The following is a 92,148-nucleotide window of genomic DNA, read 5'->3' as shown; positions in this document are numbered from 1 at the left end:
ACTGGACCGCCACCCGCGACAACGACGCACGCGTGCACTGGCGCACCACCGCCGGCCGCCGCTACACCACCCAACCCCAGGACTGGCTCGAGGACCTCCGGCCCGCTCCCCCACCACCACCGACGCCCCGCCGCTACGACGACTCACCGCCACCGTTCTGACGTGCCGTGGGCGGGTGTCAGCCCGACTACGTCATCTCTTCGGAGACGGCCGGTCGCCTGCCAGGCGTCAGCCCCAGTAGTCGTCCATCGGCTCGGGTACGTCGTCGCGGGCCGCGCTGCCGCGCCGCTCGGTGACCGTGAAGCGGCCGCGGTAGAAGAGCATCGGCCGTCCGGCCTCGCCGTCCTCCAGGCCGCGCACCCGGCCGATGACGACGTCGTGGTCGCCGGCGACGTGCACCTGCTCGACCGTGCAGTGGATGCGAACGATCGCGCCGGGGATGCTCGGGCCGCCGTGCTCCGATGCCGACCACTCGAGCCCGTCGAAGCGTCGCCCCTCCGTCGAGCCGAACCGGGCGACGACGTCACGCTGGTCGTGCTCGAGGACGTTGACCGTGAACCGCCCCTGCTCGCGCATCCGGGGCCAGGACCGCCCGCGGTGGTCGGCGCAGAAGAGGACGAGCGGCGGCCGCAGCGACACCGAGGCGAACGACTGGCACGCGAACCCGACCGGCTCGCCCTCGGTGCCGTAGCCGGTGATGATCGTGACGCCGGTGGCGAAGTGACCGAGTGCGTGGCGCAGGTGCTCCGGCGAGGGCTCGACCGGCGTCGGGTCCGCGTCGGGGGTCGGAACGTCGGTCACGGCCGCTCGCCCCCACCCGGCTCCCGGGCCTCGCCGAAAGCCTGCACGAGCGCCGCGAGCCGCGAGGCCTCCCGGTCCGCCACCTCGCCGTCGGCCTTCTGGATCGCCATGACGGCCACGGTGTCGCCGTCCTCGAGGTCGAGGCTGACCCACGGTTCACCCCCACCGAACTGGACGCCGACGACCTCGGCCCACTCCAGCGTGCGGGTGACCACGAGGTTGCGCACGACGAGCCCCTCGCGGCTCGGCACCGCGACGATCGACGCGTAGCGCCACGCGACGATGGCCAGAACGACGCCGATCCCGAAGAACATCAGCCGGTCGCCGGCGCCCCAGTGTCCGAGGGTCTGCGTCGGCATGAGGAGGGCGATGGCCCCGAACAGCACGAGCGAGCCCCACGCTGCGGCGAGCGCCACGACCCGGCCACGACGCGGGCGGAACGGCGCGAGCGCGTCACCGTGGGGGTGCGCGGCAGCGGGGACCGCGTCGCTGTTCACAGCCGGCACGCCGCGATGTCGGTGACGAGGATGGCCCGCGCCCCGAGGTCGTAGAGCTCGTCCATGAGCCGGTTGCGCCCGACGCGGGGCACCATGGCGCGCACGGCGACCCACGCATCGTCCTGCATCGGCGAGACCGTCGGCGACTCGAGGCCAGGGGTCAGCTCACAGGCCTTGTCGACGAGGTCCTTGGGGCAGTCGTAGTCGAGCATGACGTACGTGCGCGCTGTGATGACGCCCGCGATGCGCCGCTGGAGCACCTCGATGGCCTGGGCCTCTCCCGGGCGGTCGCCCCGGATCAGCACGGCCTCCGATCGCAGGATCGGCTCGCCGAAGACCTCGAGACCCTGTTGACGCAGGGTGGTCCCGGTCTCGACGACGTCGGCGATGCAGTCGGCGACACCGAGGGTGATCGCGGTCTCGACCGCACCGTCGAGGCGCACGACCTCGGCGGCCAGCCCGCGGGCTGCGAGGTCGGCGCGGACGAGCCCGGCGTAGGAGGTAGCGACGCGCTTGCCGGAGATCTCATCGACCGACCCGACGTGCCCGGGCTTGCCGGCGTAGCGGAACGTCGACGCCCCGAAGCCCAGGGTCATGACCTCGACAGCGCCCGAGCCGGAGTCGAGGAGCAGGTCGCGGCCGGTGACCCCGGCGTCGACGGTGCCCGAGCCGACGTACACGGCGATGTCACGCGGGCGCAGGTAGAAGAACTCGACGTCGTTGTCGTGGTCGGTGACGACGAGCTCCTTGGTGTCGCGACGCGTCCGGTAGCCCGCCTCGCGGAGCAGGTCGACGGTCGCCTCGGACAGGGAGCCCTTGTTGGGCACGGCGATGCGGAGCATGGGGTGGTCCTCGGAGTCCTCGAAGTCGGTGTGACGGTGGGACGCCCGCGCCTCAGAGGTGCGCGTAGACGTCGTCGAGCGTGATGCCCTTGGCGATCATGAGGACCTGCAGATGGTAGAGCAGCTGGCTGATCTCCTCGGCGGCCTCGTCGGTGGTCTGGTACTCCGCGGCCATCCAGACCTCGGCAGCCTCCTCGACGATCTTCTTGCCGATGGCGTGGACGCCGGCGTCGAGGGCCGCGACGGTGCCGGAGCCCTCGGGCCGCGTCTCGGCCTTGTCGGCCAGCTCGGCATACAGCTGTTCGAAGCTCTTCACGAGAGGCAAGCGTACGGGGGCCCGGCCCCCGACCCCGACCCCGCTCACTCCGTGGCGGTCCTGCTCGCCGGCACGACGTGCGCGCCGCCGTGGCCGGCGCCGGGGGGCGACACCCGGGCGAGGGCCACGACGGTGGCGACCGCCGCGGTCGCCGCCTCGTGGCCCTTGTCCTCCGCCGAGCCCGGCAGGCCGGCCCGGTCGAGGGCCTGCTGCTCGTCGTCGCACGTGAGGACGCCGAACCCGACCGGCGTGCCGGTGCGCACCGCGACGTCGGTCAGCCCGACCGCGGCCGCCTGGCAGACGTACTCGAAGTGCGGTGTGCCACCGCGGATGACGACCCCGAGGGCAACCAGCGCGTCGTACCAGTCGGCGAGCCGGGCGCACGCGACCGGCAGCTCGAAGGTGCCGGGCACCCGCACGACGTCGACGTGCTCGACGCCGGCGTCGGCCAGGCCTCGACGGGCGCCGTCGAGCAGCCCGTCCATCACCGTCTCGTGCCAGCTCGCCGCGACGACGGCCACGCGCAGGCCGCGCCCGTCGGTGTGGATGGTGGGGCCGCCGTCCTTCATGCCGTCTCCTGTCCGTGCCGGGCGTCGTCGGTCGGGATGTCGTGACCGAGGCGCTCGCGCTTGGTGATGAGGTACTGCTCGTTGTCCTGCCCGACGGGGCCGTGGATCCGCTCGACGGCCACGACGTCGAGCCCGAGGCCGCGCAGTGCCTGCACCTTCCTCGGGTTGTTCGTGAGCAGCACGACGCCGTCCACGCCGAGGTCGTGGAGCACCGCCGCCCCGGCCGCGTACTCGCGGGCGTCGACCGGCAGCCCGAGCGCCGTCTGCGCGTCGACGGTGTCGGCGCCGCGGTCCTGCTGGGCGTAGGCGCGCAGCTTGTCGACGAGCCCGACGCCCCGGCCCTCGTGGCCACCGAGGTAGACGACGACGCCACCCTCGGCCCCGACCCGCGCCAGGGACGCCTGCAGCTGCGGGCCGCAGTCGCAGCGCAGCGAGCCGAACGCGTCGCCTGTCAGGCACTCGGAGTGCAGACGCGTCAGCACCGGACCCGTGCCGGACAGGCCGTGCAGGCCGCGTGGGCTGACGAGGGCGACGTGCTCGTCGCCGGTCAGGGTGTCACGGTAGCCATGGGCGGTGAAGGTGCCGTGGACCGTCGGGATGCGGGTCGTCGCGAGGCGCTCGACACGGTCGTGGCGCTGGCGGTGCTCGACGAGCTGCTCGATGGTGACGACGGGTAGCCCGTACTCGCGGCCGAGGGCGACGACGGCGTCGAACCGCATCATCCGGCCGTCGTCGTGGACCAGCTCGCCGATGATGCCGACGGGCTCGAGGTCGGCGAGGCGCGTCAGGTCGACAGCGGCCTCGGTGTGGCCGGGCCGGGTCAGGACGCCACCGTCCTTGGCGCGCAGCGGCAGGATGTGCCCGGGTCGGATGAGGTCGCCGGGCCCCGACGCGGGGTCGGCGAGCACCTGGGCGGTGCGCAGCCGGTCGGCCGCGCTGATCCCGGTGGTGACGCCCGACGCGGCGTCGACCGACACGGTGTACGCGGTGCGGAGCGGGTCGCGGTTGTCGGCCACCATGAGCGGCAGCTCGAGCCGGTCGGCCACGGCGGCAGGCACCGGGGCACACAGGTAGCCGGACGAGTGGCGGATCGTCCAAGCCATCCAGTCCTCGGTGGCGGTGGCCGCGGCGAGCACGAGGTCGCCCTCGTTCTCGCGGCCCTCGTCGTCGAGAACGAGGACGGGCCGTCCGGCACGCAGTGCGTCGAGAGCGTCCTCGACGGTCGACAGCCCGCTCATGACGTGACCTCCTGCGGCCGGGAAGGGCGGTGTTCGAGCAGTCGCTCGACGTACTTGGCGATGACGTCGACCTCCAGGTTGACGAGATCGCCGACTCCCTTGTGCCCCAAGGTCGTCAGGTCCAAGGTCGTCGGGATCAGGGACACCGTGAAGGTGTCGTCGGTGACGGACGCGACGGTGAGCGAGACGCCGTCGACGGTGATCGAGCCCTTCTCGACGACGTACCCGGCAAGGTCGCTCGGCAGGGTCAGCTCGACGGTCTCCCAGCGATCGCCGGGCGTGCGCGCCGTGACCGTCGCCGTGCCGTCGACGTGCCCCTGCACGACGTGGCCGCCGAACCGTCCGTCCGCGCGCATGGCGCGCTCGAGGTTCACGCGGTCGCCGGGCCGCAGCGCGCCGAGCGAGCTGCGCCGCAGCGTCTCGGCCATGACGTCGACGGTGAAGCCCTCGGCGTCGTGCTCGACGACGGTGAGGCAGACGCCGTTGACGGCGATCGAGGCGCCGTGCACCGCGTCGGACACGACCAGCGGACCGGTGATGCGGAGCACGGCAGAGTCGACGCCGTGGTCGAGCGCGGCGACCGTGCCGAGCTCCTCGACGATTCCGGTGAACATGGACTACTCCTTCGTGGTGGCGTGGATGCGCACGTCGTCGTCGACGAGCGTCACGTCCGCCGTGTGCAGGCGGAGGGTGTCGGAGACCGTGCCGATGCCGAGGTCGGCCACAGCGTGGGGACCGGCCCCGAGAAGGGCCGGCGCGAGGTAGGCGTACACGTCGTCGACGAGCCCGGCGCCGAGGAAGGCGGCCGCGAGCGTCGGGCCGCCCTCGAGCCAGACGTCACGGATACCCCTGTCCCACAACAGCTCCAGCGCCTCCTTGGGGTCGTGGGTCCGCAGGTGCAGGAAGTCGTGGGCCCCGGCGTGCACCGCAGCGGACGCCGGGACGTCGCGCAGGCCCATGACGACGCGCAGCGGCTGGCGCGACAGGTCGGTGCCCGACGCGTCGCGCACCGTGAGGCGCGGGTCGTCGGCGAGGAGCGTCCCCGTGCCGACGAGGACGGCGTCGCGCGTCGCGCGCAGCCGGTGCACGTCGGCACGCGCCCCCGGGCCGGTGATCCAGCGGCTCGAGCCGTCGGCCGCGGCGCTGCGCCCGTCGAGCGTCGCCGCGAACTTCCACGTCACGAGGGGGCGCCCGAGTGCCACGGTGCGGGCCCACCGGGAGTTCAGCTCCGCGGCATCGTCGGCGAGCAGACCACCGATGACGTCGACACCTGCCGCGTGCAGCTGCTCCGCGCCGCCGGCGGCGTCGGGGTTCGGATCGCTCTGGGCGAACACGACCCGGGCCACGCCCGCGTCGACGAGCGCGCCCGCGCAGGGGCCGGTGCGTCCGTGGTGCGCGCACGGCTCGAGCGTCACGTAGGCCGTCGTGCCCGCGGCCCGCTCCCCCGCGTCGGCGAGGGCGACGACCTCGGCGTGCTGTGTGCCCGCGCCGTGGTGGTAGCCCTCACCGGCGACGGTGCCGTCGGCGGCCACGAGCACGCAGCCGACGCGCGGGTTGGGGTCGGGCCACGGCCCGGCTGCGGCGAGGTGGAGGGCTCGTCGCATCCAGGCCGAGGCGGCCGTGTCGCCCATGTCGAGCCCCCGGTCAGCCGGTCTTGACGGCGGTCAGGTCGGGCTCGACGTCCACCCGGTCGGCCGTGCGGGTCACCTTGACCCACTGGAGGAAGCCGTAGACGACGAAGAGGCCGTAGAAGATGTACAGCACGGAGGTCGGCACGTAGTCGGTGGCGAACCCGAGCGGCACCCCGACGAGGTCGACGGCGATCCACGCGAGCCAGAACTCGTTCCAGCCGCGGGCCATCGCGTACGTCGCCACGATCGAGCCGACGAAGATCCACGCGTCGCACCAGAAGTACCACCACTGCGGCGACCAGAACGGGTTCGGGGCCGCCTCGGAGAGCATCCGGAAGACCTGCGCCGCGATGACGGTGCCGACGAGCCAGAACGCGACCGACACGGTGCGCTCGCGACCGGTGGCCCAGCGCGGGGTGATGGCCACGCCCGACGCGTCACCGGAGTGGTTGAGCCGGCGCACCTGGCTCCAGCGCCACCACCCGTAGATGCTCGTGACGATGAAGAAGATCTGCCGGCCGGCCTGCCCGAAGAGCGGGATTCGCTGGTCGGCGCCGAAGAGGGCGCCGGTGTAGACGAAGAAGAGCAGGATGTTCGCGACGATCCCGACCGGCCAGGCCCAGACGAGGCGCTTCATCCCGAGGTAGGCGGACGCGACGCCGATGAGGACGCCGATGAGCTCGGTCCAGTGCAGCTGGTAGGGACCGATGGGGATGGCGGCGTCGAGGACCTGCTGGAACAGGTTCTGCGAGGCGTCCGCGACTGCGAGTGTGACCATGTGGTGTTCGTCCTCGGAGGTTCGTGGTGTGTGTCGGACGAACTCCGGGGGTACTCCACAGGTCGGGTCGGGCGGGCGCGGGCTGCGCGGACCCGCGGGTGCGCGCACACCGGCCGTCGACGGCCTGTCTCGTGCTGCCTCCCATCCGGACTTTCACCGTCGGTCCTGGAATCCCACCAGGTCAACCGGCCGCTGGATGCGGTCGGGTCGCGGACTGTAACCGCCGGCTCGGAATTACACCGACCCCGGAGCACGTGCCTCCCAGTATGCACCCGCCCGCTGAGGCGTCGCACCCGGCGTCCGGGTGACGCGCGCCACGGCCCGGCTCAGTGGCGGTGGCGCTCGGCGAGCGCGCGCAGCTGCTCGACTGCGGCGGACGCGTCCTCGGCGCCGTAGACGGCGGACCCGGCGACGAAGACGTCGGCGCCCGCCTCCGCGCACTGCTCGATGGTGTCGGCGCTGACACCGCCGTCGACCTGGACCCAGATCTCGCCGCCGTGGCGCCGGACGGCCTCGCGCACCTGCGCGACCTTCGGCATCTGGTCGGCCATGAACGACTGCCCGCCGAAGCCGGGCTCGACGGTCATGACGAGGACCATGTCCAGCTCCGGCAGCAGGTCCTCGTACGGCGCGAACGGCGTGCCGGGCTTGATCGCCATCGACGCGCGCGCGCCCGCCGCGCGGAGCGTCCGGGCGAGCGCGCGAGGGTCCCGCGCCGCCTCGACGTGGAAGGTGACCGACTGGCAGCCCGCCTCGGCGTACGCCGGGGCCCAGCGGTCGGGGTCCTCGATCATGAGGTGGGCGTCGACCGGGATCGGGCTCACCTTGAGAAGCGCCTCGACCACCGGCAGGCCGAGCGTCAGGTTCGGCACGAAGTGCGCGTCCATGACGTCGACATGAGCCCAGTCGGCGCCGCTGATCCGGCGCAGCTCGGACTCGAGGTTGGCGAAGTCCGCGGACAGGATGCTCGGGGAGATCTGCACGCGCACAGCCTAGGGGTGGCGCCGGGCTGCTCCGTCGTCAGGAGACTCTCAACCGACACACAGGCAGAACGGGTGTCCGGCCGGGTCGAGGAAGACGCGGAAGCTCGTCCCCGCCTGGTGCTCGTGCCGGGTCGCCCCGAGCGCGAGCACCTCGGGCTCGGCCGCGTCGAGGTCCTCGACGACGACGTCGAGGTGCATCTGCTGCGGCGCCTGCTGACCCGGCCACTCGGGCGCGCGGAAGTCCGCGACCTGCTGGAAGCAGATGCAGTTGCCGTTCTCGGCGCGGATCTCGGCCCACCCGTCCGACACGTCGACCTTCCAGTCGAGGAGTGTCCCGTAGAAGGTGGCGAGGGCGGCGGCGTCGGGGCAGTCGATGACGAAGCTGGGGTACTGGGCGATGGCCATGCGCCGGACCCTAACGGCCCTTCCGGACGTTCGGCGTCCGGAAGCGTCAGCGGCGGCGCAGGAGCGCCAGGAACATCGCGTCGGTGCCGTGGACGTGGGGCCACAGCTGCACGTAGGGCCCGTCGCCGAGCCCCGCCAGCTCGCGGCCCGACGCGTCCCGGAACAGCGGGCGTGCGTCGACCACCTCGATGTCGTCACGCTTCTTCAGCACGTCGGCCACGACGAACCGCGTCTCGTTGAGGTGCGGGCTGCACGTGGCGTACGCGACGAGCCCGCCGGGTGCCGTGGCCTCGATCGCCGACGCGAGCAGCTCGCGCTGCAGCCCGGCGAGCGCCGCGACGTCGCCCGGGGTGCGCCGCCAGCGCGCCTCGGGACGGCGACGCAGGGCCCCGAGGCCCGTGCAGGGCGCGTCGACGAGCACGCGGCTGTAGCGTCGCGGCTCCTCGGCGCCCATGTCGCGGCCGTCGCCCTCGCGCACCTCGATGCTCGTGCCGGCATCGGCGGCCGCGGCTCGCGCCGCAGCCAGCGTCTGCCACACGAGGTCGGCTCGGTGCTCGCTGACCTCGTTGGCCACGAACGGGATCCGCCGCCGGACGGCGAGGGCGGCGAGCAGGCCAGCCTTGCCACCGGGCCCGGCGCAGAGGTCGAGCCAGCGCTCGTGCGTGGCTGCCTCGCCCGTGACGTCGGCGGCGGCGAGGGCCAGCGCGAGCAGCTGAGACCCTTCGTCCTGCACGGCGGCACGCCCCTCACGCACCGCGCGGATGGACCCCGGGTCGCCCTCGGGCAGCACGGCACCGACCGGGCTCGTCGGCGACACCTCGGCGCCGGCGTCGACGAGCTCGTCGACGCTCGAGAGCCCGGGGCGAGCCACGAGGGAGACGCGCGGTGGGGCGTTGTCGGCCGTGAGCAGCGCCGTGAGCGGCTCATCGACGTCGGAGGCGGTGGCCGCGCCGTGGCCGATGAGGGCGGCGCGCAGCGCCTTGACGACCCACGCGGGGTGCGACGTGCGGACCGCGAGAGCCTCGACCGGGTCGGCAGTGCGCTCGGTGACGGCCTGCACCCACGCGTCGAGGTCGCGCTCGCTGACTCGGCGCATGACGGCGTTGACGAAGCCGGCCGCGCCGGCGCCGTTGACCTGCCGCGCGAGGGCGACGGTCTCGTCGACGGCGGCGTGGGTGGGAACCCGCATGCCGAGCAGCTGGTGCGCGCCGAGGCGCAGCGTGTCGAGCACCCGAGGGTCGATCCGGTCGACGGGCCGGTCGGCCGCCACGGACACGATGGCGTCGTAGAGGCCGCGCAGGCGCGTCGCCCCGTAGACGAGCTCGGTGGCGAACCCGGCGTCGCGGCCGCCGATCCGCTTCTCGCGGAGGTGCTTCGGCAGCGCGAGGTTGGCGTAGGCGCCCTGGGCGATGTCTCGCATCACGGTGTACGAGGCGAGGCGCGCCGGGTCGGTGCGGCGTGCGCGTTCCGACGGACGCTGGGAGGAGCGGTGCTGGGCCGAGCGGTTGCGCGCCGGTGGCCGCTGCCGACCCGTGCGGCGGGACCGGTCGGAGTCGCCCTGGCCGCCCTGGCCGGAAGGCTGGTCACTCACCGCCGAGCACCTCCCCCGCCTCGACGCGGGTGCCGCGGGCCCAGTCGGCGGCGGGCATCGGCTTCTTGCCGTGGGCCTGGACGGTGCCGAGCCGGACCGGCGCCGTGCCGGTGCCGACGAAGACCGCCCGCTTGGTGACGACGAGCTGCCCGGGGGGCAGGGCGCCGTGGCCGGCGACCTCGTCGGGTGCAGCGAGGGTCAACGGCGCGACCTTGAACCGCTCGCCGCGGAAGGTCGTCCAGGCGCCCGGTGCCGGCGTGCAGCCGCGGACGAGGCGGTCGACGGCGATGGCCGGGTTCGACCACGTGATGCGCGCGTCGTCGACCTCGATCTTGGGGGCGAGCGAAACGCCTTCTGCGGCTTGCGGAACCGCGACGAGGTCGCCGCTCGCGATGCCGTCGAGCGTGGCGACGAGCAGCCCGGCGCCGGCAGACGCGAGCCGGTCGAGGAGGTCGCCGGCGGTGTCGGTGGGACGGATCGTCTCGGTCATGACGCCGAAGACGGGGCCGGTGTCGAGGCCCTTCTCGATGAGGAACGTCGAGGCACCGGTGACTTCGTCACCGGCCATGATCGCGTGCTGCACGGGGGCCGCACCGCGCCAGGCCGGCAGGAGGGAGAAGTGCAGGTTGACCCACCCGTGCGTCGGTACGTCGAGCGCCGCCTGCGGCAGGAGGTTGCCGTACGCCACCACGGGGCACGCGTCTGGCGCGAGCCCGCGGAGGGCGTCCAGGAAGTCCGGGTCCCCGGCCCGTGACGGCGTCAGCACGGGCAGGCCGAGCTCCTCGGCGCGCCGGCGCACGGGCGAGGCCTCGAGCCGACGCCCCCGGCCGGCCGGAGCATCGGGGCGGGTGACGACCCCGACGACCTCGTGCCCGGAGGCCGCGACGGCATCGAGGCTGGGCAGGGCGACGTCGGGCGTGCCGGCGAAGACGACCCTCACAGCGCCCTCACAGTGCCCGGCCGAAGGTCGAGTGGGGGCTGATGCGGACCTCCGGCGGGTGGTCGGCGAACCACTCGGCCTCGCGGATCGCGCGCATCGCGGCCTTGCGGGCCTCCGGGTCGAGCCGGTCGATGAAGAGGATGCCGTCGAGGTGGTCGGTCTCGTGCTGGACGGCCCGGGCGAGCAGCTCGGTGCCCTCGAGGACGACGGGCTCGCCCCACATGTTCTGGCCCTTGGCGACGACGGACAGGGCGCGCTTCGTGTCGAACGCGAGGCCGGGGATCGACAGGCACCCCTCCGGGCCGTCCTGCTCCTCCACGGACAGCTGCAGGTCCGGGTTGACGAGGTGCCCGAGGACGCCGTCGACGTAGTAGGTGAACACCCGCAGCCCGACGCCCAGCTGCGGGGCTGCGAGGCCGGCACCGGGCGCGTCCATCATCGTGTCCTCGAGGTCCTTGACGAGGACCCGCAGCTCCTTGTCGAAGTCGACGACCTCGGCGGCGCGGCTGCGCAGCACGGGATCACCGAAGAGGCGGATGTCCTTGATCGACACGGATGCGGGTCCTTCGGTCGGGTCCGGGCGGGCAGGCCCGATTCTAGGCCCGCGGCCCCGAGGCCCCTGGAAGTGGTGCAAAAAGCCCGAAATGAGCACGAAATCGGGCGAAGAGGTGGAGTGTAGGGTCTGCCACTTCACGCATTCCGGCACCCAGCCGGAGGGCCCGATCCCGAGGAAGCCCGCATGCATCACCCCTCCCCCAGCCGCACGCGCTTCCGGCGCCTCCGCGGCGTCCTTCTCGCCGCCTCGGCAGCCGCGCTCCTGGTCCCCTTCGCGACTGCCGCGACCGAGGTCGTTGCCTCCCCCACGACGGAGGCCGTCGCTGCGGCGCCCGCGACGAAGCACTTCATCACCAACCTCCACGGCTCGACGGCTCCCAAGGGCCTCGGCTACGACGTCTTCGACACCGGCGCCTCCGGCGTCGCCGGGCTGCCGACCGGCGTCCAGGGCCTCGTGTGGCTGGGCCAGAAGTGCCCGACGCCTGCCGACGCGACGTTCCGCGCGACCGTCGACAAGCTCGCCGGAAACGCCAAGGTGTTCGGCTACTACCTGTCCGACGAGCCGCACATCGCCGACTGCCCGGGCGGTCCAACCGCACTGGCCAGCCGCGCCGACTACATCCGGTCGCGCACGAAGGGCGCGCAGATCTCGTTCATCGTGCTGTCGAAGGTCGCCGACTTCAGCCGGTTCCGCCCTGCGGCCAGTCACGTCGACCTCGTCGGCCTCGACCCGTACCCGTGCTCGACGGCCTCCCCCACGTGCCCGACGGCGAAGATCACCGACAAGGTCACGGCCGCCCGGCAGGCCGGCATTCCCCTGGCGGCGATCGTGCCGGTGTTCCAGACGTTCGGCCAGCAGGGCATCTCGGGCGGCTACTACCGGCTGCCCACCGCTTCGCAGATGCAGTCGATGCTCTCGGAGTGGCGCCGCCTCGTGCCGACGCCGGTGATGGACTACTCCTACGGTTGGGGCCACCAGAGCTCGTCCAACCCGACGCTCGTCGACTCGAGCGGCCTGCAGCGCGTCATGGCCACCCACAACGGGTGACGGCCCGCTGACCAGCACGCCCCGGCCGGGCGGTCAGGACCTCGCCTCGAGGGCCTCGCCGCCCGGCTGGGCGACGCTCGGTTCGGAAGCGTCGGCGCCGTCGTCGTGCGTCAGGTCGCGCACCGCGCGCGACAGCAGGGCCGACAGGGCGACGACGAGGTAGACGACGGCACTGCCGACGAGCAGCGTCTCGAGGTCGACGACGGAGGCGAGCCAGCCGTAGAGGAAGGTGCCGACCGGCATCGCCACGAACGACCCGAGCGCGTCGTAGCTCGACACCCTGGAGAGAACCGCGAGCGGGACGTGCTCGTGCAGCGCGGTCGACCACCCGACCCCGAACACCTCGACGGCCGCGCCCGCGACGAGGAAGCCGAGAGCCACCGGCACGAGCGACGGGTCGAGACCGAGCATGGCCATCGGCACGGCGAGCACCGTCATCGCGAGCATGCCGGCCCGCAGCGGGTGCGGCAGGCGCAGGCGCAGCATGACGAGTGTCATGAGCACCGTGCCAACGGCCTCGGCCGACAGGATGATCCCCCATCCCGCCTCTCCGATCGAGCGGTTCGTGGTCGCCACGAGCGGGCCGAGCACTCCGAGGACGCCGATGTGGATGGCGTTGAGGACGCCGAAGACGAGCACGACGACCCAGAGCCACTGGCGCCGGGTGAACTCGCTCCACCCCTCCCTGATGTCGCGCACCATCGAGGACCGCTGGGGCTTCGCACCCGATGGCGCGGGCGCGTCGGTCCGCGGAAGCCGCACCCGCGAGAGGCACACGATCGCCACGGCGTACGTCAGGGCGTCGACGGCCAGGGCCCAGCCCGGTCCGACCGACACGACGAGCCCGCCGGCGACGGCCGGTCCGACCACGGCCAGCCCGCTGCGGCTGAACGACAGCAGGGCATTGGCCTGCTGGAGCCGCGACCGCTCGACGACCAGCGGCACGATGCCCATCATCGCCGGCATCGTGAAGGCCGACACGGCGCCGTTGAGGGCCTCGATGACGGTCAGCTGGGTGAGGGTCGCGTGCCCGCTGATGACGAGCACGGCCGCCACGGCCTGGGTGAGCAGCGTCAGGGCGTGCGACACCTGCATGACGGTGATGCGCGAGAACCGGTCGGCGATGACGCCGCCGACGAGCAGGCAGACGACCATCGCCAGCGTGCGGGCCCCGAGCACCTGGGCCAGGGCCCCGGCCGAGGCGTCGACGTGCAGGACGGCGAAGGCGAGCGCGACCGGCGCCATGACCGTACCGACCGTCGAGACGGTGCGGGCGGCGAAGTACCAGGCGAACCGCCGGTCGCCGAGCGCCCCGAAGGACTGGCGCAGCCTCATGACTCCTCCTGCCCTGCGTCATCCCCGGAGCGGAGGCGGAAGGCGGCCACGGACAGTGCCACCCGCACCGTGCCCTCGGTCCGCGGTGGCCGGGCCGACGCGTGCAGCAGCGTGCTCGCCTCGTCGACGAGGGCACAGACGCGGTCCCACGCCTCGGGCTCGACCCAGAGGTCGGCGTCGGTGAAGCGGCTCGGGGTGCCCTGCTGCCGCTCGAGGAACCGACGGGGGATCATCTCGGCGAGGACCCGCACGTAGGCGAGCCGGTCCTCCTCCTTGCTCGCCCGTGGCCGCTGCACGGGCGCGTCCCACGGGTGCCGGTACTTCTTGGCGCGCCCACCTCGCACGCGCTCCTCGCCGGCGACCTCGAGCAGGCCGGCCGACTCGAGCAGCCGCAGGTGGTAGCTGGCGTTGGCCTGGGTGACGCCGAGCTCGCGGGCCACCTCGGCGGCGCTCAGCTCGGCACCGGTGAGCAAGGAGAGCATCTGCAGCCGCAGCGGGTGGGCCGTGGCGCGGAGCTCGCTGATCCGCTCTTCCTCCAAAGACATGTTTGGGAGTATGACGGTGGCGGTGCCCAACCGTCAAGCATCTCTTTGGGGGTCGGCGTCAGGCGGTCGCCTGCCGTTCCACCTCGAGGGTGAAGCCCTGCCCGCGAAGGCGGTCGGCCAGCCGCTCCCCGAGGGCCGTCGCGGGCGTGCAGACTCCGGTGCACCGGGGCAGGGCCTCGTCCACCGCGAGCGCGAGCACGGCCTCCCCGAGCATGACGGCGCTGCCGTCGTAACCCGGGTCGAACGGGGCGGCGACGCGTGTCACGTAGCGCGCGCCGGTCGTCGTCGTCGCGTGCACGTCCATCCGGAACCGGCCGGCGGCGCGCTGCTCGGCGCTGGGTCCCTCGCCCGGTGCGGGCAGGAAGCGGTCGAGGACGGCGCGCGTCGGCGCGTACGACAGCCCGGCGAGTCCCCCGACGAGCCCGATGCCGGCACCCGTGGCGACGACTCCGGACAACGGGCCGCGCCCGAAGTCGACGACCTCCCGATAGCGCAGACCGCGACCGTACGACCAGTCGGTCAGGGTGTTCGACAGGCGCACGATGCGGGTGTTGAAGCCGGCCATGACGAACGGGCCGCTCCACCGGCCGCTGCGGGGGTCGCGGTCGACCGGCACGAGCCTGCGCACCCGTCCGACGACGCCCCGACGCCGCCCGCCCCCGTTGCTCGGCTCGTCCGCGCGTCGCGGGCTGAGCGCGTACGGGTCCGCGAGGAGGCGTCGAGCGCCGTCGTCGGCGCGCGCCGCGATCGCCTGGCGCCGAACGGAGTCGACGGTACCGCCGGAGAAGCCGCCCTTCATCGACCGAACCCGCAGCGTGACGTCGGTGAGGGTCCCTTCGCCGTCGGCCGCCGCGCGCCGGGCCGTGAGCAGCACCCCGAGATCGGAGGGGATCGAGTCGAAGCCGCACGCGTGCACGATCGCCGCACCGGTCTCGCGAGCACGCGCGTCGAGCTCGTCGAGCGACCAGCGCACGAAGAGCACCTCGCCGGTGAGGTCCGCGTAGTGGGTGCCCTCCTCGGCGCACGCCCGGGCCACCTCCCGCCCGTGCGCGTCGTAGGGCCCGACGGTCGTGGCGAGCACCCGGGTGCGCGCGGCGAGTGCGCGCAGCCCGGCCGCGTCGGCGGCGTCGACGGCCACGACCTCCCAGCGCGACGCCACGGGGTCGGCACCGGACAGCTCGACGCGCAGGGCCTCGAGCTTCTCGCGGGACCGGCCGGCGAGGGCGACGCGCACGGGAGCGCCGGGTTCGTCCGCAGCCCGCCGGGCCAGGTGGGCTGCAGTCAGGGCACCGACGAAGCCGGTGGCGCCGTAGAGGACGATGTCGAGGTCGCGCGCAGGCAGGGACGGCATGGTGACCACTGTGCCAGCCTGGCGGGGCGGCCGACTCCCCCGACGCGAGTGGTGCTCACCACCCGTCGACGGGGTCGACCCGCACCGTGACGACGTCGGCCTCCTTGCGCGCCGACCGGAACGCCTTGAGCGCCAGAAGCGCCCGCGTCAGCGCGGAGGTGTCGGCCGAGGGCACGCGGACGAGCACGTGGTGGTCGCTCGGGCGCCGCTCCCCCTCGGCGTCGCCCGAGCCGCCGCCGGGGCCGCGTCGTGACGCCACACCGCCGGCGAGGGGCACGGGCCCCAGCACCTGCGCCGACGCCGGGAGGTCGGCCTGCTCGAGAGCCTCCTGGAGCGCCCGGCGAGTGCCGGTCAGCTGGGCGACGCGGGCGGCAGGCGGCAGACCGAGCTCGCGTCGGTCGGCGAGCTCGCGCTCGGCCAGCCAGGCCGGGTCCCAGCGCACGAGGGCCTCGACGGCGGGCAGGGCGACGCCGTCGGGCACGCCGCAGAGCACGACCGCCCGGCCCTCCCGCGCCAGGGCTGCGGCCGCGGTCCAGCGGCGCAGCGCCTCGAGGGGCGCGTCGTGCACGGGCAGGTCGAGGCTGGCCCACGCATCGAGCAGGAGCACCCCGGTGTACCCTCCGTCGGCCACGGGTTCGGCACCGGGCGTGGCGATGACGAGGGCCGGCTCGCGGCCGACGGACCGCAGCACCTCGCCCGAGCCGGACGTGTGCACCCCGACACCCGGGAAGGCCCGGCCGATCTCCTCTGCGGTGCGCCGCACCCCGGTGATCGACGAGCGCAGCCGCGGCGAGCCGCACTCGACACACCGGAACGACCCCGGCGTGACGGCGAGGCCACACCAGCGGCAGGCCGGCGCCGCGCCCGACGCACCGACCGACACGGGCCCCCGGCAGCGCTGGCACCGCACGGGCGTGCGGCACTCTGCGCAGCTGAGTGAGGGCAGGTAGCCGCGCCGGGGCACCTGGACGAGCACGGGTCCGTCGACGAGGGCGTCCTTGGCGACGCGGTGCGCCCGGGCCGGGATGTGGGCGCGGGCGGCAGGTCCGTCGCGCTCCTCGTCCGCGCCCTCCCCCGCGACGCCGACGCGGGGCACCGCGCCCCGCAGGCCGGGCCCGGGCTCGACGGGCACCAGCGCGCCCACCTCGACGTCGGCCTCGACGCGCAGACTGCGGGCGAAGCCGCCGGTGAGCAGGGCGGCGCCGGTGGCGGCCGCCCGCAGGCCGAGGACGACGCCGATGTGATGGTAGGGGGCGCGGGGCTCGGCCAGCAGGTCGTCGCCGTCGTCCCACCACGCGACGAGGCCGAGGTCGCGCACGGGAGCGAAGGCGGCGGCGCGGGTGCCGATGACGACCCGGACGTGCCCGCGCAGCACCTTGAGCCAGGCGGTGTACCGCGCCTGCGGCCCCTGGTCGGCCGTGAGCCGCACGTGTCGGCCCGGCCCCAGGGCCGCCGTCAGCGCGGCGTCGAGGCGTTCGACGTCGCGGTGGTCGGGGACGACGAGCAGCGAACCGCGCCCGGCGGCGAGGGCCGTGGCAGTGGCGACGGCCAGCGCTGCGGGCCAGTCGTGGTCGGGCGTGCGACCCGGCAGGGCGGTCCAGGCCGCTGCCGGGCCCTCCCCCGCGGTCACCCGACGCAGCCACGCCGGACCGGCCGGATAGGCCGCCCACGGGCCGGGGTCGGGCACCTCGACGGGTTCGACGACGGGTGGCTCGAGGGCCAGTGCGCGCTCGGCGGTCGCGTGTCGCTTGGGCACGGCGAGGCGCAGCACGTCGCTCAGCGTCCCGGCGTACCGGTCGGCGACGGCCCGGCACAGCGCGAGGACCTCAGGCGTCAGCACCGGCTCGGCGCTGACGACCCGGCGCAGCGGGGCCAGGCGCCCGTCGTGCTCAGGCGTGGCGCGTCGCTCGACGACGAAGCCGTCGAGGTCGCGGCCGGCGAAGCGGACCCGGACGCGGGCGCCGGGGACGGCGTCGGCGTCCAGCTCCTCGGGCACCGCGTACTCGAAGAGCCGGTCCAGGTGCGCCAGCGGCGTCTCCACGACGACCGCAGCGACCGGCCCGGAGGCCGGTCGCTGCGACCGGTCGTTGCTCGGTACGTCGCCCACGGGGGCGAATCTAGCCTCAGGCGGAGACGGCGGCCCTCAGGGCGTCCACACGGTCGGTGCGCTCCCACGTGAAGGCGTTGTCGATGCCGTCGGCCTTGGTGCGGCCGAAGTGGCCGTAGGCGGACGTCGGCTTGTAGATCGGGCGGAGCAGGTCGAGCGCGTCGACGATCGCGGCCGGACGCAGGTCGAAGACGTCGCCGATGGCCTGCTGGATGGCGTCGACCGACACGGTCTCGGTTCCGAAGGTCTCGACGTAGAGGCCCACGGGCTGCGCCTTGCCGATGGCGTAGGCCACCTGGACCTCGCAGCGGCGAGCGAGGCCGGCCGCCACGATGTTCTTGGCCACCCAGCGCATCGCGTAGGCGCCGGAGCGGTCGACCTTGCTCGGGTCCTTGCCGCTGAAGGCGCCGCCGCCGTGACGGGCCATGCCGCCGTAGGTGTCGACGATGATCTTGCGGCCGGTGAGGCCGGCGTCGCCCATCGGGCCGCCGATCTCGAAGCGGCCGGTGGGGTTGATGAGCGCACGGAAGCTCGAGGTGTCGAGGTCGGTGCCGCTCGCCGCGAGCTCCTCGAGGACCGGCGCGAAGACGTGCTCGCGGATGTCGGGCTCGAGCATCCCCTCGAGGGAGACGTCCGGCGCGTGCTGCGTGGACAGCACGACGGTGTCGAGCTTGACCGCCTTGTCGCCCTCGTAGGCGATGGTGACCTGAGTCTTGCCGTCGGGGCGCAGGTAGGCCAGCTCCTCGCTCTTGCGCACCTGGGTCAGGCGCTCGGCGAGGCGGTGCGCGAGGAAGATCGGCAGCGGCATCAGCTCGGGCGTGTCGTCACACGCGTAGCCGAACATCAGGCCCTGGTCGCCCGCGCCCTGCTTGTCGAGCGGGTCGACGCCGCCGTGGCGGTTCTCGTGCGCCGTGTCGACGCCCTGGGCGATGTCGGGCGACTGGGCGCCGATGGAGACGGACACGCCGCAGGTGCGGCCGTCGAAGCCCTTCTGGGAGCCGTCGTACCCGACCTCGAGGATCGTGTCGCGGACCAGCTTGGGGATCTCGACGTAGCCGGTCGTGGAGACCTCACCGGCGACGTGGACGAGACCGGTCGTGACCATGGTCTCGACGGCGACGCGAGCCTGCGGGTCGACCCGCAGGAGGGCATCGAGGACGGAGTCGCTGATCTGGTCGCAGATCTTGTCCGGGTGCCCCTCGGTGACGGACTCGGACGTGAACAGACGTGCGGACACTGGCTCTCCCTGGCTCGGGTGCGGGTGGTGTGGCCCGGTCGGCGGCGCTCGTGGCGCGGGCGTGTTGCGTGAGTGTAACCGTCACCCGATGAGCGGGGTCAGGGTGTCCCAGAGTGCGTCGGCCACGGTGGCCTTGCTCGCGGGCCCGACCGTGACGACCTCGTCGGTGCCGCGTCGGAGCACGTGCACGGTGGTGTCGTCCTTGCCGAAGGTGAGGTCGGTGCCGACCTCGTTGACGACCTGGACGTCGCTGCCCTTGCGAGCGAACTTGGCGCGCGCGTGGTCCATGACCGACCCGTCGGCGTCGCCCGTCTCGGCGGCGAAGCTGACGACGAGTGGCCGCTGCGCGCCGAGGGCGTCGCGGTCGGCGACGAGGCCGCGGACGATGTCGGGGTTCTCGACGAGCTCGACGGTCAGCCCGCCCTCGCCCGGCGCCGCGGCGGGGTCCTTCTTGATCTTGCTGCCGCTGACCGTCGCGGGCCGGAAGTCGGCGGGGGCTGCGGCCATGACGACGACGTCGGCCCCCTGCGCGGCTGCGGTGACGGCGTCGCGCAGCTCGAGGGTGGTGCCGACGCGGACGACGCGGATCCCGTCGGGTGCCGGGAGGTCGACGTTGGCGGCCACGAGCGTCACCTCGGCGCCGCGGGCGGCGGCGGAGGCGGCGATGGCCAGGCCCTGCTTGCCCGAGCTCCGGTTGCCGAGGAAGCGGACCGGGTCGAGCGGCTCACGGGTGCCCCCGGCTGACACGACGACGCGGCGCCCGGTGAGCGGGCCCGCCCCCGACGTGCCCGACGCGTCCGACGTGCTGTCGAGCACCGCGAGGCATGCGGCGTAGATGTCCTCGGGCTCGGGCAGCCGCCCGGCGCCGGAGTCGGCGCCGGTGAGGCGCCCGACCGCAGGGTCGATGACGTGGACGCCGCGCGAGCGCAGCGTCGCGACGTTGGCCCGAGTGGCGGCGTGCTCCCACATCTCGGTGTGCATCGCCGGGGCGAAGACCACCGGGCAGCGCGCCGTGAGAAGGGTGTTCGTCAGCAGGTCGTCGGCCAGGCCGTGCGCGGCCCTGGCGAGCACATCGGCCGTGGCCGGTGCGACGACGACGAGGTCGGCGTCCTGCCCGATCCGCACGTGCGGCACCTCGTGGACGGAGGTCCACACCTCGGTCGACACCGGCTTGCCGGACAGCGCCGACCACGTCGGCGCCCCGACGAAACGGAGCGCCGCCGCGGTGGGCACGACCGTGACGTCGTGGCCGGCCTCGGTGAACAGGCGCAGCAGGGTGCACGCCTTGTACGCGGCGATGCCGCCGCTGACGCCGAGGACGACGCGCATCGGACCGGCCCCGCCCAACGGAGCGCTCAGCCCTCGGTGGGCTCGGACGTGAGCAGGCCCTCGTTGATCTCGCGCAGCGCGATCGACAGCGGCTTCTCGTGGACCTCGGTCTCGACGAGCGGGCCGACGTAGTCGAGCAGACCCTCCTGCAGCTGCGAGTAGTACGCGTTGATCTGGCGGGCGCGCTTGGCCGAGTAGATGACGAGCGCGTACTTGGAGTCGGCGGCGGTCAGCAGGTCGTCGATCGGCGGGTTGGTGATGCCGATGGGAGCAGCCTGGGTACCGGACACGGTGATCTCGTTTCGTTCGGGGGTCGGCGCGTACCTGCCTGACCGGGCACGCGAGGGTCGGGACTCACCGTTCGGCAGGTCCCGATCTCATCAATGATACGAGTTCCTCGCTCGCACGACGAACGTCGTCGTTGACGATGACCACGTCGAACTCGGACTGGGCGGCCAGCTCGGCTCGCGCCGTGGTGAGCCGCCGCTCGCGTTCGGCCTCGTCCTCGGTGCCGCGACCGACGAGGCGGCGCACCAGCTCGTCCCAGCTCGGGGGTGCGAGGAACACGAAGAGTGCGCTCGGCCACGTCTCGCGCACCTGGCGCGCGCCCTGCAGGTCGATCTCGAGGAGGGCGTCCCGGCCCTCGCGGATGGCCCGCTCGACGGGTCCGCGCGGCGTGCCGTACTTGGCGACGCCGTGCACGACCGCGTACTCGAGGAACTCCCCGGCCGCGACGAGACGGTCGAACTCGGTGTCGTCGACGAAGTGGTAGTGCACACCGTCGACCTCGCCCGGACGCGGCCTGCGGGTGGTCATCGACACCGAGAACCAGACACCGGGGAAGTACGTGCGCACGTACGCCGCGATGGTGCCCTTGCCGACGGCCGTGGGCCCGGCGAGCACGGTGAGGCGACCGACACGACGCGTCTCGGGCGTCGGCTGCGTCGGGGTTGCGCCGGCGGGGCCGGCGGCGTCGGGGGCGGCGTCGGCGACTCCGTCCATCACTACTTCTCGAAGCGCTTGAGCAGCGCCGCGACCTGGTTGGCGCCGAGGCCACGGACGCGTCGCGACTCGGCGATACCGACCTCGGCCATGATCGCCTTGGCGCGGACCCGGCCGACGCCCGGCATCGACTCGAGCAGCTCGGTGACCTTCATCTTGCCGATCACCGCGTCGGCCTTGCCGTCCTCGAGCACCTCGGCGAGCGAGCCGCTGGAGTACTTGAGCCGGTTCTTGACCGCAGCCCGTTCCCGTCGCGCGGCCGCGGCCTTCTCGAGGGCTGCGGCCCGTTGCTCGGGGGTGAGCGGTGGAAGCGCCACGGTGTCCGGTCTCCTGCCTGCGCGCGGGTGACGCATCCTGCGCCCCCGTCCTTCTCGTGTCTCCGCCCGAACCTAGCGATCCGCCGGGGCGCGCCGCAACGCGGGGCACGCGGGGCACTGCCCGACCGCCCGGGGGCGGCGGCGCCGCGAGCGTCACCGCGACAGGTCGACGCCGCACGTGGCGCGCGCGTGCGTCTCGACCTTCTTGGCGGTGGCCTCGTAGCCGGCCATCTGCTTCGTCAGGCCCTTGAGGTCGGGGTCGTCCACGGCGAACTTCTGGAAGAAGGTCCGCAGCGACGTCCACTCGGCGTGGACGTCGTCGGGGGCAGCGACCTCGATGGTGCGCACGCTGGCCACGAAGCGCGTCGCGGCGCCACGGTCGGCCAGGGAGGCGCCGGCCGACTTCCACTGGGACTGGGCGGCGCGCAGCGCGTCGCAGTACGCGGATGTGTCGGACCCGCCACCGCAGCCCGCGAGCGGGAGCGTCGCGAGGAGCAGGGCCACCGCAGCGATGGCCGGGGTGGCGGGTCGGACGCGACGCATGGCCCCTCCGTAGGCGCTGGCCGTCCCGGCGGACCGCGCCCGGCGCGACGCCACGACGGTGCCGCCGGTCAGGGGACGAGCGAGGCGGCGACCTCGCGGACCCGGGCCGCCAGACGCCTCGGCTCGGGTCCCGCCGACAGCACCTCGCGGCTGGACGCCGCGAGCACCTGCGTGCGCGCCCGCCCGAAGGTGCGGGCGAGGCTCTCGACGGTGCCGCCCTGGGCGCCGACGCCCGGCGCGAGCACGGGCGTCGCGGCCCCGACGAGGTCGAGGCCGAGGTCCCGGACGGCCGAGCCCACCGTGGCTCCGACGACGAGCCCGACGTGGCCGAGCTCGCCCCGGGCGGCGGCGGCCGCGTTGTCGGCGGCCGCTCCCGCGACCACGGACGCGGCGACGGACCGGTCGTCGCGCACCGCGTGCTGGACGCTCGCGCCCTCGGGGTTGGAGGTGAGCGCCAGGACGAACAGGCCGCGGCCGGTCTGCTCGGCGAGGTCGATGGCCGGGCGCAGCGACTCGTAGCCGAGGTACGGGCTGACGGTGAGGGCGTCGGGCGGGGCGACGGCGTCCTTGCCGAGGTAGGCCTCGGCGTAGGCGGCCATCGTCGAGCCGATGTCGCCCCGCTTGGCGTCGAGGACGGTGAGCGTATCGGCCTCGCGCAGCTCGGTGAGGACGCGCTCGAGCACCGCGATGCCGCGACTGCCGAAGACCTCGAAGAAGGCCGACTGCGGCTTCACCGCGGCCACGCGACCGGCGAACGCCTCGACGCACGTCAGGGCGAAGCGCTCGAGGCCCGGGAGGTCGTAGGTCAGGCCCCACGCCTCGACGAGGGCGCGGTGCGGGTCGATGCCCGCGCAGAGCGGCCCCCGCTCGTCCATGGCGGCGCGCAGGCGGGCGCCGAAGCCGGTCGTCATCGTCGGTCTCCGTGGTGTGGATGGGCGGCGCCGACGGCGTCCTCGAACCGGTCGAAGCCCTTGGCCTCGAGCAGCTCGGCGAGCTCGTGGAGCACCCTCACCGGCGCCTTGGGGTCGTTGAAGGTCACGGTGCCCACCTGGATCGCGCTCGCGCCGGCGGCGACGAGCTCGAGGGCGTCGCGGCCGGTGCGCACGCCGCCGACGCCGATGATCGGCACGGTCGGCATGCGCCCCTCGAGCATCGCCTGGCGCACCTGCCAGACGGCCCGCACGGCGACGGGGCGGATGCCGGGGCCGGACAGGCCGCCGGTGACGCCGCCGAGGTGCGGGCGCATCCGGTCGGTGTCGATGGCCATGCCGAGCAGGGTGTTGATCATCGTCAGGCCGTCGGCGCCCGCCTTGACGCACGCCGCGGCGATCGCCGTGATGTCGGTGACGTCGGGGCTCAGCTTCGCGAACACCGGCACGTCGCGGGGCAGCTGCTCGCGCACGAGCGCGATGACCTTCGCCGACGCCAGGGGGTCGCAGGCGAAGACGAGGCCGCGGTTGGCGACGTTCGGGCAGGAGATGTTCACCTCGACGCCGACCACCGCCTCGAAGGCACGGCTCGCGCGCAGCGTCGCGGCGACGTGCGCGTACTCGGTGCTCGAGCTTCCGGCGATCGAGGGGAGCACGCGGGCCCCGACGGAGTGCAGCCACGGGAGGTCGTCGTCGACGAAGGCCTCGATGCCGGGGCCCTGCAGACCGATGGAGTTGAGCATGCCCGACGGCGTCTCGGCCATGCGAGGCGTGCCGCGGCCGGAGCGCGGGTCGGCCATGACCGACTTCGTCACGAAGGCACCGAGGTCGGCGACGTCGAAGAAGCGGTGCAGCTCGCGGCCGTTGGCCGCGCAGCCGGACGCCGTCATGAGCGGGTTGGGCAGGCGGCGACCCGCGAGGTCGACGGACAGGTCGACTTTCCGGCCGGCGGTCTGGCTCCCCCGCATCCGAGTGGACGCGTCCACGGTGACCTCGACCATCAGTGACCTCCGACCTTGGGTGCGCCGACGCAGTCGTCGGGGACGTGGGCGTGGTTGCCCTCGAAGGCGTCCCAGCGGATGCGGTCGCCGCGGAACACCGGGCCCTCGACGCAGGACCGCGACATCCGGGTGCGGCCGTCGGCTCCGACGACGGGCATGACGCACGTCATGCAGACGCCGACGCCGCAGGCCATGGCCTCCTCGACGGCGACCTGCGCGACGGCGCCGTGCGCGGCCGCGACGTCGGTGACCGACCGGAGCATGCCCATGGGGCCGCACGCGTAGACGACACCGGCGCCGGTGCGGTCGATGACCTCGGGCAGCACGTCGCTGACCCAGCCCTTCCGGCCGGCCGAGCCGTCGTCGGTGGTGACGCTGACGCCGTCGCAGGAGCGTCGGGCCTCGACGACGCCGAAGAGGCGGTCCTCGCTGGCCGCGCCGAGCACCATCTCGACGTGGCAGCCGCGCTCGCGCAGGTCGCGGGCCAGCCAGAACAGCGGTGCGCTGCCGTAGCCGCCGCCGACGAGGACGCACGGAACCGGGTCGGTGGGCAGCGGGAAGGCCTTGCCGAGCGGGCCGACGACGTCGATGGTGTCGTGCGGCTGGCGCTCGACGATCCACCGCGTGCCGGGGCCGACGGCGGACACGACGATCTCGACGGTGCCGCCGTAGGTGCCGCTGGGGCTGACCTTGTGGATCGAGAAGGACCGCCTCAGCAGGGCGCCGGAGGACTCCCCGCCGACGGCGAGGGCGACGAACTGCCCCGGGCGGGCCAGCTCGGCGACGCCGGGCGCCACGAGCGTCAGGTGCTGGTAGGCCCCGACGCGTCGGGTCGCGATGACCTCGGCGACCTCCTGGGTGACCTTGGCGCGCTGGGCGCGCTCCGTGGCGGCGGCGCTCACGCGTCGGCCCCCACGGTGGTGGGCAGGGCGGCGGTCGTCGTGGCCACGGCGTCCTGTGGGCTCGCCTGTGCCGCATGCTCGTCCGCACCCTCGACGACCCGGGTGCCGCGGCCGTAGAGGTCGAGGTCGCGGGCGTGGTCCTGCAGCGACTTGACCCGCACCTCCTCGGTCAGGCCGGCCTCGATGCCGAGGACCGCGGCGGCGAGCGTCGCGATCGTCGTGATGATCGGCTTGTCGGCGCTCGTCGTGGCCGCGCGGATCGCGTAGCCGTCGGCGCGGGCGTCCTGGCCCGATGGCGTGTTGACGACCATCTGCACCGCGCCGGCCTGGATGAGGTCGACGATCGAGGGCTCGTTCGGGTCGCCGTCGCCGCGCTCGGTGATCTTGCGCACGAGCGTCGCCTCGATCCCGTTGCGCTTGAGCACCGCCGCGGTGCCGGTCGTCGCGAGGATCGTGAAGCCGAGGTCGACGAGACGCTTGACCGGGAAGAGCATGGCGCGCTTGTCGCGGTTGGCGACCGACACGAAGATCGCGCCGGAGCGCGGCAGCGCCGAGCCGCCGCCCTGCTGGGCCTTGGAGAACGCCGAGCCGAAGTCGACGTCGATGCCCATGACCTCGCCGGTGGAGCGCATCTCCGGTCCGAGGAGGGAGTCGACGGCGATGCCCTCCTTGGTGCGGAACCGCTTGAACGGCAGCACGGCCTCCTTGCACGAGACCGGGGCGTGCGCGGGCATCGAGCCGCCGTCGCCGGTCGGGGGCAGCATGCCCTCCTCGCGCAGCTGGGCAACCGTCGAGCCGAGCATGACCCGGGCCGCGGCGCTCGCGAGCGGGACGCCGGTGGCCTTGGCGACGAAGGGCACGGTGCGCGACGCCCGCGGGTTGGCCTCGATGACGTAGAGGATGTCCTGGGCCAGCGCGAACTGGACGTTCATGAGGCCGCGGACGCCGATGCCCTCGGCGAGCTGGCGCGTCGCCTCGCGGACGCGGACCAGCTCGGCCTCGCCGAGCGTCGCCGGCGGCAGCGTGCACGAGCTGTCGCCGGAGTGGATGCCGGCCTCCTCGACGTGCTCCATGATGCCGCCGAGGTACATGTCCTCGCCGTCGAAGAGCGCGTCGACGTCGATCTCGATGGCGTCGTCGAGGAACCGGTCGATGAGCACCGGGTGCTCGGGGCTGGCCTCGGTGGCCTTCTCGACGTACGTGACGAGCGAGTCGTCGTCGTAGACGATGACCATGCCGCGTCCGCCGAGGACGTACGACGGGCGCACGAGCACCGGGTAGCCGATCTCGCGGGCGATCGTCAGCGCCTCGTCGGCGCTGAGCGCCGTGCCGTGCTTCGGCGCGATGAGACCGGCCTTGGCCAGCACCTGCCCGAAGGCGCCGCGGTCCTCGGCGAGGTGGATGGCGTCGGGCGAGGTGCCGACGATCGGCACGCCCTCGGCCGCCAGCGCCTTGGCCAAGCCGAGCGGCGTCTGGCCGCCGAGCTGGACGATGACGCCCGCCACCGGGCCGGCCTTGGTCTCGGCGTGGATGACCTCGAGGACGTCCTCGAGGGTCAGCGGCTCGAAGTAGAGGCGGCTGCTCGTGTCGTAGTCGGTCGAGACCGTCTCGGGGTTGCAGTTGACCATGACCGTGTCGAATCCCTTGTCGCGCAAGGAGAACGACGCGTGGACGCACGAGTAGTCGAACTCGACGCCCTGGCCGATGCGGTTGGGGCCCGAGCCGAGGATGATGACGGCCGGCCGCTCGCGCGGCTCGACCTCGGTCTCCTCGTCGTAGGAGGAGTAGTGGTACGGCGTCGTGGCGGCGAACTCCGCGGCGCACGTGTCGACGGTCTTGTAGACCGGCCGGACGCCGAGGGCGTGGCGGACGCCGCGGACGACGGCTTCGGGCATCCGGCGCAGGCCGGCGACCTGGGCGTCGCTGAAGCCGTGCCGCTTGGCGAGCCGCAGCAGCTCGGGCGTCAGCTCGTCGGCGTCGGCGACCATGGCCGCCACGTCGTTGAGCAGGGCGATCTGGTCGAGGAACCACGGGTCGATGCCCGTCTCCTCGTGCACGCGCTCCACGCTGATGCCACCGCGCAGCGCCTGCTGCACGGCGACGATGCGCCCGTCGGTCGGGACCCTCGCCTCCTCGAGCAGGCGCTCGGACGCGGCCTCGGTCAGCTCGCCGTCCCAGTGGAACGAGGCGCCCTTCTTCTCCAGCGAACGCAGCGCCTTCTGCAGCGCCTCGGTGAAGTTGCGGCCGATCGCCATCGCCTCGCCGACCGACTTCATCGTCGTCGTGAGCGTCGGGTCGGCGGCCGGGAACTTCTCGAACGCGAACCGCGGCACCTTGACGACGACGTAGTCGAGCGTCGGCTCGAAGCTCGCCGGCGTCTCGCGGGTGATGTCGTTGGGCACCTCGTCGAGGGTGTAGCCGATGGCCATCTTCGCGGCGATCTTGGCGATCGGGAAGCCGGTGGCCTTGGAGGCCAAGGCGCTCGAGCGGGACACGCGCGGGTTCATCTCGATGACGATGATGCGGCCGTCGACCGGGTTGACGGCGAACTGGATGTTGCAGCCGCCGGTGTCGACGCCGACCTCGCGGATCACGGCGATGCCGATGTCGCGCAGCCGCTGGTACTCGCGGTCGGTGAGCGTCAGGGCCGGCGCGACGGTGATGGAGTCGCCGGTGTGCACGCCCATGGGGTCGAGGTTCTCGATGGAGCAGACGACGACGACGTTGTCGGCGTGGTCGCGCATGACCTCGAGCTCGTACTCCTTCCAGCCAAGGATCGACTCCTCGAGGAGCACCTCGGTGGTCGGGCTGTACTGCAGGCCCTGGCCGCCGATGCGGCGCAGGTCGGCCTCGTCGTAGGCGAAGCCCGAGCCGAGGCCGCCCATGGTGAACGACGGGCGCACGACGACGGGGTAGCCGAGGTCCTCGGCGCCGGCGAGCAGCTCGTCCATGGTGTGGCAGATGATCGAGCGGGCCGACTCGGCGCCGCACCGCTCGACGACGCCCTTGAAGGCCTCGCGATCCTCACCGAGGTTGATCGCCTCGACGTTGGCGCCGATGAGCGGGCAGCCGTACTTCTCGAGAACTCCGTTGTCGTGCAAGGAGATCGCGCAGTTGAGAGCGGTCTGTCCGCCGAGCGTCGCGAGCACCGCGTCGGGGCGCTCCTTGGCGATGATCGCCTCGACGACCTCGGGGGTGATCGGCTCGACGTACGTCGCGTCGGCGAACTCCGGATCGGTCATGATCGTCGCCGGGTTGCTGTTGACGAGGATGACGCGGATGCCCTCCTCGCGCAGGACGCGACAGGCCTGGGTGCCCGAGTAGTCGAACTCGCACGCCTGGCCGATGACGATCGGCCCGGACCCGATGACGAGGACGCTCTTGATGTCTGGGTTACGGGGCATCAGTTGGCCTCCTCGCTCGCCGAGAACTTCTGGTGGGTGGTCTGTCGGTTGCTCATGAGCTCCACGAAGCGGTCGAAGAGGTAGGCGGCGTCGTGCGGGCCAGCCGCGGCCTCGGGGTGGTACTGCACCGAGTAGGCAGGCAGGTCAAGGCATTCCAGCCCTTCGACCACGTCGTCGTTGAGGCACACGTGCGACACGCGCACGCGGCCGTATGCCGTGTCGCTGTCCTTGTCGAGGGGCGCGTCGACGGCGAAGCCGTGGTTGTGCGCGGTGACCTCGACCTTGCCGGTCGTGCGGTCCATGACCGGCTGGTTGATGCCGCGGTGGCCGTACTTCAGCTTGTACGTGCCGAACCCGAGGGCGCGGCCGAGCAGCTGGTTGCCGAAGCAGATGCCGAAGAACGGGATTCCGGCGCCGAGCACCTGCTGCAGCAGCTCGACCTCGCGGTCGGCCGTCGACGGGTCGCCGGGGCCGTTGGAGAAGAAGACGCCGTCGGGGCCGCCCTCGGTGACGCCCAGGACGTCGTCGAGCGTCGCGGTCGCCGGCAGCACGTGCACCTCGATGCCGCGCTGCGCCATGAGCTGCGGCGTCATGGCCTTGATGCCGAGGTCGACCGCGGCGACGGTGAAGCGCTTCTCCCCCTCGGCCGCCACGACGTACGGCTCCGCGGTGGTCACCTCGGCCGCGAGCGCTGCGCCGGTCATCTCGGGGCTGCGCAGCACTGCGTCGCGCAGGTCGGTGTCGGACGCGTCGGCCGCCGTCCCGCTGAAGATGCCGACGCGCATCGCGCCGCGCTCGCGCAGGTGACGGGTCAGGGCGCGGGTGTCGATCTCGCAGATGCCGACGACACCCTGGTCGGCGAGCTCGTCCTCGAGGTCGCGGGTGGAGCGCCAGTTCGACGCGCGGATCGCGGGGTCGCGCACGACGTAGCCGGCGACCCAGATGCGGGTGCTCTCGTCGTCCTCGGTGTTGACGCCGGTGTTGCCGACGTGCGGCGCGGTCATGACGATGACCTGGCGGTGGTAGCTCGGGTCGGTGAGGGTCTCCTGGTAGCCGGTCATGCCGGTGGAGAAGACCGCCTCGCCGACCGTCTCGCCGACGGCGCCGTAGGAGGCGCCACGGAAGGTGCGGCCGTCCTCGAGCACGAGCACGGCGGGCTCGCGCAGGCGCCGGGTGCGTCCCTGCCGGGCCGGCACGGTGAGCGGGGTCGAGGTGGTCACAGGTGGGCTCCAGTCGCGGTCGTCAGTTGTCGTTGCGTGTCTCGCTCGGTGCCCGCGCCGTTGCGGACGTCGTGGGTGACGCGTCCGGCGTGGACCGTCGTCACGACGGCCCCGCGGAACGTGCGTCCGTGCCACGGGTTGTTGCGCGAGCGGCTGCGGCTCGCGGCGGCGTCGACGGTGACCTCGCGGTCGGGGTCGACGAGGGTCAGGTGGGCGGGGGCACCAGCGGTGATGGCCTGCCCCTGGTGGGAGAGGCCCCCGATGCGTGCCGGGTTGGCCGACATGACGCGCGCGACGCCGGCCCAGTCGAGCAGCCCGGGTCGCACGAGGACCTCGCTGACCACCGAAAGGGCCGTCTCGAGACCGAGCATCCCGAACGCGGCCTCGACGAAGGCGTGCTCCTTGTCGTGTCGGGCGTGCGGTGCGTGGTCGGTGGCGACGGCGTCGATGGTGCCGTCGGCGAGCGCCGCGCGCAGGGCCTCGACGTCCTCGGCGGGACGCAGCGGCGGGTTGACCTTGTACACGGGGTCGTAGCCCATGAGCAGGTCGGTCGTGAGGAACAGGTGGTGCGGGGTCACCTCGGCCGTGACGTCGATGCCCTGCGCCTTGGCCCACCGGATGACCTCGACGGTGCCGGCGGTCGACACGTGGGCGACGTGGACCCGCGAGCCGGTGTGCCGGGCCAGCATGACGTCGCGGGCGACGATCGACTCCTCGGCGATGCCGGGCCAGCCGGGCAGGCCGAGCCGACCGGACACCTCGCCCTCGTGGCAGCAGGCGTCCGGGCCTGCGAGGCGGGGGTCCTGGGCGTGCTGGCTCACGACGCCGCCGAACGGCTTGACGTACTCCAGCGCCCGACGCATGACGCGGGCGTCGCTGACGCAGTGCCCGTCGTCGCTGAAGACGCGGACCCTGGCGCGGGAGCGGGCCATGAGGCCGAGCTCGGCGAGCTCGGCACCGGCCAGGCCCTTGGTGACCGCACCGACCGGCACGACCTCGGTGAGCCCGCAGGCCCGGCCGAGGTCGAGGACGCGCTCGGCGGCCTCGGCCGTGTCGGTGACGGGGTTCGTGTTCGCCATCGCGAAGACCGCCGTGTAACCGCCGGCCGCGGCCGCGGCCGAGCCCGTGGCGATGGTCTCGGCGTCCTCGCGTCCCGGCTCGCGCAGGTGCACGTGGAGGTCGACGAGGCCGGGCAGGGCGACGAGTCCGTCGGCGTCGAGCGCCTCGGCGTCGGCCGGGGCGTCGACGGTGCCGACCTCGCGGACGACGCCGTCGACGACGAGCAGGTCGGCCGCCTCGGCCCCGAGGAGGCGGGCCCCGCGGATCACGAGGGGGGTCATCGGGCGGCTCCTTCGGTCGCGGGGACAGCAGCGGGGGCGGACGGTGTCGGACCGGGCGCGTCGTCGCCGGCGAGCAGGTGGTAGAGCACCGCCATCCGCACCGCGACGCCGGCCGACACCTGGTCGAGGACGACCGACTGCGGTGCGTCGGCCGCCTCAGGCGCGATCTCGAGGCCGCGGTTCATCGGGCCGGGGTGCAGCACGAGGACGTCGGGGTTGCGCGCCACGAGGGTCTCGAGGCGGTCGCGCGTCAGTCCGTAGCCGACGGTGTACTCGCGTGGCGTCGGGAAGAACCCGCCGCTCATCCGCTCGCGTTGCACGCGGAGCATCATGACGGCGTCCACCGGGCCGTGCTCGCCGCGACCGTCGAGGACCTCGTCGAGGTCCCAGCTCGTGGCGAAGCCGTCGGCGGCACTCCAGGCGCCGATGCCGCTCGGCATGAGCGTCGGGGGTGCCACGACGGTGACCTTCGCACCCAGCGTCTTGAGCGTGATGACGTTGCTGCGGAAGACCCGCGAGTGGGTGAGGTCGCCGACGATGGCGACGTGCCTGCCGTCGAGCTCGCCCATCCGGTGCCGCAGCGTGTACGCGTCGAGGAGCGCCTGCGTCGGGTGCTCGTGCGTGCCGTCGCCGGCGTTGATGACGCTGCACCGCACCCACTGGGCCACCTGGTGGCAGGCGCCCGAGGCGTTGTGGCGGATGACGAGCGCGTCGACGGCCATGGCGTCGACGGTCATCGCGGTGTCGCGCAGGCTCTCGCCCTTGGAGGTCGAGGAGCCCTTGGCCGACAGGTTGATCGTGTCGGCCGACATCCACTTGCCCGCGATCTCGAACGAGCTGCGGGTGCGCGTGGAGTCCTCGAAGAAGAAGTTGATGACGGTGCGGCCGCGCAGGGTCGGCACCTTCTTGACCTCGCGGCGCTGGAGGTCGTGCATCGACGCGGCGGTCTCGAGGATGTCCTCGACGTCGCGGCGGCTCAGGTCGGCCGAGGAGATGAGGTGGCGGGTCATCGGGCCTCTCCCCCGCTGATCTTGACGGTGTCGACGCCGTCGACCTCGGCGACGCGTACGTGGACGCGCTCCTCGCGGGAGGTCGGCAGGTTCTTGCCGACGTGGTCGGCGCGGATCGGCAGCTCGCGGTGGCCGCGGTCGACGAGGACCGCGAGGCGCACGGCGCTCGGGCGGCCGAGCTCGGAGAGGGCGTCGAGGGCGGCGCGGATCGTACGGCCGGAGTAGAGGACGTCGTCGACGAGGACGACGACGCGGTCGTCGATGCCACCGTCGGGGATGCGCGAGCGGTGCGCGGTGCGCACCGGGTTGCGCCGCAGGTCGTCGCGGTGGAGCGTGATGTCGAGCTCGCCGACAGGCACCGGCGTGCCCTCGACCTGCTCGATGCAGGCGGCGAGGCGACGCGCGAGGGGCACTCCGCGAGAGGGGATCCCGAGCAGGACGAGGCGGTCTGCGCCGCGGTTGCGTTCGAGGATCTCGTGACCGATGCGCCGCAGCGCCCGGGAGATGTCGCCCTCGCTCATGACGTCTCTGGCGTCAGGAGGGGTGCTCGGACTGGTTGCAGGCGCACTCAGGTCAGGGCAGGTCACAGCCGCTGGACCTCCTTCCCCGCCTCACAGGACGGTGGTTAAAGGATGTCTTCGGCCACGGAGTCTAACGCGCCCCGGCACCGGTCCCGACACCGCGCCACTCCGTGAGAACGCGGACAACAGGGGCGGCGACGGCACGGACCGTCGCGCCGGCGCACAGGGTCCACGTGCCGCAGAGCACGGCGAGCACGACGCCGCCCGCGACGACCACGGACGCCTGCCCGCTCGTGCCGCCGAGGTGGTGCAGCCCGAGGGACACGGTTCCGACCGGGAAGGTCAGGGACCACCAGCCCGGCGCGAACGGCATCCGGCGCGCGAACCCGCGGACGGTCACGCCCACGGCCCAGGCGGCGAGCGGGGCACCGAGAGCGATGACGACGACGCCGTAGGCGACCGCGAGCGAGCGCACCTCCGACGCGACGCCGGACGTGAGTGACGGCGCAGCGGCCGCCGCGAGCGCCTGGGCGGCGGCGACCGACTGACCGACGATGCCGAGCGGGATCCATGCCGAGGTGGAGGCCGCGAGTGGCACCGGCGCCACCCGCCAGTGGTGGTGGTAGCCGACCGCGAAGACGACGACCCCGAGCACGAGCGCCGCGGGGAAGCAGGCCGCCGACACCGCGAGCAGCGCAACCGCGCCACCGGGGTGGTCGGACAGGTGCGGCACGAGGGCGGCACCGACGGTGGCCGAGACCATCGGCGGCACGACCGGCAGGCCCCACACGAACGAGGGCCTCCCCGCGGCGCCCCGGACGAGCTCGGCCGTGAAGCCGACCGCGGTGACGAGGCCGAGCACGCTGCCGATCGCCCACAGGACGAGCGCCACGGCGACGGAGCCGCGTCCCGGCAGGACGGCCAGCGTCGCCGACCCGACCGACATCACGCCCATGGCGACGGTCCCCCACAGGGCCCGGTCGGACGTGGTCGCCAGCGAGGCTCGTAGTCGCGAGGGGCTGCGGACGACCCGGACCGCGAAGCCGCCTCCGAGCCCGAGCAGGAGCAGCCAGGCGACGACGAGCGGGATCGCCGCCGCCGCGTGCAGGGGGCCGCCGCTGCCGTAGGTCGCGAGCAGCATCGCGAGGATGCCGGTGCCCATGACCGACGGGAACCACGCGGGCCCTGCCGGTGGCAGCGCCGGGCCGTCGACGCGTCGAACCGGAGACGTGGCGGACGGCGTCGGGACGGTGGACGTGAGCAGGGGTGTCGTCACGGGTCCACCCTCACGGGCGTGAGGCGTCGGGCGGAAGCGCGCACGACGCGTGGTGCCACAACGCAGACGTTGTGGCAGCGTAGTCTGGTGGCGTGCCCTCCGACCTGAGCCACGTGCCCGAGACCGGCCAGCTGCTCGCCCTGCTCGCGGTCGCCCGCCGCGGCAGCATCTCCGCCGCCGCCGACGAGCTCGGCGTCAGCCAGCAGGCGATGAGCACGAGGGTCCGAACCGCCGAACGGGTGCTCGGTGTCGCCGTCTTCACCCGCACGTCTCGCGGCGTGGAGCTCACGGCCCCAGGGCAGCTCGTCGTGACCTGGGCCGGTGACGTCGTCGACGCCGCCCGCGCCCTCGAGCACGGTGTGACCGGCCTGCGCAGCGCCGGCGAGAGCGTCCTGCGCGTCGCCGCGAGCAACACGGTCTCCGAGTGCCTGCTGCCCGGCTGGGCCAGCGCGCTGCGCGCCTCGACGACCGGCCTGCGCGTGCGGGTGCTCCCGGGCAACTCCGAGCACGTCGTCGCGGCGGTGACGGCCGGCGAGGTCGACCTCGGGTTCGTCGAGGGACCGACCGTGCCGCGAGGCCTGGCCCGGCGCACCGTCGCCTCCGATGCGCTGGTCGTCGTCGTGCCGCGCGACCACGCGTGGGCCAGGCGACGACGCGGCATCACCGCTGCCGAGCTCGCCGCGACGCCGCTCGTCGTGCGCGAGGCGGGCTCGGGTACCCGGCGCACCTGGGAGCGTGCCGTGCCCGGTCACGCCCCGCCGGCGCTGGAGCTGTCCTCCACCGGCGCGGTCCGCGACGCGGTCGTCACGACCGGCACGCCGGCGGTGCTGTCGGCGCTCGCCGTGCGCGGCGACCTGCGCTCGGGCCGGCTCGTCGCCGTGCCCGTCGTCGACCTGACGATGCCGCGCTCGATCCGGGCCGTGTGGAACCCGAGCCAGCGCCCGAGCGAGGCGGCCGCCGAGCTGCTCGCCATCGCCGCCGCCACCCGCGAGGCCTGACCCGGTCCGCCCCTCGGCCGAGGGCCGTCAGCAGCTGGCCGGGAGGGCGTCGCTCGATCCCGGGCTGCGGTAGTCGAGCCGGATCCCGTCGCCCCGCGGCACGGCGACGGCGCTCCCGTCGGTGCGAGTCCATCCGACGGGCAGGAACACGTACTGGCCGTCGGTGTTGAGCAGCAGCACCAGTCCCGAGTAGCGGAACGCATAGGCGGTCTGGCCGCCACCGGCGCAGCGCAGGACGCGTACCCCGTGGTCGGCCGGCATGCCGAGCGACTTGTCGCTGTACACCACGACGTGCGCGCTGCTGTCGAGACCGGCCGCGAGCTGAGCAGCGCGCTCGCGACCGACCGCCGATGAGTAGTCACCTGCGGCCCAGAACGACGCCAGGGCGACGACGACCGTGAGGCCGGTGACCTCGGCGATGCCGGAGACGCGCGAGTACGAGGGGCGGCGTGGACGAACGGCGTGGGCGGCGTAGCTCAGCAGTGTCACGCCGACGACGAGGCACCCGGGTGCGACCCCGACCCGGTCCGGGAGCAGACGGACGCCGAGGACCGCGAGGAGGCCGATCGTCGCCAGTACCAGGCCGACGAGGGCGACGGCGGGCGCGAACCGGCGACGAACGTCCGGACCGAACCGGCCGCTGCGCCGGACGGCCGGTGCCAACCAGAGCACGGCGAGGGCCAGCATCGCCATCACGACGCCGGGCACGAAGAGACCGTCCTGGCTCACCAGCAGGTAGTCGGTGTTGCTGAACCCGAGGGACGTCGGGTCGATCCCGAACCACCCGAACATCGCTGTGGTGCGCGACCAGCCGAAGTACACCAGCAGGGCGGTGACGAAGGTGACGGGCGCCACGACCGCGCCGATGACCTTCGTGACACCGGGCAGCTCGCGCAGCATGCTCGATGGGCCGTCCACGGCCTCCCCGACCGGGTCTGCGGACCGGGGTACGGTCGCGTCCGCCGAGGCCGGCGGGGGTGCATCGGCAGGGTGGGGCTCGGTCACGGCCCGCCGCCCTGTCCGGTGGCCGGTGTGCTCGTCGAACCCTCTGTCGCTCCACCCGAAGCGGCGCCCGACGCGTCGCCCGTCGTCGTGCTGTCGGAGGGCTCGGACGTCGACCCGTCGGTCGGCTCGGGCGTCCCGTTGTTCGCCGCGTCGCACTCCTCCTGGGACTCGGTCAGGACCTTCACGGTCGACCCCCGGGGCGCCGTCGTGCTGGGCGAGTACCCGAGGAGGCAGGCGCCGTCGGTGTACTCGAGGTGCACGCACAGGGCGTCACCGCCGCAGGCCGCGACGAAGGCGCCCTCGATGGCCGAGCGCAGCCCGTCCATCGAGGTGTGCGGATCCGGGATCGTCGGCACGTCGATCGGCGAACCGACAGCGCCGCCCGCACCGCTGCTGCCGCCGTCGCTGGTGCCGTCCTCCCCACTCGTGCTGTGGCCGCCACTGCCTCCCGCCGTGCTCGTCTCCCCGGCGGTCGTATCGGTCGACTCCGCAGGCGTCTGCGCTGTCTCGGTGATCGGCTCGGATGAGGACTCCGGACTCGCAGCGGTGGAGTCGACCGACGTTGTCGGGAGTCGCGAAGGCGCGGGCGAGCGCTCGCAGGCCGTCAGCGCCGCGACGCCGACCAGCAGTGCGACGAATCCCCCGAGAACTTCTCGTCCAGCCATGGTGCGTTCCTCACGACCAGTATTCCCCCAGGATCAGAGCAGCACGTCGGATGCGCTGATACGCCAGGGCGTCCGTTGACGCGCGCTACTGGGGGCATCGGCGGCAGGTCGCCAGAGGGCTCCACCTCGACTTACGCAGTCGGAGTCAGGACCACGAAGGGCACCCACCGGGTCGGTGGGTGCCCCTCGTCGGATGACGTCGCCGTCGCCGCGGGACGCCTCAGACGATCGTCGCCTTGACCTCGGCCAGGCGGCTGAGGAGGCCGTTGACGAACGACGGCGACTCGTCGGTCGACAGCTCGGTCGCGAGCGCGACGGCCTCGGAGATCGCGACACCGTCGGGGATCTCGTCGTTCCAGAGCACTTCCCACGCACCAAGGCGCAGCAGGGCCCGGTCGACCGCCGGCATCCGCTCGATCGTCCAGCCCTGGCTGTAGTCGGTGAGTGCGGCGTTGATGTCGTTCCAGTGCCCGACGACGCCGCGCACGAGGTCGGCCGTGTACGGGTTGTTGCCCGCGCGCGACTCACGGTCGCCGAGACGCTCCTCGAGGAGGGTCACGGCGTTGATGCCGCGCTGGTCGGCCTCGAAGAGGATGTCGAGGGCCCGGGCCCGGGCCTTGGTGCGTGCTGCCACGTGGTTTCCGCGTCCGATCAGTCGTCTGTGTCAGTCGTTGACGCGGCCGAGGTACGACCCGTCGCGGGTGTCGACCTTGACCTTGGTGCCGGTCTCGAGGAAGAGCGGCACGTTGATCTGGGCGCCGGTCTCGAGCGTGGCCGGCTTGGTGCCACCCGTCGAGCGGTCGCCCTGCAGGCCCGGCTCGGTGTGGGTGATCTCGAGGACGACGGACGCCGGCAGCTCGACGTAGAGCGGCGCGCCCTCGTGCGTGGCGACGATGGCGTTCTGGTTCTCGAGGAGGTAGTTCGCGGCGTCGCCGACGGTGGTCTCCGACACGTTGAGCTGGTCGTAGGTGTCGGTGTCCATGAAGACGAAGTCCGAGCCGTCCTTGTACAGGTACTGCATCGTCCGCTTGTCGACGTTGCTCGTCTCGACCTTGACGCCGGCGTTGAAGGTCTTGTCGACGACCTTGCCCGACAGGACGTTCTTGAGCTTGGTGCGCACGAACGCGGGGCCCTTGCCCGGCTTGACGTGCTGGAACTCGACGACGGACCAGAGCTGGCCCTCGAGGTTGAGAACCAGGCCGTTCTTCAGGTCGTTCGTAGATGCCATCTGCTGGAAACCGCTTTCGTGTGCCGGCCGGTGAGCGCCCCTCGGACGCGCCGGGACCCGGTCGCTGTTCTGACGTGGGAAGTTGCCGCGCAAGTCTAGCCGTGGGCCCGCCCTATCGCGGAATCGCCGGTGCCGCGCCGTGCGCCCGAGGTGTAGGCTCGCCCGTCCCCCATCGTTCCCCGGCCTGAGAGAGGCGGCTTCGCCATGCCCGCGTCCGACGCTGCGACGACCGAACCGATGCACGCCGAGCTGCTGCGCGAGCAGGCCTTCCTCGACCGGGCGCGGGCCGAGCTGAACCGGATGCGCGAGGCCGCCGAGGCGCTCGACGCGTCGCGGGCCAGCGACGCGATCAGCGGCGAGGTGCTCTCGCGCGTCCTCGCCCGCCGCATCGCCTCGTTGCAGGACGACCCCCGCACCACCCTCTTCTTCGGCCGCATCGACGTCGACCCCGACGGCCGGCCGGCGGAGTCGTTCCACGTCGGGCGCCGGCACGTCAGCGACGAGGCCGGCGACCCGGTCGTCGTCGACTGGCGGGCGCCGGTGTCGAGGGCCTTCTACCGCGCGTCGCGACTCGAGCCCATGGACGTCGTGCTGCGGCGTCGCTTCGGGGTCGACCACGGCCGGCTGACCGCGATCGAGGACGAGCACCTCGAGGCGCCGACCACCGACGACGACGGCGAGGGCGGCTCGCTGCTCGCGGCCGAGATCGAACGACCTCGCACCGGGCCGATGCGCGACATCGTCTCGACGATCCAGCCTGAGCAGGACGAGATCGTCCGCAGCGACGTCACGACGACGATCTGCGTCCAGGGCGCCCCGGGCACGGGCAAGACCGCCGTCGGGCTGCACCGGGCGGCGTGGCTGCTCTACTCCTTCCGCGAGCGCCTCGACCGCTCCGGCGTGCTTGTCGTGGGTCCCAACCGCGCCTTCCTGGACCACATCGGCGCAGTGCTCCCCTCGCTCGGCGAGATCCGCGTCGGGCACGCGACGATCGACACGCTCCTCGACCACGGCCGCGTCCGGGCCGTCGAGCCCGCGGACGTCGCCACCCTCAAGGGCGACGCGCGCCTGGCCGCGGTGCTGCGCCGGGCGGTGTGGTCCACGGTCACCCGGGCCACCGAGGCGCTGGTCGTGCCGCGCGGCGTCCGCAAGTGGCGGGTACCCGCGTACGAGGTGCAGGACGTCCTCGACGAGCTGGCCGCGCGCGGCGTCCGCTACTCCGCCGCCCGCGACCTGCTGCCGATGCGCCTGGCGCACCACGTGCTGCTCGGGATGGAGCGCGACGGCGACGCCCCCGACGACCGGGTGCAGGAGTCCGTGGCGAGGTCGCCCGCGGTGAGGAAGTACGTCGCGTCCGTGTGGCCGGCCCTCGACCCGCAGGCGGTGCTGCACCGGCTGTGGTCCGACCCTGATGCCCTGGCCGCTGCGGCGGGGGACGACCTCAGCGACGAGGAGCAGCGGATGCTCCTGTGGGACAAACCTGCTCGCGGCAAGGGTGCCGCGCGCTGGAGCCGGGCCGACATGGCCCTGCTCGACGAGCTGGCCGACCTGCTGACGCGCGTGCCGAGCCTCGGGCACATCGTGCTCGACGAGGCGCAGGACCTCTCCCCCATGCAGCTGCGCGCTGTCGGTCGACGCTGCTCCACCGGTTCCGCGACGGTCCTCGGTGACATCGCGCAGGGCACGACGCCGTGGGCGACCTCCTCGTGGACCGACGCCATGCGCCACCTCGGCAAGGACGCGCACGACCTCGTCGTGCTCGACCGCGGGTTCCGCGTGCCGGCCCTCGTCATCGACTACGCCGCCCGGCTGCTGCCAGCCATGGCCCCCGGCCTCGGTGCGCCCGTTTCGGTCCGCTCCCACCCCGGGCGTCTCGACGTCGTCCCCACGGCGCCGGGCGACCTCGCCGACGCGGCTGCCCGGGTCGCGCGCGACGCCGCCGCCGAGCCGGGCTCGGTCGGGGTCATCGCTCCCGACGCGATGGTCTCCGCCGTGAGCGCCGCTCTGACCACGGCCGGTGTGCCCCACGGGCGCCTCGACCTGGACCACGGCGACGACGAGGACCACCAGGTCGAGGTCGTGCCGGCGAGCGTCGCCAAGGGCCTCGAGTTCGACCGCACGGTCGTCGTCGAGCCGGCCGCGATCGCGGCCGCCGAGCCCGACGAGCGCACCGGCCTGCGCCGCCTCTACGTCGTGCTGACCCGAGCCGTGTCGGCCCTCACCGTCGTTCACGCCGAGCCCCTCCCCGAGGCGCTGCAGGCGATCTGACGTCGCCGAACCGGGGCCGATCGGGCGTCGAGCGCCGCGCGTCAGCAATTCGATGGCGCCGTGGCACCCGGCGGGCGAGCATGGGTCGCGTGGTGAGCGAGCATCGGCTGCCGCCCCAGGGCGGCCTGCCCCCGGCCGAGGAACCGGAGGGACCGTCGTCGCACGCCGTCGTGGAGATCGCCTGCGACGAGTCCGGGTTCTCCGGCACCAACCTCCTCGACGCCGCGACGCCGGTGTTCACCCACGCGAGCCTCGACCTGCGTCCCGACGAGGCGGCCGACCTCGCAGACACGCTCCGGTCAGGGGTGCGGTGGTCGCTCCACGAGGTGAAGTCGGGTCCCCTCCTTCGGGGACCGGGCGCGCGGGCCGCCCTCGAGTGGCTCCTCGAGCGCCTCTGCGGACGGGCACACGTGCATGTCGTCGACAAGGAGCTCTTCCTCGCCAGCCGCGTCGTCGACGTCCTCCTCCTCGAGCCCTCCTACATGGCCGGCACGCGACTCGTGCCCGGCGACCGGCCCGCCACGCTGGCGCTCTTCCGCGCCGGGCGCCGTCACCCGGTGCAGTGGCTCGCCTTCCTCGACACGCTCGGCGTGCTCCTGCGCACCAAGCGTCGCCACCGCCCCGACGCTGACCTCGTCGACGCGCTGCTCCGCGCACGAGACGACCTCATCGGTGCACTCAGGGTCGGCTCCACCGACGCGTCGACCGCCGCCGGCGTGCTGACCGCCCTCCGCCGCGAACGCGTCGCCGACGTGGCGGCACGGATCGCGGACGGCGACCGCTCGGTGCCACCCCCGCTCGAGCCGCTGCTGCCGGCCCTCGCCGAGACCGTGCTCTTCTGGAGCGGCGGGACGCGCCGGGTCAGGGTCGTGCACGACGAGCAGAGTGCACTGACCGCTGACCGGCTCCGGCGGCTGCAGGATGCGCTGGCCGGCGCGATGCCCGAATCCCCCTCTCCCCTGGCGGGACTCGTCACGGTCGACTCTCGCGACGACCCACGTGTGCAGGTCGCCGACCTGCTGGCCGGCGTCGCCCGCAGGTCTCCGGACGTGCTCGCCGACCCGCTGATGCGCCCCTTTCTGTCACCGACCTCGCTCATCGACCCGCTCCATCGGCCGGGTACCGACGCCACGACCGGTAGGGCCCGACCGTCGGTGCCGGCCGCTAGCGTCGGAAGGGCCGCACCGACCACCGAGGAGACGCGATGACGGCCACCCCCGCACCCGACCCGGCCACGCCCCGGGAGTTCCGCGACGCCGATCTGCGCGGTGCCCGCTTCGTCGACACCGACCTGCGGGGCGCCGTGCTGCGTGGAGTCGACGTCGACGGCGTGGAGGTCGACACGCCCTGGCTGCTCGAGGGCGGCGCCACCCTCCTGGTCAACGGGGTCGACGTCGCGCCGTTCGTCGACGTCGAGCTCAACCGGCGCTTCCCGGGCCGCGACACGCGCCGCGCCACCGATCCCGAGGGCCTGCGCGCGGCGTGGGAGGTGCTCCAGGGCACGTGGGCCGCCACCGTCGCGCGAGCGTCGGCCATGCCCGAGGGCACCGTCGAGGCCTCTGTCGCCGGAGAGTGGTCCTTCGCCCAGACCCTGCGCCACCTCGTCATGGCCACCGACGTGTGGCTGCGCAAGGCGATCCTGCAGGTGGAGCAGCCCTACCACCCGCTCGGCCTGGCCAATGCGGGCGCGGGCGACGAGGGCCTGGACCTGTCGGCCTTCACGACGGACACCCCGACGTTCGCCGAGGTGCTCGCGGCCCGCGCGGGCCGCGTCGCCCTGGTCCGCGACTTCATCGCCGACGTCACTCCCGAGCAGCTCGGGCACGAACGCCGCAACCCGTGGGCGCCTGATCGCGCCGAGACCGTCCTGTCCTGCCTGCACACGATCCTCGAGGAGGAGTGGGAGCACCACCGCTACGCGGTCCGCGACCTCGGCGCCCTCGCTGCCGCGAGCACCGATGTCGAGAACTCGCACGTGGCTCCGTCCATGGGGTGACGGGGCCCACCGACGAGGCCTCGAGGCACCACCACCGAGGAGGACGCACCCATGGAGCAGCAGCGCATCACCGAGATCCTGAACCGGCCCCGGAGCCGGGAGATGCTCGCGCGGGACATCGTCCGGCTCGGCTACGTCGCCGTCGACGGCACGCCGCGCACCGTGCCGATCGGCTTCTCCTGGAACAGCGCCGAGATCGTGATGTGCACGCCGCGCAACGCCCCGAAGCTGGCAGCCCTGCGCCGCAACCCCGCCGTCGCCCTGACCATCGACACCGAGGTGCACCCGCCCACGATCCTGCTCGTACGGGGCACGGCGCGGCTCGACGACGTCGACGGCATCCCCGAGGAGTTCCTCACGATGAACGGCACCTACGGCATGACGGCTGAGCAGCGCACCGCCTGGGAGGCCGACGTGCACTCGCTGTACGAGGGCATGGTGCGGATCGTCGTGACACCGACGTGGGCCAAGCTCATCGACTTCGAGACGACGCTGCCGAGCGCCGTCGAGGAGCTCTACCGACGCCGCGAGCAGCAGCGTCAGGGCTGATGGCCCCCTCGGGTCGGTCGGCGCGCCTCACACCAGGGCGCGCAGCGCCAGCAGGTAGCTCTGCAGGCCGAACCCGGCGATGGTGCCGGTGGCGACGCCGGCGACGACCGAGGTGTGCCGGAACTCCTCGCGCGCCGCCGGGTTGGACAGGTGCACCTCGACGAGGCTGCGCCCGCTCGTCGTGACGATGGCGCAGGCGTCGCGCACAGCGTAGGAGTAGTGGGTGAAGGCGCCGGGGTTGAGCACGACGTCAGCGCCGGCGTCGACGGCCTCGTGGAGCCAGTCGACGAGCTCGCCCTCGTGGTTGGTCTGTCGGCAGTCGGCGACGAGCCCGAGGTCGCGCGCCTCGCGCTGCACGGCGGCGTGGACGTCGTCGAGCGTGTCGGAGCCGTACACCTCGGGCTCGCGTGTGCCGAGCCGGTTGAGATTGGGGCCGGACAGGACGAAGACCGTTGCCGTCATGGCCGGAGTCTAGTGAGCGTCGGCGGCGGGGTGCCGCGACACGAGGCGGTGCGCCTGCTCGAGGACGGCGTCGTCGGGACCGACGAGGCGCGCCGGCTCGGCGAGGGCGTCGAGGACGACGAACCGCAGCGTCGACCCGCGGGACTTCTTGTCACGGCGCATCGCCGCGAGCAGGTCGTCCCAGCGCCCGGCGTCGTAGCTGGTCGGCAGGCCGAGCGACTCGAGCACCGCGCGATGGCGCGCGACGAGCGCGTCACCCTCCGGGCCCGAGAGGTGGCCGGTGAGCCGGGCGAGCTCGGCCACGTAGACCATCCCGACGGCGACGGCCTCGCCGTGGCGCCACGTGTAGCGCTCGACCTGCTCGATGGCGTGCCCGTAGGTGTGGCCGTAGTTGAGGATCTCGCGCAGCGAGCTCTCGCGGAGGTCCGCCGCGACGACCTCCGCCTTCACGCGGACGGCGCGCTCGACGAGCTCGACGAGGTGCGGCCCGTCGGCGCGGGAGGCCGCGGCCGGGTCGGCCTCGACGAGCTCGAGGATGCGCGGGTCGGCGATGAACCCGCACTTGACCACCTCGGCCAGGCCGGCCACGAGGTCAGCCGGGGGAAGCGTCGCGAGCACGTCGACGTCGCAGAGCACGCCGGCCGGCGGGTGGAAGGCCCCGACGAGGTTCTTGCCCTCGGGCGTGTTGATGCCGGTCTTGCCGCCCACGGCGGCGTCGACCATGCCGAGCAGGGTCGTGGGCACCTGGACGACGCGTACCCCGCGCAGCCAGGACGCGGCGACGAAGCCGGCGAGGTCGGTGACGGTGCCACCGCCGAGGCCGACGACGGCGTCGCTGCGCGTGAACCCGGCCTGCCCGAGCCGCGACCAGAGGTCGGCGGCGACGGCCGCGGTCTTGGCCGACTCCGCGTCGGGCACCTCGGCCGCGTGAACGCCGTACCCGCGCGCCTCGAGAGCCGCGGTCACCCGGGCCACGAGGTCGGGCAGAGTCGGCGGGTGCACGAGGAGCACGCGCTCGACGCTGTCGCCGGGGCCCGAACCCACGAGGTCGGCGACCCGGTCGAGCACGCCGGCGCCGATGACGACCTCGTACTGGCCGCCGACGCTGATCGTCGTCGGCGTGCCCGTGCCGCTCACGCCCGGTCCGCCTCGAGCAGCACGACGACCTCGTCGACGATCGCGTCGGGCGCCTTGCCGGCGGTGTCGACGCGGACCGAGGCCACGCGCTCGTAGGTGGGGCGCCGGTGGTTCATCATCGCCACCCACGACGCCCGTGGGTTGACGGCCAGCAGGGGCCGCGACTTGTCGAAGCCGATGCGCCGGCTCGCATCGGCGATGGCGACGTCGAGGAAGACGACGACGTGGCCGCGCAGGGCGTCCTCGGTGAGGGGGTCCATGACCGCGCCACCGCCGACCGCGACGACGCCCGGCTCCTCGGCGAGCGCACGCGCCACCTCGGTGCGCTCGAGGTCGCGGAAGACCGGCTCGCCGTCGTCGACGAAGATGTCGGAGATGCTGCGGCCCTCGGCGGCCTCGATGGCGGCGTCGACGTCGTGGAACTCGACGCCGAGCCGCTGGGCCAGGGCCTGTCCGACGGTCGTCTTGCCCGCGCCGGGCGGGCCGACGACGACCGCGACCGGACGCGTGCCGCCCGATGTCGTTGTTGCAGAGCCGGACTCGCTCGGCTCGTTCGCGTCTGTGGTCACCACGTGCGCAGGCCCTCCGGGATCGCCGCGAGGTAGGCGGCATGGTTGCGGGACGTCTCGGCGACCGAGTCGCCGCCGAACTTCTCGAGGCATGCCTCGGCGAGCACGAGCGCGACCATCGCCTCGGCGACGACACCCGCCGCCGGCACGGCGCACACGTCGGAGCGCTGGTGGATCGCGGTGGCGGCCTCGCCGGTGGCGACGTCGACGGTCGCGAGCGCCCGCGGCACGGTGCTGATCGGCTTCATCGCCGCACGCACGCGCAGCGGCTGGCCGTTGGACATGCCGCCCTCCGTGCCTCCTGCGCGGGCGGTGCGCCGGGTGATGGTGCCCTCGACGAGGTCCATCTCGTCGTGGGCCTGCGACCCGCGGCGGCGCGCGGTCTCGAAACCGTCGCCGACCTCCACGCCCTTGATCGCCTGGATGCTCATGAGCGCCTGCGCGAGGCGGCCGTCGAGCTTGCGGTCCCAGTGCACGTGCGAGCCGAGCCCCGGCGGCAGGCCGTAGGCGAGGACCTCGACGACGCCGCCGAGGGTGTCGCCGTCCTTGCGGGCGGCGTCGACCTCGGCCACCATCGCGGCCGAACCGGCGGCGTCGAAGGCGCGCACCGGGTCGGCGTCGAGGCGCTCGACGTCCTCGGGCGACGGCACCGGGGCGTCGGCGCCGACGCCGGCCGTGCCGATGGACACCGTGTGCGAAACGAGCCTGATGCCGTACGCCTGCTCGAGGAAGCGCGCGGCGATCTCGCCGAGCGCGACGCGGGCGGCGGTCTCGCGGGCGCTCGCGCGCTCGAGGACGGGCCGGGCGTCGTCGTGCCCGAACTTCTGCATGCCCACGAGGTCGGCGTGGCCGGGGCGCGGCCGCGTCAGGGGCTTGTTGCGCGCGACCTCCTTCTCCGCGTTGACGTCGTCGGCGGCGGCGAAGGCCGCGTCGGTGACGGCCTCGGGGCTCATGACGGTCGTCCACTTCGGCCACTCGCTGTTGCCGATGCGGACCGCGAGCGGCGAGCCCATGGTCGCGCCGTGGCGCAGGCCGCCGAGGAACTCGACCTCGTCCTGCTCGAACTTCATCCGGGCGCCACGGCCGTAGCCGAGTCGCCGGCGCGCGAGCGCTGCCTGGAGGTCCTTGGCCCCGACCTCGACTCCGGCCGGCACCCCCTCGACGACGGCGACCAGCGCCGGGCCGTGGGACTCACCGGCGGTCAACCAACGAAACATGACCCGATCCTCCCACGCAGCCCGGATGGGCCCGCGACGCGCCCGCGACGCGGGACGACCCAGGCGTCGCTCGGCCGTGGCACCCTTGCACGCGTCGCTCCCGCCCGGGAGCCCGCGAGGGGCGAGACGCGATGAGGCCCGACCACTACGGCGGCTTCGCCGCGAGCTACGCCAGGACGAACGACGCGGGCCTCTTCAACACCCACTACGCGCGACCGGCGATGGTCTCGCTGGCCGCGACGTGCGCGGTCGCCGGGTGCTCGACGCCGGCTGCGGCTCCGGCCCGCTGACCGAGGACCTTCGCTCGCGTGGGCCCGTCGTGCCCGGCTTCGACGCCAGCCGGGCGATGCTCGAGCTGGCGCGCGAACGGCTGGGCGAGGACGTCGACCTGCGGGTGGCCGGCGGCTCGCTGATGACCGAGATGCGGAAGCCGGCCTCGGTGAACGCCCTTCTCCCCCGACACTCCTCGCGTTCTGCTCCCGCCGGGCCTCGGCGACCGGACCGCCTTCATCTGCTTCATCTTCTTCGTGCTGGAAGCACACTGACGGGCGCCCCCGCCAGCGCGGTAACGCCCGTCAGGCGATGCTCGGTCAGGCCGGGGTCGATGCCCTGACCTCGTTCGCCACCTCGAACACGGTCTCCTGAGGGGGTTCGGCGAACCCGCCGGGGATGCCCGCCTGCATGCGCGGCATCAGGATCCCGTCGCGAAAGGCCTCCCAGCTCTCCTTCGACTCGTGGACGGCCACGATGGTCCAGCCGTCGGCGGACGGCCCGGCTGCGTGGAAGAGCTGTCCTGCCGGCAGGCCGTCAGGAGGATGGACCGCCGCGATCGACGCCTCGTACTGGTCCTTGGTACCCCCCTTGAACTGGTGGACGACGCCATAGCTCATGCCGTTGCACTCCCTTCATCGGATCGACCCCGGCCCACAGGGCCACCCGAGCAGGTCTCGGCGGGGCCTTCTTCGACGCTACGCGAGCGGCGACGACCCGTCGACGGACAAAACCGTCGACCCCGGGGGGACGACCCACGCGGCTCATGGCCAACCGGCACAAACGATCTCGCGGCACGCTCGGCGCCTACAAGGACACCAACTGGGTGCCCCAGGGCATGACCTACGACGCGACCGGCGACTACCTCTACGTGTCGATGTACCACCGGGACGCCCTCGAAGTGCCGCGCGTCGTCGTCTACAAGCGGTCGACGTCGTCCTGGGTCAAGACCATCGAGCTGAGCGGGGTGCCCAAGAAGGGCCACGCCGGTGGCCTCACGATCGGTCGCGGCAACCTCTACGTCTCCGACATCGAGGGCGGGTCGTACGTCTACCGGATCCCGATCGAGCGGGTGCGGGCCGTTCCCACCGGCGCGCGCCGGGCCGTCTCCTACGCGGCGCGCTACCCCCTCAAGAACCTCTCGCACGCCTCCTGCGTCGACTACTTCAACGGCAGCCTCTACGTCGGCGACTTCTACGGCAACGTCATGCGCCGCTACGCGACGTCCAGCACCGGCGTCGTGACGCTGACGCCGAGTGCCACCTACGGCACCCCGTCGATCGTCCAAGGCGTCCAGGTGACGAGCAACCACTTCGTCTTCAGCCGCTCGTGGGGCCGCGACAACCTGGGCAGGGTGACGACGCAGGTGCGTTCGACGGGCGCCTCCGCGGGGTCGTCGGTGAAGCGCCTCTACTCGGTCTTCGAGTCGACCTCGAAGGAGTACGCCGACTCCAACTGCCGCACGCACGCGACCTGGAACGCGTCGAGCGGCTACATCCTCTAGGCACGACGGGCCTCGACGTCCCGCGGATCACGGTCGTCGGGTGGCTCTCCGGAGCCGCCCGACGGCGGGGGTGTGTCAGAGGACGAGCCGCACCTCGGTGACGAGGGAGACGAGCAGCCCGACGAGCATCCACGGGCCGAAGGCGATGTCGTCCTTGCGGGAGCCGCGCAGCACCGTGAGCCGCACGAGGCCGTAGATGCCGGCCAGGAGGAAGGCCGAGCACGCCGCCACGAGCGTCGCGGTCGCCGACACGTAGCCTGAGGCGAGCCCGACGAGGCCGGCGAGCGTGACGTCGCCGAACCCGAACCCGCTGCCGAGCAGCGCCGCGAGGAGGGCGAGGAGCAGGAACACCGCCCAGAGGACGAGCCCCGCGACGACGGCCCGCCGCAGCGCCGCCCAGTCCCCCGAGGCGAGCGAGGCCAGTGCGAGCTGCACCACCAGGACGAGGTAGGCCGGACGCGTCAGGCCACGCGGCAGGCGGTGCACGTCGGCGTCGATCCACGACAGCGCGACGGCGACGAAGGCGAAGCCGAGGTAGGCCGGTGCCAGCGCCCACTCCGAGAGCGGGCCGAAGCGCCAGGCGAGCAGCGCCCAGAGCAGCCCGGTCGAGGCCGTCACGACCCAGGCGCCGATGCGCGGCCCGCGCCCCATCTCGTCGTCGAGCCGGTAGCCGAACGTCGCGAGCCGTCGGCGCAGCACCTCCCCGACGCCCAGACCCGCGAGGCCCACCACGACGACGAACCACCACGGCGTCGGCGGCGCGACGACCCACGTCATGAGGCCGCTGCCCCGGCCGCGCGCTCGGCGAGGGCAGTCTCGAGCGCGGCCCGCATCGCCGCGAGCGGCGCCGTCCGCCCGGTCATGAGCTCGACCTGGCGCGTGGCCTGGTGCAGGAGCATGTCGGTGCCCGGCGACACCGCCCAGCCCGCCGTGACGGCGGCCCGCTCGAGCGGCGTCGTGCCTGCGCCGTAGACGACGTCGAGGAGGACCGTGCGCCCCGAGGCACCCGGGTCCGCCAGCCGGTCGAGGCCGGTCACGGATTCCGGGGGCACCGTGCTGACGACCACGTCCGCCGACGTCCACTCCCCCAGCCCGACCACGTCGACGGGCAGCCTTGCGGCGCGGGCCTGCTCGAGCGTCTCGGGTCGGACGTCGTCGCGCACCATGAGCACGACGCGTCTGGCCGTGCCGGCCACGGCCGCGAGGGTCGAGCGGGCGGTGGCCCCCGACCCGATGAGGAGGACTGTCTCCGGCTCGGCCGCGCCCGCATCGGCGAGGGCACGCCGGATGCCGTCGACGTCCGTGTTGTGGGCCGACCAACCGGCGGTGGTGGGCACCAGGGTGTTGGCCGCCCCGGTGACCCGGGCCGCGTCGTCGACGACGGCCGCGGCAGCCAGCGCCGCCTCCTTGAGCGGCATCGTCAGCGACAGGCCCCGGCAGCCCTCGCCGATGCCGGCCAGGGCGTCGGCGAACCCGTCGGCATCGACCTCACGGCGACCGTAGGCCCAGTCGAGGCCGAGGGACGCGTACGCAGCGCGGTGCAGCACCGGTGAGAGCGAGTGCGCGATGGGGCTGCCCCACACCTCGCACCAGGGCGTCAGCACTTGCCCTTGTTGGCCGCGCACCAGTCCTGGAACTCCTGCACGTTGCGCTGGTGCTCCTCGTACGTCGACGCGAACTTCGTCTCGCCGGTGGAGAGGTTGACGGTGACGAAGTACAGCCAGTCGCCCTGGGCCGGGGACGCCGCCGCCTGCAGCGCCTTCTCCCCCGGGCTGGCGATCGGGCCCGGCGGCAGGCCGGGGAAACGACGCGTGTTGTACGGGCTGTCGCTGTCGAGCATGTCCTGCGTCGGTACGCCGCGCTTCTTGAAGATGTAGTTGACCGTGGAGTCGAGGCCGAGCGACATCTTCTTCGCGAGGCGGTTCTCGATGACCCGCGCGACCTTGGCCTGGTCGTCCTCGGTCTGGGCCTCGCCCTCGACGAGGCTCGCGACGGTGACGACGCGCTCCATCTGGTCGGGCGCGATGCCGAGGGTTTCCAGACGCTTGGTCGACTCCGCGACCATCTCCTTGAGCTGGTCGAGCGCCGTCGACTTGGACCCGAACTCGTAGCTGGCCGGGAAGAGGTAACCCTCGATGTTGCCCTTGGCCGACGGAGGCAGGCCGAGCTCGTCGACCTTCTTGGCGGCTGCCTGGTAGTCCGCGACAGGGATGCCCGACCCCTTCGACAAGCGGGCGTAAACCTCGTCGGCCCAGAGGCCCTCGGGGATCGTGACGCGGGTGATGTTGCGGTTCTTCGGGTCGACGAGGACGGCGAGCGCGTCGGCCGCCGTCATCTGCTTCTTCAGCGTGTAGATGCCCGGCTGGATGCCCGCGCTCTTGGGGTTGTTGTTGGCCGCGTCGATGAACGCCTTCGTCGACTTGATGACGTCGTCCGCGACGAGGGTCTTGGCGATAGCGCTGCCGCCCTGGCCGTCCTCGACGGTGACCTGCACCTCGCCCGAGCCCGGCCCGGGGTAGTCGTTGGCCTCGAAGATGCTCTCGACGACCGGCTTGAGGGCCCGGTAGGCCACGGCGACGCCGCCGCCGATGAGCCCGAGGGCGAGGACGATGACGATGAGGCGGCGCAGCACCGAGGGCTTGCCCCGACGCTTGCCACCCGGCTCGACCGGCTCGTGGGGATCGACCGGCGCTGCGGGAGGCGGGTTCGTCTCGCGATTGCGGCGGCGACCGCGCCGACGGGCGGCCTCCTCGGCCTCACGCATCTCGCGGCGCGTCATCGGGGCACCGGCCCGGGCCGGACGTCCGGCGGCCCCGGCCGCCTGCGGGTCGTCGTGCTGGGCGGGCGCCGTCGTGTCGTGGGCGAACGGTTCGTCGTGGTCGCCGAAGATGGACGACTCCAGGTGCTCCTTCATCGTCGGCGTTCCTTCTTCCGTCGTCCGCCGGGCGAGACGGTCTCACCCGGTGGTCGGCCCTGGACCGACTCGGTGTCGAGGGCCGACTGGAGGATCAGCACCGCAGCGGCCTGGTCGACCACCGCCCGCTGACCGCGACCGGGGACCCCGCTGTCGCGAAGTCTCCGGTGCGCGTCGACGGTGGTCAAGCGCTCGTCGACGAGACGCACCGACACCGTACCCAGCCGTGCGGCCAGCAGGGCCGCGTACGCGCGAGCGAGTCGCGCGGCCTCGCCCTCCTGACCCGAGAGCAGCCGGGGCAGCCCGACGACGACCTCGACCGCGCCGACGTCGTCGACGATCGCCGCCAGTGCCTCGACGTCGGTGTTCCCGTCGAGGTCACGCGGCAGCGTCTCGACGGGGTGGGCGAACGTCCCCGACGGGTCGGACGCGGCGACGCCGACGCGAGCCTGGCCCACGTCGACGCCGACGCGAACTCCGGGGCGTGCGCCCGAGTGCGTCACTGGCCGGTGCCTCGGTTCCGCAGCGCGTCCTCGACCGCACCGAGGGCCGCCGACACCTTGGACGCGTCGGTGCCGCCACCCTGCGCGAGGTCGTCGCGCCCACCGCCGCCACCACCGAGCGTCTGGGCCGCCAGCTTGACGAAGGCGCCCGCCTTGATGCCGGCCTCGCGGGCCCGCTCGTTCGTGGCGACGATGACGACGGGACGCTCGTTCGCGACCGCCGCCATCGACACGAGCGCCGGGCGGTCGTTGCCGAGGCGCGCCCGGACGTCGGTGACGAGCGCCCGCAGGTCGTCGCCTCCGACGCCGGCACCGGCGTCGTGGCTGACGAACGTCACCCCGGCGATGTCGCGCGCCGAGGTCACGAGGCCCGGGGCCGCACCGAGCACCTGCGCCTGGCGGACCGCGGCGATCTCCTTCTCGGCGTCGCGCAGGCGCGACAGGATGCCGCCGATGCGGTCGGGCAGCTCGTCGCGACGCACACCGAGCGTGTCGGTCAGCTGGCTGACGATCGCGGCCTCGCGCGCGAGGTGCGTGTACGCATCGGCACCGACGAGGGCCTCGACGCGGCGCACGCCAGAGCCGATGGAGGCCTCGCCGAGCAGCTTGACGACACCGATCTGGCCGATGCGCGGCGTGTGCGTGCCGACGCACAGCTCGCGCGACCACTCGCCGATCGACACGACGCGCACACGCTCGCCGTACTTCTCGCCGAACAGCGCCATCGCGCCGAGCTTCTTGGCGGCGTCGAGGTTCATGATGTCGGCGGTGACGGGGAGGTCCTCGAGGAGGAAGCCGTTGATCCGCGCCTCGATCTGCGCCAGCCCCTCGGCGGGGACCGCCTGCAGCGAGCGGAAGTCGAAGCGCAGGCGGCCGGGCGAGTTCTCCGAACCGGCCTGGGTCGCGGTGTCGCCGAGCTCGTCGCGCAGCGCCTGGTGGACCATGTGCGTGGCCGTGTGCGCCCGGGAGATGGAGCGCCGACGCAGCACGTCGACCTCCGCCTCGGCCTCCTGCCCGACGGCGGCCTCGCCCTCGAGCACCGTCGCGCGGTGCACCACGAGACCGGTGATGGGGCGCTGGACGTCCTTGACCTCGAGCAGCGCACCGTTCGCGAGGCGGATCCGGCCGTGGTCGGCCAGCTGGCCACCGGACTCGGCGTAGAGCGGCGTGCGGTCCAGGACGATCTCGACGTCGTCGCCGGCCTCGGCACGCTCGATCGCGACGCCGTCGCGGAGCATGCCGCGCAGCGTGGTGTCGGTGAGCACCTGGTCGTAGCCGGTGAACTCGACGTCGCCGCCGAGCGCGTCGGCGAGCTGGCGGTACACGGAGGTGTCGCCGTGCGCGCTCTTCTTCGCCCGGGCGTCGGCCTTCGCGCGGTCACGCTGCTCGCCCATGAGGCGCCGGAAGCCCGCCTCGTCGACCTGCAGGCCCTGCTCGGCCGCCATCTCGAGGGTGAGGTCGATCGGGAAGCCGTACGTGTCGTGCAGCGCGAACGCCTCCGAGCCGCCGAGCGTCGAGGAGCCCGACGACTTCGCCTTGGCGACCGCGGTGTCGAGGATCGTCGTGCCCGAGCTGAGGGTGCGCCGGAACGCGTCCTCCTCCGCGTAGGCCACCTGGCTGATGCGACGGAAGTCGGTCTCGAGCTCGGGGTAGGACGCCTTCATCCGCTCCATGCTGACCGGGAGCAGGTGCTCGAGCGTCGGCGCGTCGACACCGAGCAGGCGCATCGAGCGCACTGCGCGGCGCAGCAGGCGGCGCAGCACGTAGCCACGGCCCTCGTTGCCGGGCACGACGCCGTCGCCGATGAGCATGAGCGAGGAGCGCACGTGGTCGGCCACGACCCGGAACCGGACGTCGTCCTCGTGGTCGGCGCCGTAGCGTCGGCCGGTGAGGTCCTCGGCCGCCGAGATGACCGGGAAGACCTCGTCGGTCTCGTAGATGTTGTCGACGCCCTGGAGCAGGAACGCCGCGCGCTCGAGGCCCATGCCGGTGTCGATGTTGCGCTTGGGCAGGTCCCCGACGATGTCGAAGTCCTCCTTGGAGCGCACGTTCTCCAGCTCGTACTGCATGAAGACGAGGTTCCAGAACTCGAGGTAGCGGTCGCCCGCCTCCCAGTCGCCGTCGGCGCCGTACTCCGGGCCGCGGTCGAGCAGGATCTCCGAGCAGGGGCCACCGGGGCCGGCCACGCCCATGTTCCAGTAGTTGTCCTTGCGGCCGAGGCGCACGATCCGGTCGTCGGGCAGCCCCGCGACCTTCTTCCAGAGGGCGATCGCCTCGGTGTCCTCGTGGTAGACCGAGGCGTAGAGGTCCTTCTCCTCGAAGCCGAGGCCGCCGTCGGACTGGCTCGTCGTGATGAGCTCCCACGCGAGCTCGATGGCGCCTTCCTTGAAGTAGTCGCCGAAGCTGAAGTTGCCGTTCATCTGGAAGAACGTGCCGTGGCGGGTGGTCTTGCCCACCTCCTCGATGTCGAGGGTGCGCACGCACTTCTGCACGCTCGTCGCGCGGCTGTACTGGGGCGTCTCCTGGCCGAGGAAGTACGGCTTGAAGGGCACCATGCCGGCGTTGACGAACAGGAGGTTCGGGTCCTGGTGCACGAGCGACGCGCTCGGCACGACCGTGTGGCCGCGGCTGCCGAAGTACGAGAGCCAACGACGCCTGATCTCAGCGGTTTCCATGCGTCAGTCCTTGGGTCGAAAGTGGTCCGGGTCGTCGCCGGGCCTCACGGGGCGGGCGACGGTCGGGGTCGGGGCAGGTCGGGGCGGGGCCAGCCCGGCGCCTCACCAGGGCGCGACTGGCCCCCGGGGAGCTCGACGCTGACGCGCGCTCACCCGGGCCTCGACCACCGTGCGTGCCTCTCGGGCCACGATCCATCCGTCCTTCGGGTCGTCGGCGCGGACATCGCGCCATCTGGACAACCCTAACGGACGGTGTGGCACAGGTCCCACCGCGTTCCCGCCCGCCGCCGCCTCACGCGTCGGGCCCGGGTGGAGCGACCGGGCGACGGAGAGCGAGAAAGTGCCCACTCGACGACGCGAACGGTCGAGTGGGCACTTTCCCAGCTGACGAGGGGCGCGCGTCGGGTCAGACGGGCTCCACCTCGGCCACGAGGTTGGTCTTGACCTCGGGGAAGTGGCACGCCTGGCGGTGCAGGCCCGCCTCGCGCTTGGTACGCCCCGCGAGGTCGGCCTCGGAGGCCACCAGCGGCGGCTCCTGGGTGGCGCAGATGTCCTGGGCCTTCCAGCAGCGCGTCCGGAAGCGACACCCGCTGGGCGGGTCGATCGGGCTCGGCACGTCGCCGACGAGGCGGATGCGCTCCTTGGGAGCGATGCCGCGCGCCACGTTGATGTCGGGCGCGGCGGACAGCAGCGCCTGCGTGTACGGGTGCTCCGGGGCCTCGTAGATCTTCTTCTTGTCGCCGTACTCGACGATCTTGCCGAGGTACATGACCGCGACCTGGTCGCAGAAGTGCCGCACGACGCCGAGGTCGTGGGCCACGAAGATGAACGCGAGGTCGAGCTCGTCGCGCAGCTTCGCGAGCAGGTTCATCACCTGGGCCTGGATCGATACGTCGAGGGCCGAGACCGGCTCGTCGGCGATGATGAGCTTCGGCTCGACCGCCAGGGCCCGCGCGATACCGATGCGCTGGCGCTGACCTCCGGAGAACTCCGACGGGTAACGGTTGATGTGCTCGGGGTTGAGGCCGACGAGCTCGAGGAGCTCCTGGACGCGGGCCTTCTCCTTGCCCTGGTGCAGGCCGTGCACCTTGAGCGGCGTCGTGAGGATCGAGCCGACCGTGTGCCTCGGGTTCAGCGAGGAGTACGGGTCCTGGAAGATCATCTGCACGTCGCGGCGGATGGACCGGAGGTTCTTCTCCTTGAGGTGCGTGATGTCGCGTCCCTCGAACTCGACGCTGCCACCGGTGGGCTCGTCGAGGCGCGTCACGAGGCGTGAGGTCGTCGACTTGCCACACCCGGACTCGCCGACGAGGCCGAGGGTCTGGCCCTCCTTGAGGGAGAAGCTGATCCCGTCGACGGCCTTGACCGTGGCCTTGACCATGCGCAGGCCCTGGACCTCGCGGAAGGGGAAGTGGCGCTGGAGGTCGGTGACCTTCAGCAGCGGCTGGTCGGTCATCGTGCTCCCTCGGCGCTCTGCAGGGTGGCCACCGGGTCGTCGAGGTGGCAACGGATCTGGCGGTTGGACAGGCCCGGTGTCGGACGCCATTCGGGCAGCAGCGTGAAGCACGCGTCGCCGTCGACCTGGTCCTTGAACGCACAGCGCGGGTGGAACGAGCAACCGGAGGGCAGGGCGAGCAGGCTCGGCGGTGAGCCCGGGATCGTCGAGAGCTCGTCGAGGTCCTCCGAGTGGGAGGGCACCGACTGGAGCAGGCCGTAGGTGTAGGGGTGCGACGGCTGGGCCAGCACCTCCTTGGCATCACCCTTCTCGACGCCGCGACCGGCGTACATGACGAGGATGTCGTCGGCGGTCTCGGCCACGACGGCGAGGTCGTGGGTGATGAGGATGACCGCGGAGCCGAACTCCTTCTGCAGGTCGTTGACGAGGTCGAGGATCTGCGCCTGGACGGTGACGTCGAGGGCGGTCGTCGGCTCGTCGGCGATGAGCAGCTTCGGGTTGTTGACGAGGCCGAGGGCGATCATGGCGCGCTGGCGCATGCCGCCGGAGAACTCGTGCGGGTAGGAGTTGGCCCGGCGCTGCGGGTTGGGGATGCCGACGAGGTCGAGCATCTCCACGGCGCGCTTGGCGGCGACCTGCTTGCTCACGCTGTGGTGGGCGGCGTAGGCCTCGGCGATCTGCTTGCCGACCTTGTGGAACGGGTGCAGCGAGGACTGCGGGTCCTGGAAGACCATCGCGGCCTTGGTGCTGCGGATCTGCTGGAAGGTCTGGCGCGAGGCCCCGACGAGCTCGAGACCGTCGAGCTTGATGCTGCCCGTGATCTCGGTGCGCTTCGGGTTGTGCAGGCCGAGGACGGCCATGCTCGACACCGACTTGCCCGAGCCGGACTCGCCGACGATGGCGAGCGTGCGGCCGAGACGGGCCTGGTAGGACAGGTTGGAGACGGCCTTGACGACCCCCTCCTCCGTCGGGAACCGGACCGTGAGGTCGGTGACGTCGAGGACGACGTCACCGGCGTTCTTGGCCTCGGCGGACTGGGTCTGGATGGTGGACGCGGTCGCGGTCACGAGAGCCTCACTCGCGGGTCGATGAACGAGTAGCCGATGTCGACGATGAGGTTCATCAGGACGACGATGACGGCCGAGATGAGGACGCTGCCCATGATGACGGGGAGGTCGTCGGCCTTGAAGGCGGTGATGGTGCGCTTGCCGATGCCGTCGACGCCGAAGATCTGCTCGGTGATGAGGGTGCCGGTCAGCAGGGCCGCCATGTCGAGGCCGAGGATCGTCAGGATCGGGCTCATCGCCGCGCGGAAGCCGTGCCGCACGAGGACGCGCCGCTCACCGATGCCCTTGGAGCGCGCCGTGCGGATGTAGTCCATCGACAGCGACTCGAGCATCGAGTTGCGGGTGTATCGCACGTACGTCGTGGACGTCACGAACCCGAGGATGAGGGCCGGCGCCAGCATGCCCGCGATGTAGGGACCGACTCCCGAGGAGATCGAGGTGTACTGCGGGAGGATGTGCCACAGCGTCACCGGGTAGAGGGCGACGAGGAGCGCGAGGATGTAGTACGGGATCGCGCCGATGACCTGCGAGACCCCGACGATGCCGCGGTCGGACGACGTGCCGCGACGCACCGCGGCGAGGATGCCCAGGGTGATGCCGACCGTCAGGAAGATGACGGCGGCCATGATCGCGAGGACCACGGTGTTCGGGAAGCGCGAGAACAGCTCGGTGTTGACCGACTGGCGCGTGACGAACGAGTAGCCGAGGCAGGGCGCGCTGCAGTGCACCTGGTCACCGGCGTAGACGAAGTCACGCCCGGCGAAGAGACCCGAGAAGTAGTCGGTGAACTGCTGGACCAGGGGCTTGTTCAGACCCAGGTTGGCCCGGATCGCCTCGAGGCGTGCCGGAGGGCACTTGGTGTCGGGGCACAGCGCCAGCGCCGGGTCCGACGGCGCGGCGAAGAAGAGGAGGAACGTCGACACCAGGGTCGCCAGGACGACGCTCACGGCGAGCGCGATTCGCCTGAGGATGTACGTGAGCACGGATGGATACCTTCCAGCACGGGTGGCGCCGCTGGTGGGGACCCGGGACGAGCCCGGGCCCCCACCACGGCAGTCGGTTCAGATCATGCGCCCCCGGAAGGGCGCTGTCGTCAGCGACTTACTGGTCGAGCCAGATCTGGGTGATCTCCGGCATGCCCTTGTTCGGGTTGTTCACGACGTTCTTCACCTTGGTGCCGAAGACGTAGTTGCCCTTGTCGTAGTTGTCCGGGATGGCCAGGAGGTAGTTCTCCGTGAGCCACTTGTCCATCTTGCCCCACTCCGGGCCCTGCTCGGCGATCGAGAGCTGCAGGATGCGCTTGATCTCGGCGTCGATCTTGGCGTCGGAGAAGTTGCCGAAGGTCGTGCCACCCTGCGAGAGGGCGCCGCTGCCGACGGTGGGCGGGATGATGGAGTCGGCGGACGGCCAGTCGAAGCACCAGCCGCGCGGCGACTGCAGCATGTTGTACTTGCCGTTCGGCTTGCCGACGATCGCACGACGCTCCTTGCCGGGGACGCCGATGTCGGTCACCTTGAAGCCGGCAGCCTCGAGCTTCTGCTTGCGGACCTGGTTGACCTTCTGGGCGATGTCGTCGTCGTTCGTGTAGTAGTAGATGAGCTCGAACGGCTTGTCCGGACCGTAGCCGGCGTCGGCGAGCATCTTCTTCGCCTTCTCCGGGTCGCCGTCGCCCTGGCCGTTCATGCCGTCCACGACGTAGTTGAGGTGGCCCGGGATCTGCGGCGGGATCAGCGTGCTCGCCGGGGTGAACGAGTGCGAGGTCTCGCCACCGGCCTTGTGGATCGAGTCGAACGGCCACGCGGCGGCGATCGCCTTGCGCACCGGCATCGGGATCTTCGTGGCGTCCATGTTGACCACGAGCACGCACGAGGACGGACCCTCGACGAACTGCGACTTCTTGTCACCCTCGATCTGCGGGATGAGCGAGGAGTCGATGGCGTCCCAGTTGAGCGTCGTGGCGTCGTCGCCGTTGGAGGCGAGGATGGCCGTCTGCGTCTTGATGGTGTCGACGCCCCACTTGAAGTGGTAGCCGTCGGGGTAGTTGTTGCGCGCCGGGTCGGAGTTGGCGTCCCAGTTCGGGTTGCGCTTGAGCGTCAGCTCGGTGCCCGGGGTGTACTTGTCGAACATGTACGGGCCCGTGGCCATCGGGTGCAGCTGGTAGTCGGCCTTGGTGTCCTTGGCCTCGGGGATCGGCGTGAACTGGTTGAACGAGACGAAGTACGGGAGCGTCTCGAAGCGCTTCTCGAGGTGGAAGACGACGGTCTTGTCGTCGGTGGCCTCGACGCCCTTCCAGTTCTTGTCACCCTTGTAGGGGCCCTGGTAGTCCGCGCCGCCCTTGAAGAACTCCTTCTGGTACGTCGGACCGTTGGCCGCGAGGTCGGGGTCGAAGGAGCGCTTGGCCGCGAACGCGATGTCCTGGGCCTTGACCGGGGTGCCGTCCTCGTACTTCAGGCCGTCCTTGAGGGTGAACGTCCAGGTGAGGCCGTCCTCGGACTGCTTGCCGAGGTCGGTCGCGAGGTCCGGGACGAGAACCATCTTGCCGTTCTTCATCGTGAACGTCGTCAGGCTGCGGTTCGTCAGCGAGAAGATGACGGCCGTGTCCTGGTAGAACTGGTCGCTCGGGTCCATGTTGGCCGGCGTCGAGGCGTAGGCAACCGTGAGGATGCCGCCCTTCTTCGCACCGGGGACGGCCGGGGCCGGGCCCTTGGCGTTCGGGTCGAGCGCAGCAGACGCACCCTCGACATTGCCGTTGCCGGCACCGTTCGTGCCGCCGGCGCCACCGTTGTTGGCTGCCGGAGCGCCGCAGGCCGCGACAAAGCCGAGGGAAGCCGCAGCTCCCACGGTCAGGACTTTGGTCCAGCGCATTGTTGTTTGCTCCCTTTGTGCTTGTCCCGGCGCTTTGCCGGGGACATCTGAGGACCGAAACCGGGTGGGTTATCGGCGACTGGAGGGGTCGAAGGCGTCGCGGATCGAGTCGCCGAGCAGCGTCAGGGCAAGGACGAGCAGCGACAGCGCGATGACCGAGGGCCACAGCCACAGCGGATAGGTGGCGAAGAGGTTCTGGGCATCGGAGATGGTCCGGCCCCACGACGCGGTGGGCTCGACGAGGCCGACACCGAGGTAGCTGAGCGTGGCCTCGTAGGTGATGTAGGCCGGGACGGCGATCGAGGCCGAGACGATGATCGGGCCCACGAGGTTCGGCAGGATCTCCTTGAAGAGGATCTGGCGGGTCGGCACGCCGATGGCGCGCGCCGCCTGGACGAACTCCCGCTCGCGCAGGCTCGTCACCTCACCGCGCACGAGTCGCGCCAGACCCATCCAGCCGAAGACGAACAGCACGCAGATCAGCACGATGAAGCGGATCTGGGAGGTCTGGTCGTTGGTGAGGTCGCTGCCCGCGGCGACGCTCTTCTGCACCAGCGGGACGATCGCGATGATGAGCAGCAGGATCGGCAGCGACAGGAAGAAGTCGATGACCCAGGAGATGGCCCGGTCGGTCTTGCCGCCGAGGTAGCCGGCGAGCAGGCCCAGCGCGACGCCGATGAAGGTGGACACAGCGGCAGCGACGAAGCCGATGATGAGCGACGGGCGCGCACCGTAGGCCCAGCGGGCGAAGAGGTCACGACCGACGCGCGGCTCGACGCCGAGGAAGTGGGCCGAGCTCATCCCGACGGTCGGCAGGCCGTTGAGGTCGACGAGCTCGGTGTGCGTCGTGTACGGGTCGGCCGGGGCCTTGGTGATCGGGTCGATCGCCTCGAGGGAGGTCAGCAGTGGCGCGAAGATCGCCACGAGGACGAAGAAGATGATGATGACTGCGCAGACGATCGCGACCTTGTCCTTCTTGAGCCGGTCCCAGGCGACCTGGCCGGGAGAGCGACCCGTCCTCACCTGCTTCCTGGTCGGCTCCTGAGGGGTCGTCTCGTCGGGCGTCTCGGTCAGCGTCGCAGCTGCAGAGCCCGGCATGGCGTTCAACGCGATGTCTCCATCCTTGTGGGATTCCCTTCACCGGCGAGAGAACTCACCGGTCCCGGCACGGGCACACGGACGGGCCGTTCCACCCCCTGCGGGACGACGTCACCCTGCCACACGCAAACCCGGTGTCCAAGCGTCGAGACGGTCATGGTTGACAAATCGTTACCAGCCGCCGAATCGGCACAACTTCGTCCGGGAGAAGGCGGACGGGGCTGGACAATCGCCCCGTCGAGCGGGCCGGACGTCACATGCGTCCCGTCTGCAACACGCCTGAGATGTCCCTCGTGAGCGTGCCGTGTCGGCCCCCGCCGGGCGCGGGGCACGACCCTTGACGTCAGGACCGACGGGTGCGCCCGAGCCGGCCGGCGAGCCATTCCCACCGGGAGCGAAGCCGCTCCTCGAACCCACGGTCGGTCGGCTGGTAGTAGCTGACGGCGTCGTGGAGGTCGTCGGGCAGGTACTGCTGGCGCGCGACGGCGTCGGGCTCGTCGTGGGCGTACACGTAGCCGGCGCCGTGGCCGAGCCGCTCGGCGCCGGCGTAGCCGCTGCCGCGCAGGTGCGGTGGCACCGCTCCTCCGCGCCCGGCCCGCACGTCGGCGATCGCCGCGTTGATGCCGGCGTAGGCGGCGTTGGACTTCGGCGCGAGCGCGTTGTGCACGACGGCCTGCCCGAGGATGATCCGCGCCTCCGGCATGCCGATCTGGGCGACCGCGTGCATCGCGGCGACGGCGGTCTGCAGCGCGGTGGGGTCGGCCATTCCCACGTCCTCGCTCGCGGAGATGACGATGCGCCGGGCGATGAACCGGGGGTCCTCGCCGGCCTCGAGCATCCGGGCCAGGTAGTGCAGCGCCGCGTCGACGTCGCTGCCGCGCATCGACTTGATGAGGGCGCTGGCGACGTCGTAGTGCTGGTCGCCGGCGCGGTCGTAGCGCACGGCCGCGTGGGCCACCGCCTGCTCGACGTGGGGCAGCGTGATCGCCACCGGGTCGTCGTCGGTGCGCCCGGCGGGCTGGGCGTCGAGGGCGACGCCGGCCGCCGCCTCGAGCGAGGTCAGGGCCCGGCGCGCGTCTCCCCCGGCGATCCGCACGAGGTGGTCGAGGGCGTCGTCGTCGAGGGTGTGGCCGCCGTCGAAGCCGCGCTCGTCGTCGAGGGCAGCGCGGAGCAGGTCGGCGACGTCGTCGTCGGGCAGCGAGCCGAGCGTCACGAGGACCGAGCGCGACAGCAGCGGGGAGATGATGCTGAACGAGGGGTTCTCGGTCGTGGCGGCCACGAGGATGACGGTGCGGTTCTCGACGCCGGGCAGGAGGGCGTCCTGCTGGGCCTTGGTGAAGCGGTGGATCTCGTCGAGGAACAGCACGGTCTGCCGCCCGTAGAGGTCGCGCTCGCGGGCTGCGGAGTCCATGACCGAGCGGACGTCCTTGACGCCGGCGGTGACGGCGGAGAGCTCGACGAAGCGCCGGTCGGCGGCCGTGGCCACGAGGTGGGCCAGGGTCGTCTTGCCGGTGCCGGGCGGCCCCCAGATGATCGCCGACAGCGGCCCGGCCGCACCCCCGGATCCCTCGATGAGCCGGCGGAGGGGGCTGCCCGGGCGCAGCGACTCGCGCTGGCCGCGCACCTCCTCGATGGTCCGAGGCCGCATCCGGACCGCGAGCGGGGCGGTCCCGGCCGACGCAGGGAGGTCGGCGCGCTCGGCCGCCGCGGCGGACCCGAAGAGGTCGTCGGAGCTCACTGTGGAACCCTATCCGTGTGTCCGGACCCTCGATCGCGGGCGACCGTCCGCCCTCGCGCCTCGCCCGTCTCGGCCGGGCCATCGCCCACCACCCGCGCTGGTGGGTCGCCGCCTGGGCCGTCATCGCCCTCACCTGCTTCGCGGTGGCCGTCGGTGGGGTGACGGGCGAGTCCCTGTTCGAGCGCCTGCACTCCGGCGCCCCGACCGTCGAGTCGGAGTCCTCCCGGGCCCGTGACGTCATCGAGGCGAACCAGCCGACGCTCGACACCCTGACCCTCCAGGTGAACGGTGCCGACCTCACGGACCCCGCGGTCGTGCGCGCCGGGGCCGACGCCACGGCGACGGTGGCAGGCCTCGACGGCGTCAAGGCCGTGCGGTCTCCCCTGCTGTCCCCCAAGGGACTTCGCGACCCTGCGGTCGCGCCGCTGCTCCAGGGCGGGACGCCGTCGGCCGGCGGGTTCGTCACCGTCGTCGACTTCGAGCCGGGCCTGTCGAAGCAGGCTCAGGACGACGCCGAGGCAGCCACCGAGGCCGCCCTGCTCCACGTCGCCACGGCCATGGACGCCAAGGGCTCGGTCGGCAGCGCGAACAAGATCATCAAGGCCATCACCGGCACCGTCGAGCGCGACCTCCTCCGCGGCGAGGGCATCGCCCTGCCCCTGACGTTCCTCGTCATGCTCTTCGTGTTCGGCGGGTTCGTCGCCGCGGGCATGCCGATCGTCGGCGCCGTGGTGTCGATCGGCGGCGCCCTGCTGTCGCTCTTCGCCTTCTCCCACGCCGTCGAGCTCGACGCCACTGTCGTCAACATCGTCACCCTGCTCGGTCTCGGCCTCTCGATCGACTACGGCCTGCTCACCGTGAGCCGGTTCCGCGAGGAGCTCGCGCACCGCGACCACGAGGTGCCGACGCGCGAGGACGTCACGCGTGCGGCCGAGCGCACCGTGGCCACCGCGGGACGCACGGTGCTCTTCTCGGGGCTGACCGTGGCCATCGCGCTCGCCGGCCTGCTCGTCTTCGAGGCCTCGATCATGCGCGCCATCGGCGTCGCCGGGGTGAGCGTCGTCCTCGTCGCGATGGTCGTGGCCGTCACGCTGATCCCTGCGCTCGCGGTCCTCGGCGCGAAGCGACTGGCGCGCAGGGCGGTCGAGCGACCGAGCGACGTCGGCGCCTTCTCCCGCCTGGCCTCCGACGTGCAGCGTCGACCCGTTCTGGTGATCCTCGGTGTCGTCGCCGTCCTCGTGACGCTGGCGCTGCCCACGCTGTCGATGAAGCTGACCGCCTCGGGCACCGAGCTGCTGCCCAGGGACGCCGAGCAGCGCGTCTTCTTCGACGCCCTGGCCCGCGACTACCCGACCCTGTCCGCGCCGGAGGTCACCGTCGTGGCGGCGTCCCCGGACCGTGCGGCCGTCACGTCGTGGGCGAAGCGGTTCTCGTCCTCCCACGGCGTCGAGGGCCTGACCGTGACGCCTCTCGGCGCCGACCACCAGCGCGTCGACATCCGCGTGGCCGGACCACCGACCTCCGAGCAGGCGCAGGACCTCGTCACCGAGATCCGTTCCACTCCAGCGCCTTTCGAGACCCTGACCACGGGGCAGGCGGCCGGCCAGATCGACTTCCTCGACTCGATGGCGGCGCGCGCCCCGTACGCCGTGACGTTCGTCGTCTTCGGCACGCTCGTGCTGCTCTTCCTCATGACGGGCTCGGTCATCATCCCTGCGAAGGCGCTCCTCATGAACGTCGTGTCGCTGGGGGCGGCGCTCGGCGTCGTCGTGTGGATCTTCCAGGACGCCCACCTCGACCGGCTGCTCCACTTCGGCTCGGTGGGCGCCGTCGAGTCGATGGTGCCCTTCCTCGTCCTGGCGTTCGGTTTCGGCCTCTCCATGGACTACGAGGTGTTCCTCCTGTCGCGCATCGTCGAGTTCCACCGCGCCGGGCACGACACCGACCGCGCCGTGTCGCTCGGGCTCCAGCGCACCGGCCGGATCATCACGAGCGCGGCGCTGCTCATCGTCATCGTCTTCGCCGGCTTCGTCGCGGGCGACATCCTCATCATCAAGGAGATGGGGGTGGCCCTCGTCGCCGCGGTCGCCATCGACGCGACCCTCGTGCGGATGCTCCTCGTCCCGGCCACGATGACGGTGCTCGGGTCTGCCAACTGGTGGGCGCCCGCCCCGCTGCGACGTCTCCACGCCCGCTTCGGGATCTCCGAGTGAGCGGCGGCCACCGGCCCGCGGTCGCGGGCCCCGGCCGCGTGCACGGCGTGGTGGAGGGTCACGGCCACCCGGGTCTCGTCGACGCGTCGGGCGGGCACGGCTTCGTGCGCTGGGACGTCCCGCCCGAGCTCGCCCACACGTGGTGGCGAGCCGGCGACGCGGTGCTGTTCCGCCGGCTGCGCCGCCGAGGGGTCGCCTTCGCGGCGCTCGGCCGCGCGTCGGGCGTCGCCACGCTGCTCGACGCCCTGCCCGGGCTCGCCGAGGGCCTGGAGGCGTCGTGGCCCCTCGGCCTCAGCGTGCCGCGCCACCTCGAGCCGCTCGTCCACGAGCGCTTCGAGGTCGACCCCGGCGGCGACTGGGACTGGTTCGTCACGACGAGCGAACCGGCCGCCTTCGCCCCCGAGTCGATGGTGCGGCCGCTCGACGACCTCGCGCGCGTCGAGGAGGTGACGGCGTTCCTCGCCGCGCACTCCCCCACGGCCGACACCGCCCCCGGCGAGGGCGAGTCGTGGTGGGGCGTCGACCTCGACGGGCGGCTCGTCGCCACGGCCGCCGTCGGGCTGCTGCCGAGCGGGGCGCCGTCGGTGTCCTCGGTCGCCGTCGACGCGTCGGTGCGCGGGCGGGGCCTCGGTCGTGCCGTCGTGGGGGCCGTGACCCGCCGGGCCGTCGCCGACCACGGCGTGTGCACGCTCGGGATGTATGCGCACAACACCGTGGCCCGTGGCCTCTACGCCTCGCTCGGCTACGCCAGCGAGGTGTCCTGGGCGAGCCGGTCGGTGCGGCTGCCCTGAGGTCGGCGCGCGTCAGGCCTGCGGGGTGCCGTGCTCGACGAGCACGAGCCAGTTGCCCGAGACGTCGCGGCACACGGCCTCGGTGCCGTACGGACGCGCGGAGGGCGGCTGGATGAACTCGACGCCGCGCGCCACGAGGTCCTCGTAGGTCTGCTGGCAGTCGTCGACGTCGAGGCCGATGCCCGGCATGGCGCCGCTGTCCTGGGCGCGGCGGACGGCGTCGACGAGCTCGGGCGACAGGGGCGGTCCGGGCTGGGTCAGGTGGAGGTTGAGCTCGGGCTGGCTCGGCTGGGTCACGGTGCACCAGCGGTAGCCGTCGCCGAGGGTGATGTCGTCCTTGGCGACGAAGCCGAGGACGTCGGTGTAGAAGGACTTGGCCTCGTCGATGTCGCGGACGAAGACGCTGATGATGGAGACGTTGGTGATCATGCGGACGACGCTACGACCGCGCGGTCCCCGGATGCTTCTCCTCGGTTGCGCTCCGACCGGGGCCCGGCTCGGGCGTCGCGCGCTCGGCCAGGCCCCACATGAACACCCAGCACCCGGGGATGCGCGGCGCCCCGGTCCCGAGCCACCGGCGCTGGAAGTCGCTGGGGCTCTCCCCCACGACGGCCCGGAAACGGCTGCTGAACGAGCCGAGGCTCGTGAAGCCGACGGTGTGGCAGACCTCGGTGACGGTGAGGTTGGTGTTCCGCAGCAGGTCCTGCGCCCGCTCGATGCGCCGGCGCGAGACGTACTCGGCCGGCGTCGTGCCGTACGTCGCGCGGAACAGGCGCAGGAAGTGGAACTTCGACAGGCACGCCACGGCGGCGAGGACCTCGAGGTCGACCGGCTCGGCGTAGTGCCGGTCGGCATGGTCGCGGGCGCGCCGGAGGTGGACCAGGACGTCGTCGGGCGCGCGTCGCTCCACCGTGGACATGGGCCCATTGTCACCCCCGACGCCGCCACCCGCAGGGACGCCTCAGCCGACGGCGTCGGTGACGAAGGTGCCGTTGACGGCCCGGAGGCGGTGCTCCCACGACGTCGTCGGCCGCCCGAGGGTGCTCTCGGTGACGGTGGCACGGGCGCTCGTGTCGGCCGTGGCGTGCCGCTGGTCGCGCGGCACGCCGTAGATCCAGGCGGCCCGCCCGTCGTAGGAGGACGTCTCGGACTGGCTCGAGAGCTGCGCGCCGCCCCGGGTCAGCGTCGTCGCGCGCTGCCACGAGATGGCGAGGTCTCCGGTGACGTCGTACGCTCCGGCGACGTCGGTGCGTGGGTGGAAGCCGAGCACACCGTCCTTGTCCCACTGGTGCGTCGTTCGCTCGACGGTCGGCGTGCCGTTGCCGTGGCTCGTCGCGACCGACTGGGTGTCGGCCCACGTCGCCTTGAGCGTGTCGTCGGCCTCGTCGTCGGTCCACGAGTGGCGCGAGGTGTTCGACAGGCTTCGCGTGACGCTGGTCGTCACCGGGCCACGCGAGGTGGACAGCGTTCCCGTGACACGGAATTCGCGCGTCGCGTCGAGGTCGACGTGGCCCGCCCTGTCGCCGGAACCGCTCACCGTGCTCTGCACGACGGGGTCGCCGCCCGACGCGTCTCCGGTGCTGCCGGCGACGACGCTTCGCCCGGCGTCGCGCCACACGCGGAAGCGCGGCGACAGCGTCCACCCGCCCTGACCCGCCGGGAGCCCGACGACCGAGAGGCGTACGTCGTGGGCTCGACCGTCGTTGAGCCGACCGAGGAACGGCGTGAGGTCGTACCCGAGCGGCGGGATGTCGAAGGCTTTCGGCGACGGGATCGTGTACCAGAGGAAGGGGTTGCTCCAGCCGCCGGTGTAGACGACCGGGTACGGCGCCGCGATCCCGGCCAGCCGGCCGTCGATGCGCACGTCGACCTCGCGGTAGGGCAGGCCGTCCGGGCACGAGTAGCCCGTGCTCGCAGGGGCGCTCGTGTCCCAGAACTCCTCGCAGCCACCACCGGAGCCCGTCGCGAAGACGTCGGCGAGCAACCGCGTCGAGTTGCGGGGCACGGTCAGCGAACCCACGAGATCGGTGCCGTCGCGGGAGGCGCCCGTCAGCGGCAGGACCGCGTCGGAGGTCTGGGCCGCGGGTGCCGCGCGGTCCGTCGTGTAGAAGTCGAGGTCGACGGTCACGTGGATGACGCCCGTGTAGGTGGAGTCGACGACGTTGCCGATGAAGGCCTGCACCTGCTGTGGGTCGCGCAGCAGCGGCGCCAGCTCGGTGACGTCCTTCTCGACGTGCCAGCGGATCCCCTCGGGACTCGGCTCGGGCGTCGAGAGCGTCAGCATCCGCACGCCCCCGACGTCGACGTAGCCGATGCGGTCGAACTGGCGGCCGGCCACCGACCCCTCGAGGCGCATGACGACCTTCGACCACGACCCCGCACAGGCAGCCGGCGGCGTGTAGGCGCGGGTGTGCACGTCGAAGTCGTCGAACGCCTCGTCGACGACGCGCACCGTGCAGTGCCGCGTCGAAGGCACGTCGACCGGAGGCTCCGGCGTGCGCGGGTCGTCCCAGTCGGTCCCGAACTCGGCGGGAGGCGACGCCGTCACCGCTGTTGCGGCGACCGCTGGCAACGCGGCGGCGAGGCCGGCGGAGCCGGCGCCGGTGGCCGCGAGCAGGACGCCCGCGGACGCGGCGAGCAGGGGACGCAGTCGTCGGGTGCGCATGTCGTCCGACGTTAGGCGCCACATGGTCAGCGTGGGGTAAAGCACGCCTGCTCCCCGCCGCCCGCCTCGGCCTCCGCGATGGCGGCCGGGGCGGCTCGACTCAGGTCGCGGGCCAGGTAGCCCGCCTCGTCGCCCTCGAGCCGCTCCCCCGCACGCCCGTGCGCCCACGTGCCCCAGACCGCGGCCTGCTCCGGTGATGCCCCCCGCGCCATGAGGCCGGCCACGATCCCGGCCTTGACGTCGCCGGAGCCAGCCGTGGCCAGGCTCGATGGACCCGCGTCGTGCACCCACGCCGCTCCGTCCGGGTGCACGACGTACGACACGTCGGCGCCGCTCAGCACCACGGCCCCGGTGGTGTCGGCCAGCCGTCGTGCCGCCCCGAGCACGTCCTGCTCCACCTCGTCCTCGGCCGCCTGGAGCGTCGCGGCCAGCTCGGTGGTGTTGGGCGTCAGCAGCACCCGGCCCGCCAGGTGGCGGACGCCGTCGAGGTTGCCCGTGAGGTACGCGGTGCCGAGCGCGTCGAGGGCCACGGTGGTGTCGAGCCGCGGCACGACCCGCTCGAGGAGCAGGTGCGCCGCGTCCGGGTCCCCGAGGCCGGGGCCGAGCAGGACGACGTCGACCCCCTCGGCCAGGGCGCAGATCCGGTCCGCGGCAGCGACCGCGAGCTCGCCGGACCCGAGCACCGGCAAGGCCTCGACGTACGCCTCCGGCAGTCGCACGGCCAGGCCCGACGCCGTGTCCGCGGCGGTGGCCACCTGCACCTTGCCGGCCCCGACCCGCAGGGCCGTCTCGGCGGCGAGCAGCACCGCTCCCGGCGTCTGGCGCGCACCCCCGACGACGAGCACGGTGCCACGGTCGCTCTTGTCCCCGCCCGGCTGCGGCAGCGCCCACGCCCTGAGCATCTCGACGTCGACCCGGCGCGGCGACTCAGCCACGGTCTTGCCCCCCGGCGCTCGACTCGTGCGTCTCCTCCACGGCCGAGGAGGCCAGGTGCGAGGTGTCGGCGAACGCGACGAGCCCCAACCGCCCGTCCTCCCCTCGCCGGTAGCGCGTCAGCGAGCAGTTGCCGAGCGGCTCGTCGCGGTCCAGCTCGAGCACCCGCTGCTCGTCGAGGCCCTCGAGGACGAGCCGGAACGCCATAATGACGGCCTGGTGCGTGAAGACCCAGACGCGCCGGCCCTGCTGGACGGTGCTGAGGTCGACGAGGACGTGACGCACCCGCAGCGCGACGTCGGTCCAGCTCTCGCCACCGGGAGGCCGGTAGTAGAACTTGCCCAGCCGCTCGCGCCGACGCGCCTCTGCGGGGTAGGTCTCGCGGATGCCGATGCCGGTGAACCCGTCGAGGATCCCGAGGTCGCGTTCGCGCAGGCGCTCGTCGAGCGTCACGTCCATCCCGAGACGGGCGGTCACGACGTCCGCCGTACGGGCCGCCCGGACGTACGGAGAGCTGAGCACGACGTCGGGTCGCTCGGCCTGCTCCCACCCCAGAACGGCACGGGCCAGCACGTCGGCCTGCTGCTCACCGCGCGGCGACAGCGGGGTGTCGGGGTCGCGGGTGTCCAGCTCCAGCTGCCCGGCGCCGCGCCGGCGCGCGTCGGCGTCGGCGACGTTCCCGACGCTCTCCCCGTGCCGGACGAGCACGAGCTCGTCGACGTGGGTCTGGGACGGCACGGTCTCCTGCCGTAGTGACACGGGTCCTCCTCGGATCTGCTCGACGCCTCGCTCCTACCCACGCCGGGTCGGCTCGAACGCGACGGTGGACGTGGGCCGCCCCGTCCCGGGCACGGCGGAGGGCCGCCGTCCACGTGGACGGCGGCCCTCTGCGTCGGTGTCGGTTGTCCGGGAGCCGTCAGCTGCGGACGGGGCTCACCTCGGGCGCGCCCTGCGGGGCCGGGGCCGAGCCGGCCGGCTTGGCGTCGACGCCGGCCTCCTTGCGCTGCTGGGCCGTGATCGGCGCCGGGGCCGCGGTGAGCGGGTCGTAGCCGCCACCGGACTTCGGGAAGGCGATGACGTCGCGGATCGACTCGGTGCCGGCGAGCAGCGAGACGATGCGGTCCCAGCCGAAGGCGATGCCGCCGTGCGGCGGCGCGCCGTAGAGGAACGCCTCGAGGAGGAAGCCGAACTTCTCCTGGGCCTCCTCCTGCGAGATGCCCATGACCTGGAAGACGCGCTCCTGCACCTCACGGCGGTGGATACGGATCGAGCCGCCGCCGATCTCGTTGCCGTTGCAGACCATGTCGTAGGCGTAGGCGAGCGCCGAGCCGGGGTCGGTGTCGAAGGTGTCCTCGAACTCCTTCTTCGGCGAGGTGAAGGCGTGGTGCACCGCGGTCCAGGCGCTGTAGCCGAGGGCGACGTCGCCCGAGGCGGTGGCATCGGCGGCCGGCTCGAACAGCGGGGCGTCGAGCACCCAGAGGAAGCTCCAGGCGCTCTCGTCGATGAGGCCGCAGCGGCGCCCGATCTCGAGTCGAGCCGCACCGAGGAGCGCCCGGCTGGCCTTGGTGGCGCCGGCGGCGAAGAAGATGCAGTCGCCCGGCTGCGCGCCGACGTGGGCGGCGAGGCCGGCACGCTCGGCGTCGGTGAGGTTCTTGGCGACCGGGCCGCCGAGCTCGCCGTCCCCCTGGACGAGGACGTAGGCCAGACCCTTGGCGCCACGCTGCTTGGCCCACTCCTGCCAGGCGTCGAGCTGCTTGCGCGGCTGGCTCGCGCCGCCGGGCATGACGACGGCGCCGACGTACTCGGCCTGGAAGACGCGGAAGGTCGTGTCGCCGAAGTAGTCGGTGCACTCGACGAGCTCGTTGCCGAAGCGCAGGTCTGGCTTGTCGGAGCCGTAGCGCGCCATCGCCTCGGCGTAGGTCATCTGCAGGAACGGCGTGGTGAGGTCGACGCCGATGAGCGACCAGATCTCGCGCACGACCTCCTCGGCGAGCTCGATGACGTCGGCCTGCTCGACGAAGCTCATCTCGATGTCGAGCTGGGTGAACTCCGGCTGGCGGTCGGCGCGGAAGTCCTCGTCGCGGTAGCAGCGCGCGATCTGGTAGTAGCGCTCCATGCCGGCGACCATGAGGAGCTGCTTGAACAGCTGCGGGCTCTGCGGCAGGGCGTACCAGGAGCCGGGAGCGAGACGGGCCGGCACGAGGAAGTCGCGGGCGCCCTCCGGCGTCGAGCGGGTCAGGGTCGGGGTCTCGATCTCGACGAAGTCGCGGGCGCCGAGCACCTTGCGCGCGGCGGCGTTGACCTTCGAGCGCAGCCGGATCGCGGCGCCGGCCGAGCTGGCGCCCGGGCGGCGCAGGTCGAGGTAGCGGTGCTTGAGGCGCGCCTCCTCGCCGACCGTCACGCGCTCGTCGATCTGGAAGGGCAGCGGAGCGCTCGGGTTGAGCACCTCGAGCTGCTCGACGATGACCTCGATGTCGCCCGTGGGCAGGTCGGGGTTGGCGTTGCCCTCGGGGCGCACACGCACCTCCCCGGTGACGCGGACGCAGAACTCGTTGCGCACGTCGTGGGCGCCCCCCTCGGCGAGCACCTCGTCGCGGGCGACGACCTGGGCGACACCGGACGCGTCGCGCAGGTCGAGGAAGGCGACCCCGCCGTGGTCTCGACGACGCGCCACCCAACCGGTGAGGGTGACGGTCTGGCCTGCGTGGTCGGCACGGAGCGTGCCGGCCTCGTGAGTGCGGAGCACGGAGGATCCTTCCGAGGACGGGTGGGTTGCGACGCGAGGGGCCGCTGGGGTTCGGGTGGCCTCGCACGCGGTCGGCGTGCGGCACCGAGGTTTCATCCTAGACCGGGTCTGCCCCTAGCCTTGTCCGCGTGCAGCACACCCGAAACCGCGACCTCGACGGCGTCCGCGGCCTCGCGATCCTCCTCGTCGTGGCCGCCCATTCCGGGCTCCCGGTGCGCTGGGGTGGGCTCTCCGGCGTCACCCTCTTCTTCGTCCTGTCCGGCTACCTCATCACGAGCCTGCTGATCCGCGAGCACGACCGCTACGGCGTGCTCAGCCTCTGGCGCTTCTGGGGCCGTAGAGCGCTGCGCCTGCTGCCCGCCCTCATCGTCCTGCTGGCCGCCGTGCCCGTGCTGCTCGCCGCCACCCAGCCCTCCGCCCTGGCGCACTACCCCGTGCAGGCGATCGCCTCGATCCTCTACGTCGGCAACTACGTGCGGATCCTCGGCACCGACCTCGGGGTGCTCAACCACCTCTGGTCGCTGTCGGTCGAGGAGCAGTTCTATGTCATCTGGCCGGCGCTCTTCATCGTCATCGTCCGGTGGTTCCGCTCCCGGGCCATGACGATCGTGCTCACCCTCGCCGCGGTCGCGACCTTCTACAGCGTGTGGACCCAGGGCGCCTTCGCCCGGCTCGACATCTCCACCGAGACCAACGCCTTCGCCCTCCTGCTCGGTGTGGGCCTCGCGTTCGCCCTCGCGCAGCTCAAGGACCGCGGCATCAGCCTGCCCGCGACGAACCCGGTCGTACCGTTCCTCGTCCTCGTGGCGGTCTCCTCGTTCCCGGGCCGGGCGCTCTCGGTCGACCACCCGCTCTTCCGGCCGCTCGGTGCGGTCTTCGCCCTCATCGGCGTCTGGCTGGTCTACGCCGCGGTCCAGGGCCACTCGCGCCTCGTCGGCTCCCGGGTCATGGTGTTCTTCGGCACCATCAGCTACGCGCTGTACCTGTGGCACCAGACCTTCATCAACAGCAAGCTGCTCGGGGAGCACTCGACGCCCCGCAACCTCGTGCTCATCGCGGCGGCGATCGTCATCTCGTGGCTGTCGTGGGTGCTCGTCGAGAAGCCCTTGGGGCGGCTGCGCAAGCCGCTGCGCCTCGACCAGCCGTCACGGCGCCAGCAGGCGTCGCTCGAGGCCCGCGCCGCGACAGAGGAGGCGGCACCGGTCACGACCTGACCGCGCGCTCTGCCCCCCCACCAGGAGGGACGTCCCCTCCATCTCCAACGTACAACGCACCGGGGGTCTTGCGGCAAGGCCCCGGTCGTGGCGCAGAATCGCGGGCCGAGGCCGTCGAGGGGCGGCCCGGCACCGATCGGAGCTGATGCGTTGACCCCGCTGACCACCCACGCCTTCGACCTCCCGGACCGCCTGGCCCACAAGGCCGACCCGGCCCTCGTCGCCGCCGACGAGGCCCACTTCGCGGCGATCGCCGAGACCCTCGAGCGGACGGTCGACGACCTCACCGACCGGCTCGACGCCGCCCGGCGCGCGCCGGCGGGCCACGGCCAGACCGCGCTCGAGCGCGACCAGGAGGTGCACCGGCTCACGGCCCGGCTGCGCACCCTGCGTCGTTTCGGCCTCGACCTCTGCCTGGGGCGCATGGTGCCCGCCGGCGACGTGTCGGTTGGCGCCGAGCCGGTCTACGTCGGCCGTCTCGGGTTGACCGACACGTCCGGTCGGCGCCTGCTCGTCGACTGGCGCTCCCCCGCGGCCGAGCCGTTCTTCGGTGCGACGCACGCCAACCCGATGGGCCTGGAGAGCCGCCGCCGCTACCGCTGGACCCGCGGGCGCGTCAGCGACTACTGGGACGAGGTCTTCACGCCGGCGACGTTCGCCTCGCACGCCTCGCTCGACGACCAGTCGGCGTTCGTCGCCAGCCTCGGCGCGGAGCGCTCGGAGCGGATGCGCGACGTGCTCGGCACCATCCAGGCCGACCAGGACGCCGTCATCCGGGCCGGTTCGCGCGGCGCGCTCGTCGTCGACGGCGGCCCGGGCACGGGCAAGACCGTCGTCGCCCTGCACCGCACCGCCTACCTGCTCTACTCCGACCCGCGCCTCGGTCACCGCCGCGGCGGGGTGCTCTTCGTCGGGCCCCACGAGCCGTACCTCGCCTACGTCTCGGACGTGCTGCCGAGCCTCGGCGAGGAGGGCGTGCAGACGTGCACCCTGCGTGACCTGCTGCCGGAGGGGGCGACCGCGCGGCCCGAGCCCGACGCCGAGGTGGCCCGGCTCAAGGCGTCCGCCGACTGGGTCGGCGCGATCGACCGGGCGGTGCGCTTCTACGAGGAGACCCCCGGCTCCGGGCTCGAGGTGTCGACGCCGTGGGCCGACCTGTGGCTGTCCGCGGCCGACTGGGCCACCGCCGTCGCTGCCGTCGAGCCGGGCACGCCGCACCACGAGGCCCGCGACCAGGTGCTCGACGAGGTCGCCGAGATCCTCGTCGCGAAGTACGAGGCCGACCACGACCCCGACGACACCGACGACCCTGACGATACGGCCGCGTCGCCCGAGCAGCTGCGCCGGGCCGTGGTGCGCGACGAGGACCTGCTCGGGGTGCTCGGGCGGGCCTGGCCGAGCATCGACGCGTCCGACCTCGCCGGCGACCTGTGGACGGTGCCGGCCTACCTGCACCTCGCGGCACCGTGGCTCACCCTCGAGGAGATCCGCGCCCTCCAGCGTCCGGATGCGCAGGCGTGGACGGTGTCCGACCTGCCGATCCTCGACCTCGCCCGGCAGCGGCTCGGCGACCCGGGCGCGTCCGCTCGCCGCCGGCACAAGGAGGCGGCCCTCGCGGCCGAGCGCGAGATGCGGGCCAAGGTCGTCGAGCACCTCATCGCCTCGGACGACTCCGAGATGCACGTCATGTCGATGCTGCGCGGCGAGGACCTGGCCGGTGCTCTCGACGACGGGGACCTCGTGCCGCCCGCCGACGCCGACCTGCTCGCCGGGCCGTTCGCGCACGTCGTCGTCGACGAGGCCCAGGAGCTGACCGACGCGGAGTGGCAGATGCTGCTGGCCCGCTGCCCCTCGCGCAGCCTGACGGTCGTCGGCGACCGCGCGCAGGCCCGCCACGGGTTCACCGAGTCGTGGCAGGAACGGCTGGGGCGCGTCGGCCTCGACCGGGTCACGCTCGCCTCCCTCACGGTCAACTACCGCACGCCGAGCGAGGTCATGGCGCAGGCGGAGCCGGTGATCCGCGCGGCCCTGCCCGACGCCAACGTGCCGACCTCGATCCGCGAGAGCGGACGGCCCGTGCTGCACGGCACCCGGGCGGAGCTGGAGCCGCTGCTCGCGCGGTGGCTGGACGACCACGCCGAGGGCGTCGCGTGCGTCATCGGTGACGCGTCGTTCGCCGAGCGCCCGCGGGTGCGGTCGCTGACGCCGCTGCTGGCCAAGGGCCTCGAGTTCGACCTCGTCGTCCTCGTCGAGCCCGAGCGGTTCGGCACCGGCATCGAGGGAGCGGTCGACCGGTACGTCGCGATGACGCGGGCCACGCAGCAGCTGGTCGTGCTCGAGGGCTGAGCTCGTCGCGGGGCCGCCCGCCCGGCCCCTAGACCGGGGTGAGGTCCCGCGACGCCTCTGCCGCAAGGGATTCCACGGCCGCGGCGAGCGCGGGGCTGGCGGTCATGGTGCGTCGCCACACGAGGCTCACAGTGCGCTCGGACACGGGATCGACGATGGGTACGGCGACGACGGTCGAGGGCAGTGGCCCGCGGCCGAGCCGCGGCACGAGCGCGATCGCCTCGCCGTGCGCGACGAGCGCCACGTGCGTCGCGAACTCGAGGGCGACGTGCCCGATGCGTGGCGCCCGGCCGACGTCGAAGTACATCTTCTGCAGCCACTGGTGGCAGATCGAGCCGGGTGCCACGCTGGCCCACTCCTCGTCGAGCACGTCGCCGACCCCGATGCTCGTTCGGCCGGCCAAGGGGTGGCCGGCGTGGACGAGGACGTCGGCACGATCCCGGCCCAGGTGACGCACCTCCAGGTGGTCGGGGATCGCGAGCGGCAGCGGCTCCCAGTTGTGCACGAGCGCGAGGTCGTGCGCCCCCGACGCGACGGCGTCGACGGCGTCCCACGGGTCGATCTCGTCGGGGCGCAGCTCGACACCGGGGGCCGCCGCGCGCAGCCGGCCGAGGGCGCCGACGACGATGCCGCGGTAGGCGGTGGCGAAAGTCGCGAGGCGGACCGTGCCGACGGCGGCGCCGCTGACGCCGTGCAGGCGCGACTCGAGCCGCTCCATGTGCGAGAGCAGGTCGCGCGCCGACTCGCACAAGGTGCGCCCGGCCTCGGTGAGCAGGACGCCGCGGCCCTGGCGCTCGAGCAGCTGCACGCCGGTCTGGTTCTCGAGGCGCTTGATCTGCTGCGACACCGCGCTCGGGGTGTAGTCGAGGGCGGTCGCCGCCGCCCCGACCGACCCGTGGGTCTCGACGGCGACGAGCGAGCGGAGGGCGACCGGATCGATCATGCAGCAATGCTACACAGTGAGTGGCATGACAGTTTGATGGACGTGAACGGTTGTTGTCCCCGACGATGGGCGCATGCGCCGCCGTGACACCGCCCTCGCCGTCCTCGTCGCCCTGCTGTGGGGCACGAACTTCGTCGCGATCCGGACCGGCCTCGACTCGGTCCCGCCGCTGCTGTTCCTCGCGGTCCGGTTCGTCGTCGTCTGCATCCCGGCGGTGTTCCTCGTGCGGCGACCGGCCTTGCCGTGGCGCGACCTCGCCCTCATCGGTCTCTTCACCAGCCTCGGCCAGTTCGCCCTCCTGTACGTCTCGCTGCACCTCGGCATGCCGCCCGGGCTGGCCTCGCTCGTGCTCCAGGCGCAGGTGCTCCTCACCGTCGTCATCGCCGCCGTGTGGCTGCGCGAGCACCCGTCCACGGCCCAGCGCGTCGGCGTCGCCCTCGGCGGCGCGGGCCTGCTCACCATCGCGGCCGGTCGCGGCCTCTCCGCTCCACTGCTGCCGCTCGTCGTCCTCGTCCTCGCGGCCGTGTCGTGGGCCGTCGGCAACGTCCTGACCCGACGCGCAGGCGCGCTCGGACCGGGCTCGGGGCTCGGCGTCGTGGTCTGGTCGGGGCTCGTGGTGCCGCTGCCCGCCCTCGCGCTGTCGCTGCTGCTCGAGGGCCCGGACGCCATCGGGAACGCCCTGACGCACGTGCAATGGCCGGCGCTGGTCTCGACGGCGTACACCGCCTACCTGTCCTCGCTCGTCGGCTACGGCATCTGGAACACGCTGCTCGCGCGGTACCCCGTCGCGCGCGTCACGCCGTTCGCGATGCTCGTACCGGTCTTCGGGATGGCGGCCGCCGGGCTCGTCTACGCCGAGCGCCCGCACCCGCTCGAGCTGGCCGGTGGCGTCCTGCTGCTCGGCGGCGTCGCCGTGGCGGTGCTGCGCCGTCGGTCAGGAGTGGTCGCCGTCGACGTAGAGCCAGCGGCCGGCCCGTCGGGAGAACCTGCTGACCTCGTGCAGCTCACCCCGACCCGCGCCGCCGGGGCCGGCTGACCGGATCCCGCGGTCCTCCCACCACGCGACGAACTCGACGACGCCGTGGTCGTCCTCGGGCCCACCGTCCACGGTGCGCACGACGGTGAGGCCGGTCCACCGTGTCGACGGGTCGAGGTCGACGACGCGCGGACGCGTCCGCGGGTGCCACGTGCGGAAGAGGTGGTCGGCCGCGCCGGTGGCGAAGGCGGTGTAGCGCGAGCGCATCAGCTCCTCGGCCGTCGCGGCGAGACGTCGACCGTCGACGACGGGGCCGCAGCACCGGGCGAGGTCGAGGCCGCTGCCGCACGGGCACGCTTGTCCCCCGGTCGAACCCGTCACCTCGCGCACCCGGCCGCTGGCTCTCAACGCCGCGCGGCCTGGGCCTCGCGCGCCGGCCAGGCGGCGTCGCGCGGACGCAGCGAGGCCCAGCCGCCGCTTCGGGAGGCGTGCGCGGCGAGCAGCCCGACGAGCGTCGCCGAGTTGCTGATGCGCCCCGCGAGCGCGGCCTCGACGGCGTCGTCGAGCGGCACCCACAGCGGGCGCAGGGTCAGCTCCTCGGCGGTGCGCTCGTGGCGGTCGGCGTCGGGCACGTCGTGCAGCCCACGGGCCAGGAACACCCGGACCGTCTCGCCGAACGCGCCGGGCGAGGTGACGTCGTCGGCGAGGACGTGCCAGTCGTCGGCGAGCAGGTCGACCTCCTCGGCGAGCTCGCGGGCGGCGGCCTGCCACGGCGGCTCCCCCGCGACGTCGAGCAGCCCGGCCGGCAGCTCCCAGACGAAGCCGGTCGAGGCGTGCCGGTACTGCTGGATGAGCAGCACGTGCGGGGCGCCGCCGACCTCGCGCAGGGCGAGGACGGCGACGGCGCCCGGGTGCTCGATGTAGTCGCGGGTCACGACGCCGCCGTCGCCGAGGTCGACCCGGTCGCGGCGGACGTCGAAGATGAGCCCCTCGAAGACGAGCCGGGAGTCGACGACCGGGTGGCTGCGCCACTCCTCGACGACGTCCTCGCCCGAGCCGATCGGCGCGGACAGGCCGGAGCGGCCCGTCATGTCGGAAGGGCTCACGCGTCAGTCGTGGTCGACGGAGACGGCAACCGGCACAGGCGACCCGTCGGCCGGCGCGAGCTCGGGCGAGGCGTTCGAGGCGTCGGTGGCGGCCTCCGAGCGACGACGCTCCACCTCGACGAGCCGCTCACTGCGCTGACGCTCGAGGGCCGCGCCGATGAGGCCCGCGAAGAGCGGGTGGGCGCGGTTCGGACGCGAGAGGAACTCCGGGTGGGCCTGCGTCGACACGTAGTACGGGTGCACCTCACGCGGCAGTTCGACGAACTCGACCAGCGTGCCGTCGGGCGAGGTGCCCGAGAACACGAGACCGGCCTGCTCGAGGTCCGCGCGGTAGGCGTTGTTCACCTCGTAGCGGTGGCGGTGGCGCTCCTTGACCTCGGCCGAGCCGTAGGCCTCGCGGACCACGCTGCCCTCCTTGAGGGCCGCCGGGTAGAGGCCGAGTCGCATCGTGCCGCCGAGGTCGCCGGCGCCCTCGACGAACGCCTTCTGCTCCTCCATCGTCGCGATGACGGGGTGCTGGGTCTGCGGGTCGAACTCGGTCGAGCTCGCATCCGCGACGCCGAGCTCGGTGCGAGCGTACTCGATGACCATGCACTGCAGGCCGAGGCAGATGCCGAGGGTCGGCACCTGCTTCTCGCGGGCCCACGACAGCGCGCCGAGCTTGCCCTCGATGCCGCGCACGCCGAAGCCGCCGGGCACGAGGATCGCGTCGACGCCGCCGAGGGCGCGCTGCGCACCGGCCGGCGTCTGGCACTCGTCGCTCGCGACCCAGCGGATGTTGACCTTCGCGTCGTGGTGGAAGCCACCGGCGCGCAGGGCCTCGGTGACCGACAGGTACGCGTCGGGCAAGTCGATGTACTTGCCGACGAGCGCGACCTCGACCTCGTGCTCGGGGTCGTGCACGCGCTGGAGCAGCTGGTCCCACTCGGTCCAGTCGACGTCGCGGAAGTTGAGGCCGAGGCGGCGGATGACGTAGGCGTCGAGGCGCTCGCGGTGCAGGACCTTCGGGATGTCGTAGATGCTCGGGGCGTCGACGGCCGCGGCGACCGCGTCGACGTCGACGTCGCACATGAGCGAGATCTTGCGCTTGATCGGCTCCGGGATCTCGCGGTCGGCGCGGAGCACGAGACCGTCGGGCTGGATACCGACCTGGCGCAGCGCCGCCACCGAGTGCTGCGTCGGCTTCGTCTTCAGCTCGCCGCTCGGGGCCAGGTACGGCACGAGCGAGACGTGGAGGAAGAAGCTGTTGTCGCGTCCGATGAGGTGACGCACCTGGCGGGCGGCCTCGAGGAAGGGCAGCGACTCGATGTCGCCGACGGTGCCGCCGATCTCGGTGATGATGACGTCCGGGGCGTCGGGACCGCCGGTCGCGAGCGCCCGCATCCGCGACACGATCTCGTTCGTGATGTGCGGGATGACCTGGACCGTGTCGCCGAGGTACTCGCCGCGGCGCTCCTTGGCGATGACGTTGTTGTAGACCTGGCCGGTCGTCACGTTCGCGCTGCCGACGAGGTTGACGTCGAGGAAGCGCTCGTAGTGACCGATGTCGAGGTCGGTCTCGGCGCCGTCGTCGGTCACGAAGACCTCGCCGTGCTGGAACGGGTTCATCGTCCCGGGGTCGACGTTGAGATAGGGATCGAGCTTCTGCATCGTCACGCGCAGACCGCGCGAACGGAGAAGTCGTCCGAGGCTGGATGCCGTGAGGCCCTTGCCGAGCGAAGAGGCCACGCCCCCGGTCACAAAGATGTGCTTCGTCGTTTCCACCACGGGCTTTAAGTCTACGTCATCCGCGGAGCAGCTCGGTGTAACGCTCGGCCCACCGGCGCGCCTCGTCCTCCGGCGTGGCCCAGCGGCCAGCCTCGACGCGTGCCGTGAAGCCCAGGGCGTGGCGCGACGCGGGGTCGCGGAGCAGGCGGTCGACCTGATCCGCGAGGGCTGCGGCGTCGCCGACGGGCACGAGGACGCCGGCGTCGCCGACGAGACCGGGCAGCCCGCCGGTGCGAGGCACGACGACCGGCAGGGCGGCCGCCATGGCCTCCTGGACGACGAGCGCGCGCGCCTCCCACCGGCTGGTGAGGACGAACACGTCGGCGGCCCGGAGCCACACGTCGACGTCGCTGCGTCGCCCGACGAAGTGCACCGGGGCGCCCATGCTGTCTGCGTGGGCCTCCAGCGCGGCCCGCAGCCCGGCGTCGCCGTCACCGACGACGACCCACGTCGCCGGCTCCGTGGACGCGGCGGCGGCCTCCACGAGGGTGCCCAGCTGCTTCTGGGGCGCGATGCGGGACACCGTGAGCACGACCGGTCGGTCGGCCGGCACACCGGCGGACGCGAGCAGCTCGGCGCGCTCGCGGTGACCGAGGACGTCGGCAGCGAGGAGCGACGCCGTGCGCGGCGAGGGGACGTCGGCCGCCTCGACGCGTCGGGCGCCGAACGAGCGGGCGAGGTCGACGAGGTCGGTGCTGGCCCCGGTGACGAGGTCGGCCCGCCGCAGGGCCCACCGGACGAGGGTCCGGGCCGGCCGGCGCGTACCGGGCGGCAGGTCGTTGTGCAGCGAGACGACCAGTCGCGGGCGAGGACGGGCCCGGGCCGCCGCCACGGCCGCGACGACCGCAGCCTGGTGGCCGTGGGCGTGGACGACGTCGGCCCCGGACGCGAGGCGCATCATCCGGTGCCAGTCGAGCAGGCCACGCGGGGCACGCCAACCGTGGTGCACGGGCCACAGGGGTCGCGCGTCGGTCCAGCCGAGCGCGTCGGCGGTCGAGGCCGCCGTGACGACGACGACCTCGTGGCCGGCGTCGCGGAGCCCGGCGACGAGGTCGCCGACGTGGGCGCCGATGCCGCCGGTGGAGCGGCCGAGCACGACGAGGAACCTCATGGGGCATCCTGCCCGTCGACGGCCGTGGAGCCGGTGCTTGCCGGGGCGGGAGCCGCGCCCGCTCCCCCGACGCCCGGGCCGACCCGGTCCCGCCGCAGCCGGCGCAGGAGGGACGGGTCCACGGCAAGAGCCAGGCCCGCCATGAGGACGAGGGCGAGCAGTCCGACGGCGAGCCCGAGGACGAGGCTGGTACCGAGCGACCCACCCAGACCGTGGATCTCGAGCAGCCCCGAGACGCCACGACCCGCGAGGCCGGCCACGACCGCACCGACCGTCGTGGCGAGCACCGGCCGGAACGGCACGGCCAGCGCCCGCCCTCCCCACGAGGCAGCGACGAGGACGGCGAGGGCGACGGCGCCGAGGAGCAGGCCGGCGCTCGTCGACGCCGCGAGCACCCGCAGCGTGGTCGGCCCGCCCGCGTCGGAGGGGTTCAGCACCAGCAGGGCGATCACGGCTGAGGCGAGCCAGCCGCCGGCCGCGAGGGCACCGGCGAGCACGGCCGAGCCGCGCACGTACGACGCCCGGGTCAACAGGCCGATGACGGCGAGGCCGAGCACCGACGGCGCGAAGAGCGTCACGGCGTCCCCCATCGCGGCAAGGGTCTCGAGCGTCGCGTCGTCGTGTGATCCCGCGTCGAGGTTCGCGAAGAACCAGCCGACGGGACGGGCCACGGCCACGAGCCCGGCGACGCCGGCCACCCCGACGACGAGCGTCCCGAGCCAGGCCCGGCGCAGCGTCGCGACGGCGTCGGCACCGGCGTCGGGTCTGGCCGCGCCGGCCGCCCCGGCGAGCGACGGGAAGGCCGCGGTGGCGAGCGGGACGGCGAGCACGGCGTAGGGCAGGAGCGTCACGGCCTGCGCGTACGTGTAGACGTTGAGCGTGCCGGCGCCGCCGCGGTCGTTGGCCAACCGGATCACGACAAGGGTGGCAACCTGCTGCCCGGCGACGGCGAGCAGGCCGGCGACGGCGAGGGTGCGCACCCGCGACCCCACCCCGGCCGGGAACCGGAGCCGCGGCCGCAGCCGGATGCCCGCGCGGCGCACCGGCAGGAGCAGCGGCACGCCGAGGGCCAGCACGCCGAGCGTCGTGCCACCGGCCAGCACCGCGATCGCACCGCCGGGCACGGCGGGGATCTCGGCCGCCGGGTCGGCCACGAGCGCCCGGTAGAGCAGGTAGGTGGCGATCACGACGAGGCTCGACAGCAGCGGGGCGAGCGCCGGTCCGACGAAGCGTCGGTGCGCCTGGAGCACGCCGGCGAGGACGATGGCGAGGCCGTAGAGCGGCACCTGGGCGGCGAACACCACGAGCAGCTCGGCGCCGAGGTCGACCTCGGCCGCGCAGCCGGTGCCGAGCAGGGCCGACGCGATCGGACGGGCCGCGAGCGCGACGAGCAGCCCGAGGGGCACGAGGACGAGCACGACCCACGTGAGCAGCGCCGACGCCGTGGTGTCGGCGTCGTGCCGGGCCCCGCGGGCCAGGGCCCCGGCGACGAGCGGTACCGCGACCGCGGCCAGCACGCCACCGGCGGCGATCTCGAAGAGGACGTTCGGGACCGCGTTGACCGACTGGTAGACGCTGCCGACGCACGTCGCGCCCACCGAGTGGGAGAAGACGAACCACCGGCCGAAGCCGACGACGCGGGCCACGAGGGTGATGACGGCGATGGTTCCGGCCGCGGCGAACATGCCGGCGCCGGCGGCCCGCCCCCCGGCGGGTCCGCCCGTGGCCGGTGCGCTCACCGCGGGCCCCTGCCCCACTCGTCGACGGCGCGCAGCACCCGGTTGCCCTCGATGACGCGGGTGAAGCTGACGCGTTCGGAGGCGAGTGTCAGGGCCGTGAGGCCGGCGAGGGCGACCAGCCGTCCGGCCAGGCCCGAGCGTTCGACGACGGCGAGCCCGACCAGGGCTCCTGCGGCGTTCGCGCCCGTGTCGCCGAGCATCGAGCGGGCGGCCAGGTCGTCCCCGACGACCCCGAGGGACGCGCCGAGGGCGGCTGCACCGGCGGTCGTGCCGGCGAGCGGTGCAGCGGCGGCCACGGTGACCTTGAGGGCGCGGCCCGGGCGCAGGTCGAAGAGGTTGACGGCGTTGGCGGCCCCGGCCACCACGGCGCCCCCGACGAGCGTCGCGAGGGCTCCCCCGCGCGGACGGCGGCCGGCGCCGGACCCGTCGGACAGGGCGGCCGCGGCGAGGCCGGTGGCGGCGAGGCCGACGACCTTGACGGCACCGGTCGTCACCTCGCCGCGGCGCAGGGCGGCGAGGTGGCCGCGCAGGCCCTTGTCGGCCGTCCCCCCGGCCAGGTCGTCGAGGGCTCCGAGGGCACCCGCCGCTCCGGCCGCGACCGCTACGGCGGCCCGGTGCGCCGGGTTTGTCGGACGCACGGCCGGCGCGAGTGTCGCGCCCGCGAGCGCGCCCACGACGAAGGCCGGCCCCTCGAGGAGGGTGACGGTGCGACCGGCGTGGTTGGTCCGTTCCCAGGGCTGTGCGAGCGGCCGCGGGAGGTGGCGCCCCGCGCGGCTCGTGGCCCATGCGGCGGCAGCGGAGGCGGCGACGGCGAGGAGGGACTCGCCACGTCGCCCGGCCGTCACGGAAGCACCCTCGGCACCGTCGCCGACGCGCCGGCCGAGATGCCGTAGTGGCCGACCCGGTTGTCGAGCAGGCCCTCGACGGCGAGGACGACGACGGCGGGGCCGTTGCCCGCGCGGGCGTGGTCCACCGTGGCGACGACGTCGGCGGTCTCCGACTTCGAGCGGACCGCCGCCACGGCGTCCGACGACGCGGGCTGACCGGCGGCCGCCACCGGCTCGCCGCCTGCGACGACGGTGCCGTTGGAGCCCGACGCGAGCCCCGAGACGATGGAGCGGATGTCCTCGCTGCGGGTGTCGACGGCGGCCTGCGTGCCCGCGAAGTCGCCGGAGACCACGACGGCGAGGTCGGCGGGCGCGAGGTCGGCGGCGCTGCTGTCGACGAGGCCGGCGTCGGTGAGCACCTTGAGCGCGGCCGTGCGCTGGGCCGAGGACGTCGTCTCGGTGCGCGACACGAGCAGGTGCGTCAGCACATCGTCGAGCAGCGCGTCCCCCGAGGCGGTGGTGTGCAGCCCGAGAGCGGCCGCCGACGCCTTGGCCGCCTGCTCGCGGTCGGCGGCCTGGGACGGGTCGAACCAGTCCTGGCTCACGGTGACGGTCCCGGTGCTCGTGGCCCCGCTCTGCGGGACGACGTTCTCGAGGCTGTCGGCGAGCGTGCCGTCGGCCGACGGGAGCACGACGGTGACGACCCGGTGGCCGGTCAGACGCCCCTGCACGACACGCGGCTGGACCGCGGTCGCGTACTCGTCGGAGGCCTCGACGAGCTTCTCGCTCGTCGTCAGCTTGTCGTTGAGGGTCTGCTTCTCCGAGCGGAGCGCGATGACCTGGTCGCCGAGGGTGTCGCCGATCGTCGACTGCAGCGGCCCGGCGCCGAGGACGATGCCGACGGCGAGCGCGAGGAAGATCGAGATGATGGAGACGAGGTGGTAGCGGAAGTCGATCACGTGAAGATCCCAACGATGGCGTTCCAGAGGTCGTCCCAGCGTGCGGCCACGACCTGCAGCCACGCCTCCCCGCCGGGCGTCGCCGCGAGCGCGGCGAACAGGGCGAGCAGCCCGGCGATGCACATGGCGACCAGCAGGCGTCCCGGGATGCGCGCGCGGTAGAGGCGGCTGACGCCCTTGGCGTCGACGAGCTTTCCACCGACGCGCAGGCGGGTCAGGAAGGTCGACGCCTGCCCGTCGCGGCCCTTGTCGAGGAACTCGACGAGCGTGACGTGCGTGCCGACGGCGACGATGAGCTCGGCCCCGGCGTCGTCGGCGAGCAGCATGGCGACGTCCTCGCTGGTGCCGGCGGCCGGGAAGACGACCGGCTCGATGCCGAGGGCCTGCACCCGGGCCAGGCCGGGCGCGCGGCCGTCGCGGTAGGCGTGGACGACGACCTCGGCACCGCACGTCAGCGCCTGGTCGGACACCGAGTCCATGTCGCCCACGATGAGGTGGGGCTTGTGCCCGGCCTCGAGGATCGCGTCGGCGCCGCCGTCGACCCCGATGAGGACGGGCCGGTACTCGCGGATGTAGGGCCGCAGCGTCTCGAGGTCCTCGCGGTAGTGGTAGCCGCGCACGACGATGAGGCAGTGCCGGCCGTCGATCTCGGTCGTGATCGGCGGGATCCCGATGCCGTCGAGGAGCAGGTCGCGCTCCTTGCGGATGAACTCCATGGTGTTCGTCGCGAAGGCCTCGATCTGCACCGCGAGGCCCGCTCTTGCCTCGTGCATGTCCGCCGCCACGGCCTCGGCGTCGAGGAGCCGGCCGGTCGCGACCCGGCGCTCCCCGGCCCACAGGTCGTCGCCGTCGAGGCGCAAGGATGCGCCGTCCTCGAGGTCCATGACGTCATGGCCGGCCGCGTCGAGCAGCGGGATGCCCGCCTCGACGAGGATCTGCGGGCCCAGGGTGGGGTAGCGCCCGCTGATCGACGCCGCGGCGTTGACGACCGCGGCCGGGCGGGCCGTCACGAGGGCGTCGGCACTGACCTTGTCGAGGTCGGTGTGGTCGATGACGGCGATGTCGCCGGCTTGCAGCCGCTTCGTGAGGTTCTTGGTGCGCCGGTCGACGCGCGCAGGACCGACCACGCCCGGACCGGAGTCGGGGACGTGGCCGCGGCGGCGGATGGAGATCGACATGGCAGGGCAATCCTTCCACGTCGGCCCGAACCCGCCGTCACGGCCGGTCGGCGCTGGGACGACGCGGGTCAGGACGCCTTGCTCCGCTCCTTCGACCGGCCCGTCGCGCGCCGCTTGCCTGCGGTCGACGCGGCTCGGCCGCGTGCGGGCTTCCGGGTGGCCTCGGCGCGGGCCGACGCGGTCTGCTCGAGGAGGTCCTCGGCGTGGGCCAGGCCCGCCTCGGAGTCGGGGTCGCCACCCATCATCCGGGAGAGCTCACGCAGCCGGTCCGGGCCCTCGACGGTGCTGACGCTGCTCGAGGTGACGCGTCCGTCGTCGGCCTTGTGCACCACGAGGTGTCGGTCGGCGAAGGCCGCGACCTGGGCCAGGTGGGTGACGACGATGACCTGGGCCTGCTCGGCGAGGGCCGCGAGCCGAGCGCCGACGTCGAGCGCCGCGCGGCCGCCGACCCCGGCATCGACCTCGTCGAAGACGAAGGTCGGCGGTCCGGACGTCGCGGTGTGGGCGCCGACGACCTCGAGCGCGAGCATGACGCGCGACAGCTCGCCACCGCTCGCGGCTCGGGCGACGCTCCTCGGCTGGGCGCCGGCGTTCGCTGCAAGGAGGATCTCGACCTCGTCGATCCCCGTGCGGGACAGGCGCACCCGGTCGCCGGCCGGAAGCGGCGTGCCCTCGGGGTCGGTGCGGTGGCGAACGTCGACGGCGAGCACCGCCTTGCCCATGGACAGGTGGGCGAGCTCGGCCGAGACGCGGGTCGCGAACTCCTGCGCGGCCGCGCGCCGGGCGTCCGAGAGCGCGACCGCGGCCGCGACCAGCTCGGCCTCCACCGCATCGAGCTCGGTGGCCAGGCCCGCGACCCGGTCGTCGGCGCGGACGAGCTCGTCGAGGCGCGCGGCAGACCGCTGTCCCCACGCGAGCACCTCGTCGACGGTCTCGCCGTACTTGCGGGTCAGCGCGCCGAGCGAGGCGCGCCGTTGCTGGACGAAGGCGAGCCGCTCGGGGTCGAGCTCGACGTCGTCGAGGTAGGCGGCCAGGTCGGCCGAGAGCTCGGTGACAAGCGTGCCGACCTCGTGCAGCCGTTCGTCGAGGCCGCGCAGGGCCTCGTCGTGGTCGGTGGCCGGTGCGAGTGCCGACCGGGCGCCGGCGATCAGCTCGCGGACGTTGGGGGCCGACTCGGCGGCGAAATCGTCGCCGCTGAGGTCGGCGAGGGCCTGGCCGGCCGCGAGGCGCAGCGTGTCGGCGTGGGCCAGCCGCTCGTCCTCGGCACGCAGGGCGAGGTCCTCCCCCGGCTGGGGGTCGACGGCCTCGATCTCCTCGAGGGAGGCAGTCAGCCCGTCGATCTCGCGGGCGCGCTCGCGCGCCTCGCCCACGAGCCGCTCGTGCTCCCGACGCGTCTCGCGCCAACGGTCGTGCAGGGCACCGACGCGGTCGCGCAGCTCGTGGAGGGGAGCACCACCGAAGTCGTCGAGAACCTCCCGGTGGGCGTCGCCCTGCTTGAGCCGCCACTGGTCGGCCTGGCCGTGCACGGCCACGAGCAGCTCGCCGAGGTCGGCGAGCACCCCCACCGGGGCGGTGCGGCCCCCGACGTGGGCGCGGCTGCGACCCGACGCCGCGATCGTGCGGGCGATGACGAGCTCGCCGTCGTCGTGCTCGGCGCCGGCGTCGTCGGCCCGCACGAGCGCGGGGTGGTCGAGCGGCAGCTGGACGACGCCCTCGACGAAGGCGGAGTCGGCGCCCGCGCGCACGAGCCCGGAGTCGGCGCGCTCACCGAGCAGCAGCCCGAGTCCCGAGACCACCATCGTCTTGCCGGCACCGGTCTCGCCGGTGAGCACGTTGAGGCCTGGACTGAGGTCGAGGACGGCCTCGTCGATGACCCCGACGCCGCGGATCCGCATCTGGCTGAACACGGGACCCACCTTAGGGCCGGGCACCCCCAACGGCCGGGGGCTTGTCCCCCGACAGGCCCGACGCGTCGATCTGGCCGGGCTGCACGGCATCGCCGTTGCCCCGCCAGCCCTCGACGGAGAGGTCGAACTTGGCCACGAGCCGGTCGGTGAACGGGGCGCGGCTCAGCCGGGCGAGGCGGACCGGGCGGATGCCCTTGCGCACCTCGATCCGGGCCCCCGGCGGCAGGGCGACGTGGCGGCGGCCGTCGCACCACATGACCCCGGACCCCTCGGTGGCCGCCTTGATCTCGATCGCGAGGTGGGAGTCCGGCCCGAGCACGAGGGGACGGGCGAAGAGCGCGTGCGCGGCGCTCGGCACGAGGAGCATCGCCTCGACCTGGGGCCAGATGACCGGGCCACCGGCGGAGAACGCGTAGGCCGTCGAGCCGGTCGGCGTCGAGACGATGACGCCGTCGCACCCCCAGCTCTGCAGCGGACGGCCGTCGACCTCGATCGTCGCCTCGAGCATCCGCTCGCGGGCGGCCTTCTCGACACTGACCTCGTTGAGCGCCCAGCTGCTGGCGATGAGCTCTCCGTGCAGCTTGGCGTCGACGTGCAGCGTCATGCGCTCCTCGACGGCGTAGTTGTTCGTGGCGATGTGCTCGACGGTGGCGTCGAGGTCGTCGCGCTCGGCCTCCGCGAGGAAGCCGACGTGCCCGAGGTTGACGCCCAGCAGCGGCACGTCGACGCGGCGGGCGAACTCGGCCCCGCGCAGGATCGTGCCGTCACCGCCGAGGACGACCACGAGGTCGCACCCCTCGGCGACCTGCTCCTCCTTGGAGGCGACGTGGACGCGGGCGCTGTCCTTGAGGTCGAGGGCCTCGGCCTCCTCGGTCTGCAGCGACACGTCGATGCCGAGGTGGGTCAGGCGCTCGACGACCCCCTTGGCGACCGCCAGCGCCTCGGGTCGGCGCGGATGGGCCACGAGCAGGATCCGACGCGTCACGGCGCTCCTTCCGGGTCGAGGGCCTCCAGCATGTCATCGACGCGGTCCGTTCCGGCCTCTGGGTCTGTGCCGGGTGCGGGCCTGGGTGCGGGCCTGGGCGCGAGCCAGAAGAGGAACTCGCGGTTGCCGTCGGTTCCGGTGATGGGGCTCGCCGTGGCACCGTGCAGGTGCAGCCCGAGCCGCGCGGCCACGCCCGCCACGTCGCGCAGCACACGTCGGTGCTCGTGCCGGGAGGTGACCACGCCCTTGTGCCCGAGCCGCTCGCGCCCGACCTCGAACTGCGGCTTGACGAGGACGACGAGGTCGCCGTCATCGGTGACGAGCGGGCGCATGGCCGGCAGTGCGATGGCCAAGGAGATGAAGGACAGGTCGGAGACGACGAGGTCGAACGGCCCACCGAGGTCGGCGGCGTCGACGTCGCGGATGTTGGTCCCGGGCAGGTCGCGCACGCGCGGGTCCTCGGCCAGGGACACGACGAGCTGGCCGTGCCCGACGTCGAGGGCCGTCACGTGAGCGGCTCCGTGCTCGAGCAGCACCTGGGTGAAGCCGCCGGTGCTCGCGCCGACGTCGAGGCAGCGACGGCCCTCGACCGGCACCGTCCACGTGTCGAGCGCGTGGAGCAGCTTGAGCGCAGCCCGGCCGACCCAGCGGTCGGGTTCGCGCGTCAGGGTGATCGTCGTGTCGTCGTCGACCGGCGCGGACGCCTTGACGGCCGGGCGGCCGTCGACGAGGACGCTCGCGGCGTCGACGAGCTCACGGGCCTGCGCCCGGGACCGGGCCAGCCCTCGTCGGACGAGCTCGGCGTCGAGCCTGCGGGCGCTCACGCCTCGCCGAGGCCGCCCAGCCGGCCCTGCAGGAGCCGGTGGGCGCGCTCCCCGGCCTCGATGCGCGCCTCGAACGAACCCGCCTGTGCCACAGCGAGCTCGGCCATCGCCTCGTCGATAGCGGTGTCGCCGGTGGCCGGTGCCTCAGGCACCGGCCGCTCGTCGAAAGCCGGCTCGAAGGGCACCCCCGCGTCGTCCCCGGTTTCGGTGGTGTCGACCTCGTTCGCCGGCTCGAAGGACGTGACGTCGCTCCCGTCCCGATCGAGCTCGGGCGTGGTTTCGTCCGCGTCGGCCTGTCGGGGTTCGTCGCCGAACATGTCGTCCTCCGTCGTCGTGGGTGCCGCTCGGGTCAGGCTAGCGGGTGACCCGCCGCGAGGCCGTCGAGGCGGGCCCCCGCGTCGGCGAGCACTGCGCCGGCGTGGCCGGAGTCACGACGCTCCACGAGGGCCGCCAGCCCGGCGCGCAGCAGGTCACCGCGGTCGGTGCCCGCCTCGACCACCTCGAGGTCGTCGCCGTGCAGGCGAACGCGGCTGGCACCGCACGACCAGGAGTCGTGCTCCCGGCTCGGCAGCTCGATGTGCGCAAGGAGGTCGGAGAGATGACGCACGACGACCGTCGGGCGCAGGTCCGTGTCGAGCAGGTGGCTGGGGCGATCGACGCCCGTGAGCACCCACGCCGAGTCGGTGCCCGCGGCGCGGGCGCCGGCGATATCGGTGTCGAGCCGGTCTCCGACAGCGAGCACCTGCGAGGGTTCGGCCCCGAGCCGGGCGGTCGCGAGGTGGTACAGCGGCGCGTGCGGCTTGCCGACGACATCGGGTCGGCGACCGACGGCCGACGCGAGCAGGTCGACGTACGCCCCGTTGCCCGGCGCGTCGCCCCACGGGAGGGGCAGGGTCGCGTCGTCGTTCGTCGCCACCCACGGGGTGCCCGAGCCGAGCAGGCGCGCGGCCCGCTCGAAGTCGAGCACGCTCAGGTTGCGACCGAAGCCCTGCAGCACGGCCGCGCACGACGTGTCCCCGCGCTCGTCGAGCTCCTTCGGAGCGACCGGCCGCAGGCCGGCACGCTCCAGCGCCTCGGCCACACCGGGGCCGCCGAGGGCGAGCACCGGCGAGTCCGGGTCCAACATGGACGCGAGCCGTTCGGCGCCGGCCTGGGCACTCGTGACGATGTCGTCCGCGCCGCCGGGAGCACCGAGGCCGGCCAGCTGGGCGGCGACGTCGGCCGGCACCCTGGAGGCGTTGTTCGTCGCGTAGACGACGGCGACGCCGCGGGCAACGATATCCTGCAAGGCTTTCGGCGCACCGTCGACGGCGTCGTCACCGCGGTAGACGACACCGTCGAGGTCGCAGACGACTCCGGTGTAGCCGTCGACGAAGGCCTGCTCAGTCACGCTCGCGCGGGCCGTCCGGCTCGGGGTCGGCGTCGACGTCGGCGTCGGCGCCGAGCTCGTCATCGTCGTCGTCCTCGCCCTCGAGCAGGTCGGTCAGGTCGATCCCGTCGAGCTCCTCGAGGCGCTCGGCGGCGTCGGTCGTCAGGTCGTGATCGGCGTCGGCAGCGCGGGCGAACCACTCGCGAGCCCCGTCGGCGTTGCCGGCACCGAGGAGGGCGTCGGCGTAGGCGTAGTAGAGGCGTGCGGCGAGCGGTCGGTTGGGGTTGACCCGCTTCACGAGGTCGGACAGACCCGCGGCCGCGGCATCGAGCTGGCCGAGGTCGCGACGGATGCCGGACACGACGATCGCGAGCTCGACACGGTCGTCGACGGCGAGGTTCTGAGCCTCCGGGGTCTGGGCGAGCTCGAGAGCCTTGGACAGGCGGCCCAGGCCGCGCTCGCAGTCGACCATGAGCGGCAGCAGGTGGCTCGAGCCGGACAGCCGGCGAACCGTGCGGAACTCGCCGAGCGCCCGGGCCCAGTCACCCATGCGATAGGCGACGAGGCCGAGTGCCTCGCGGGCGGCCGGCACCCGGCCGGCACGGCGGACGGCCGTCTCGGCGTGCGCGAGGGCTGCCTCGACGTCGACGTCGAGCAGCTCGGCCACCATGACGAGGTGCTGGGCGACGCCCTCGGCGTTCTCCTTGGACAGGGTGCGCAGCTGGTTCTTGACGCCGCGGTCCAGCTCGTAGCCCGTGACGCCCTCGGGGATGGCCGGCTCCGGCTTGCGCGGGGACTTCGGCGTGAGCCGCGAACCCCCGCGCTGCTCCGGGGCGCGGTCGTCGCGGCGCGGCCGCCCGCCCGAGCGGTCTCGGTCACGGTCGCCACCGTACGAGGGACGGTCGCTGCGTCGGTCGTCGCGGCGGTTGCCGCCGGAGGAAGGTCGGTCGCCGTCGCGGCGGCGGTCACCGCCGTAGGAAGGACGGTCGCTGCGTCGGTCGTCGCGGCGGTTGCCGCCGTAGGAAGGTCGGTCGCCGTCGCGGCGGCGGTCGCCACCGTAGGAAGGACGGTCGCTGCGCCGGTCGTCGCCGCGGTTGCCACCGTAGGAAGGTCGGTCGCCGTCGCGGCGGCGGTCGCCACCGTAGGAAGGTCGGTCGCCGTCGCGGCGGCGGTCGCCACCGTAGGAAGGACGGTCGCCGTCGCGGCGGCGGTCGCCACCGTAGGAAGGACGATCACTGCGCCGGTCGTCGCCGCGGTTGCCGCCATACGAAGGTCGGTCGCCATCACGCCGGCGGTCACCGCCGTAGGAAGGACGGTCACTGCGCCGGTCGTCCCCGCGGTTGCCACCGTACGAGGGGCGGTCGCTGCGCCGGTCGTCGCCACGGCTGCCGCCATACGAAGGTCGGTCGCCGTCGCGACGGCGGTCGCCACCATACGAGGGGCGGTCGCCATCACGGCGGCGGTCGCCACCGTTCGAGGGGCGGTCGCTGCGTCGGTCGTCGCGACGGTCTCCACTGGGCCGACCGCCTCGGTCGCCACCGGAGCGGCGCGGGCCGCCACGGCGGTCGTCGGAACCGCGGTCGTGGGAGCGTCGCCGGTCGTCGTCGCCGTACTGGTCGCTCATGTCGTCATCCTTCCGCGCCGGCCGCGCCGACGCCACTTCCTGGGCACAAAAAAGGGAGCGCCCCAGTCGGATCAATGAAGTTCCGTCTGGGGCGCTCGACCAATGTGTGTCCGGCTGCGTCCTACTCTCCCACACCGTCACCAGTGCAGTACCATCGGCGCTGAAGGGCTTAGCTTCC

Annotated in this window: 89 protein-coding genes and 1 riboswitch; of the genes, 15 read left to right on the top strand and 74 right to left on the bottom strand. The window is 73.1% G+C overall.

The genetic code is table 11. The features are described 5' to 3' along the window. Positions 1-228 precede the first annotated feature (228 nt). The 14 genes from AC3A5R_RS21225 to def form a co-directional block, all read right to left on the bottom strand. Positions 229-801 carry a flavin reductase family protein gene (locus tag AC3A5R_RS21225; protein WP_487622757.1) on the bottom strand — a complete coding sequence of 191 codons (573 nt, stop codon included), beginning with the start codon at positions 799-801 and terminating at the stop codon, positions 229-231. Further along, complete coding sequence (locus tag AC3A5R_RS21220) at positions 798-1,298, bottom strand: PH domain-containing protein (protein WP_487622756.1); 501 nt, start codon at positions 1,296-1,298, stop codon at positions 798-800. Before AC3A5R_RS21220 ends, AC3A5R_RS21225 begins: the two co-directional genes overlap by 4 nt. After that, positions 1,295-2,140 (bottom strand): ATP phosphoribosyltransferase, encoded by an 846-nt coding sequence (gene hisG / locus AC3A5R_RS21215; RefSeq protein WP_487622755.1) that lies wholly within the window; start codon positions 2,138-2,140, stop codon positions 1,295-1,297. The genes AC3A5R_RS21220 and hisG overlap by 4 nt, the downstream gene beginning before the upstream one ends. Positions 2,141-2,192: 52 nt before the next feature. Beyond that, the gene (locus AC3A5R_RS21210; protein WP_487622754.1) at positions 2,193-2,456 is read right to left on the bottom strand and encodes a phosphoribosyl-ATP diphosphatase; all 264 of its coding nucleotides are present in this window, start codon (positions 2,454-2,456) and stop codon (positions 2,193-2,195) included. Between the two features lie 44 nt (positions 2,457-2,500). Then, positions 2,501-3,025 (bottom strand): 6,7-dimethyl-8-ribityllumazine synthase, encoded by a 525-nt coding sequence (gene ribH, locus AC3A5R_RS21205; RefSeq protein WP_487622753.1) that lies wholly within the window; start codon positions 3,023-3,025, stop codon positions 2,501-2,503. Then, complete coding sequence (ribB, locus tag AC3A5R_RS21200; protein WP_487622752.1) at positions 3,022-4,263, bottom strand: 3,4-dihydroxy-2-butanone-4-phosphate synthase; 1,242 nt, start codon at positions 4,261-4,263, stop codon at positions 3,022-3,024. The genes ribH and ribB overlap by 4 nt, the downstream gene beginning before the upstream one ends. Then, entirely contained in the window at positions 4,260-4,877 is a 618-nt protein-coding gene (locus AC3A5R_RS21195; RefSeq protein ID WP_487622751.1) for a riboflavin synthase, read from the bottom strand. Before AC3A5R_RS21195 ends, ribB begins: the two co-directional genes overlap by 4 nt. 3 nt (positions 4,878-4,880) lie before the next feature. Further along, a complete protein-coding gene (ribD, locus tag AC3A5R_RS21190) occupies positions 4,881-5,894 on the bottom strand; it encodes a bifunctional diaminohydroxyphosphoribosylaminopyrimidine deaminase/5-amino-6-(5-phosphoribosylamino)uracil reductase RibD (RefSeq protein WP_487622750.1) in 1,014 nt (337 codons plus the stop codon). A gap of 13 nt (positions 5,895-5,907) precedes the next feature. Then, positions 5,908-6,672: a nicotinamide riboside transporter PnuC gene (gene pnuC / locus AC3A5R_RS21185; protein WP_487622749.1), complete on the bottom strand. Its 765-nt coding sequence runs from the start codon at positions 6,670-6,672 to the stop codon at positions 5,908-5,910. Positions 6,673-6,800: 128 nt separating this feature from the next. Then, positions 6,801-6,929, bottom strand: a riboswitch (FMN riboswitch). Positions 6,930-6,998: 69 nt separating this feature from the next. Beyond that, the gene (gene rpe / locus AC3A5R_RS21180; RefSeq protein ID WP_487622748.1) at positions 6,999-7,655 is read right to left on the bottom strand and encodes a ribulose-phosphate 3-epimerase; all 657 of its coding nucleotides are present in this window, start codon (positions 7,653-7,655) and stop codon (positions 6,999-7,001) included. Between the two features lie 48 nt (positions 7,656-7,703). Then, a complete protein-coding gene (locus AC3A5R_RS21175) occupies positions 7,704-8,060 on the bottom strand; it encodes a VOC family protein (RefSeq protein WP_487622747.1) in 357 nt (118 codons plus the stop codon). A gap of 46 nt (positions 8,061-8,106) precedes the next feature. Beyond that, positions 8,107-9,651 (bottom strand): RsmB/NOP family class I SAM-dependent RNA methyltransferase, encoded by a 1,545-nt coding sequence (locus AC3A5R_RS21170; protein WP_487622746.1) that lies wholly within the window; start codon positions 9,649-9,651, stop codon positions 8,107-8,109. Beyond that, complete coding sequence (fmt, locus tag AC3A5R_RS21165) at positions 9,644-10,591, bottom strand: methionyl-tRNA formyltransferase (protein ID WP_487622745.1); 948 nt, start codon at positions 10,589-10,591, stop codon at positions 9,644-9,646. The genes AC3A5R_RS21170 and fmt overlap by 8 nt, the downstream gene beginning before the upstream one ends. Positions 10,592-10,598: 7 nt before the next feature. After that, a complete protein-coding gene (def, locus tag AC3A5R_RS21160; protein ID WP_487622744.1) occupies positions 10,599-11,144 on the bottom strand; it encodes a peptide deformylase in 546 nt (181 codons plus the stop codon). Between the two features lie 186 nt (positions 11,145-11,330). Between def and AC3A5R_RS21155 the strand changes: the two genes are divergently transcribed. Continuing rightward, entirely contained in the window at positions 11,331-12,194 is an 864-nt protein-coding gene (locus AC3A5R_RS21155; protein WP_487622743.1) for a hypothetical protein, read from the top strand. Between the two features lie 33 nt (positions 12,195-12,227). Here AC3A5R_RS21155 and AC3A5R_RS21150 read toward each other — a convergent pair whose 3' ends face one another. The 19 genes from AC3A5R_RS21150 to AC3A5R_RS21060 form a co-directional block, all read right to left on the bottom strand. Beyond that, on the bottom strand, positions 12,228-13,529 hold the full coding sequence (locus tag AC3A5R_RS21150) for an MFS transporter (protein WP_487622742.1): 1,302 nt from the start codon (positions 13,527-13,529) through the stop codon (positions 12,228-12,230). Continuing rightward, on the bottom strand, positions 13,526-14,074 hold the full coding sequence (locus AC3A5R_RS21145; protein ID WP_487622741.1) for an ArsR/SmtB family transcription factor: 549 nt from the start codon (positions 14,072-14,074) through the stop codon (positions 13,526-13,528). Before AC3A5R_RS21145 ends, AC3A5R_RS21150 begins: the two co-directional genes overlap by 4 nt. 58 nt (positions 14,075-14,132) lie before the next feature. Continuing rightward, on the bottom strand, positions 14,133-15,425 hold the full coding sequence (locus tag AC3A5R_RS21140; RefSeq protein WP_487622740.1) for a saccharopine dehydrogenase family protein: 1,293 nt from the start codon (positions 15,423-15,425) through the stop codon (positions 14,133-14,135). 55 nt (positions 15,426-15,480) lie between these two features. Continuing rightward, complete coding sequence (locus AC3A5R_RS21135) at positions 15,481-17,532, bottom strand: primosomal protein N' family DNA-binding protein (protein ID WP_487622739.1); 2,052 nt, start codon at positions 17,530-17,532, stop codon at positions 15,481-15,483. Between the two features lie 16 nt (positions 17,533-17,548). Then, positions 17,549-18,769 carry a methionine adenosyltransferase gene (gene metK, locus AC3A5R_RS21130; RefSeq protein WP_487622738.1) on the bottom strand — a complete coding sequence of 407 codons (1,221 nt, stop codon included), beginning with the start codon at positions 18,767-18,769 and terminating at the stop codon, positions 17,549-17,551. An 81-nt stretch (positions 18,770-18,850) separates the two neighbouring features. Next, on the bottom strand, positions 18,851-20,098 hold the full coding sequence (gene coaBC, locus AC3A5R_RS21125; RefSeq protein ID WP_487622737.1) for a bifunctional phosphopantothenoylcysteine decarboxylase/phosphopantothenate--cysteine ligase CoaBC: 1,248 nt from the start codon (positions 20,096-20,098) through the stop codon (positions 18,851-18,853). 26 nt (positions 20,099-20,124) lie between these two features. Beyond that, entirely contained in the window at positions 20,125-20,388 is a 264-nt protein-coding gene (rpoZ, locus tag AC3A5R_RS21120; protein WP_323101854.1) for a DNA-directed RNA polymerase subunit omega, read from the bottom strand. A gap of 64 nt (positions 20,389-20,452) precedes the next feature. Beyond that, a complete protein-coding gene (gene gmk, locus AC3A5R_RS21115; RefSeq protein WP_487622736.1) occupies positions 20,453-21,100 on the bottom strand; it encodes a guanylate kinase in 648 nt (215 codons plus the stop codon). Between the two features lie 2 nt (positions 21,101-21,102). Further along, positions 21,103-21,417: an integration host factor, actinobacterial type gene (mihF, locus tag AC3A5R_RS21110; protein WP_487622735.1), complete on the bottom strand. Its 315-nt coding sequence runs from the start codon at positions 21,415-21,417 to the stop codon at positions 21,103-21,105. A gap of 153 nt (positions 21,418-21,570) precedes the next feature. Continuing rightward, positions 21,571-21,960, bottom strand: a complete 390-nt coding sequence (locus AC3A5R_RS21105) for a hypothetical protein (protein ID WP_487622734.1) — start codon at positions 21,958-21,960, stop codon at positions 21,571-21,573. Positions 21,961-22,028: 68 nt separating this feature from the next. Continuing rightward, positions 22,029-22,871 carry an orotidine-5'-phosphate decarboxylase gene (gene pyrF / locus AC3A5R_RS21100; protein WP_487622733.1) on the bottom strand — a complete coding sequence of 281 codons (843 nt, stop codon included), beginning with the start codon at positions 22,869-22,871 and terminating at the stop codon, positions 22,029-22,031. Further along, positions 22,868-23,857 carry a dihydroorotate dehydrogenase gene (locus AC3A5R_RS21095; RefSeq protein ID WP_487622761.1) on the bottom strand — a complete coding sequence of 330 codons (990 nt, stop codon included), beginning with the start codon at positions 23,855-23,857 and terminating at the stop codon, positions 22,868-22,870. Before AC3A5R_RS21095 ends, pyrF begins: the two co-directional genes overlap by 4 nt. Before the next feature lie 32 nt (positions 23,858-23,889). Beyond that, entirely contained in the window at positions 23,890-24,792 is a 903-nt protein-coding gene (locus AC3A5R_RS21090; RefSeq protein WP_487622732.1) for a dihydroorotate dehydrogenase electron transfer subunit, read from the bottom strand. After that, positions 24,789-28,196 (bottom strand): carbamoyl-phosphate synthase large subunit, encoded by a 3,408-nt coding sequence (gene carB / locus AC3A5R_RS21085; RefSeq protein WP_487622731.1) that lies wholly within the window; start codon positions 28,194-28,196, stop codon positions 24,789-24,791. The genes AC3A5R_RS21090 and carB overlap by 4 nt, the downstream gene beginning before the upstream one ends. Further along, positions 28,196-29,392, bottom strand: a complete 1,197-nt coding sequence (gene carA / locus AC3A5R_RS21080) for a glutamine-hydrolyzing carbamoyl-phosphate synthase small subunit (protein ID WP_487622760.1) — start codon at positions 29,390-29,392, stop codon at positions 28,196-28,198. The genes carB and carA overlap by 1 nt, the downstream gene beginning before the upstream one ends. A 20-nt stretch (positions 29,393-29,412) precedes the next feature. Continuing rightward, positions 29,413-30,756, bottom strand: coding sequence for a dihydroorotase (locus AC3A5R_RS21075; RefSeq protein ID WP_487622730.1), 1,344 nt, complete (start codon positions 30,754-30,756; stop codon positions 29,413-29,415). Beyond that, positions 30,753-31,766 (bottom strand): aspartate carbamoyltransferase catalytic subunit, encoded by a 1,014-nt coding sequence (locus AC3A5R_RS21070; protein ID WP_487622729.1) that lies wholly within the window; start codon positions 31,764-31,766, stop codon positions 30,753-30,755. Before AC3A5R_RS21070 ends, AC3A5R_RS21075 begins: the two co-directional genes overlap by 4 nt. Further along, positions 31,763-32,353, bottom strand: a complete 591-nt coding sequence (pyrR, locus tag AC3A5R_RS21065) for a bifunctional pyr operon transcriptional regulator/uracil phosphoribosyltransferase PyrR (protein WP_413785816.1) — start codon at positions 32,351-32,353, stop codon at positions 31,763-31,765. The genes AC3A5R_RS21070 and pyrR overlap by 4 nt, the downstream gene beginning before the upstream one ends. 64 nt (positions 32,354-32,417) lie before the next feature. Further along, a complete protein-coding gene (locus tag AC3A5R_RS21060; protein ID WP_487622728.1) occupies positions 32,418-33,563 on the bottom strand; it encodes a TDT family transporter in 1,146 nt (381 codons plus the stop codon). A 92-nt stretch (positions 33,564-33,655) separates the two neighbouring features. Between AC3A5R_RS21060 and AC3A5R_RS21055 the strand changes: the two genes are divergently transcribed. Then, a complete protein-coding gene (locus AC3A5R_RS21055; RefSeq protein WP_487622727.1) occupies positions 33,656-34,561 on the top strand; it encodes a LysR family transcriptional regulator in 906 nt (301 codons plus the stop codon). Positions 34,562-34,588: 27 nt separating this feature from the next. On the opposite strand, the gene AC3A5R_RS21050 is transcribed toward AC3A5R_RS21055, so the two are convergent. The 4 genes from AC3A5R_RS21050 to efp all read right to left on the bottom strand — a co-directional run bounded on the left by AC3A5R_RS21050 (position 34,589) and on the right by efp (position 37,459). Next, the gene (locus AC3A5R_RS21050; RefSeq protein WP_487622726.1) at positions 34,589-35,479 is read right to left on the bottom strand and encodes a hypothetical protein; all 891 of its coding nucleotides are present in this window, start codon (positions 35,477-35,479) and stop codon (positions 34,589-34,591) included. An 83-nt stretch (positions 35,480-35,562) separates the two neighbouring features. Then, a complete protein-coding gene (locus AC3A5R_RS21045; protein ID WP_487622725.1) occupies positions 35,563-36,231 on the bottom strand; it encodes a hypothetical protein in 669 nt (222 codons plus the stop codon). 220 nt (positions 36,232-36,451) lie between these two features. After that, positions 36,452-36,865, bottom strand: coding sequence for a transcription antitermination factor NusB (nusB, locus tag AC3A5R_RS21040; protein ID WP_487622724.1), 414 nt, complete (start codon positions 36,863-36,865; stop codon positions 36,452-36,454). Positions 36,866-36,895: 30 nt separating this feature from the next. After that, entirely contained in the window at positions 36,896-37,459 is a 564-nt protein-coding gene (gene efp / locus AC3A5R_RS21035; RefSeq protein ID WP_323101757.1) for an elongation factor P, read from the bottom strand. A gap of 204 nt (positions 37,460-37,663) precedes the next feature. On the opposite strand from efp, the gene AC3A5R_RS21030 reads away from it, so the two are divergent. From AC3A5R_RS21030 to AC3A5R_RS21015, 4 genes are all read left to right on the top strand, one after another. Next, on the top strand, positions 37,664-39,727 hold the full coding sequence (locus AC3A5R_RS21030) for a HelD family protein (protein WP_487622723.1): 2,064 nt from the start codon (positions 37,664-37,666) through the stop codon (positions 39,725-39,727). Between the two features lie 92 nt (positions 39,728-39,819). Next, positions 39,820-40,935: a DUF3800 domain-containing protein gene (locus AC3A5R_RS21025; protein WP_487622722.1), complete on the top strand. Its 1,116-nt coding sequence runs from the start codon at positions 39,820-39,822 to the stop codon at positions 40,933-40,935. Beyond that, a complete protein-coding gene (locus AC3A5R_RS21020) occupies positions 40,932-41,723 on the top strand; it encodes a DinB family protein (protein ID WP_487622721.1) in 792 nt (263 codons plus the stop codon). Before AC3A5R_RS21025 ends, AC3A5R_RS21020 begins: the two co-directional genes overlap by 4 nt. Positions 41,724-41,774: 51 nt before the next feature. Further along, on the top strand, positions 41,775-42,272 hold the full coding sequence (locus tag AC3A5R_RS21015) for a pyridoxamine 5'-phosphate oxidase family protein (protein ID WP_487622720.1): 498 nt from the start codon (positions 41,775-41,777) through the stop codon (positions 42,270-42,272). A gap of 27 nt (positions 42,273-42,299) precedes the next feature. Here the strand turns inward: AC3A5R_RS21015 and aroQ are convergent, their stop codons facing one another. Genes aroQ through aroC form a run of 4 tightly spaced genes read right to left on the bottom strand, consistent with a single transcriptional unit; the run spans position 42,300 to position 45,657 of the window. Continuing rightward, positions 42,300-42,734: a type II 3-dehydroquinate dehydratase gene (aroQ, locus tag AC3A5R_RS21010; RefSeq protein WP_487622719.1), complete on the bottom strand. Its 435-nt coding sequence runs from the start codon at positions 42,732-42,734 to the stop codon at positions 42,300-42,302. A gap of 9 nt (positions 42,735-42,743) precedes the next feature. Continuing rightward, a complete protein-coding gene (gene aroB / locus AC3A5R_RS21005; RefSeq protein WP_487622718.1) occupies positions 42,744-43,871 on the bottom strand; it encodes a 3-dehydroquinate synthase in 1,128 nt (375 codons plus the stop codon). Further along, positions 43,868-44,440, bottom strand: a complete 573-nt coding sequence (locus tag AC3A5R_RS21000) for a shikimate kinase (RefSeq protein ID WP_487622759.1) — start codon at positions 44,438-44,440, stop codon at positions 43,868-43,870. Before AC3A5R_RS21000 ends, aroB begins: the two co-directional genes overlap by 4 nt. Beyond that, entirely contained in the window at positions 44,437-45,657 is a 1,221-nt protein-coding gene (aroC, locus tag AC3A5R_RS20995; protein WP_487622717.1) for a chorismate synthase, read from the bottom strand. Before aroC ends, AC3A5R_RS21000 begins: the two co-directional genes overlap by 4 nt. 131 nt (positions 45,658-45,788) lie before the next feature. Here aroC and AC3A5R_RS20990 point away from each other — a divergent pair, with 131 nt between their 5' ends. Beyond that, positions 45,789-45,947 carry a hypothetical protein gene (locus AC3A5R_RS20990; RefSeq protein ID WP_487622716.1) on the top strand — a complete coding sequence of 53 codons (159 nt, stop codon included), beginning with the start codon at positions 45,789-45,791 and terminating at the stop codon, positions 45,945-45,947. Next, positions 45,899-46,270, top strand: coding sequence for a methyltransferase domain-containing protein (locus tag AC3A5R_RS20985; protein WP_487622715.1), 372 nt, complete (start codon positions 45,899-45,901; stop codon positions 46,268-46,270). Before AC3A5R_RS20990 ends, AC3A5R_RS20985 begins: the two co-directional genes overlap by 49 nt. Here AC3A5R_RS20985 and AC3A5R_RS20980 read toward each other — a convergent pair. Continuing rightward, the gene (locus AC3A5R_RS20980; protein WP_487622714.1) at positions 46,248-46,547 is read right to left on the bottom strand and encodes a hypothetical protein; all 300 of its coding nucleotides are present in this window, start codon (positions 46,545-46,547) and stop codon (positions 46,248-46,250) included. The two genes, AC3A5R_RS20985 and AC3A5R_RS20980, sit on opposite strands and share 23 nt — an antisense overlap. Before the next feature lie 146 nt (positions 46,548-46,693). Between AC3A5R_RS20980 and AC3A5R_RS20975 the strand changes: the two genes are divergently transcribed. Then, positions 46,694-47,431, top strand: coding sequence for an NHL repeat-containing protein (locus AC3A5R_RS20975; protein WP_487622713.1), 738 nt, complete (start codon positions 46,694-46,696; stop codon positions 47,429-47,431). Between the two features lie 75 nt (positions 47,432-47,506). On the opposite strand, the gene AC3A5R_RS20970 is transcribed toward AC3A5R_RS20975, so the two are convergent. From AC3A5R_RS20970 to AC3A5R_RS20920, 11 genes are all read right to left on the bottom strand, one after another. After that, complete coding sequence (locus tag AC3A5R_RS20970) at positions 47,507-48,208, bottom strand: prepilin peptidase (RefSeq protein WP_487622712.1); 702 nt, start codon at positions 48,206-48,208, stop codon at positions 47,507-47,509. Next, positions 48,205-49,035: a shikimate dehydrogenase gene (locus AC3A5R_RS20965; RefSeq protein WP_487622711.1), complete on the bottom strand. Its 831-nt coding sequence runs from the start codon at positions 49,033-49,035 to the stop codon at positions 48,205-48,207. The genes AC3A5R_RS20970 and AC3A5R_RS20965 overlap by 4 nt, the downstream gene beginning before the upstream one ends. Then, complete coding sequence (mltG, locus tag AC3A5R_RS20960) at positions 49,029-50,345, bottom strand: endolytic transglycosylase MltG (RefSeq protein ID WP_487622710.1); 1,317 nt, start codon at positions 50,343-50,345, stop codon at positions 49,029-49,031. The genes AC3A5R_RS20965 and mltG overlap by 7 nt, the downstream gene beginning before the upstream one ends. Then, positions 50,342-50,848: a Holliday junction resolvase RuvX gene (gene ruvX / locus AC3A5R_RS20955; protein ID WP_487622709.1), complete on the bottom strand. Its 507-nt coding sequence runs from the start codon at positions 50,846-50,848 to the stop codon at positions 50,342-50,344. Before ruvX ends, mltG begins: the two co-directional genes overlap by 4 nt. Then, positions 50,845-53,523, bottom strand: coding sequence for an alanine--tRNA ligase (gene alaS, locus AC3A5R_RS20950; protein ID WP_487622708.1), 2,679 nt, complete (start codon positions 53,521-53,523; stop codon positions 50,845-50,847). The genes ruvX and alaS overlap by 4 nt, the downstream gene beginning before the upstream one ends. 406 nt (positions 53,524-53,929) lie before the next feature. Beyond that, complete coding sequence (locus AC3A5R_RS20945) at positions 53,930-54,979, bottom strand: ABC transporter ATP-binding protein (RefSeq protein ID WP_487622707.1); 1,050 nt, start codon at positions 54,977-54,979, stop codon at positions 53,930-53,932. Beyond that, on the bottom strand, positions 54,976-56,046 hold the full coding sequence (locus AC3A5R_RS20940) for an ABC transporter ATP-binding protein (protein ID WP_487622706.1): 1,071 nt from the start codon (positions 56,044-56,046) through the stop codon (positions 54,976-54,978). Before AC3A5R_RS20940 ends, AC3A5R_RS20945 begins: the two co-directional genes overlap by 4 nt. After that, on the bottom strand, positions 56,043-57,029 hold the full coding sequence (locus tag AC3A5R_RS20935; RefSeq protein ID WP_487622705.1) for an ABC transporter permease: 987 nt from the start codon (positions 57,027-57,029) through the stop codon (positions 56,043-56,045). The genes AC3A5R_RS20940 and AC3A5R_RS20935 overlap by 4 nt, the downstream gene beginning before the upstream one ends. A 118-nt stretch (positions 57,030-57,147) precedes the next feature. Continuing rightward, positions 57,148-58,887 carry an ABC transporter substrate-binding protein gene (locus AC3A5R_RS20930; RefSeq protein WP_487622704.1) on the bottom strand — a complete coding sequence of 580 codons (1,740 nt, stop codon included), beginning with the start codon at positions 58,885-58,887 and terminating at the stop codon, positions 57,148-57,150. A 93-nt stretch (positions 58,888-58,980) separates the two neighbouring features. Then, positions 58,981-60,009: an ABC transporter permease gene (locus AC3A5R_RS20925; protein WP_487622703.1), complete on the bottom strand. Its 1,029-nt coding sequence runs from the start codon at positions 60,007-60,009 to the stop codon at positions 58,981-58,983. A gap of 343 nt (positions 60,010-60,352) precedes the next feature. Further along, on the bottom strand, positions 60,353-61,747 hold the full coding sequence (locus tag AC3A5R_RS20920; RefSeq protein ID WP_487622702.1) for a replication-associated recombination protein A: 1,395 nt from the start codon (positions 61,745-61,747) through the stop codon (positions 60,353-60,355). A gap of 17 nt (positions 61,748-61,764) precedes the next feature. On the opposite strand from AC3A5R_RS20920, the gene AC3A5R_RS20915 reads away from it, so the two are divergent. Together AC3A5R_RS20915 and AC3A5R_RS20910 are read left to right on the top strand one after the other, a co-directional pair. Then, positions 61,765-63,960: an MMPL family transporter gene (locus AC3A5R_RS20915; protein WP_487622701.1), complete on the top strand. Its 2,196-nt coding sequence runs from the start codon at positions 61,765-61,767 to the stop codon at positions 63,958-63,960. Continuing rightward, positions 63,957-64,751, top strand: a complete 795-nt coding sequence (locus AC3A5R_RS20910) for a GNAT family N-acetyltransferase (RefSeq protein WP_487622700.1) — start codon at positions 63,957-63,959, stop codon at positions 64,749-64,751. The genes AC3A5R_RS20915 and AC3A5R_RS20910 overlap by 4 nt, the downstream gene beginning before the upstream one ends. Positions 64,752-64,763: 12 nt before the next feature. On the opposite strand, the gene AC3A5R_RS20905 is transcribed toward AC3A5R_RS20910, so the two are convergent. The 6 genes from AC3A5R_RS20905 to aspS form a co-directional block, all read right to left on the bottom strand. Beyond that, positions 64,764-65,180: a VOC family protein gene (locus tag AC3A5R_RS20905; RefSeq protein WP_487622699.1), complete on the bottom strand. Its 417-nt coding sequence runs from the start codon at positions 65,178-65,180 to the stop codon at positions 64,764-64,766. 10 nt (positions 65,181-65,190) lie between these two features. After that, positions 65,191-65,670 (bottom strand): helix-turn-helix domain-containing protein, encoded by a 480-nt coding sequence (locus tag AC3A5R_RS20900; RefSeq protein WP_487622698.1) that lies wholly within the window; start codon positions 65,668-65,670, stop codon positions 65,191-65,193. A 42-nt stretch (positions 65,671-65,712) separates the two neighbouring features. After that, positions 65,713-67,416 (bottom strand): peptide-N4-asparagine amidase, encoded by a 1,704-nt coding sequence (locus AC3A5R_RS20895; protein WP_487622697.1) that lies wholly within the window; start codon positions 67,414-67,416, stop codon positions 65,713-65,715. A 26-nt stretch (positions 67,417-67,442) separates the two neighbouring features. Then, positions 67,443-68,351, bottom strand: coding sequence for an NAD(P)H-hydrate dehydratase (locus AC3A5R_RS20890; protein WP_487622696.1), 909 nt, complete (start codon positions 68,349-68,351; stop codon positions 67,443-67,445). Next, positions 68,344-69,108: a histidine phosphatase family protein gene (locus tag AC3A5R_RS20885; protein WP_487622695.1), complete on the bottom strand. Its 765-nt coding sequence runs from the start codon at positions 69,106-69,108 to the stop codon at positions 68,344-68,346. Before AC3A5R_RS20885 ends, AC3A5R_RS20890 begins: the two co-directional genes overlap by 8 nt. Positions 69,109-69,265: 157 nt before the next feature. After that, positions 69,266-71,095 carry an aspartate--tRNA ligase gene (gene aspS, locus AC3A5R_RS20880; protein WP_487622694.1) on the bottom strand — a complete coding sequence of 610 codons (1,830 nt, stop codon included), beginning with the start codon at positions 71,093-71,095 and terminating at the stop codon, positions 69,266-69,268. Between the two features lie 128 nt (positions 71,096-71,223). Between aspS and AC3A5R_RS20875 the strand changes: the two genes are divergently transcribed. Both AC3A5R_RS20875 and helR read left to right on the top strand, forming a co-directional pair. Beyond that, positions 71,224-72,309, top strand: coding sequence for an acyltransferase family protein (locus AC3A5R_RS20875; RefSeq protein ID WP_487622693.1), 1,086 nt, complete (start codon positions 71,224-71,226; stop codon positions 72,307-72,309). Positions 72,310-72,459: 150 nt separating this feature from the next. After that, positions 72,460-74,655, top strand: coding sequence for an RNA polymerase recycling motor ATPase HelR (gene helR, locus AC3A5R_RS20870; RefSeq protein WP_487622692.1), 2,196 nt, complete (start codon positions 72,460-72,462; stop codon positions 74,653-74,655). A 28-nt stretch (positions 74,656-74,683) separates the two neighbouring features. Here helR and AC3A5R_RS20865 read toward each other — a convergent pair whose 3' ends face one another. After that, the gene (locus AC3A5R_RS20865; RefSeq protein ID WP_487622691.1) at positions 74,684-75,598 is read right to left on the bottom strand and encodes a LysR family transcriptional regulator; all 915 of its coding nucleotides are present in this window, start codon (positions 75,596-75,598) and stop codon (positions 74,684-74,686) included. A gap of 73 nt (positions 75,599-75,671) precedes the next feature. Between AC3A5R_RS20865 and AC3A5R_RS20860 the strand changes: the two genes are divergently transcribed. Beyond that, positions 75,672-76,634 (top strand): EamA family transporter, encoded by a 963-nt coding sequence (locus tag AC3A5R_RS20860; protein ID WP_487622690.1) that lies wholly within the window; start codon positions 75,672-75,674, stop codon positions 76,632-76,634. On the opposite strand, the gene AC3A5R_RS20855 is transcribed toward AC3A5R_RS20860, so the two are convergent. From AC3A5R_RS20855 to AC3A5R_RS20790, 14 genes are all read right to left on the bottom strand, one after another. Continuing rightward, on the bottom strand, positions 76,533-76,955 hold the full coding sequence (locus AC3A5R_RS20855) for a YchJ family protein (RefSeq protein ID WP_487622689.1): 423 nt from the start codon (positions 76,953-76,955) through the stop codon (positions 76,533-76,535). The genes AC3A5R_RS20860 and AC3A5R_RS20855 overlap by 102 nt on opposite strands. Before the next feature lie 23 nt (positions 76,956-76,978). Further along, positions 76,979-77,665: an NUDIX domain-containing protein gene (locus tag AC3A5R_RS20850; protein ID WP_487622758.1), complete on the bottom strand. Its 687-nt coding sequence runs from the start codon at positions 77,663-77,665 to the stop codon at positions 76,979-76,981. A gap of 18 nt (positions 77,666-77,683) precedes the next feature. Continuing rightward, positions 77,684-79,447: a CTP synthase gene (pyrG, locus tag AC3A5R_RS20845; protein ID WP_487622688.1), complete on the bottom strand. Its 1,764-nt coding sequence runs from the start codon at positions 79,445-79,447 to the stop codon at positions 77,684-77,686. 16 nt (positions 79,448-79,463) lie between these two features. Beyond that, positions 79,464-80,558: a glycosyltransferase family 4 protein gene (locus AC3A5R_RS20840; protein WP_487622687.1), complete on the bottom strand. Its 1,095-nt coding sequence runs from the start codon at positions 80,556-80,558 to the stop codon at positions 79,464-79,466. After that, positions 80,555-82,297: a murein biosynthesis integral membrane protein MurJ gene (murJ, locus tag AC3A5R_RS20835; protein WP_487622686.1), complete on the bottom strand. Its 1,743-nt coding sequence runs from the start codon at positions 82,295-82,297 to the stop codon at positions 80,555-80,557. Before murJ ends, AC3A5R_RS20840 begins: the two co-directional genes overlap by 4 nt. Beyond that, positions 82,294-83,142: a hypothetical protein gene (locus AC3A5R_RS20830; RefSeq protein ID WP_487622685.1), complete on the bottom strand. Its 849-nt coding sequence runs from the start codon at positions 83,140-83,142 to the stop codon at positions 82,294-82,296. The genes murJ and AC3A5R_RS20830 overlap by 4 nt, the downstream gene beginning before the upstream one ends. Then, complete coding sequence (locus AC3A5R_RS20825) at positions 83,139-84,083, bottom strand: copper transporter (RefSeq protein WP_487622684.1); 945 nt, start codon at positions 84,081-84,083, stop codon at positions 83,139-83,141. Before AC3A5R_RS20825 ends, AC3A5R_RS20830 begins: the two co-directional genes overlap by 4 nt. Further along, entirely contained in the window at positions 84,080-85,261 is a 1,182-nt protein-coding gene (gene steA, locus AC3A5R_RS20820; protein ID WP_487622683.1) for a putative cytokinetic ring protein SteA, read from the bottom strand. Before steA ends, AC3A5R_RS20825 begins: the two co-directional genes overlap by 4 nt. A 68-nt stretch (positions 85,262-85,329) precedes the next feature. Further along, entirely contained in the window at positions 85,330-87,168 is a 1,839-nt protein-coding gene (recN, locus tag AC3A5R_RS20815; protein WP_487622682.1) for a DNA repair protein RecN, read from the bottom strand. A gap of 10 nt (positions 87,169-87,178) precedes the next feature. After that, positions 87,179-88,153 carry an NAD kinase gene (locus tag AC3A5R_RS20810; protein ID WP_487622681.1) on the bottom strand — a complete coding sequence of 325 codons (975 nt, stop codon included), beginning with the start codon at positions 88,151-88,153 and terminating at the stop codon, positions 87,179-87,181. Then, positions 88,150-88,977, bottom strand: a complete 828-nt coding sequence (locus tag AC3A5R_RS20805; RefSeq protein ID WP_487622680.1) for a TlyA family RNA methyltransferase — start codon at positions 88,975-88,977, stop codon at positions 88,150-88,152. The genes AC3A5R_RS20810 and AC3A5R_RS20805 overlap by 4 nt, the downstream gene beginning before the upstream one ends. Beyond that, positions 88,974-89,294 (bottom strand): hypothetical protein, encoded by a 321-nt coding sequence (locus tag AC3A5R_RS20800; RefSeq protein WP_487622679.1) that lies wholly within the window; start codon positions 89,292-89,294, stop codon positions 88,974-88,976. Before AC3A5R_RS20800 ends, AC3A5R_RS20805 begins: the two co-directional genes overlap by 4 nt. Before the next feature lie 32 nt (positions 89,295-89,326). Then, a complete protein-coding gene (locus tag AC3A5R_RS20795; protein WP_487622678.1) occupies positions 89,327-90,367 on the bottom strand; it encodes an HAD-IIA family hydrolase in 1,041 nt (346 codons plus the stop codon). Then, entirely contained in the window at positions 90,360-91,016 is a 657-nt protein-coding gene (locus tag AC3A5R_RS20790) for a tetratricopeptide repeat protein (protein WP_487622677.1), read from the bottom strand. The genes AC3A5R_RS20795 and AC3A5R_RS20790 overlap by 8 nt, the downstream gene beginning before the upstream one ends. On the opposite strand from AC3A5R_RS20790, the gene AC3A5R_RS20785 reads away from it, so the two are divergent. Then, positions 90,969-92,048, top strand: coding sequence for a hypothetical protein (locus tag AC3A5R_RS20785; protein WP_487622676.1), 1,080 nt, complete (start codon positions 90,969-90,971; stop codon positions 92,046-92,048). The genes AC3A5R_RS20790 and AC3A5R_RS20785 overlap by 48 nt on opposite strands. Positions 92,049-92,148 lie beyond the last annotated feature (100 nt).

The organism is Intrasporangium sp. Soil_C_50 (assembly GCF_057656595.1).
This window is presented reverse-complemented; position numbering and strand designations above follow the sequence as displayed.

Coding starts and splice junctions, on each gene's coding strand:
- hisG (WP_487622755.1), bottom strand. CDS start 2,140: ATGCTCCGCATCGCCGTGCCCAACAAGGGCTCCCTGTCCGAGGCGACC.
- ribH (WP_487622753.1), bottom strand. CDS start 3,025: ATGAAGGACGGCGGCCCCACCATCCACACCGACGGGCGCGGCCTGCGC.
- ribB (WP_487622752.1), bottom strand. CDS start 4,263: ATGAGCGGGCTGTCGACCGTCGAGGACGCTCTCGACGCACTGCGTGCC.
- AC3A5R_RS21195 (WP_487622751.1), bottom strand. CDS start 4,877: ATGTTCACCGGAATCGTCGAGGAGCTCGGCACGGTCGCCGCGCTCGAC.
- ribD (WP_487622750.1), bottom strand. CDS start 5,894: ATGGGCGACACGGCCGCCTCGGCCTGGATGCGACGAGCCCTCCACCTC.
- pnuC (WP_487622749.1), bottom strand. CDS start 6,672: ATGGTCACACTCGCAGTCGCGGACGCCTCGCAGAACCTGTTCCAGCAG.
- AC3A5R_RS21175 (WP_487622747.1), bottom strand. CDS start 8,060: ATGGCCATCGCCCAGTACCCCAGCTTCGTCATCGACTGCCCCGACGCC.
- AC3A5R_RS21155 (WP_487622743.1), top strand. CDS start 11,331: ATGCATCACCCCTCCCCCAGCCGCACGCGCTTCCGGCGCCTCCGCGGC.
- AC3A5R_RS21150 (WP_487622742.1), bottom strand. CDS start 13,529: ATGAGGCTGCGCCAGTCCTTCGGGGCGCTCGGCGACCGGCGGTTCGCC.
- AC3A5R_RS21145 (WP_487622741.1), bottom strand. CDS start 14,074: ATGTCTTTGGAGGAAGAGCGGATCAGCGAGCTCCGCGCCACGGCCCAC.
- AC3A5R_RS21140 (WP_487622740.1), bottom strand. CDS start 15,425: ATGCCGTCCCTGCCTGCGCGCGACCTCGACATCGTCCTCTACGGCGCC.
- coaBC (WP_487622737.1), bottom strand. CDS start 20,098: ATGCGCGTCGTCCTCGGCGTCAGCGGCGGCATCGCCGCGTACAAGGCG.
- gmk (WP_487622736.1), bottom strand. CDS start 21,100: ATGGACGGAGTCGCCGACGCCGCCCCCGACGCCGCCGGCCCCGCCGGC.
- AC3A5R_RS21105 (WP_487622734.1), bottom strand. CDS start 21,960: ATGCGTCGCGTCCGACCCGCCACCCCGGCCATCGCTGCGGTGGCCCTG.
- pyrF (WP_487622733.1), bottom strand. CDS start 22,871: ATGACGACCGGCTTCGGCGCCCGCCTGCGCGCCGCCATGGACGAGCGG.
- AC3A5R_RS21095 (WP_487622761.1), bottom strand. CDS start 23,857: ATGCGGGGGAGCCAGACCGCCGGCCGGAAAGTCGACCTGTCCGTCGAC.
- carB (WP_487622731.1), bottom strand. CDS start 28,196: ATGCCCCGTAACCCAGACATCAAGAGCGTCCTCGTCATCGGGTCCGGG.
- AC3A5R_RS21075 (WP_487622730.1), bottom strand. CDS start 30,756: ATGACCCCCCTCGTGATCCGCGGGGCCCGCCTCCTCGGGGCCGAGGCG.
- AC3A5R_RS21070 (WP_487622729.1), bottom strand. CDS start 31,766: ATGACCCGCCACCTCATCTCCTCGGCCGACCTGAGCCGCCGCGACGTC.
- AC3A5R_RS21045 (WP_487622725.1), bottom strand. CDS start 36,231: ATGGCTGGACGAGAAGTTCTCGGGGGATTCGTCGCACTGCTGGTCGGC.
- efp (WP_323101757.1), bottom strand. CDS start 37,459: ATGGCATCTACGAACGACCTGAAGAACGGCCTGGTTCTCAACCTCGAG.
- AC3A5R_RS21030 (WP_487622723.1), top strand. CDS start 37,664: ATGCCCGCGTCCGACGCTGCGACGACCGAACCGATGCACGCCGAGCTG.
- AC3A5R_RS21020 (WP_487622721.1), top strand. CDS start 40,932: ATGACGGCCACCCCCGCACCCGACCCGGCCACGCCCCGGGAGTTCCGC.
- AC3A5R_RS21015 (WP_487622720.1), top strand. CDS start 41,775: ATGGAGCAGCAGCGCATCACCGAGATCCTGAACCGGCCCCGGAGCCGG.
- aroQ (WP_487622719.1), bottom strand. CDS start 42,734: ATGACGGCAACGGTCTTCGTCCTGTCCGGCCCCAATCTCAACCGGCTC.
- aroC (WP_487622717.1), bottom strand. CDS start 45,657: ATGTTTCGTTGGTTGACCGCCGGTGAGTCCCACGGCCCGGCGCTGGTC.
- AC3A5R_RS20990 (WP_487622716.1), top strand. CDS start 45,789: ATGAGGCCCGACCACTACGGCGGCTTCGCCGCGAGCTACGCCAGGACG.
- AC3A5R_RS20980 (WP_487622714.1), bottom strand. CDS start 46,547: ATGAGCTATGGCGTCGTCCACCAGTTCAAGGGGGGTACCAAGGACCAG.
- AC3A5R_RS20975 (WP_487622713.1), top strand. CDS start 46,694: ATGGCCAACCGGCACAAACGATCTCGCGGCACGCTCGGCGCCTACAAG.
- AC3A5R_RS20970 (WP_487622712.1), bottom strand. CDS start 48,208: ATGACGTGGGTCGTCGCGCCGCCGACGCCGTGGTGGTTCGTCGTCGTG.
- mltG (WP_487622710.1), bottom strand. CDS start 50,345: ATGAAGGAGCACCTGGAGTCGTCCATCTTCGGCGACCACGACGAACCG.
- alaS (WP_487622708.1), bottom strand. CDS start 53,523: ATGGAAACCGCTGAGATCAGGCGTCGTTGGCTCTCGTACTTCGGCAGC.
- AC3A5R_RS20945 (WP_487622707.1), bottom strand. CDS start 54,979: ATGACCGACCAGCCGCTGCTGAAGGTCACCGACCTCCAGCGCCACTTC.
- AC3A5R_RS20925 (WP_487622703.1), bottom strand. CDS start 60,009: ATGCCGGGCTCTGCAGCTGCGACGCTGACCGAGACGCCCGACGAGACG.
- AC3A5R_RS20905 (WP_487622699.1), bottom strand. CDS start 65,180: ATGATCACCAACGTCTCCATCATCAGCGTCTTCGTCCGCGACATCGAC.
- AC3A5R_RS20900 (WP_487622698.1), bottom strand. CDS start 65,670: ATGTCCACGGTGGAGCGACGCGCGCCCGACGACGTCCTGGTCCACCTC.
- AC3A5R_RS20895 (WP_487622697.1), bottom strand. CDS start 67,416: ATGCGCACCCGACGACTGCGTCCCCTGCTCGCCGCGTCCGCGGGCGTC.
- AC3A5R_RS20865 (WP_487622691.1), bottom strand. CDS start 75,598: ATGATCGATCCGGTCGCCCTCCGCTCGCTCGTCGCCGTCGAGACCCAC.
- AC3A5R_RS20860 (WP_487622690.1), top strand. CDS start 75,672: ATGCGCCGCCGTGACACCGCCCTCGCCGTCCTCGTCGCCCTGCTGTGG.
- AC3A5R_RS20850 (WP_487622758.1), bottom strand. CDS start 77,665: ATGACGGGCCGCTCCGGCCTGTCCGCGCCGATCGGCTCGGGCGAGGAC.
- AC3A5R_RS20840 (WP_487622687.1), bottom strand. CDS start 80,558: ATGAGGTTCCTCGTCGTGCTCGGCCGCTCCACCGGCGGCATCGGCGCC.
- steA (WP_487622683.1), bottom strand. CDS start 85,261: ATGTCGATCTCCATCCGCCGCCGCGGCCACGTCCCCGACTCCGGTCCG.
- AC3A5R_RS20800 (WP_487622679.1), bottom strand. CDS start 89,294: ATGTTCGGCGACGAACCCCGACAGGCCGACGCGGACGAAACCACGCCC.
- AC3A5R_RS20790 (WP_487622677.1), bottom strand. CDS start 91,016: ATGGTGGCCGAGCTGCTCGACGTCGACGTCGAGGCAGCCCTCGCGCAC.